This is a genomic window from Bartonella queenslandensis (genome assembly GCF_018155095.1).
Lineage (GTDB): Bacteria > Pseudomonadota > Alphaproteobacteria > Rhizobiales > Rhizobiaceae > Bartonella > Bartonella queenslandensis_B.
This window is the reverse complement of record NZ_NAAI01000001.1, coordinates 1-115,343: the sequence shown is the minus strand read 5'-3', so window position 1 is coordinate 115,343 and position 115,343 is coordinate 1. Positions and strand designations below refer to the sequence as shown.

At 37.6% G+C, this 115,343-nt stretch carries 73 protein-coding genes, 2 tRNA genes and 1 pseudogene (1 of these 76 running past the window's edge); 31 read left to right on the top strand and 45 right to left on the bottom strand.

The window, feature by feature from the left end; all coding sequences use genetic code 11:
• Positions 1-2,066, top strand: the 3' portion of a protein-coding gene (gene pnp, locus B5V81_RS00410) for a polyribonucleotide nucleotidyltransferase (RefSeq protein WP_212111133.1). The gene continues 130 nt to the left of window position 1, outside the view; only the last 2,066 of its 2,196 coding nucleotides appear in the window; its start codon lies off the left edge, out of view; the stop codon is at positions 2,064-2,066.
• Between the two features lie 73 nt (positions 2,067-2,139).
• Positions 2,140-3,135 carry a class I SAM-dependent methyltransferase gene (locus B5V81_RS00405; RefSeq protein ID WP_212111414.1) on the top strand — a complete coding sequence of 332 codons (996 nt, stop codon included), beginning with the start codon at positions 2,140-2,142 and terminating at the stop codon, positions 3,133-3,135.
• Between the two features lie 18 nt (positions 3,136-3,153).
• Here the strand turns inward: B5V81_RS00405 and hslU are convergent, their stop codons facing one another.
• Together hslU and hslV are read right to left on the bottom strand one after the other, a co-directional pair.
• On the bottom strand, positions 3,154-4,464 hold the full coding sequence (hslU, locus tag B5V81_RS00400; RefSeq protein ID WP_212111132.1) for an ATP-dependent protease ATPase subunit HslU: 1,311 nt from the start codon (positions 4,462-4,464) through the stop codon (positions 3,154-3,156).
• Positions 4,465-5,046, bottom strand: coding sequence for an ATP-dependent protease subunit HslV (hslV, locus tag B5V81_RS00395; protein WP_012230625.1), 582 nt, complete (start codon positions 5,044-5,046; stop codon positions 4,465-4,467).
• Positions 5,047-5,264: 218 nt separating this feature from the next.
• On the opposite strand from hslV, the gene B5V81_RS00390 reads away from it, so the two are divergent.
• The 4 genes from B5V81_RS00390 (at position 5,265) to B5V81_RS00375 (ending at position 9,779) form a co-directional block, all read left to right on the top strand.
• Positions 5,265-6,254 carry an asparaginase gene (locus B5V81_RS00390; RefSeq protein WP_212111131.1) on the top strand — a complete coding sequence of 330 codons (990 nt, stop codon included), beginning with the start codon at positions 5,265-5,267 and terminating at the stop codon, positions 6,252-6,254.
• Positions 6,255-6,423: 169 nt separating this feature from the next.
• Complete coding sequence (gene coaA, locus B5V81_RS00385) at positions 6,424-7,368, top strand: type I pantothenate kinase (RefSeq protein WP_212111412.1); 945 nt, start codon at positions 6,424-6,426, stop codon at positions 7,366-7,368.
• Positions 7,369-7,381: 13 nt separating this feature from the next.
• A complete protein-coding gene (locus B5V81_RS00380) occupies positions 7,382-8,758 on the top strand; it encodes a leucyl aminopeptidase family protein (RefSeq protein WP_212111125.1) in 1,377 nt (458 codons plus the stop codon).
• 154 nt (positions 8,759-8,912) lie between these two features.
• Positions 8,913-9,779, top strand: a complete 867-nt coding sequence (locus tag B5V81_RS00375) for a C40 family peptidase (protein ID WP_212111123.1) — start codon at positions 8,913-8,915, stop codon at positions 9,777-9,779.
• A gap of 1,604 nt (positions 9,780-11,383) precedes the next feature.
• Here B5V81_RS00375 and mutT read toward each other — a convergent pair.
• The 3 genes from mutT to B5V81_RS00360 all read right to left on the bottom strand — a co-directional run bounded on the left by mutT (position 11,384) and on the right by B5V81_RS00360 (position 14,232).
• The gene (mutT, locus tag B5V81_RS00370; RefSeq protein WP_212111121.1) at positions 11,384-11,797 is read right to left on the bottom strand and encodes an 8-oxo-dGTP diphosphatase MutT; all 414 of its coding nucleotides are present in this window, start codon (positions 11,795-11,797) and stop codon (positions 11,384-11,386) included.
• Positions 11,798-11,917: 120 nt separating this feature from the next.
• A complete protein-coding gene (gene argJ, locus B5V81_RS00365) occupies positions 11,918-13,150 on the bottom strand; it encodes a bifunctional glutamate N-acetyltransferase/amino-acid acetyltransferase ArgJ (RefSeq protein WP_212111119.1) in 1,233 nt (410 codons plus the stop codon).
• Between the two features lie 128 nt (positions 13,151-13,278).
• Positions 13,279-14,232 (bottom strand): peptidylprolyl isomerase, encoded by a 954-nt coding sequence (locus B5V81_RS00360; RefSeq protein WP_212111117.1) that lies wholly within the window; start codon positions 14,230-14,232, stop codon positions 13,279-13,281.
• A 423-nt stretch (positions 14,233-14,655) separates the two neighbouring features.
• Here B5V81_RS00360 and secA point away from each other — a divergent pair, with 423 nt between their 5' ends.
• The 4 genes from secA to prmC all read left to right on the top strand — a co-directional run bounded on the left by secA (position 14,656) and on the right by prmC (position 19,962).
• Complete coding sequence (gene secA, locus B5V81_RS00355) at positions 14,656-17,373, top strand: preprotein translocase subunit SecA (protein WP_212111115.1); 2,718 nt, start codon at positions 14,656-14,658, stop codon at positions 17,371-17,373.
• Positions 17,312-17,803 carry a Fur family transcriptional regulator gene (locus tag B5V81_RS00350; RefSeq protein WP_212111113.1) on the top strand — a complete coding sequence of 164 codons (492 nt, stop codon included), beginning with the start codon at positions 17,312-17,314 and terminating at the stop codon, positions 17,801-17,803. The genes secA and B5V81_RS00350 overlap by 62 nt, the downstream gene beginning before the upstream one ends.
• A 219-nt stretch (positions 17,804-18,022) precedes the next feature.
• Entirely contained in the window at positions 18,023-19,099 is a 1,077-nt protein-coding gene (gene prfA / locus B5V81_RS00345) for a peptide chain release factor 1 (RefSeq protein ID WP_212111111.1), read from the top strand.
• A complete protein-coding gene (gene prmC, locus B5V81_RS00340; protein WP_212111109.1) occupies positions 19,096-19,962 on the top strand; it encodes a peptide chain release factor N(5)-glutamine methyltransferase in 867 nt (288 codons plus the stop codon). The genes prfA and prmC overlap by 4 nt, the downstream gene beginning before the upstream one ends.
• On the opposite strand, the gene nrdF is transcribed toward prmC, so the two are convergent.
• From nrdF to nrdH, 4 genes are read right to left on the bottom strand one after another with little or no spacing between them, the layout of a single operon-like run.
• Positions 19,959-20,933 carry a class 1b ribonucleoside-diphosphate reductase subunit beta gene (gene nrdF / locus B5V81_RS00335; protein ID WP_212111103.1) on the bottom strand — a complete coding sequence of 325 codons (975 nt, stop codon included), beginning with the start codon at positions 20,931-20,933 and terminating at the stop codon, positions 19,959-19,961. The two genes, prmC and nrdF, sit on opposite strands and share 4 nt — an antisense overlap.
• An 11-nt stretch (positions 20,934-20,944) precedes the next feature.
• The gene (gene nrdE / locus B5V81_RS00330; protein ID WP_212111096.1) at positions 20,945-23,095 is read right to left on the bottom strand and encodes a class 1b ribonucleoside-diphosphate reductase subunit alpha; all 2,151 of its coding nucleotides are present in this window, start codon (positions 23,093-23,095) and stop codon (positions 20,945-20,947) included.
• A complete protein-coding gene (gene nrdI, locus B5V81_RS00325; RefSeq protein ID WP_212111094.1) occupies positions 23,077-23,475 on the bottom strand; it encodes a class Ib ribonucleoside-diphosphate reductase assembly flavoprotein NrdI in 399 nt (132 codons plus the stop codon). Before nrdI ends, nrdE begins: the two co-directional genes overlap by 19 nt.
• Complete coding sequence (gene nrdH / locus B5V81_RS00320) at positions 23,475-23,699, bottom strand: glutaredoxin-like protein NrdH (protein ID WP_005774163.1); 225 nt, start codon at positions 23,697-23,699, stop codon at positions 23,475-23,477. The genes nrdI and nrdH overlap by 1 nt, the downstream gene beginning before the upstream one ends.
• A 687-nt stretch (positions 23,700-24,386) precedes the next feature.
• On the opposite strand from nrdH, the gene B5V81_RS00315 reads away from it, so the two are divergent.
• The 4 genes and pseudogenes from B5V81_RS00315 to B5V81_RS08655 all read left to right on the top strand — a co-directional run.
• On the top strand, positions 24,387-25,139 hold the full coding sequence (locus B5V81_RS00315; protein ID WP_212111410.1) for an ABC transporter ATP-binding protein: 753 nt from the start codon (positions 24,387-24,389) through the stop codon (positions 25,137-25,139).
• Between the two features lie 3 nt (positions 25,140-25,142).
• Entirely contained in the window at positions 25,143-26,012 is an 870-nt protein-coding gene (locus B5V81_RS00310; protein WP_212111092.1) for a metal ABC transporter permease, read from the top strand.
• Positions 26,013-26,022: 10 nt separating this feature from the next.
• On the top strand, positions 26,023-26,943 hold the full coding sequence (locus B5V81_RS00305; protein ID WP_212111090.1) for a metal ABC transporter solute-binding protein, Zn/Mn family: 921 nt from the start codon (positions 26,023-26,025) through the stop codon (positions 26,941-26,943).
• A 388-nt stretch (positions 26,944-27,331) separates the two neighbouring features.
• Positions 27,332-27,644, top strand: a pseudogene (locus B5V81_RS08655) (Arm DNA-binding domain-containing protein); the annotation flags it as partial.
• 688 nt (positions 27,645-28,332) lie between these two features.
• On the opposite strand, the gene B5V81_RS00295 reads toward B5V81_RS08655, so the two are convergent.
• The 7 genes from B5V81_RS00295 to B5V81_RS00265 form a co-directional block, all read right to left on the bottom strand.
• Entirely contained in the window at positions 28,333-29,379 is a 1,047-nt protein-coding gene (locus tag B5V81_RS00295) for a sn-glycerol-3-phosphate import ATP-binding protein UgpC (RefSeq protein WP_212111088.1), read from the bottom strand.
• Between the two features lie 11 nt (positions 29,380-29,390).
• Positions 29,391-30,242: a sn-glycerol-3-phosphate ABC transporter permease UgpE gene (gene ugpE, locus B5V81_RS00290; protein WP_212111085.1), complete on the bottom strand. Its 852-nt coding sequence runs from the start codon at positions 30,240-30,242 to the stop codon at positions 29,391-29,393.
• A gap of 10 nt (positions 30,243-30,252) precedes the next feature.
• Positions 30,253-31,137, bottom strand: a complete 885-nt coding sequence (gene ugpA, locus B5V81_RS00285) for a sn-glycerol-3-phosphate ABC transporter permease UgpA (protein WP_212111083.1) — start codon at positions 31,135-31,137, stop codon at positions 30,253-30,255.
• 95 nt (positions 31,138-31,232) lie between these two features.
• Positions 31,233-32,567 carry a sn-glycerol-3-phosphate ABC transporter substrate-binding protein UgpB gene (ugpB, locus tag B5V81_RS00280; RefSeq protein WP_212111081.1) on the bottom strand — a complete coding sequence of 445 codons (1,335 nt, stop codon included), beginning with the start codon at positions 32,565-32,567 and terminating at the stop codon, positions 31,233-31,235.
• A gap of 967 nt (positions 32,568-33,534) precedes the next feature.
• Positions 33,535-34,257 carry a glycerophosphodiester phosphodiesterase gene (locus tag B5V81_RS00275; RefSeq protein WP_212111080.1) on the bottom strand — a complete coding sequence of 241 codons (723 nt, stop codon included), beginning with the start codon at positions 34,255-34,257 and terminating at the stop codon, positions 33,535-33,537.
• Between the two features lie 202 nt (positions 34,258-34,459).
• Entirely contained in the window at positions 34,460-36,016 is a 1,557-nt protein-coding gene (gene guaA, locus B5V81_RS00270; protein WP_212111408.1) for a glutamine-hydrolyzing GMP synthase, read from the bottom strand.
• Between the two features lie 132 nt (positions 36,017-36,148).
• Positions 36,149-37,435 (bottom strand): RsmB/NOP family class I SAM-dependent RNA methyltransferase, encoded by a 1,287-nt coding sequence (locus B5V81_RS00265; RefSeq protein WP_212111078.1) that lies wholly within the window; start codon positions 37,433-37,435, stop codon positions 36,149-36,151.
• 504 nt (positions 37,436-37,939) lie between these two features.
• On the opposite strand from B5V81_RS00265, the gene B5V81_RS00260 reads away from it, so the two are divergent.
• Positions 37,940-38,086, top strand: coding sequence for a hypothetical protein (locus tag B5V81_RS00260; protein ID WP_212111077.1), 147 nt, complete (start codon positions 37,940-37,942; stop codon positions 38,084-38,086).
• A gap of 179 nt (positions 38,087-38,265) precedes the next feature.
• Here B5V81_RS00260 and guaB read toward each other — a convergent pair whose 3' ends face one another.
• The 3 genes from guaB to B5V81_RS00245 form a co-directional block, all read right to left on the bottom strand.
• On the bottom strand, positions 38,266-39,765 hold the full coding sequence (gene guaB, locus B5V81_RS00255) for an IMP dehydrogenase (protein WP_212111074.1): 1,500 nt from the start codon (positions 39,763-39,765) through the stop codon (positions 38,266-38,268).
• Between the two features lie 157 nt (positions 39,766-39,922).
• Complete coding sequence (locus B5V81_RS00250) at positions 39,923-41,494, bottom strand: phospholipase D family protein (RefSeq protein ID WP_212111071.1); 1,572 nt, start codon at positions 41,492-41,494, stop codon at positions 39,923-39,925.
• Between the two features lie 417 nt (positions 41,495-41,911).
• Positions 41,912-43,297, bottom strand: coding sequence for a sigma-54-dependent transcriptional regulator (locus B5V81_RS00245; protein ID WP_212111069.1), 1,386 nt, complete (start codon positions 43,295-43,297; stop codon positions 41,912-41,914).
• A gap of 267 nt (positions 43,298-43,564) precedes the next feature.
• Here B5V81_RS00245 and omp10 point away from each other — a divergent pair, with 267 nt between their 5' ends.
• The gene (gene omp10, locus B5V81_RS00240) at positions 43,565-43,921 is read left to right on the top strand and encodes an outer membrane lipoprotein Omp10 (RefSeq protein ID WP_212111067.1); all 357 of its coding nucleotides are present in this window, start codon (positions 43,565-43,567) and stop codon (positions 43,919-43,921) included.
• Positions 43,922-44,202: 281 nt separating this feature from the next.
• On the opposite strand, the gene B5V81_RS00235 is transcribed toward omp10, so the two are convergent.
• Together B5V81_RS00235 and B5V81_RS00230 are read right to left on the bottom strand one after the other, a co-directional pair.
• On the bottom strand, positions 44,203-45,195 hold the full coding sequence (locus tag B5V81_RS00235; protein ID WP_212111065.1) for a KpsF/GutQ family sugar-phosphate isomerase: 993 nt from the start codon (positions 45,193-45,195) through the stop codon (positions 44,203-44,205).
• A 39-nt stretch (positions 45,196-45,234) separates the two neighbouring features.
• Positions 45,235-46,125 carry a UTP--glucose-1-phosphate uridylyltransferase gene (locus B5V81_RS00230; RefSeq protein WP_212111063.1) on the bottom strand — a complete coding sequence of 297 codons (891 nt, stop codon included), beginning with the start codon at positions 46,123-46,125 and terminating at the stop codon, positions 45,235-45,237.
• 262 nt (positions 46,126-46,387) lie between these two features.
• On the opposite strand from B5V81_RS00230, the gene B5V81_RS00225 reads away from it, so the two are divergent.
• On the top strand, positions 46,388-47,644 hold the full coding sequence (locus B5V81_RS00225; RefSeq protein WP_212111061.1) for a lytic murein transglycosylase: 1,257 nt from the start codon (positions 46,388-46,390) through the stop codon (positions 47,642-47,644).
• A 14-nt stretch (positions 47,645-47,658) separates the two neighbouring features.
• Positions 47,659-48,735, top strand: coding sequence for an SGNH/GDSL hydrolase family protein (locus B5V81_RS00220; RefSeq protein ID WP_212111059.1), 1,077 nt, complete (start codon positions 47,659-47,661; stop codon positions 48,733-48,735).
• A gap of 160 nt (positions 48,736-48,895) precedes the next feature.
• On the opposite strand, the gene B5V81_RS00215 is transcribed toward B5V81_RS00220, so the two are convergent.
• Positions 48,896-50,920 (bottom strand): M3 family metallopeptidase, encoded by a 2,025-nt coding sequence (locus B5V81_RS00215; protein WP_212111058.1) that lies wholly within the window; start codon positions 50,918-50,920, stop codon positions 48,896-48,898.
• A 648-nt stretch (positions 50,921-51,568) separates the two neighbouring features.
• Between B5V81_RS00215 and mgtE the strand changes: the two genes are divergently transcribed.
• The 3 genes from mgtE (at position 51,569) to ppa (ending at position 56,623) form a co-directional block, all read left to right on the top strand.
• Positions 51,569-52,945, top strand: a complete 1,377-nt coding sequence (mgtE, locus tag B5V81_RS00210; protein WP_212111056.1) for a magnesium transporter — start codon at positions 51,569-51,571, stop codon at positions 52,943-52,945.
• A gap of 1,255 nt (positions 52,946-54,200) precedes the next feature.
• The gene (gene typA, locus B5V81_RS00205) at positions 54,201-56,027 is read left to right on the top strand and encodes a translational GTPase TypA (protein ID WP_212111054.1); all 1,827 of its coding nucleotides are present in this window, start codon (positions 54,201-54,203) and stop codon (positions 56,025-56,027) included.
• 65 nt (positions 56,028-56,092) lie between these two features.
• Positions 56,093-56,623, top strand: coding sequence for an inorganic diphosphatase (ppa, locus tag B5V81_RS00200; protein WP_212111049.1), 531 nt, complete (start codon positions 56,093-56,095; stop codon positions 56,621-56,623).
• Between the two features lie 52 nt (positions 56,624-56,675).
• Here the strand turns inward: ppa and B5V81_RS00195 are convergent, their stop codons facing one another.
• The 20 genes from B5V81_RS00195 to B5V81_RS00070 all read right to left on the bottom strand — a co-directional run bounded on the left by B5V81_RS00195 (position 56,676) and on the right by B5V81_RS00070 (position 100,993).
• Complete coding sequence (locus B5V81_RS00195; protein ID WP_212111047.1) at positions 56,676-56,990, bottom strand: DUF167 domain-containing protein; 315 nt, start codon at positions 56,988-56,990, stop codon at positions 56,676-56,678.
• Positions 56,991-57,012: 22 nt separating this feature from the next.
• On the bottom strand, positions 57,013-57,306 hold the full coding sequence (locus B5V81_RS00190) for a YggT family protein (protein WP_212111046.1): 294 nt from the start codon (positions 57,304-57,306) through the stop codon (positions 57,013-57,015).
• Between the two features lie 343 nt (positions 57,307-57,649).
• On the bottom strand, positions 57,650-58,210 hold the full coding sequence (locus B5V81_RS00185) for an invasion associated locus B family protein (RefSeq protein ID WP_212111045.1): 561 nt from the start codon (positions 58,208-58,210) through the stop codon (positions 57,650-57,652).
• A gap of 109 nt (positions 58,211-58,319) precedes the next feature.
• Positions 58,320-58,841 (bottom strand): RNA pyrophosphohydrolase, encoded by a 522-nt coding sequence (locus B5V81_RS00180; RefSeq protein WP_212111043.1) that lies wholly within the window; start codon positions 58,839-58,841, stop codon positions 58,320-58,322.
• Between the two features lie 38 nt (positions 58,842-58,879).
• Positions 58,880-60,190 carry a S41 family peptidase gene (locus B5V81_RS00175; RefSeq protein ID WP_212111037.1) on the bottom strand — a complete coding sequence of 437 codons (1,311 nt, stop codon included), beginning with the start codon at positions 60,188-60,190 and terminating at the stop codon, positions 58,880-58,882.
• Entirely contained in the window at positions 60,180-61,424 is a 1,245-nt protein-coding gene (locus B5V81_RS00170) for a murein hydrolase activator EnvC family protein (RefSeq protein ID WP_212111401.1), read from the bottom strand. The genes B5V81_RS00175 and B5V81_RS00170 overlap by 11 nt, the downstream gene beginning before the upstream one ends.
• 135 nt (positions 61,425-61,559) lie before the next feature.
• Positions 61,560-62,042 carry a 23S rRNA (pseudouridine(1915)-N(3))-methyltransferase RlmH gene (gene rlmH / locus B5V81_RS00165; protein ID WP_212111034.1) on the bottom strand — a complete coding sequence of 161 codons (483 nt, stop codon included), beginning with the start codon at positions 62,040-62,042 and terminating at the stop codon, positions 61,560-61,562.
• Position 62,043: 1 nt separating this feature from the next.
• Positions 62,044-62,433 carry a ribosome silencing factor gene (gene rsfS, locus B5V81_RS00160; RefSeq protein WP_212111032.1) on the bottom strand — a complete coding sequence of 130 codons (390 nt, stop codon included), beginning with the start codon at positions 62,431-62,433 and terminating at the stop codon, positions 62,044-62,046.
• A gap of 117 nt (positions 62,434-62,550) precedes the next feature.
• Positions 62,551-63,135 (bottom strand): nicotinate-nucleotide adenylyltransferase, encoded by a 585-nt coding sequence (locus B5V81_RS00155; protein WP_212111030.1) that lies wholly within the window; start codon positions 63,133-63,135, stop codon positions 62,551-62,553.
• A 29-nt stretch (positions 63,136-63,164) separates the two neighbouring features.
• Entirely contained in the window at positions 63,165-64,421 is a 1,257-nt protein-coding gene (locus B5V81_RS00150; protein WP_212111027.1) for a glutamate-5-semialdehyde dehydrogenase, read from the bottom strand.
• Between the two features lie 45 nt (positions 64,422-64,466).
• A complete protein-coding gene (gene proB / locus B5V81_RS00145) occupies positions 64,467-65,606 on the bottom strand; it encodes a glutamate 5-kinase (RefSeq protein WP_212111399.1) in 1,140 nt (379 codons plus the stop codon).
• A gap of 1 nt (position 65,607) precedes the next feature.
• Positions 65,608-66,633, bottom strand: a complete 1,026-nt coding sequence (obgE, locus tag B5V81_RS00140; protein ID WP_212111026.1) for a GTPase ObgE — start codon at positions 66,631-66,633, stop codon at positions 65,608-65,610.
• Positions 66,634-66,806: 173 nt separating this feature from the next.
• A complete protein-coding gene (locus B5V81_RS00135; protein WP_212111024.1) occupies positions 66,807-67,535 on the bottom strand; it encodes an RlmE family RNA methyltransferase in 729 nt (242 codons plus the stop codon).
• Positions 67,536-67,565: 30 nt separating this feature from the next.
• The gene (locus tag B5V81_RS00130) at positions 67,566-68,876 is read right to left on the bottom strand and encodes a Ppx/GppA phosphatase family protein (RefSeq protein WP_212111020.1); all 1,311 of its coding nucleotides are present in this window, start codon (positions 68,874-68,876) and stop codon (positions 67,566-67,568) included.
• Between the two features lie 962 nt (positions 68,877-69,838).
• Positions 69,839-70,441 (bottom strand): invasion associated locus B family protein, encoded by a 603-nt coding sequence (locus B5V81_RS00125; protein ID WP_212111018.1) that lies wholly within the window; start codon positions 70,439-70,441, stop codon positions 69,839-69,841.
• The gene (locus B5V81_RS09010; RefSeq protein ID WP_280527991.1) at positions 70,438-80,883 is read right to left on the bottom strand and encodes a Vomp family autotransporter; all 10,446 of its coding nucleotides are present in this window, start codon (positions 80,881-80,883) and stop codon (positions 70,438-70,440) included. Before B5V81_RS09010 ends, B5V81_RS00125 begins: the two co-directional genes overlap by 4 nt.
• 836 nt (positions 80,884-81,719) lie before the next feature.
• On the bottom strand, positions 81,720-88,310 hold the full coding sequence (locus B5V81_RS00085; RefSeq protein ID WP_212111016.1) for a Vomp family autotransporter: 6,591 nt from the start codon (positions 88,308-88,310) through the stop codon (positions 81,720-81,722).
• A gap of 548 nt (positions 88,311-88,858) precedes the next feature.
• On the bottom strand, positions 88,859-92,917 hold the full coding sequence (locus B5V81_RS00080) for a Vomp family autotransporter (protein WP_212111014.1): 4,059 nt from the start codon (positions 92,915-92,917) through the stop codon (positions 88,859-88,861).
• Between the two features lie 784 nt (positions 92,918-93,701).
• Positions 93,702-99,449 (bottom strand): Vomp family autotransporter, encoded by a 5,748-nt coding sequence (locus B5V81_RS00075; RefSeq protein ID WP_212111012.1) that lies wholly within the window; start codon positions 99,447-99,449, stop codon positions 93,702-93,704.
• Positions 99,450-100,477: 1,028 nt separating this feature from the next.
• Positions 100,478-100,993: a helix-turn-helix domain-containing protein gene (locus tag B5V81_RS00070; RefSeq protein ID WP_212111395.1), complete on the bottom strand. Its 516-nt coding sequence runs from the start codon at positions 100,991-100,993 to the stop codon at positions 100,478-100,480.
• 143 nt (positions 100,994-101,136) lie between these two features.
• Here B5V81_RS00070 and B5V81_RS00065 point away from each other — a divergent pair, with 143 nt between their 5' ends.
• Entirely contained in the window at positions 101,137-101,355 is a 219-nt protein-coding gene (locus B5V81_RS00065) for a hypothetical protein (RefSeq protein ID WP_212111011.1), read from the top strand.
• A gap of 192 nt (positions 101,356-101,547) precedes the next feature.
• Here B5V81_RS00065 and B5V81_RS00060 read toward each other — a convergent pair whose 3' ends face one another.
• Positions 101,548-102,051 carry a helix-turn-helix domain-containing protein gene (locus B5V81_RS00060; protein WP_212111010.1) on the bottom strand — a complete coding sequence of 168 codons (504 nt, stop codon included), beginning with the start codon at positions 102,049-102,051 and terminating at the stop codon, positions 101,548-101,550.
• Between the two features lie 492 nt (positions 102,052-102,543).
• Between B5V81_RS00060 and B5V81_RS00055 the strand changes: the two genes are divergently transcribed.
• The gene (locus B5V81_RS00055; RefSeq protein ID WP_244979303.1) at positions 102,544-103,002 is read left to right on the top strand and encodes a hypothetical protein; all 459 of its coding nucleotides are present in this window, start codon (positions 102,544-102,546) and stop codon (positions 103,000-103,002) included.
• Positions 102,999-103,268, top strand: coding sequence for a hypothetical protein (locus B5V81_RS00050; protein ID WP_212111009.1), 270 nt, complete (start codon positions 102,999-103,001; stop codon positions 103,266-103,268). The genes B5V81_RS00055 and B5V81_RS00050 overlap by 4 nt, the downstream gene beginning before the upstream one ends.
• Before the next feature lie 339 nt (positions 103,269-103,607).
• Here B5V81_RS00050 and B5V81_RS00045 read toward each other — a convergent pair whose 3' ends face one another.
• Positions 103,608-104,819: an MFS transporter gene (locus B5V81_RS00045; RefSeq protein WP_212111008.1), complete on the bottom strand. Its 1,212-nt coding sequence runs from the start codon at positions 104,817-104,819 to the stop codon at positions 103,608-103,610.
• 621 nt (positions 104,820-105,440) lie between these two features.
• On the opposite strand from B5V81_RS00045, the gene B5V81_RS00040 reads away from it, so the two are divergent.
• The 3 genes from B5V81_RS00040 to B5V81_RS00030 all read left to right on the top strand — a co-directional run bounded on the left by B5V81_RS00040 (position 105,441) and on the right by B5V81_RS00030 (position 109,165).
• Complete coding sequence (locus B5V81_RS00040) at positions 105,441-106,217, top strand: class I SAM-dependent methyltransferase (protein ID WP_212111007.1); 777 nt, start codon at positions 105,441-105,443, stop codon at positions 106,215-106,217.
• 546 nt (positions 106,218-106,763) lie between these two features.
• Positions 106,764-107,963, top strand: coding sequence for an MFS transporter (locus B5V81_RS00035; protein WP_212111005.1), 1,200 nt, complete (start codon positions 106,764-106,766; stop codon positions 107,961-107,963).
• A complete protein-coding gene (locus B5V81_RS00030) occupies positions 107,960-109,165 on the top strand; it encodes an ATP-grasp domain-containing protein (protein WP_212111003.1) in 1,206 nt (401 codons plus the stop codon). The genes B5V81_RS00035 and B5V81_RS00030 overlap by 4 nt, the downstream gene beginning before the upstream one ends.
• A gap of 183 nt (positions 109,166-109,348) precedes the next feature.
• Here B5V81_RS00030 and B5V81_RS00025 read toward each other — a convergent pair.
• A tRNA-Ser gene (locus B5V81_RS00025) sits at positions 109,349-109,438 on the bottom strand.
• 282 nt (positions 109,439-109,720) lie between these two features.
• Here B5V81_RS00025 and rplU point away from each other — a divergent pair.
• From rplU to B5V81_RS00005, 4 genes are all read left to right on the top strand, one after another.
• Complete coding sequence (gene rplU, locus B5V81_RS00020) at positions 109,721-110,200, top strand: 50S ribosomal protein L21 (protein WP_212111001.1); 480 nt, start codon at positions 109,721-109,723, stop codon at positions 110,198-110,200.
• Between the two features lie 12 nt (positions 110,201-110,212).
• Positions 110,213-110,482 carry a 50S ribosomal protein L27 gene (gene rpmA / locus B5V81_RS00015; protein ID WP_039761123.1) on the top strand — a complete coding sequence of 90 codons (270 nt, stop codon included), beginning with the start codon at positions 110,213-110,215 and terminating at the stop codon, positions 110,480-110,482.
• Positions 110,483-111,850: 1,368 nt separating this feature from the next.
• Positions 111,851-114,358 (top strand): phosphoenolpyruvate--protein phosphotransferase, encoded by a 2,508-nt coding sequence (gene ptsP / locus B5V81_RS00010; protein WP_212110999.1) that lies wholly within the window; start codon positions 111,851-111,853, stop codon positions 114,356-114,358.
• A 562-nt stretch (positions 114,359-114,920) separates the two neighbouring features.
• Positions 114,921-115,010 (top strand) — tRNA-Ser (locus B5V81_RS00005).
• Positions 115,011-115,343 lie beyond the last annotated feature (333 nt).

Genomic DNA, 115,343 nt, shown 5'->3' with positions numbered 1-115,343 from the left:
TTGTATCGGCCAAAAGCCCAAAACCAGACCAGGACTTTTTTCCACTCACCGTTAATTATCAAGAAAAATCCTATGCCGTTGGTCGAATACCTGGGGGCTATTTAAAACGTGAAAGTCGGCCAAGCGAACATGAAACTTTGGTTTCACGTTTGATTGATCGTCCAATTCGTCCTCTCTTCGTTGAGGGGTATAAAAATGATACACAAGTCATTGTTTCCGTTATACAGCATGATCTCGAAAATAATCCCGATATTCTTGCGATGATTGCTGCCTCTGCCGCATTGACCCTATCAGGTGTTCCTTTCATGGGGCCTATAGCGGGTGCCCGCGTTGGCTATTGTAATGGACAATACGTTCTCAATCCTCATATTGATGAAATGCCTGAATCAAAACTTGATCTTGTGGTTGCTGGAACAGAAAGTGCTGTATTGATGGTTGAATCAGAAGCACAAGAATTGCCGGAAGATATCATGTTGGGTGCCGTGATGTTTGGTCATAAAGGTCTTCAACCTGTTCTTGAAGCTATCATCAAACTGGCTGAGGTTGCTGCAAAAGATCCTCGTGATTTTGTTCCTGAAGATCTTTCTGACCTTGAAAAAGCAATGCAGGAAATGGCAGAACAGGATATAAGAAAGGCTTACACAATTACCGATAAGCAAGAACGTTATGCCGCACTTGATGCACTCAAAACAGAGATTATCAGTAAATTTACACCAGAAATAGAAGAAGACTGTAAATTCAGTACAGACCAAATTGCAACTGTATTTAAACAATTGCAAGCAAAAATTGTTCGTGGAAACATTCTTGATACCCACAAGCGTATTGATGGGCGCAATCTTTCTACTGTACGCCCTATCCAATCAGAAGTAAGTATTTTACCCCGCACACATGGATCAGCACTCTTTACCCGCGGAGAAACACAAGCGATTGTCGTTGCAACATTGGGAACTGGTGAAGATGAACAATATATTGATGCTTTAACGGGAATGTATAAGGAAACATTCCTCCTTCATTACAATTTTCCACCGTTTTCAGTAGGTGAAACAGGACGTCTTGGTTCTCCTGGTCGTCGTGAAATTGGACATGGAAAATTAGCATGGCGAGCAATTCACCCCATGTTGCCAACGAAAGAATCTTTTCCTTATACCATTCGCGCTGTCTCAGAAATTACTGAATCCAATGGATCTTCTTCTATGGCAACCGTTTGTGGAACTTCGCTTGCTCTCATGGATGCTGGTGTTCCTTTGGCACGCCCTGTTGCGGGTATTGCCATGGGCTTGATTAAAGAAGGAGAGCGCTTTGCTGTTTTGTCTGATATCTTAGGAGATGAAGATCATCTTGGCGATATGGATTTTAAAGTTGCTGGAACAGAAAATGGTATTACTGCTTTGCAAATGGATATTAAAATTGACGGTATTACCGAAGAAATTATGAAAATCGCACTTGAACAAGCCAAAGGTGGCCGAATCCATATCCTTAACGAAATGGCAAAAGCTTTAACCAGTGCACGAGCTGAATTGAGTGAATTTTCTCCACGAATCGAAGTGATGAATATTGCTGTTGATAAAATCCGTGATGTTATCGGCTCTGGTGGTAAAGTTATTCGAGAAATTGTGGAACAAACCGGAGCAAAAATTAATATTGAAGATGATGGTACCATTAAAATTGCTTCTTCTGATGCTAAAACCATTGAAGCAGCAAAACGCTGGATCCATTCTATCGTCGATGAACCTGAAGTTGGTGCTATCTATCAAGGAACGGTTGTAAAAACTGCAGACTTTGGTGCATTTATAAACTTCTTTGGTTCTCGTGATGGGCTCGTGCATATCTCTCAACTGGCATCAGAACGCGTCACCAAAACAACTGATATTGTTAAAGAAGGTGATAAAGTTTGGGTTAAACTCATGGGCTTTGATGAGCGCGGAAAAGTTCGGTTATCAATGAAGGTTGTTGATCAAGAAACCGGAAAGGAAGTTACCGATGATAAATCGGTGAAAGAAGAAAAGTGTATGGATGAAAAAAAGCAACCTGAAAATAAGCGCCGCCGGAAGAAAAAAGAAGAGTAATCTTTTCTTCTTATCGTAATCATGAAATGCCATCCCAATATTGGAGTGGCATTTTTCTTTGAAAGAACCACATGTGTTATCATTTTTACCTTTTGAAAATCATGCACTTCCTTATCCAGATCCAAACCAATGCTGGCTAAGTTTTGGTTTGACGGAAGTCCCTGCTCCAGAATGGGCACAAAATTTAAAAGTTGTCACGCCTTGGCGACCAGATTTTTTAAAATTTGTCGATACTCAATTTCACTGCTCTCCTCAAATAGATAAAACTTTCATTTATGATGGAGCATTTTTACGTTTAAGCAAATATCGTGGTTTTAACCAAAATTGTTTTCTTGATTTATTAGAATGCGTTAAACCCAGTGGATGGATTGTGATCAGTGGGAATAAAACGGCTGGTGCTGCTTCAATGATGAAATGGGTCAAAACAATTGTTCCCATAACCAATAAACTCTCTAAAAATCATGGTCTTGTATTTTGGCTTCAAGTTCCTCAAGAAATAGAGAGACAAAATATTGCACACTTGCGCTCACAACCGCTTTCTTTTGATAAATTTCAAACCACTTCCGGTATGTTCTCACACGGTCGTATTGATCCAGGATCCTCAGTTCTTGCTTCTTATATGCTCAAAATTATTTCTGGAAAAACGGCTGATTTTGGAGCTGGCTGGGGCTATCTTTCTCACGTTGCCCTTGAAAGCAATGTAAAACTTACAACTCTTGATCTTTATGAAGCAGACTACAACGCTTTGAAAGCAGCAAAACAGCACCTTAACCCCATAACAGCTCCTTTTCCAATTCATTTTTATTGGCATGACCTTGTGCATGAGCCTATCACAAATCTGTATGACACAATCATTTCTAATCCACCATTTCACACACAACAAACGACAGATATCTCCTTAGGAAAACATTTTATTATAAATGCTGCAAAATGCCTAAAGCCCAGTGGCAGTCTGCTTCTTGTTGCCAACCGCCATCTACCTTATGAAACATTGTTAAAAGATATTTTCCGCACAGTGTTGATACATACCCAAGATCATGGCTTCAAAATTATCGAAGCACGAAAATAAACAAAACAGGCAATAGCTCTAAAGAATAAAACGGGAAAGATCGATATCAGCAGCAAGCTCGCCAATAGATTTTCTCACGTAAGCAGCATCAATTTTAAACGATGTTCCAGCTTTATCGGGTGCCGTAAAAGAAATCTCATCCAAAACGCGCTCCATAACGGTTTGCAAACGACGTGCCCCTATGTTTTCAATCCTTGCATTTAAATCTACAGCAATATCTGCTAAAGCATCAATCGCATCATCGGTAATTTCCAAATGAACCTCTTCCGTTGCCATAAGAGCAACATATTGTTTAATCAAACTTGCTTCTGGTTCTGTTAGAATGCGCCGTAAATCTTCCCTTGTTAAAGGGTTAAGCTCCACACGGATAGGCAAACGTCCTTGAAGTTCGGGTAATAAATCAGATGGCTTGGAAACATGAAATGCACCAGAGGCTATAAAAAGAATATGATCTGTTTTGATTTGCCCGTATTTTGTAGAAATTGTTGTTCCTTCCACCAAAGGTAAAAGATCACGTTGGACTCCCTCACGCGAAACCGCAGCACTGGCTCCACCATCCCTCGTTGCAATTTTATCAATCTCGTCGATAAAAACAATACCGTCATTTTCAGCAACACGAAGCGCTTCTTGAATAATTTGTTCCTGATCAAGGAGTTTTTCAGACTCATCATCAATGAGTGGTTTAAAAGCATCCCTTACTGTCGTTTTACGGACTTTTGTACGACTGCCCATTTTGCCCAAAATATCGGATAAATTCATAATCCCCATTTGCGCCCCAGGCATACCAGGAATATCAAAGGTTGAAGCACTATTGCTATTATTATCGGCTACTTCAATTTCAATCTCTTTCTCATCCAGTTCACCTTTACGCAATTTTTTACGGAAACTATCACGGGTAGCGGGACTTGCTGTTTTACCAACAAGAGCGTCTAAAACGCGCTCTTCAGCATGCATGTGCGCCTTTTCTTTTATTTCATCCCGTCTCTTTTCACGTACAAGAGAAATGGCAATTTCAACAAGGTCTCGAATAATTTGCTCAACGTCACGCCCTACATAACCAACTTCAGTAAATTTAGTCGCTTCTACTTTCACGAAGGGTGCTCCAGAAAGTTTTGCTAATCGACGGGCAATCCCTGTTTTACCAACACCTGTTGGCCCTATCATTAAAATATTTTTTGGCATCACTTCTTCACGCATCGGCTCATCAAGCTGTTGTCTACGCCACCGATTACGCAGTGCAATAGCTACAGAACGTTTGGCATCATTTTGGCCAATAATAAAGCGATCAAGTTCAGAAACAGTCTCACGAGGGGAAAATACAACACACATTTAAATAGCTTTCTCTAAAGAAGATAATTCTGCATCCAATGTTTCAATCGTAAAATGATCATTGGTGTAAACACAAATTTTAGCGGCAATAGCCATAGCTTTACGGGCAATGGTTTCTGCATCCAAATCCAAGTCCATGAGTGCCCGTGCTGCTGAAAGAGCAAAATTTCCTCCAGAGCCAATGGCCATAACCCCATCTTCTGGTTCTAAGACATCACCAAGCCCTGTTAGAGCCAAAGTTACTTTCTTATCAGCCACAAGCATCATTGCTTCAAGACGACGCAAATAGCGATCTGTTCTCCAATCTTTTGCAAGTTCTACACATGCACGCATAAGCTGATCAGGATATTGCTCAAGCTTTGTTTCCAATCTTTCCAGTAATGTGAACGCATCTGCTGTAGCACCTGCAAAACCAGCAATAACCACTCCGCTTTTTCCAAGACGGCGGACTTTACGTGCATTGCCTTTCATAATCGTCTGTCCAAGAGAGACTTGACCGTCGCCAGCCATCACAACTTTGCCACCTTTTCGTACCGTAATAATCGTTGTACCATACATTATGTCTGGCTTATGTTCTGTCATAAGGAAACTCCTTAATATTAACTTTTCTTTTTAATATTATGTTTTCGTACAATGTAAAACTCAACTACTATTGTTCTATTTAAGAACATATACAGCAAAACACAATGATTCAGCACAATTCAATTTGTTGAAATTGAAAAAATGATATCATTGTTGTCAATGTAAATTACTGCTAAATAGCCTTATGTAAACAGTTTGTGCCTTTATAGAGGAAAATTATGAAAAAAATAGCTATAGGAACCTTAGGTGGAACAATTGCAATGACTGCCGATCATTTTGGCCACATGCAACCAACTTTAACCTCAGACAACCTCATAAAAAGTGTTCCTGATTTAAATAAGGTTGCTGATATTCATACACAAACATTAATGCAAATACCAAGTGGATCTTTATCTTTTAAAATTCTTTTTGAAATAATTGAGTGGGCAAAACAACAAATAAACGCTGGCGCAGAAGGGATTGTTTTAACGCAAGGGACTGATACTCTGGAAGAAACTGCTTTTTTTCTTTCTCTTTATTGGAAGGAAGCTGAACCACTCATCATAACTGGTGCTATGCGTACACCTCACGAAGCAGGCGCTGACGGACCCGCTAATATTTTAGCAGCAACGCGTGTTGCAGCAGCCCCACAAAGCCGTAATCGAGGTGTTCTCGTTGTCATTAATGATACCATTCATTCACCGTATTGGCTCTATAAAAGCCATACCGTCAAAGTGGAAACATTTCATTCAGGACTCGTAGGTATTTTAGGAACCATTCTAGAAGGAAAACTCATTTATTTCAATGATCGAAAATTTTTCCCGACAACGTTTGATCTTCCCCAAAATTACGATCATCAAATTGCACTCCTCTATTCCTCTTTATCGTCTGATGCACAATTAATGAGACTCTGCCTTGAAAGTGGATATTATGCTGGACTTGTTATCGCTGGTTTTGGTGCAGGACACTGTAGTTTTCAAGAAGCAGACCTTGTACAACAATATGCACAAAAAATACCAATCATTATTGCTAGTCGTTGTTGTAATGGCTCAACAACACGTATAACGTACGGCTATAAAGGCTCAGAAACCGATATGATTGCTTCGGGTGCTCTCATGTCTGGTTATTTATCAGCCGTAAAGGCGCGTTTACTTTTGTGGGCTTTTTTGGCACAAGGGTACTCATTGGCACAAGTCCGTGCGCACTGGAATGACTGGACGATAAGTTAGTAAAAATGGTCTATTATCTTAAAAAAGAGAGCATGAAAAACAAAATTTATTTGAACATAAAGCAGTTTACCTGTCTGTTCTTAACCAAATAGCAAAAAAATCTCGACAATTACAAATGATTGATACGACTATACAAAAAATTAATCAGGAATATAATTTAGTCAAATCCATTTCTGACCGATATTCACCCTATCGCGTCTTTACTGCACAAGAATGGTCAGAATTCCGTGCAGACACACCTCTCACTTTGACTTTTGATGAAATTAAACGCTTACGCTCTATTGATGACCCTATCGACCTTGAGGAAGTTCAACGCATTTATCTCTCCTTATCGCGCTTGTTATCATGTCATGTTGAAGCAGTACAAGAACTTTTCCACAAACGCCAACAGTTTCTCCATCAAGAAGAAACTAAGAAAACGCCCTTTATTATTGGGATTGCTGGTTCTGTAGCAGTAGGAAAATCAACCACCGCTCGCATCCTTCAAGAACTGTTGAAACGTTGGACATCTAGTCTTAAAGTTGATCTGATCACAACGGATGGTTTTCTCTATCCTAACGCAATCTTACAGCAAAAAAATCGTCTGAATCGTAAAGGATTTCCTGATTCCTATGACATTAAAAAATTGCTGTGCTTTCTTTCGGCGATAAAAGCAGGTGTTGGGAATGTCCCTGCTCCGCTTTATTCGCATATGACCTATGATGTCCTAGAAAATCAGACAATTACCATTGACCGTCCTGATATTTTGATTGTTGAAGGTATTAATGTATTACAAGTCAGTGATCTTCCTAAAGATGGAAAAGTCATTCCTTTCGTGTCAGATTTTTTTGATTTTTCAATCTATGTCGATGCTGAAACAGAAATCATTCGTCACTGGTATTTAGAGCGCTTTAAACGTTTACGTAAAACAGCTTTTCAAAATCCTGAATCCTATTTTCACCGTTATGCCCTTCTCAATGAAAAAGAAGCCTCAAGAATTGCTGAGGATATTTGGCAAACAATTAATTTAAAAAATTTACAGGAAAATATATTGCCAACACGACCACGGTCCAATCTCGTTCTACGAAAGGGAGAAAATCATTTGGTCGAGTATGTCGCACTTAGACGACTATAAGGATCTCATAACTATGCACCAGCGACCCATTATTCATTTTACCTCAAAAGGTATCGATAATAGTTGTCCTATCATCTTGGTAAACCAAAAAAATCTTGCTAATTTATCATTTGATGCCTCAACGGCAGCATGGATAAAAGTTAATGATTTTACTGGACAAGCAGGACAAATACTCCTTGTTCCTCACGAAACCGGACATTTAAAAAAAGTTTTATTTGGAATTGGTAATGGTAACGAACCCTTTATCACAGGACTGCTTGCTCAAAAACTTCCTGCTGGTCAATGGCATTTAGAAGGTGAGACCTCTGATGAAATAAATACTTATATTGGATTGGCACTGGGAAGCTATCAATTTGATCGCTATCGTCAAAATTCTTCTCTCAAATCATTATCTTTCCATGTCAATGAGACCGTTGATCTTAATGAGCTCCAACGAATTTATGAAGCTGTCTTCTTTGTCCGTGATCTCATCAATATTCCAGCCAATGATATGACCCCTGATACTCTTGAAAAAGAAGCTCGACAATTAGGAAAAATATACGGTGCTCATGTCCAAAGCATTTGTGGAGATGAGCTCTTAACCCATAACTTTCCGATGATTCATGCTGTAGGACGAGCAGGCAGCACTGCTCCACGACTGATTGAGTTACGCTGGGGCCAAGAACATCATCCCAAAATAACGTTGGTAGGCAAGGGTGTAACTTTTGATACGGGGGGCCTGGATATTAAATCAGACAATAATATGTTGCTTATGAAAAAAGACATGGGGGGTGGAGCAAACGTTTTGGGATTGGCGAAACTTATCATGGATGCAAAATTGCCTTTCCGTCTACGGGTTTTGATTCCAGCTGTAGAAAATGCAATTTCTGCGAATGCTTACCGACCAGGTGATGTTCTTAAAAGTCGTAAAGGCTTAAGTGTTGAAGTAGGCAATACAGATGCTGAAGGGCGCCTTGTCCTTGCCGATGCACTCGCCTATGGTGATGAAGAAAGCCCTCAATTCATGCTTTGTATGGCTACTTTAACGGGAGCAGCACGTATAGCATTAGGACCAGATCTTCCCGCATTTTATTGTAATGATTCAATATGGGCACAACAAATTTCTGAATCGGCTCACGCTGTTTGTGACCCTCTTTGGCAAATGCCCCTTTGGAAACCTTACCAAGAGATGTTATCATCGCCAATTGCTGACCTTAACAATGTAACTGGAAATAGCTTTGCTGGCTCTATAACGGCTGCTTTATTTCTTAATTCTTTTGTTGAAAAAGCTAAACATTTTGCGCATTTCGACCTTTATGGATGGGTGCCAAAAGAAAAACCAGGATACCCTATTGGGGGATCAGCACAAACTATTCGTGCCCTTTATAATATTTTTAAAAATAAAGTTTGACACAAAATACCCATAAAAATGGACAATTTTGCAACTCCAGAAGAATTATTTTCTTATCGCCTTAAATTATGCTCTGTGCTTTATTTAAAGATGAGGAATTTTACTTGTGCAGTCGTCATAAAAGCTATTTAAAGATAAAATGAAAGGTAAATAAATGATCTCTAAAGATCCGAGATTACACGCATTCAGAGAAGATTTAGCAGACAAACGTCTTGAAACAGAAATTACAGCGCAGCGCTTTGTGCAAGGTGAAAAAAGACGTGTTAATGTACCTGTTGCTGGACTGTTTAAAGAAAACAATAAAAAAAGCGAAATGCAGACAGAGTGCTTATTCGGGGAAGAGCTTCTTATCTTTGAACACGGAGAAACGATGTCATGGGGACAATCCCTCAAAGATAATTATGTTGGCTATATTGATACAACAGCGCTTTGTGCATCAACTATCGAACAAACACATGTTGTTTCAGTCCCACGAACTTTTCAATATTTCCAAGCTGATTTGCGTGGACCAATGGAGTATCCTTTATCTATGGGAAGTAAGGTAAGTGTTGTTGATGAAGTTGAAGTCCGTGAAACTATGTATTCTATACTTGAAAACGGGAAAGCAATCATTAGCAATCATCTTAGTCCCATTACACATGTGTATAAAGATTATGTTAGCGTTGCTGAAATGTTTATCCGCACGCCTTACCTTTGGGGTGGCGCTAGTGGCTTTGGACTTGATTGCTCAGGAATCATCCAGCTTTCTATGATAATGACCGGTCAAATGGTTTTACGTGATACTGACATGCAGCAGAAAACTATAGGAAGACCACTCTCAGACAGTGATAAACTTCAAAGAGGCGATTTGATTTTTTGGCAAGGTCATGCTGCCATTATGGTTGATCATGAAAATATTATTCACGCAAATGGCTTCTCTATGGACGTTATGATCGAACCTCTAGAGGAAGTAATTACACGTATTGCTCAAACATATCAACGATATCCCATCGCAAAACGTCGTCCAATTCAAGAAGCTTAATAGAGCTCTCCTATAAAAAAATTCATTGAATGTTTTTTATTTAGTAAATTGGTTTATAAGGATAATTATTTTATCATTTACTTGAAGTAACAATTTCTCATTTCAAATTTTTTTATATTGATTTAATTAAAATCATCCATTTGCGCGTCACAAGCAAGCGTGGTGTGTGAGTAAAACAATTAAGAAAAAACACCTCTTATGAATACTCTCGAATGCCAAAGGCTGTCGTAAAATTGGAGATGATAAAGTATAGAATGGTGCCAGCTTGCTCTTTTATTAAGCGTAAAGAGGATATGCTTAATAGATTTTATATTATTTCCATGAGGAATTTAATGTTATACCCTATAAGCACCAACGCGAAAAAGGCTTGGGTGTGTTCGAGAAATGTATCTCTTAAACATATCTGTACTGGCAACACAATGGTTTTCTATATTACGTAAAGAACAAGCCCCCTTAATCAAAAGGAATATCTTCTGATATTTTCTCAAAGCTCATGTTGAATATTCATCTAAAGACTCACTGAATGATATTCAGTAACATATCAGATAGTAATCATAAAGCCGAATTCATAATTTGAATCAGAGTTCTCAATATATCATATTTCACTGTTTCAAACAGCTTTATTACAAACCGATAAAAAATAAGTGTATTATCTTGAATACGATACTGAAGGAAAAAATTATTTACGCAGCTTTATTACTTCTTTTCCATTCAGCCTCACAGTTTTCAAAAATATACAGAAAAAACATCTTTAAAAACATGAAAATTGCATAATTTTTTATTACCTCTTCCATTCTAGATGAAAGCTAAGAGCATTATAAAGACACTCTCATGTTATTTGTATTTTTCATTTATATATTTACTTAGAGAGCTTTTTCCCTATCTCTCATATGAGAAAATGTATATTAAACAATCCTTTAATCAGTATTCTTTTTATTTTTTTTATATTTAGTTGTTCATTAGTCGTATGTTTTATTCGTTTTAAAATTGTTTCTCAAATTACACACTGTTTTTTATACATCATTGAAATTTTTTTGAGTGAAAAATCGTAGTGTATCAAGAGAAAAAGATAATTTATGATTATAAAATGATACGTTATTATAATAAATGTATCACGATGATGCTTAAATTATTGGTCATGTGAAATAATCTCTCATAACGCGCTCAAAGCATTTTCTTCTAAAAAATCTTTTGAAATTTTTCCTATTATCGATAGCTCGTGAAATAAATGCCCCTGATACCTCTCAACGCTCCCAAGCCCAACGCACAACAACATGCGTAAAAATTATAAATCTATTAATCTATCTACCACCACTTTATGCCTATGGGGTAGGAAAAACCACCATTCAATTTTACCAATTCTCAATGTTTCAATAACACCTTGGCTGTTGGAGAGCATTCTTTCAGCACGGATTTTATGTCTTTCTTAAATATTTTTATCCACGTGGTTCTCTCCGCTTGGAAGGTGCAAGAGACATGATTTTTATCGATTGAGGATAAATAGATTTTAAATGAGAAAGCTTTACGAGACTGGGCTTTCCCATTTCACGTAAAAAATTATAAATCAATATTATATTTAAACAATATTTTCTTCTTATAACATATTAAAGAAGATGATTTTTTAACACCTGAACCAATGGTTTATCAGCATCAGGCATAGGATATTTATCGAGATCATTAATAAAAACCCATGCTAAATTTTGCCCCTCTCGTCCTTGCGCAACGCCCTCATAATAGTCACAAAGATATAACGGCATTAAGAGGTGAAATGTTGCATAGCTATGGCTCACAAACGTTAAAGGGTGTAAATTATTTGCCTGAACATACACACCAAGCTCTTCTTCTAGTTCACGAATCAATGAGATTTCTGGAGTTTCACCTGGCTCAACCTTTCCACCAGGAAATTCCCATAAACCAGCCAACGATTTTCCTTCAGGACGCTCGGTAAGCAAAACACAATTATTTTGATCTAACAATGCGCAGGCAACAACAAGAAGAAGGGGACTTTTTATACACACATCGCTCTCCAATGAGGATATAACTGTTTCTGTATCATATTCCCTTACCTCAAAAAAAAATTCACATATCTCGTTCTCTTAAAAAAAATAATAGGACGTTAAATATAGAGAGTGCATCTGTTAACTTCTGTAATCGCTATTGATCATAACGTACTCTTTTGTTAAATCGCAAGACCAAACTGTCGCTGTACCATACCCCAAACCGATATCAACACGAATTGTGATGTGTTTACCTTGCATATAGGATCCTACTATCTCTTCACAATACGCAGGATCTCGCTCGCCATTCACTGCCACACGATGTTCACCAAACCAAATCGTCAGCAGGTCACGATCAACTTCAACACCGGCCTTCCCAACCGCCATGACGACTCGCCCCCAATTTGCATCTTCACCGGCAATAGCTGTTTTTACAAGCGGTGAATTTGCAATTGATAAAGCAATCGTTTTCGCTGCATTGTTTGTTGTAGCACCACTCACATTAACCTCAATTAAATGACGCGCCCCTTCACCATCACAAACAACTTGGAGTGCAAGTTCATGCAGAAGTGCACTCAATTGTTTCACAAAAACGCCATAACGTGGATCAGATTGACTTGTAAGGCATGGGAAATGTTCTTTTCCTGTCGCAAACAACATAAGCGTATCTGAAGTTGAAGTATCACTATCGACAGTAATCGAATTGAAAGAACCCTCAACGGCCTCTGATAACATGGATTGAAGCATATCCGAAGAAATAGTCGCATCACTAACCACAAATGAGAGCATTGTCGCCATATCGGGTGCAATCATACCAGCACCTTTTGCAATTCCATGAATGGTAACATTCTCTCCCTCACAATCAAAAGTACGGGTAGCAAGTTTTGGAAATGTATCCGTTGTCATTATGGCTTTTGCAGCTTCCAACCAATTTCCCTCTTCTGCTGTCTCTGCCATACTTGGTAAAAGATTTACAATACCCGTTGCATCCATTGGCTCACCAATAACACCCGTAGAAGCTATAAAAATTTCATTTTCTCTAACTTTTAAAGTGTTCGCTGCTGCAAAGACGATTTCATCGGTTGTGTTCTTCCCTTTGCTTCCTGTAAAAGCATTTGCATTTCCAGAATTCACAACAACACCCCTCGCAACCCCATGGGAAAGTGATGCACGACAATGCTCGACAGAGGCAGATGGACATTTTGAGCGTGTAAAAACACCTGCCACACTCACTGGTTTATCGAATACAATAAAAAGGAGATCTGTACGATCTTTATATTTAACCCCAGCTTTAGCTGTTGCTATCCGTACACCAGATAATGGGGAAAGCTCTTGGATGTTTTGAGGCGTCAAAGAAGATATTTTAAAAACCACAATATACTTTCTATAAAAACAAATAAAATGCTTGCCGATGAATAACCTCTCTTAGAAAACTGCTAGGCTTTTTTAAAAAAAACCTAGCAAACGACCTCTTAAAGAGTCTATCTCCTTATTTTTCTTTGCTATTCCGTATCTTCTTCATCGGATGTCTCATCGGGAAGCAGCGTCCCATTTTGATTAAGCGATTCCATGACTTTTGTAACATTAGGATCAGGATATTTCACATCTATCTTGCTACGTAAATCAACTATTAGTTCTTGATAGCGCTTTTTTATCAACTGTGTACGCAGCATCTCTTTAACATCATCAAATGTAGGAGGTTGTTTTACACGACGATCTTCTAATTTAATAATATGCCAACCAAAAGGACTTTCAACAGGTTGTTTCGTGTATTCACCAACTTTCAAACCAAATGCTGCATCTTCAAAAGGCTTGACCATTTGACCATGGCTAAAATAACCAAGATCCCCCCCAACAGCAGCAGAACCATCTGTTGAACTTTTCTTTGCAATCTCTTCAAAATTTTCGCCTTTATTTAAATGCTTAATGATAGCTTCTGCTTCTTTTCTCGTTTTGACCAAAATATGACGGGCTTTAACTTCATCCTCTTTAGGTAAAGCAGCAATTTCCTTTTTGTAAAGATTTTCCAAATCAGTATCCGAAATTTTATCAACAATCGCCTGTTTAAAATAAAGCTGTTGAAGCACATTGTCACGCATAACTGCCATACGTTTATCGTAAGCTTCTGTCTTATCAAGACCTTTGCTTCTTGCTTCTTTTGCAAGTGCCTGCATATCCAAATAAGCTTTTAAGACCATAATGCGGCGTTGTTCATCAGGAAAACGTGCTAAATTAGGATTTATTTCAAGCGCTAAATCATCCAATTGGCCTGCTGTAATATTCTTCCCATCAATAACGGCCATAACATGTGAAGGAGAAACTGCTTTTTCAGAAGCTTTCTCTAAAGTCTTTAAATCATTCGACGATGAATTCAAACCTTCTTGGGCCCTCACTCCTAAACTTGTACTCGCCAATAAAGTTGATGCTAAAAACAGCGTGATAAAGTTAAATTTCATAAATATACTCCTTAAAAATAAAGGCAGGTTCAAGATTCCAATTCTTTTTACCATAACACTTTAAGCTTTAAACATAGAGAAATAAATGAGTAATTTTATTTTAAAAAGTATAAAATTTTCCTTTTATCTCAGTTTCTCCAACCCTATCTAATGAAAATGAAAAACATTATAATAGAAAAAAATGACATATTGTATCTTAAATTATTTTGTATTCTATCAGCTAAACAGCATACCTAAAGTTGACATCGTGCATTTAGCCTCTTATCTCTACTTTACGATTAAAGTGAAAAATTGCGCACCAACAAGTATAATGGTACCATCTGCATTCCATGATATCAGAAAACTTAAAGAAAATATTAGAGTATGGGGTGAGCATATGAACTACCCAACAAGAGTAATAACAATTAAAAGAAAGGGCCGGAGATGGTCAGTTTAGGTGTTTTTGCACGTAAGTTTTTTGGTTCAGCTTATGAGCGACGTCTCAAGGTCCTCCGCCAAAAAGTTGCACAAATTAATGCTTTGGAAGAACAATTCGTAAAATTAAGTGATGAACAGCTTTGCCAAAAAACAGATGCTTTTCGTAAACGTCTTAGCGAAGGTGAAAGTGTCGATTTACTCTTACCGGAAGCATTTGCAACGGTTCGTGAAGCTGCAAAACGTGTTTATGACATGCGTCCTTTTGACGTACAACTTATTGGTGGAATGGTTCTTCATGACTGTGGCATCGCTGAAATGCGCACCGGTGAAGGTAAAACATTAATGGCAACCCTACCAATTTATCTCAACGCATTGGAAGGTAAAGGCGTTCATGTTGTGACAGTAAATGATTATCTCGCCAGTCGTGACGCTGAAACAATGGGAAAAATTTTTAGTTTTCTAGGGCTTACAACGGGTGTGATTCTTCATAATCTTGATAGCGATGCCCGCCGAAAAGCCTATGCATGTGACATCACCTATGCGACAAATAATGAACTGGGTTTTGATTACTTGCGCGATAATATGGCTTTTGATCGTAGTCAAATGGTTCAACGAGGACATCATTATGCAATTGTCGATGAAGTGGATTCTATTCTCATTGATGAAGCACGTACGCCCCTTATTATTTCTGGTCCTCTAGAAGATCGTACTGATTTTTATAACCTTATTGACACATTTATTCCTGCCTTAATTCCAGAAGACTATGAAATAGATGAAAAACAAAAAACAACGACCTTTACCGAAGTTGGTACTGAAAAAATTGAAAAAATGCTCGAACAAGCTGGGTATCTTAAGGGTGAAAGTCTTTATGACATAGAAAATGTCGCTATCGTTCATCATGTTAATAATGCTCTAAAAGCCCATAAACTGTTTGTTCGCGATAAAGATTATATTGTTCGCAATGATGAAATTGTGATCATTGACGAATTTACAGGACGAATGATGCCTGGACGGCGTTATTCTGAGGGGCTTCATCAAGCATTAGAAGCTAAAGAGCATGTTGCTATTCAACCAGAAAATCAGACACTTGCTTCCATCACTTTCCAAAATTATTTCCGTATGTATAGAAAATTATCTGGAATGACTGGAACTGCCGCAACAGAAGCCGAAGAATTCAGAAATATTTATGGTCTTGACGTTGTCGAAGTCCCTACCAATTTACCAGTACAGCGTCTTGACGAAGATGATGAAATTTATCGAACAGCAGAAGAGAAATATCGGGCTATTGTGCGTGATATCCGTCAAGCGCACGAAAAAAAACAGCCTATTCTTGTTGGAACAACCTCAATTGAAAAGTCAGAACAATTGGCAGAGCGTTTGCGAAAAGAGGGTATTACCGATTTTAAAGTCTTAAATGCTCGCTATCACGAGCAAGAAGCATATATCATTGCGCAAGCAGGCGTTCCTGGAGCTCTCACCATCGCAACCAACATGGCGGGACGTGGTACTGATATCCAGCTTGGTGGGAATGTTGAAATGCGCATTCGACAAGAATTACAGGATATCCCCGAAGGTCCAGAGCGAACAGCTAAAATTGAAGAAATCAAAAAAGATGTCAAACAACTTAAAGAAAAAGCTTTAGCGGCTGGGGGGCTTTACGTTATCGCTACTGAACGTCATGAAAGCCGTCGTATTGATAACCAGCTTCGTGGACGTTCTGGTCGCCAAGGTGATCCAGGTCGCTCAAAATTCTTTCTCTCTCTTCAAGATGATCTTATGCGTATCTTCGGCTCCAACCGTATGGATGGTATGCTGCAAAAACTTGGATTGAAAGAAAATGAAGCTATTATCCATCCGTGGATTAATAAAGCCATTGAAAAAGCACAAAAAAAGGTCGAAGCACGGAACTTTGAAATTCGTAAAAATCTGCTAAAATATGATGATGTCATGAATGATCAACGCAAGGTTATTTTTGAACAGCGTATGGAGGTCATGAATGCAGATGATTTATCAGAAATGATCCAAGAAATGCGCAATGACGTCGTGGAAAATCTTGTAGAGACTTATATTCCCGCGGGGACTTATTCTGAAAAATGGGATGTAAAAGCTCTCGAGGAAGAACTTCAACAGCTCTTTAATCTTGAACTTCCTGTGGAAGAATGGGCAAAAGAAGATGGAATTGCCGAGGAACAAATTTTAGAGCGTATCTTGGATGCTGTTACAAAACTTGAAAATGAGCGTACTGAACGCTATACTCCAGAGATTATGGCTTATTTTCATAAAGCTGTCTTGCTTGAGACTATTGACACGCTTTGGCGTGAAAATTTGGTAAGTTTAGACCATTTGCGTTCTGTTGTTGGTTTTCGTGGTTATGCGCAGCGAGATCCACTCAATGAGTATAAGACAGAATCTTTTGAACTCTTTCAAAGTATGCTGAGAAATTTGCGCCGAATTGTCACTTCTAAACTGATGCGCTTTGAAATTGTTCAACAACTTACCGAACCATCCATACCTGAGCAAAATGGTGCTGATTCTTCTGTCTCTAATGATAAAAATCAAGAAAATGCTCCACCCTTATGGGCACGATCACAAGAAAATAGGTTTGTTAATCCACAAGACCGTGACCCCAATGATGTAACCACATGGGGAAAAGTTGGACGCAATGAACGTTGTCCTTGCGGTTCAGAAAAAAAATACAAACACTGTCATGGATCCTTTGTTTGAAAAGCAAACAATGAAGATGAATAAAAAGCGAAACTATGAGCAAGAATTGCGCGCAGCTGGTTTAAGAGTAACGCGCCAACGGCGTGTTATTCTTGATATTTTGGCTGATACAAATGATCATCCCAATGCATTTGAAATTTTTCAACGTGCAAACAAAATAGATTCGAGTATTTCACTCTCAACGGTTTATCGAACCATGAAAACATTGGAAGGAAATGGAACAATTCACCGTCATACCTTTAGTGGTGGTCCATCTCGTTTTGAGCAAGCAGATGGGCAACATCATGATCATCTCATTGATATAGAAACAGGACAAGTTATCGAGTTTCATTCGGATGTTATTGAAAAATTGCAAGAGGAAATTGCAAAATCCCTTGGCTATGATATTATTCATCACCGTCTTGAACTTTATGGAAAAAAAAACTCTTAAAGAGATGACTATATACCATAAGATCAAGATATCTCAGACAAATCGAATTTTATAAAAATTTACCTTTAAAATATAAATAGTTTTCATTGGCAAAAAAGTTTTTCTGCTTTATTACCCCTTTTTGTGTGATGCTATACGGTAATTCATTGCCAGTGTTATAAAGTATTGCAACTAAATGTTATGAAAAATTGTATTATGAAAAATTAGGCCAATATTATCATGGTTTCTTTGCCAAAAGATCGCATAAAACAGCTTGAAAAGCGCTTCGAAATAATTGAAAGCCAAATGACGACCAATCCAAATGCTGAAACATATGTCAAATTAGCTTCTGAATACGCGGAGCTACAACCCGTTATTACCTCTATACGCGCATTAAATGCTCTTTACGGAGAGATTACAGAATTAGAAACGATTATCAATGATAAACAAACAGATATAGAGATGCGTAATCTTGCCCAAGAAGAGCTACCACCGCTCTATAAAAAAGTAGAGCAACTTGAAAAAGAACTTCAGATCCTGCTTTTGCCTAAAGATGTTGCTGATGAAAAAAGTGCTATTGTCGAAATTCGAGCAGGAACGGGTGGATCAGAAGCAGCACTTTTTTCCGGTGATCTTTTCCACATGTATGAACGTTATGCCCATGCTCACCATTGGAAAGTAGAGGTGATTTCGCTCAGTGAGGGAGAAGTTGGAGGATATAAAGAGATTATTGCTTCCATTTCAGGAAAAGGTGTCTTTTCTAAATTAAAATATGAATCAGGTGTTCATCGTGTGCAACGTATCCCTGAAACAGAAACTGGGGGACGTATCCATACATCTGCGGCAACCGTTGCAGTGCTTCCAGAGGCTGAAGAAATCGATATCGATATTCGTCCCGAAGATATTCGTATCGATACAATGCGTGCATCTGGAGCAGGAGGACAGCATGTCAATACTACAGATTCAGCTGTTCGTATCACCCATATTCCAACAGGAATTATGGTTGTACAAGCAGAAAAATCACAACATCAAAACCGAGCACGGGCTCTTCAAATTTTAAGGGCACGCTTATTTGATATCGAACGGCAAAAAGTGGAAAGTGAACGTTCAGCTTCCCGTAAAAGCCAAGTTGGTTCTGGTGATCGTTCAGAACGTATTCGTACCTATAATTTTCCACAGGGGCGTGTCACCGATCACCGTATTAACCTGACCCTGTACAAGCTTGATCGCATTTTGGAAGGAGATCTTGATGAGCTTATTCATGCGCTCATCTCAGATCATCAAACAGCACTCCTGATGGAAATGGATAATAATTGAGCAAATATTCTTTCAAAAATATCATCCAACAAACGCGAGAAAAATTGCGCACGAAAGGAATTTTCGAAGCCGATCTCGATGCGAAAATACTCGTCGAATGGATAACAGGGATAAATGCTGCGACAAGAATTTCTAACCCAGATATACATTTATCTTCTGAAAATATTATACAAATAGAACAAGCTGTACAACGGCGTATCGCGGGAGAACCCGTCTACCGTATTATAGGAGCACGAGAATTTTATGGTATATCTTTCGCATTGTCGCGAGAGACATTAGAACCCCGTCCTGATACAGAAACACTCATCGATCTTGTTCTCCCTTTCCTCAAAAAACAGGTCGAAAATTCAAGAAAAACAACACTCCTTGATATGGGAACAGGAAGTGGCGCCATTGCCATTGCCATTCTTAAACAAATTCCCCAATCTTATGCAGTGGCGGTCGATATTTCTGAAGATGCCCTTAAAACGGCTACAAAAAATGCAAAAAATGCTGAAGTAATGCATCGCTTTACACCTCTTCTTAGCGATTGGTTTGATTCTGTCACAAACCGCTTTGATTTTATCGTTTCCAACCCCCCCTATATTCCCGAAAAAGATATCAAAAAACTTGCAAAAGAAGTGCGCTTACATGATCCATTGCGCGCTCTAGTCGGTGGAAAAGATGGGCTTGATTTTTATCGAAAGCTCGCCCATGAAGCTGCCAACTACTTAAAAGAAAACGGCACTATCGCTGTTGAAATCGGTTATTCTCAAGAAAAAGAAGTCTGCGATTTATTTGAAAAGAATGATTTTCAATGTTTAGAAATGCGCAAAGATCTCAATGGGATACCCCGCGCACTTCTGTTTACATGCAAACATTAAAATTCCCAATCATCATCCGTGGTAGCAACTGCTTTACCAATGACATAAGAAGAACCAGATCCTGAAAAAAAGTCATGATTTTCGTCAGAGTTTGGTGATAAAGAAGCCAAAATAGCAGGGTTAACATGACAAACCTCAGGGGGGAAAAGGGCCTCAAAACCCAAATTCATTAAAGCCTTGTTTGCATTATAATGAAGAAAAATTTTCACATCTTCCGTCAATCCAAGGGCATCATAAAGATCTTCAGTATATTTGCACTCGATGTTATAAAGGTCAAAGAGTAAGTTAAAAGCAAAATCTTTAATTTCTTGTCTTTTGGCTTCATCAAGCTTTGCATAGCCTAATTGGAACTTATACCCTATATAATAACCATGGACAGCTTCATCACGGATGATTAGTCGAATGAGATCTGCTGTATTGGTCAACTTAGCGCGACTAGCCCAATACATGGGCAAATAAAAACCAGAATAAAATAAAAAGCTTTCTAGCAAAGTCGAAGCAACTTTCTTCTTGAGTGGATCGTTTGCTTCATAACGCTCAAGGACTAATCGAGCCTTTTTCTGCAAATGAATATTTTCTTCAGACCATCTAAATGCATCATCAACTTCTACCGTCGAGCAAAGGGTTGAAAAAATAGAGGAATAAGAACGTGCATGAACTGCTTCCATGAACGCAATGTTTGTCAAAACCGCCTCCTCATGCTCTGTTATGGCATCAGCCAGCAGAGAAATGGCTCCCACAGTATTTTGAATTGTATCTAGAAGCGTTAATCCCGTAAAAACACGAATTGTTAGTTTTCGTTCTTCCTCCGTCAAACTTGACCATGAAGGAATGTCATTAGAAAGTGGAACTTTTTCAGGTAACCAAAAATTTCCAGTTAAACGGTTCCATACTTCAAGATCTTTCTCATCGTGTAATCTATTCCAATTAACAGCAGACACAATAGGATTTTTGGTTGTAATCTTTGTCATATGATGACCTCCTATAAACTGCACGAAACACAGCCATCGACTTCTGTTCCACTCAATGCTACTTGTCGCAGTCGCACATAATAAATACTCTTTATACCCTTTTTCCAAGCATAAATTTGTGCGCGGTTAATATCTCGTGTGGTAGCGGTATCCGGAAAAAATAATGTTAATGAAAGACCTTGATCAACATGCTGTGTTGCAGCAGCATAAGTATCTATAATTTTTTCAGGACCAATTTCATAAGCATCTTGGTAAAAATTTAAATTCGTATTGTCCATATAAGGAGCGGGATAATAAACACGCCCAATTTTCCCCTCTTTGCGAATTTCAATTTTTGAGGCAATTGGATGAATAGAAGAAGTCGCATGATTAATATAGGAAATAGATCCTGTAGGGGGAACAGCCTGTAGATTGCGATTATACAGCCCGTACTCAACAACTAAATCCTTGAGTTTTTGCCAATCCTTTTGATCTGGAATAACAATATTATTTCGTGCAAAAAGCTCTTGTACAAGCGCAAATTGCGGTTTCCATTCTTTTTCAATATATTTTTTGAAAAAACGCCCATCTGCATAAGCTGATTTTTCAAACCCTGCAAACACTTCTTGGCGTTCGCGCGCAATTAAATTGGAAACCCGTATGGCGTGATATGTTACGATGTAAAAATAGATATTGGTAAAATCAATTGCTTCTGGAGACCCATAATAGATCTGCTCACGCGCTAGAAACCCATGCAAATTCATTTGTCCCAAACCAATCGCATGACTTTCAGCATTGCCTTTCGCAATAGAAGGCACGCAGGCAATATTACTCATATCCGAAACCGCAGTAAGAGCGCGAACAGCAGATTCCACGGTCTGTCCGAAATCAGGACTTTCCATGGCTTTGGCAATATTCATTGAACCAAGATTACAGGATATATCACTTCCAATCGTGCGATAGGTTAAATCTGTCTCTAGTTCACTCTCCTCACTCACCTGCAAAATTTCTGAACATAAATTGCTCATACTTATGCGCCCAGCGATCGGATTCGATCGATTAGCCGTGTCCTCAAATAAAATATAAGGATAACCAGACTCAAATTGAATTTCCGCTAATGTCTGAAAAAAAACGCGTGCACTTATTTTCTTCTTACGAATCTTTGCATTATCAACAAAAGAACGATAATGCTCCGTTAAAGAAATATCGCTAAAGGGTTTACCCATCACACGCTCAATATCATAAGATGAGAAAAGATACATATCCTCATTATTCCGTGCAAGCTCAAATGTAATATCAGGAATAACCACACCAAGAGAAAGCGTTTTGATTCTGACCTTTTCATCAGCATTTTCACGCTTTGTATCCAAAAACTTCATAATATCTAAATGATGCGCATGCAAATAAACAGCTCCAGCTCCCTGTCGTGCCCCAAGCTGATTGGCATAAGAAAAAGAATCTTCCAAAAGTTTCATCACTGGTAAAACACCGGATGATTGATTTTCTATTTGCTTAATTGGCGCTCCAGCCTCCCGCAAATTTGTTAAACAAAGTGCCACACCTCCACCGCGTTTTGAAAGCTGCAAAGCTGAATTAACCGCACGACCTATCGATTCCATATTATCTTCAACACGGAGCAAAAAACATGAAACCAATTCACCTCGTTGTTTTTTCCCCGCATTTAAAAATGTCGGCGTTGCTGGTTGGAAACGCCCTGTAATAATCTCATCCACAAAACTTTCAGCAAGAGCTTTATTCCCTTGTGCCAAATATAAGGCCACAAGACAGATACGATCTTCATAACGCTCAAGATAACGTTTCCCATCAAAAGTCTTGAGCGTATAGCTGGTATAGTATTTAAATGCGCCTAGAAAGGTAGGAAAACGAAATTTAAATGCATAAGCACGCTTAAAAAGCTTTTTGATAAAAGAAAAATCATAAAGCTCAAATAAAGCTTTCTCATAATAACCTTCTTCTATTAAATAATCTATTTTTTCCTTCAGGTTATGAAAAAAAACCGTATTTTGATTAACATGCTGAAGAAAATATTGCCGTGCAGCAAGCCGATCCATATCAAATTGGATATGACCATTTTCATCATAAAGATTAAGCATTGCATTCAGCGCATGATAATCTGAAATCTGATCGGATTTCTGCGACTTTTCTATCCCAATTGTTTCCAAAATCTTTCCAATCCCTTTTTTACACAAATAACGTCTTCATCAGTTCCACGCAGCTCAAAACGATAAAGGCAAGGTACACCACATTTTTCAGCAATGATCTTACTGGCTAAACTATAATAGCGACCAAAATTACGATTGCCACTGCCAATGACACCACGAATGAATTTGCGGTTCTCAGCTTCATTAAGAAAATGAATAACGGCTTTCGGCACTGCCCCTCTTCCTTCTCCATCTGCATATGTAGGAACAACCAATACATAAGGTTCACCAACTAATACAGAGGGCTTTCTTTTATCAATTTTGAAGAGTCGTTGACCAAGCTGCGAGACAAAATGTTCTGTATTACCCGTTGCACTCGAATAATAAACAATGAGTCCCATTAAGCACAAAGGCCACTAATCATATCTGGTCTAAAACCAGACCAATGATTTTCACCACAAACAACGACAGGAACCTGACGATACCCCAGAGACTGAACAAAACTGTATGCTTGTTCATCACAGGAAATATCAACAACACGATAATGAATGCCTTTTGCATCAAAAGCACGACGTGTAGCATCACATTGAACACAAGATGGTTTGCTATAAATAGTGATCGACATTTTCTTCAACTTTCACAATTCAAAACGATCAACCCTACCTAAGAGAGTCAATCTAATAATTTTATAGGTACTCAAGAATAACAAACAACAGAAATTGTACGCAAAACGTGTAATTATTTTCAAATAGTACACAGCTTTTTGAAAATAACAGAATCTCTCATCAAATAACTTCAAAGACGATGATGAGAATAAACGATTATTCTATAACTTAAATGGTAAAGCTCCCCAGTTATAAAACAATCTTTTGCTTGCATTACAATTCCCTCCTGCTGTCTAAAAAACTAACGTTCTAAACCACCGTTTTCAAGAGTTCTATTTTACTCTTTTACGGCAAAAATCAACTACAAAAACGAAAGGAAATTCTTCCAAAAGAGACCTCTCAGCAAGAATACCGCTATACCCTTGCTCAACAAACTTTTACGACAACATTGGAAATAATTTAGATATCAAACAAAACACACTCATCACCCTCTCTTGTGCTTATTTAGAATCACCAATCATTTTGATACTATATATAGTATATACTCTCTCTCTTTCGTCAAGAAAAATTCGACCATTATTTTGAATTGTCCACGATCTTCCCACTAAAATATTTAGCACTCAAAATTATGTAATAATATAACATTTTATTGACAAGTGTTATATTATTACATAGTTTCCAAAATAATGAGCAACGATGGTATGAGTATGGATCTGCACTTTAAAAAAACAACATTAGGCTATGGGAATAGAATAGCGATTAAGGGTTTTTCAGCAAAGTTAAAAGCGGGTTCCTTGGTTGCAATAACGGGTGATAACGGCACTGGAAAATCAACATTGTTAAAGGCCATCGCTGGATTGATTAAGCCTCTTAAGGGGAAAATTACAAAACCCAAGAAAAGCCGCATTGCTTATCTTGCTCAGCAATGTGATATCGACCAAACATTTCCCATTGATGTGACAACGCTTATCAAAACAGGATTATGGTCCTTTTGTGGATTATGGAAAAACCAGCGCCCTTATGATTCTAAGATTCAGAATGCGCTTGAAATGGTTGGACTCACAACACTCGCCACCCGTTCACTTGAAACATTATCAGGTGGGCAATTACAGCGCGCCCTTTTTGCACGTATCATTGTACAAGATGCCGATATCATCTTGCTCGATGAACCTTTCAATGGTATCGACCGCAATACTCAAAAAGACCTTCTTGCACTGATCACGTACTGGAAACAACAAGGACGTACAGTTCTCACAGCACTTCATGACCCTCTCATCGTGCAAGAATTTTTTCCTCAAATGATTCAAATTAATCAACAAAATGCCTTTTATGGAGAAACAACACAGTTTCTCGACAATACCATTCACCACGTTATGCCCCCCCTCTCCTCCGACTCTTTGTGTTTTAATACACAAAAGCACCTCTCTCCTATTCATGATTCTCTCTTTCTTAGGTTATAAGACGTGTATGCATTTTTTTTTGCCCCCTTTGTTGATTTCCACTTTATGCAAAGCGCCCTTATCGGCTCAATTCTTCTGTCTATTAGCGCTTGTCCTGTTGGTGTATTTTTGATGCTCCGTGGAATGAGTTTGACGGGAGATGCTATCTCTCATGCCATTCTTCCTGGTGTTGCAACGGCTTTTTTCATTTGCGGTTTCTCCCTTATATCTATGACACTTGGTGGTATTTTTGCTGGCATTATTGTTGCTTTAGCAACCGTTTTAATTTCACGAAATAGCTTTCAGAAAGAAGATGCATCTATGACCGTCTTTTATCTTATTGCACTTGCAGCAGGTGTCATTATTATCTCATTGAAAAATTCAACCATTGAACTGCTTCATCTCTTATTTGGATCGGTTCTTGCAATTGATACACAGGCTCTTTGGTTGATCACTCTCATAATGTTGATCACACTTTGCTGCCTTTTTATTTTTTGGCGTGCACTTGTCTTAGAAAGCTTTGACCCCCTCTTTTTTAAATCACTCTCTCCATTGAGTAAATATATTCATATTTCGTTGCTTGGACTTGTGGTGTTGAATCTGGTTGGAGGCTTTCAATCCCTAGGAACATTACTTTCCGTTGGCATTATGATGATTCCAGCAATTACAGCCCGTTTTTGGTTTTCACGCTTAGTTCCTATTTGTGTGCTTTCTATTCTTTTTGGCATCATTTCTAGCGTATGTGGTCTCTTGCTTTCTTTTCATCTCTCACTGCCCTCTGGCCCTGCTATCATCATTGCCGCAGGATTTATTTACCTTATTTCCTGCCTCATAAGCCCACGCGGTTTTATTGTAACATGGTTTCCCCATCTCTTTTATACTTCCTCATTTTAAGAAAAAAATTATGTCTCAATTTACTCACAAATTTGTTCTGCTTACTGCTTTATTGTTTGTCCTTTTTCCCTTTTCTGCTTCTGCACACAATAAAATACAAGTTGTTGCAAGCTTTTCTATTCTTGCCGATCTCGTAAAAAATGTAGGAGGCAACAATATCTCTATGACCACTTTTGTAGGACCCAATGCGAATACCCACACTTATGAACCTACGCCTCATGATGCTCAAGCTCTTAAAAACGCTCGGATTATTTTTATCAACGGACTTCATTTAGAAGGGTTCATTGACCGTCTCATCACAGCCAGCGGTACAAAAGCACTTCTTGTCAAGGTTAGTGCTAATATTCCTCCCCTCGAAATGAAAAATCAAGAATATGACGCCCATCACCACCATCACAGCATTATTGATCCGCATGCTTGGCAAACAATTCCCAATGTCGAAATCTATGTGAAGAATATCGCTGCTGCTTTTTGCAAAATTGATCCACAATCTTGTACGCGCTATAATAAAAATGCTGAAACCTACATCAAAAAGCTTCAAACAGCACAAGATACCCTAAAAACAAAAATTGCTACCCTCCCTCAAGATAAACGTATCATTATCACATCTCATGATGCTTTTGGCTATTTTGCCAAGGAATATGGCTTCACTATCCTTGCCCCCCAAAGCGCTTCAACAGAAGCTGAAGCAACTGCAGCTGATGTTGCTAAACTGATAAAACAAATTAAAGCGAATAAGGCAGCAGCATTGTTCGTTGAAAATATTTCTAATCCTCGTCTCATCAAACAAATTTCAAAAGAAACAGGTTTAAAAATTGGTGGAACACTTTATTCTGATGCATTATCAGACGAAAATGGCCCTGCCGCAACGTATCTCGATATGATGGAGCATAATGTAAATACCATCATTGATGCCATTACAAAACATTAAAAAATTTTTTATAGAAGAAAAAAGTTCATAAAATTATAAGGGGATTTATTACCTCATGGCACCCAAAGTGCGAGCATTATTATGCTATTTTCCAACGTTTCTTTTGCAATAATTCTTAATGCTTAAAATACTTCAATCAATGCATTGATTTATAATGATAATTTAGCGTCATTCATATTAAATTAGAACCCTGACTACCGTAAAATTCTCTTATTTCAAATCTGTTCTATGCTGAATCAATCAAAACCATTCGCTTGCAGATCACAAGCGGGGCTTGTGTGTGGGTAAAAACTGTATAAGAAAGGATTAAAAAATGGCTCTTATGAACCGTCTTAATGCAAGATCTGTCGCAACATTGGGGGCTGGCAAATAGAATGATGGTGCCAGCTTGTTACTTCACAAGCGTAAAGATGGGGGGCTCAATGGCTTTATCGTTATACCATTCATGGTCAGCGTCGTGAAATGGGCTTGAGTGTATTAAGAGATGTCTCTTGAAAACAAGCCCGTAAACTAAACCAATGGCGTTCTGTTTTACGCGAAGGTCGTGACCCCATTAAAGAACGTAATAAACAAAAGCGTGAGGCAATAAGCAATCTTCATTATTGAAGGGATATTGCTCTAGATGCTTTTGAAAGTCGTAAAACTGAACTAAAGAATGATAGTAAAGATAAGGAAGCTGGTTTGCACCTTTACGCCTTCATAAGAAGCATTTTCAGTCCTTTTTTAATGTTTTTTATCCATACCGCTCTCTTCGCTTGTAACGGAAAGCGAATGGTTTTGATTGATTCAGCATAGAACAGATGTGAAATGAGGAAATTTTATGGAACTTGGAATTCTCACATGACACAAAAAACAGTGAATTATCATTATAAATCAATCTATTCTTGTTAAGTAAAACATACTACTCTTACACAATAAGCTATTCAGAATATCGTCCTGTTTTTTATGGTTAAAATAGATTTTTATATCACCGCTCAAAACTAAAAGATATGGGATACTTGACACCACCATTTGTGAAGAATTTTCTCTTTCTATTTTTTTTCATTCATTCTTTATAAGATATATAAACTATCTCATCAAAAGATTGATGATAAAATACTTTTCTAAATCAGAAAAAATGTGGTTAATAAATTGTTATCCATATTAATTTCAATGAGAGAACTTATTATATTTAAAAATAATATTCTTCTTACAGACCGTAAAAAGATAGAATTTCTTTATATGAGTGTTTCAACATTCTCGTGTTATGTGACAATGGGTCATACAAAAACTTTTAATTTTTTTAAGCTCATCGGTTAGATTCTGATTTTGTGAATGGAATCAAGAGAGCCAAAACACAACATTATCATGATACAGCATAAAAGAAAGGTTTGTCACATCAATTAATATTCACTTATTATTTGTTCGCTTTCCAGTGTTTTTGTTAAAGGTATGAAAATCTTGATGAGCAACAGTAAAACTTAGTTTTTGACCATAGTCGTGTGTCAAGCGTTCTTTTACTTCAATCGTAAAAATGATACCATTCCAGCGCGTTAAAACATGGCAACCTGTTCCGATCGGCTTGATAAGCTCAATTTGTGTGTGAAAGACAGGTCCTTTATTTGGATGTTCGCCCAATAAGATGATTTCAGGTCTGAAGGCTAAAAGATCAGTTTTTTCACCATAAGAAAATGAATGTCCTAAATGTTGTTCTAGGACATGACGATCAAGAAAATTCATAGGAGGAGAACCAATAAAGTCAGCAACAAATATTGTTGCTGGAGTGTCGTAAATTTCCATTGGTGTTCCAATTTGCTCGATAGCTCCTTTATTCAAAACGACTATTCTATCCGCTAATGTCATGGCTTCTAGTTGATCATGGGTAACATAAAGGCTGGTTGTTCCTAATGAACGCTGTAGTGTTTTTATTTCAATACACATTTGCGCCCGTAATTTTGCATCAAGATTTGAAAGAGGTTCATCAAAGAGAAAAACGCGAGGTTGACGTACAATCACACGCCCCATTGCAACACGCTGGCGTTGTCCTCCTGATAATTGTCGTGGTTTACGATCAAGAAATGGTTCTATCTCTAAAAGTTTTGCAGCATGTGCGATGCGTTTTTTTATTTCTTCTTTAGGGGTTTTACGATTTTTAAGACCATATTCTAAGTTTCCACGAACCGTCATATGGGGATAAAGGGCATAATTTTGAAAAACCATAGCAATATCACGATCAGCTGGTTCACGATCATTGATACGTTCGTTATCAATATGTAATTCACCCGAGGTGACTTGTTCAAGTCCTGCAATAATACGTAATAAGGTGGATTTTCCACACCCTGAAGGACCGACAAGAACAAGAAGTTCTTTATCGGCAACCGTTAAGTTTAAATCATCAATGACCAGAATGCCGTTGTCATACTGTTTTTTTATATTTGATAACTGGATTATGGCCACGATTACTTCTCCTACTTCTCCGTTTCAATAAGGCCTTTGATAAAAAGCCGCTGCATGAAAATAACAACAAGAACAGGTGGTACCATGGCAACGATCGATACTGCCATGAGTATATTCCATTGAGGATCATGTTGAAGTGATTCAACAATAAGTTGTTTTAAAATAATCAGGATCGTTTGATGATTTTGATCCGTTGTGATGATAAGAGGCCAAAGATATTGTATCCAACCATAAATAAACATAATGATAAATAAAGCAGCAATATTACTTTTGCTGAGAGGAAGGAGAATATCCTTAAAAAATTTAAATGGTCCTGCACCATCAACACGTGCCGCCTCTAAGAGTTCATCTGGAACAGTCAAAAAAAACTGACGAAATAAAAATGTAGCGGTTGCAGATGCAATAAGTGGAATAATCATTCCACTATAGCTGTCGATCATTCCCAATTTAGCAACAACCACATAGGTTGGAAGAATACGAACTTCGACAGGAAGCATTAATGTAACAAAAATAAGAACAAAAGCAGTTTTTCGGAAAGGAAAACGCATGTAGACAATAGCATAAGCAGACAAAAGTGAAATAATAATTTTCCCAATACTAATCCCAAGAGCCATAATAAGTGAATTCATTAAAAGTGGCCAAAGATTGGGCAAACCGCGCTGTGAAAGACCATTACCAAAGATTGTTTTATAATTTTCCAAAGCGTATTTCCCAGGTAAAAGAGGAAGTACTCCTGAGGTAAATGCTGCTGAACTATGCGTTGATGCAATGATAGCAACATAAACTGGAAAGCAAATAATGATGATACCAACAATAAGAGTTATATGGGTTAGAAATTTCAAAACAGGGCGATTTTCAACCATAATTTGTTTCCTAATATTGTACACGACGCTCAACCCAGCGAAACTGGATAAACGTTAAGACAATAACCATCAACATCAATAGTGTTGATTGTGCTGCTGATGCACCAATTATCTGATTTCTAAAGCCATCGTCATATACTTTATAAACGAGAATATTCGTTGCATGCGCAGGACCTCCAGAAGTCGTGTTATCAATAATACCAAAAGTATCAAACATAACATAATTGATATTGACGATAAGAAGGAAAAATGTTGTTGGCGAAATTTGTGGAAAAACAACAGTCCAAAATCGTTTAAAGGGACCAGCACCATCAATGGCTGCTGCTTCTATTTGAGAACGCGGAACGGACTGAAGACCTGTAAGAAAAAAGAGAAAATTGTAAGAAATCTGTTTCCAGCTAGCCGCAATAACAATAAGAAACATCGCTTGATTGCCATTAATACGATAATTCCATAAAACTCCTACTTTTTCGAGAAGAACAGGGATAATCCCAATAGTGGGATGAAAAATAAATAACCATAATATACCTGCCAATACTGGAGCAACAGCATAAGGCCAAAGCAAAAGCATTGTATAAGTCTTTTTTGCACGAATAACACGATCAACACAAACAGCTAAAATAAGCGATATTGTCATTGAAACGACAGTAACTGAAATGGAAAATACTGCGGTTGTAAGAAGTGATTTTAGATAAATAGAATCAGAAAGAACCGTTAGATAATTTTCAAAACCAATAAAGGTTGTTGTAAAGCCAAAAGGGTCTTCACGCTCAAAGGATGATTTTATTGCTTGAGCAGCAGGCCAGAAGAAAAACAAAAAAGTCACAAGAAGCTGAGGAAAAAGCAACCCATAAGAAAGGAGACTATTTCTAAAATATGCATGTTTTTCTTGCATTCGTAGAGCTCTTTAAATGTAGAGACTTAAAAAAAATAAACAAAAAGGACTCAACGATTTTTGTTGAGTCTTTAATGTTTAACAATAAAACGAAATTAATGATTGGATTTTTCAAATTCACGCAAGAGTTTATTTCCACGTTCAACGGTTTCATCTAAGCCATCTTTCGGTGTTTTTGAACCACGAAGAACAGCTTCCAACTCTTGATCAAGAATGGTACGGATTTGTGGTAAATTACCAAATCTTATACCTTTCGAGTTAACTGTTGGAGGATTAAGATTAATCTGTTTGATAGCGATATCAGCACCTGGCGTTTTTTCATAGAAATGTTGTTTTTTGCTCAATTCATAAGTCGCTTTTGTGGTTGGAAGATAACCTGTTTCCTGATGCCATTTTGCTTGATTTTCTGTTGTTGAAAGAAACTTAAGAAAAGCCGCTGCTCCAGCATATTCCTTTGGGGTATGGCCTTTAAATGCCCAAATGGAAGCTCCCCCAATAACTGAATTTTGTGGTGCTCCTTCTACATCCTTATAGTAAGGTAGCATACCAACCCCCACATCAAACTGAGCGTCAGAAACAATTCCAGCATATGATCCTGAAGATTGCATTAAAATCGCACAATTTTGTGCCATAAACATTGGCGTTGAATCTAGCGCGCCAGCAGGACCACCATAGCGGAAAATACCTTGATCAAACCACTTTTTCAGGTCAGCCCACATACGCACTTGTAAAGGTCCATTAAATGTAAGTTCTGAATCAAACCCTTTAAAGCCATTTTCTTTCGTTCCAAAAGGAATATTATGCAACGCTGAAAAGTTTTCTATACCAATCCATTGAGCGGCATAAGTCATTGTAAAACCACACCTTGCTGCTTTAGTCTCAAGAATTTTTTTGGAAAAATCTTCTATATCCTGCCACGTTTTAGGAGGCTGTTCTGGATCAAGCCCTGCTTTTTTGAAGATATCTTTGTTATAATAAAGGATCGCTGTTGAAATATTGAAAGGCATAGAAACCATACGCCCCTGTGCATCGGAATAATAACCACTAATAGCAGGAAAATAATCTGTAGGATCGAACTCTTGTTTTGTGTCAGCCATAAGTTGATAAAATGGATAGATCGCACCTTTTGCGGCCATCATAGTTCCAGTACCAACGTCATAAATTTGGGCCAGCACTGGCTGTTTCTTTCCACGAAATGCTGCAATGAGTGAAATCAAACCTTCTTCATACTCACCGCGATATGAAGAAATAACTTTATATTCAGATTGACTTGCATTAAAATCATTAACGAGGCTTTCAGTTTGCTTTCCTAGTTCACCACTCATAGAATGCCAAAAGCTGATTTTTGTCTGCGCGAAACCTTCTGTTATCCCTGCTGTTGTTATTACGATAGCAGCTGTGGCTACTATGGAAAGATAAAAACGACTCATGGTTCACCCTTTCTGAAGTGATGGAATACAAACTACCCCTAAATCTATAGCATCACACATGAACATGCCATGCCGATTTTATTATAAAAATATGTTGGTTCATTTAAACAGTAACCACCAAAAGGTCAAATGAATTTGTTTAGATTTATTCGTTTTCTTTTATAAGCTTTCTTATGTATTCATGAATCATTCGTTTGTAACTATTTGAAAAAATGAGAAGATTTAAATAAACAAGGTAATAGGTAAAACGATATAGATCGTAAATGTCATTTAATGACTATTGTAATATCTGAATTTACTTTTTTAAAAAAGAGTTGTTTATTCTTTTGTTATTTGTCTTATAACTTTTGACTTATAACTTTAAAATGGTATTGATAATGCCTTTAAGAAAGAAATAGACTTTTTCTTAAAATGAAGAAAATTATTTTGGAGTATTTAATGGTCTCCTTTCCTGTCATGAGGTCATACTCTTCATGCAGAACAAAACGGCGTTGTATTACCAAATTTTCATTCTGTAAAAAATATTCAATACATCCCCATCCATTTCATAAACGCTCCTATGAAATGGGACATTAAAGTCCCTCCACTCAAAGTGTATAAAACTTTTTGCACACCATCATTTTTATACTTCAAAAAGTGTAAAACAGCACCACTATATGCCCCCTAATGCTTCAACAAGTCTTGCATTTGAGAGCGTTTAAATGAAAATTTTATTCTTTTCTCAGGCGTTGTTTATCCACACACCAAATCTACTTGTAATGTGCAAGCGAATGACTTTGACTGATTCATTGTAAAAAGATTTGAAATGAGAGAACCTAACATATTAAGGCTTTTCATTTAATATGAAAATATTAATTATCATTATAAATTATTGTGTTATTGTTACGTGTAAGAAAATATTTCTTGTTTTCTTCCATTAAGCTAGCTTTATCAAGGTACAAGGATTTCTTTTATAAAGTGATATTTTTTACCTTTGTGCTCGCAATTGCAATGCAAGATCAGGTTGATCTGTCGTAATATAATGTACAGGCATATCAAGCCAATGTGATAACCGAGCTTTCCCATTAATTGTCCATACCCCTACAGTAAAACCAGACTCAAGAGCTGATTCAATAAAGTCCTGTGAAACAATAGAGCCATTTAAACTTAGATCAGAATACCCCAATTGTTTCCATTCAGAAAAATGACGATACATATCACCTTCAAAATTATCAACACATGGACCAGATGGTATTCCTGCTTCAATAAAAGGACGAAGAACCAAAGGATCAAAACTGATAGCAGAAACCCGTTCTGATAAATTTCGACTTTTTATGAGTGCAAGTGCTTTTTGGGATAATATTGTTTCACGCTCCACTTCACCACATGTTTTGATTTCAAGATGCAATGCAACATTAGTTGGTGCTAAAAGATCAAGAACTTCTTCTAATAAAGGTGGGGCTTCTCGGCTTCCTTTCACACAGAGTTGTTTGCGTGTTTCATTATCAATGTCATGAATATACCCCTTTTTGCCAACCAATTGATCTAAACTGAAATCGTGAAAAACAACTACTTCACCGCTTTTCAGTAAATGAACGTCGCATTCAACTTCATCAACGCTTAACGCTATAGCGTTATTAAATGCTGAAAGAGTATTTTCAGGATAAAGATGTGCACCACCACGGTGTGCAACAATTTTTTTCTCAGACATGCAATTTCACACTTCTTAGTCTTAAATAATATTGATCAATTTTAAATGGCATTGGCTCTAAATAATATGAGCGGACAGGCTTTCAGATAAAGCTTTATATCATATGAGATGTGTACAATCATTTTTTATGATTTTTTATACTTTTCAAAATATCAAGTTCTCAGTCATACGTTATTTTTACAAGGCTTATTCTTCATTTCAATTATTCCCATTCAATGGTACCAGGAGGCTTTGAGGTTACATCATAAACAACACGATTAATTCCTCTAACTTCGTTAATAATGCGTGATGCTGTCTTACTCAAAAATGCCATATCATAGGGATAAAAATCAGCGGTCATTCCATCGACAGATGTGACCGCGCGAAGCGCACAAACAAATTCATACGTGCGACTATCCCCCATCACTCCAACAGTCTGGACAGGAAGAAGGACAGCAAAAGCTTGCCAAATTTCATCATAAAGACCAGCCTTACGGATTTCCTCAAGATAAATGGAATCTGCTTCACGTAAAATTTCTAATTTTTCGCGTGTGACGACACCTGGACACCGAATTGCAAGGCCGGGGCCTGGGAAAGGATGGCGACCAATAAACTGCTCTGGAAGCCCTAACTCTCGCCCTAGCGAGCGAACCTCATCCTTAAAAAGCTCACGCAACGGTTCTACGAGTTTCATATTCATCTGTTCTGGTAACCCCCCCACATTATGATGGCTTTTAATGGTTACCGATTCACCAATAGCTGATACACTCTCAATAACATCTGGATAAAGTGTTCCTTGAGCTAAAAACTCTGCACCTCCTATTTTTTTTGTTTCTTCTTCAAAAACTTCAATAAAAAGACGCCCTATTGTTTTGCGCTTTTTTTCTGGATCTGTCTCACCTTCTAAAGCATTAAGAAATATATCGGCAGCATTAACATGAATAAGCTCTATGTTATAGTGATCGCGGAATAATGTAAGTACTTCCTGAGCCTCATTCTTACGCATCAATCCATGATCGACCAAAATGCATGTCAATTGATCTCCTACGGCTTCATGAAGAAGTACCGCTACAACAGATGAATCAACCCCACCTGAAAGACCACAAATCACACGACTTTTCCCAACTTTTTGTCGTATTGTCGCAATTGCCTGCTCACGATAAGAAGCCATTGACCAATTGCTTTTAATAGCTGAGATCTTATGAACAAAATTTTGCAAAAGTTTTGTACCATCCGGTGTATGAATAACTTCAGGATGAAATTGTACCGCATAAAAATGTCTTTTTTCATCCGCAATAGCCGCATAGGGAGCTCCTTTTGAAGTTCCTATGACACGAAAACCTTCTGGTAAAGCTGCCACACGGTCGCCGTGACTCATCCATACTTGATAATGAGATCCTTTTTCCCACACGCCATCAAAAAGTGCACTCTTCTCTTGTACTTCCAAAAAAGCGCGTCCAAATTCACGCTCATGTCCTGCTTCAACCTTTCCTCCAAGCTGAACACACATAACTTGCTCACCATAGCAAATACCAAGAATCGGAATACCAGTCTCAAAAATTTCCTTCGGAGCACGTGGTGAACCTTCATCCATAACGGAATAAGGACTTCCTGATAAAATAACAGCTTTAGGATTTACGCGGCGCACAGCTTTTAAAGCCAATTGAAAAGGAACAATTTCACAATATACCCCCATTGCTCGCACTCGCCGTGCAATAAGTTGTGTTACTTGTGAACCAAAATCAATAATAAGAACAGTGTCTAGATGTGATATGCTCATAGAAAACCAATCAACAATTGTAAAAGAGAACTTATGAGAGTTATGATTCAATCTTTCTCTTTTCACAAGCCTGTTTTCTTGGGAAAAAGATTATTCTCGTAAAATTTATGATAAAAAATGCAAAAATATGGGTCAATGTTTTTTTTGCAACACAGATAAAAAGAAACCATCTGTTTGTGTTGTTGCAGGTGATAAAGTCAGTCCATAATTTGAAAAGACTGGTTGCACAGGAGAAAAACTAAAATGTTTCTGCCAAAGTGCCTGCACATCTATGGGATAAAAATGAGAATGTTGTTGAAGAAAATGGGAAATTTGTTCCTCATTTTCATCTGCGAAAAGAGAACAGGTAATATAAATTAAGCGCCCATTTGGCTTAAGATAATCTATCGCTTCATTCAAAATAGCCCTCTGTTCTTTTTGGCGTTGTTTTACTTGCCCTAATGTTAAACGCCATTTCGCATCTGGACGACGACGCCATGTCCCAGACCCACTACAGGGTGCGTCTAATAGAACTCTATCCATCTGGCCTATTAATGGTTTCAATTCTTCTTTTTGTGCTCGTGTTTGTACATTACGAACACCAGCGCGTCGAAGACGATCAAAAATAGGCGCTAAACGCGCTTTATCGGAATCATAAGCATAAATTTGCCCACGATTGTTCATATCGGAAGCTAAAGCCAATGTCTTTCCACCAGCTCCTGCACAATAATCCAATACTTGCATACCTTCTTGTGCTTCAACAAGATGAGCAACAATCTGAGATCCTAAATCCTGTATTTCAAAATATCCTTTTTGAAACGCAGGTTCAACTTGAATATTGGGATGACGGTTAAACTTTTCAATCGGTGCAATTCTTAAAGCTTGCTGAAACCACGGCAAAGACTGAAGTTTGATCCTTGCTAACTCTTTCAGCACCTTTTCTGGTGTTGCCTTTAGGCTATTTACCCGTAGATCTAAAGAAGGACGCATTGCTAACGCTGCAGCTTCAGTGATCCAATTATCACCAAATAAAGGAAAAAGATGTGCTTGACACCATTGAGGTATATCACCACGAATATAGTCTGGTGCATCCACTAATTGCCGTTCTTGCCATGATTTGCGCTGTTTATCCTCTAATAACTGCGGTGCAAACCGATCTTCTTCTAACGCACTGTCAATTTGCCCCAGCGTCATTTTTCCTGTATCTAATAAGGCAGCAAAAACAATATCCCGAATATCATCACTCTCCATACGCCATTGTAAAGAATATCGTCGTCTTAAAACATCATAAACGATTGTACCAATGGCTGCACGATCACTGGCTCCTGCAAAGCGATGAGAAAGCCCCCAATCCTTTAAAGCTTCTGCTACGGGGCGATGCCTCATGTCTATCTCTTTGAGAACGTCTATTGCTGCTTGCAAACGCCCACCTAATCGCATTTATTTCTCCCATTAAAACAATAATATTATCTTCTTATTGCCAATGAAACCTGTTCAAAGCTATCAAAAATTTACATTCACTTTTAAAATGAGCTGAGCATACCTCTTTATAAAATCCAATTTAGTGAATCTAGATTTTTCCTTTCATTTTCTGTCTATTGGCTTTTTATCCTTCTAAAATACATAAAATCCTCTTACACTAAAAGATACGTTACCATCCATAAAGAATTTCTTGTCGCCATGCATTATGCAAAAAAACAAATTCTTTTATTATTGTGTAAAATGAAATTTTTTCGACTTATATAAATAATAGGAAAACTCAAATATCTTTCATCTTGAACATATTATCCTCCTGAAAAAATAAAAAAAGCTTCTAACAAGATGAGACAACCTCATCTTACTCTCAACAAAAAATTAACTTTTTAGAAAATACTTGGAACCACTATTTGGCATGACCGTTTTTACTGTGCTGGCAACTGCCAGACAATTTAAAAGGAGAAAATAATGACTTATAATAATGGAAAAACAACTTCATCTAAAAGCCGTCATAATACAATGCCCTCAAACAATGGAAAGAAATCCATCCAAGGTGATCAGACAAACACTCGCCAACGTGCGTCAAAGACGGAACGCAAGACAACAAAAAGTTAGTTTTAACTTTATATAATTTACTTCACATAGTCTCAACAGAAAGAATTAGGGTGTTAGCCTCTAATTCTTTCCTTTTCTGGAGTATTGTATCAAACCACAAACGGAAAAAAGAACCATCTCTTTTTCTTGTTCTTGGAATATTTTACATCTATGCGACCTGACGCTAAGCTCTTATTCCTTCAAACGGGGCCTCGATAGTTTGGACTCTCCCGTGTGATAGAAACATCATGCGTATGACTTTCATGGAGTCCCGCATTGGTAATACGAACAAACGTTGCTTTTTCACGAAACTCTACGAGATCTTTTGCCCCAACATACCCCATCGAAGCACGCAATCCACCAGCAAGCTGATGTAAAACTGATGCTATAGGGCCTTTATAGGCTACTTGACCCTCTACGCCTTCAGGAACCAACTTCAATTCATCACGAACGTCATCTTGAAAATAGCGATCTGCTGATCCTCGTGCCATAGCACCAACAGATCCCATACCGCGATAGGCTTTAAAAGATCGACCTTGATAGAGATAAACTTCACCAGGACTTTCTTCTGTACCCGCTAAAAGAGAACCGATCATCGCTGCACAAGCCCCACCCGCTAAAGCTTTAGCAAAATCACCCGATGCTTTGATCCCACCATCTGCTATGATGGGAATACCTGCTTTTTCAGCAACTTCTGCTGCATTCATAATAGCTGCAAGTTGAGGGACACCGACACCAGCAACAATACGCGTTGTACAAATAGAACCAGGACCAATACCAACTTTGACCGCATCTGCACCACTGTCAATCAATGCTTGCGTTGCTTGAGCGGTCGCGACATTCCCAGCGATAACAGCTGGAGAGGAAGCCATCTTTTTAATCCGTTCAACAGTTTCTAGCACACGCTGAGAATGTCCATGCGCTGTATCAATGACCAATACATCAACACCTGCGTCAATAAGGCGTTCAGCACGTTCAATCCCATCGTTCCCAACACTACTCGCTGCCGCAGCACGCAAACGCCCTTGAGAATCTTTCGCCGCATTCGGATTTAATTTTGCTTTTTCAATATCCTTAACTGTTATCAAGCCGACACAACAATTTTGTTCATCTACAACCAATAATTTTTCAATACGGTGATGATGTAAAAGATATTTTGCTTCACTCAGTTGAACATTTTCACGCACTGTGATCAAATTTTCATGCGTCATTAATTCATAAATTTTTTGTTTTGGATCCGATGCAAAACGAACATCTCTATTGGTCAAAATGCCAACAAGCCGTCCCGCTTTCTCACCTTTAACATTATTTTCAACAACCGGAATACCTGAAATGCCATGAAAGCGCATTAAAGCTTTCGCTTCTTCAAGTGTTGCATCAGGTCCAATTGTGACTGGATTAACAACCATACCAGATTCAAACTTTTTTACCTGGCGAACTTCTTCTGCCTGTTCAGTAGGAGACATATTACGATGAATAACCCCAAGACCACCAGCTTGCGCCATAGCAATTGCCAAACGCGATTCTGTTACTGTATCCATTGCAGCGGAAAGTAATGGCAAATTGAGATTAATATCAGCTGCAATACGCGTCCTAAGATCCACTTGACTAGGCATAACAAGAGAATGACCGGGCTGCAAAAGTACATCATCAAAAGTCAGCGCCAATGCCCCTGTTCCCGTTTCAACAATCTTTGCCATAGCAAAATTCCTTTTATAATAAAACATTATAATAAAACACCGCACGGAGCTTTAAAGTACAACTGCGGTTCTCGTAGGGTAGATTGGCAAAAAATTATGCCATGCTACAAACAAAATGAAAAGAAAAATATTTTTTTAAAGCGTGGTTTATAAAAATTTACAATTGTGATTCAATTGGTAACCAACTTATTATTTTTGTAAATGTGCGCCGCCAAAAATTGCTTTCTGGCTCAAAATCAATGCTATATTTTTTTTCATTTTCAATAAAGTCCCAATAAATACGATTATTGTCATCAAGACGAAGATGATAGCTCATTTCCCCCGTCGTTTCTTCACAAAATAACAAATCTAGCCTTGCTGTAATGGGAGCACATTCAAAAAGAATGCCCATTTCTGTATTTAACGCTGCTGATCTGGGATCAAAGTTTAAAGATCCAATAAAAGCTGTTTTACGATCAACTAAAAAAGCTTTGGCATGTAAACTTGCCTTACTCGATCGAAATAATCGTAACCCATGGGGGTTGCCCTCTGCTTTTAATTCATAAAGCTTAACACCACTTTTCAACAGTTCCTTACGATACGGTACATAACCACCATGCACTAAGGCTACATCGGTCGCGGCTAAAGAATTCGTCAGAATTTTGACATCAACACCTTTTGACACTAGATTACTAAGATTCTGCGTACCAACCTTCCCAGGAACAAAATAAGGCGATGTAATCTGAACCGTTTTTTGGGCATTTCCAATAACCCTTGAGAGTGCCTTCATAAGCCAATTACTTGCTTTTTTACGCAATGCTTTTTCTGGAGGATCAGAAAGAACAACAACTTTATCGGCTACAAATAACCGCTTTCCTGTCTGGATAAAACAATCAAAGTTAATGTGCTCTTTGACATAATCTAAATAAACTTTTGCAACCTTTGAATCCCGAAATTTTCGTAATTTATCCTTCCAATAACTAAGATCGCTTGCGCTTTTAGGAAGAACCAAAGTATGAATTGGCAAAACAACAGCACTATTCCAAAAATCATCAAAGATATTTTCCACCTTTTTAACGGAGGGACCAATTAACATCAAATCTAAATCTCGAAAATGAGATTCTTCACCAGCATCAAAATAAGAGTCTGCAAGATTACGTCCTCCTACAAATGCAACCCTGCCATCAACAATAAAAGCTTTATTATGCATTCTCCGCGTTACAGTAATTGCCCGTAATATAATCTCTAAGCCACGGCGTAAACCACCTTTACGCGATCGCCCTGGATTAAACATTCTCACCTCAATATGAGGATGTTTATCGAGCGCAATATACGCTGGATCACGTGCCTGAGCGTTAATATCATCCAAAAGAAGCCGTACTCGAACACCCCGATCAGCTGCCTCAACGATTTCACTTAATAATAGGCGCCCTGTTAAATCATCGTTCCAAATATAATACATCAGATCAAGGCTACGCCCAGCCTCTGCAGCTCCTATTGCACGAATACAAAACGCATCCAAATTGCTGATGAGGAGGGAAAGCGCATCTTTATCAACCCCCAAGCCATTTTCTTTCTCAGCCAATTGACTAACGATACGATCAAGCTTGGTTTCATCTTTCTGAATAGGCAACGCATAAGAAGATTGCCCCCTAGCACTTTTCACAAAACGCCCATAAGTGTAAATTGCCAACATAGACGCAATAAAAAAAAAGAGAATAAAACCAATAACAATCTGTAAAAAAGTCAAAGACGATAAACTTTCTATTTTTAAGCTATCGCATCATCCGTGATACGAACCACAATGCTAATAATTTATCTTAACCGTGCAGCAGATAAAATGCCACGTTTTGTTTAAAAGAGTATAAACTTAATATCTATGACGAAAAATTTCAGCTATAATATTTAAAAGATTCAAAAAAATATTTTTCAGATCGAATATTTTCAGCTTTAATAAATGTAGATTTAACTAAAATTGTATAAAACGAAACTAACGACAAAATAGTCAAAATCCATACTTGATTTATAATCTACAAAATCATCTTCAATAGATAAAGTTTATAATAAATGGTTGTTTTCTTTTAAGTACACCCTACTGCCTTTATCAAAATTCCTTCTACTTTTTTAAAAATCATGCTGGTTATAAAATAGAGATTTGTTATGAATTTTACTTTCGTTTTTGATTTCTTATAGCTCTTAATTCTTCCATTTTTCTATAAAGTGTAGAGCGTCCGATATGAAGGCGGCGCGCAATCTCACTCATATGTCCCTTATAATGTTTAACCGCTTTCTCAATAATATCATGTTCCATTTCTGCAAAAGTACGCACATGCCCATCAGTATTCAAAAATTGTATCCATTCTTGTTCATTCTCTTCTTGCATATTACCCTCAATGATATTTGGAACACCCATTAATGAATTTCCCATTAATTGTGGAAAATCCCGAACAGTTAATAACGGTCCCTCACTGAGTAAAATCGCACGAAATAAAAAATTTTCAAGTTCATTTCTATTGCCAGGCCAATCATACTGCATAAGCAAGGAAAGAGCCGATCCTGCTAAACCATGGACATGTGATCGCCCTGTTTCTGTTATGATGCGATTAATCAAACGTTGTGTGATTTCTGGAAAGTCATCCCTTAATTCTCGTAAAGCAGGAACGCTAATAGATAGATGAGAAAATTGTTCAAACAAACTATGCAAAAAAAAGTTCTCTTTAACCAAGTCCTTTAAACGCGATGTTGAAATAGCAATGATTCGAAAAGGAAAAAGTTCTCCTTTTGTATCCCTTTCCCTTTCTTTAAGATAATCAGCAAACCGTTTTTGCTGTATGGGTTCAAGTCGATCAATATCACAAAGACAAAGTGTTCCTTTTTTAAGTGAAGAAACCAATGGGAGAAATTCTTTAAACCAATGCTGATTTTCTTTTTCTGGATCAGCAATTGCTGAACATTGAAAGCGAATAAAATCCCCTTCCGAGAATAAACCTTCATGATGAATCATCCGAGCTAAGGTCTCACGACCTGTTCCCACTTCACCCTCTATCAAAAGATTCTGCGAAGTCGTTGCTGCTGTTCTTGATTGCTCTAAAACAATCTGCATAGCTCTACTTTTTATGCAAAGGTCAGAAAACTGTAGATGATTCTCTTTCTTTCGCCGAATATCTCGAACCTCATGCTCTAAGGCAGAAATAAGAGCAAGAATATCCAAAGTAACTCTTACGCGTAATAATGTTACTGGATGAATCCAATAATCAATAGCTCCAGCTGTTAAAGCTTTCTGGAGTAAATCATGATTCTCTTGTTGTGCTATCACAACAATAGGAACAGAAACACCAGCAACTCTAATCATTTTAATCAAATCGCTCACACTCAAATCACTCATAACGACATCAAGGAGTGCAAGCACAATGTTTTTACGTCTGTGTAAAAGATCAATTGTACGGAGACCATTTTCTGCTTCAATGACACGGTAACCAAAACCTCGGAGCATAGCAGAAAGCTCTATACGTCTTCCATAATCTTCACTCGCAACAAGAATGGGACCAACCATAATGTCAATAATCTCCTTTGAGATTACTCATGAGACTATTCAGCCGCTTAATGTAAAAATTGTTGTAAACCATAAGAAATATTTCACCTCTTGTGTTTCACTTGCACATTTCATCAAGCTGCTAATTAAATACAACATTAAGGCATTTTTTTCTATTTTTTTTGCTTTTTCATTGATTTTTATCAAATTTTTCGTATTGACTCATGGCATAATTTAATAACTATTATAAGAAATAGAGAGCAAAATAATCTAAATAGAGTGAAATAAATGAAACATGCCTATCATATTTTATGTCTTACAATTACTGCTTTGCTATTAAATGCCTGTAGCTTTTCGCAATATTATAGCCCCAATATGTCAACTGGAATTGATGGAAAGTGGATTGATGAGAATGGTATTATTTCTTCTTTTCACAATGGTGTTTTTGAAACGCGTGCGGCAGATACAGAAGAAAAGCTATCAGAAGGAGCCTACAATTATCTCAACGCCCAAAATATAGAAATTGAAATACGCTCTATTCTCCGTGGAACAATTTCGAGAGTCAATTGTACAATGTCATATGACGCCACACAACTTCTCTGCACTTCACATGCAGGAGCACAGTTTATCCTTACGCGAAAATAATTAACAAAGTAAAAGTAGATCTTCTCTTAAGAACAGAGGGAACACACATATCAAACAGGAGGTGATCCTCTCTCCTCCTGAGTGAAAATCCTCTCTAAAATACGCAAAAAACTGATAAAATCTCTATCTGTAAAATTTTCTAAATATTGTAAAATGCGTAAAATAATCGTTTTTTTCCACAAAATATCAGCAAAAAGTTCCTTCACAATAAAATTGTGATTTTGTATCGTTCAATCTATTTTAGCCTAAAAGTAACATTTTATCTGATAGGAAACTTTAATCTAAGCAGCACCGATACGCAAAAGATCATGAAAATGAACAATTCCTACTGGTTTTTTATCCTCAACCACGAAAAATGCACCGATATGATGATCATTAATAAAAGCCATTGCCGCACCAACAAGTGTATTTGGCTTCACAACTTTAGGAGTTTTGGTCATCACCTCATCAACATTAAATTTTGATAAATTAAAATGAATGTTCCGTGCAAGATCACCATCGGTTACAATTCCAATGAGTTCGCCTTTTTGATTGATAACACCAACACAACCAAAATGTTTTTCTACCAAAACATTCATCGCCTCAGTCATCGCTGTTCCCTGCATAACCAAAGGAATACGATCACCCTCATGCATAATATCACACACATATTTAAGGCTTGCACCAAGAGACCCACCAGGATGATATATTTTAAAATCGGTTGCGGTAAAACCACGCATTTCTAAAAGAGAAACTGCTAATGCATCTCCCATTGCCAATTGCATAATTGTTGAAGTTGTAGGAGCTAAACCATGGGGGCAAGCCTCTTCTATTTTTGGTAATAAGAGAACAATATCAGCTTGTCGTCCTAACACAGAGTGCTCACTTGATGTCATTGCAATAAGGGGGATACGAAACCGCGCCGCATAACTTATAATACCACTTAACTCTTGCGTTTCACCAGACCATGATAAAGCAAGAATAACATCATCAGATCCAATCATACCAAGGTCACCGTGATTGGCTTCTGCAGCATGCACAAAAAAAGCAGGTGTTCCAGTTGAAGCCAAGGTTGCTGCAATTTTTGTTCCTATATGACCACTTTTTCCAAGACCCGTAATGACTACGTGTCCGCAGGAATTTCTAATGGTTTGAACAGCCGCTTCAAAAGAAGATGAAAGGCCTCCAAGAAGAGCTGCTTCAAGGGCTTCAAGCCCTTTCTTTTCACTGGCAAGTGTTTTAAACGCCGATGCAACAGCACCCTGTAAAGCCATATAAGGAAATGGTATCGTCATAATCAAATTCAATCAATAAAATTAAATGAGAGATCTATATCATTTTTCAACTTTAATGGTTTCTAGTAAATTTTTCAATGAGGCAGAAACATGGCTATGCATATCAGCACGTGCTAAAGAAAATGCAACGTTAGCTTCAATAAAACCAGCTTTAGAACCGCAATCAAAAGTGCGCCCTTCTAATTGTAAACCCAAAAAATCCTGTTCGTTTGAAAGCTTTATCATCGCATCTGTTAGTTGTATTTCATTTCCTGCTCCTCGTTCCTGAGTGGAAAGAATATTAAAAATTTCTGGCTGCAAAATATAACGTCCATTGATGTACAAATTTGATGGTGCTGTTCCTTGAATCGGCTTTTCTACCATTTTTGTGATTTCAAAACCATTGGCAATCTGTTTGCCTTTCCCCACAATACCATATTTATGGGTTTCTCTAGGATCGCACTCCTGAACTGCTATAATATTTCCTCCACCCACCTTTTCATAAAGGCTTATCATCTCAGAAAGACATCCCTTTTTCGCTTGTATCAACATATCAGGTAATAACAGAGCAAAAGGTTCGCCTGCAACTAATTCACGTGCACACCAAAGCGCATGCCCTAACCCCAAAGGTTGCTGTTGCCGTGTGAAAGAAGTTGTCCCTGGCAATGGTTGTAAACGGTATAAATGCGCAAGATCTTCTTTTTTTCCACATTCAGCAAGTGTTGCATATAATTCAAATTGCGCATCAAAATAATCCTCAATAACTGCTTTGTTGCGCCCAGTCACAAAAATAAAATGCTCAATACCAGCCTCACGCGCCTCATCCACAACATATTGAATAATAGGCTTATCAACAACTGTTAACATTTCTTTAGGAATGGTTTTTGTCGCAGGAAGAAAACGCGTACCAAGACCTGCTACGGGAAATACTGCTTTGCGGATTTTACGCAAATTCATCCTCCTCAATGAATTCATATAACTTTCTTATTTATTACATGTTTTTACAAAATAATAAAAAATATATCTTATAGTTTTAATTATCGGTATAATGGACAAGCAAAAATGTAAAAGAGAATATGGAAATTTATTGAAAGGATTAAATGAATTATTTGTTGCAGTTTTTTCCTCTTCTTGATCATATTATCAATTAAACTAAATAAAAAATAAAGTGATTGTATATCTAATGATATTGAATATTAATGGGGATTTCAAAATGCAAAAAACAGAATTGAAGATTTTCTCTTTTTTAGAGAAGTCAATAAATCAGAGGACGCTCATCTCTGGATTTGTCGTTCTTTTGTCTGCTTTTTTAATGCTTTTTGTTTCCTTTTCATATGCTGATAGTGGATTTAAACATTGGATTCAAGAGTTTAAAAAAATAGCTATTGCTCACAATATTACCCCCTCTACATTTGATATGGCTTTTAAAGGTGTTAATGCCATTGATCCAGAAGTTTTAAAAAACGCTGCATACCAACCAGAATTTGTTGCTCCCTCATGGAATTATTTCGATAATCGTGTCCACGATATTGCAATTGTGGAAGGACAGCGCCAAGCAAAAAAATGGAATAAATGGCTTCTTCAAATTGAAGAATGTTTTGGTGTTGACCGCAATATTCTGCTTGCTATTTGGTCAATGGAAAGTAATTACGGGAAAATTTTAGCCAATAAAAGTGTCATGCGTGATGCCATTCGCTCGCTTGCAACTCTAGCTTATGCTGATAAAAAACGTTCAAAATATGCACATACACAACTGATTGCTGCTATGAAAATTCTACAAAGTGGTGAAATTAAACGCTCTCAACTCACTGGATCTTGGGCAGGAGCATTGGGACATACACAATTTATTCCAAGCAGTTATATCGCCTATGCTGTTGATATGGATCAAGATGGACGGCGTGATATCTGGAACTCTGTTCCAGATGCTCTCGCTACTGCTGCTAATCTTCTTCACAAAAATGGCTGGCAACCTCATCTCATTTGGGGAGTAGAGGTGAAAGTGCCGCTGGGAAAAAAACTTCCAGAAAACTGGTCTTCCTTTGAACAATGGAAAAAATTAGGTGTAAAATGCGCAAATGGACATCCTCTTCCTCCATTAGCTGAACAAGCAATATTAAAATATCCAGATGGTGCCAAAGGACCTATATTTTTAGTAACAAAAAATTTCTTTGTTCTAAAACGTTATAATAATGCAGATCGTTATGCTTTTGCTGTTGCCCTTCTTGCTGATCGTATTGCTGGACATCTTGGATTAATACATGATTGGCAAAGACCTTTTCAGCCTATTACCTTCCAAGAATGCAAAGAACTGCAATCTCGCTTAAGTGCACTGGGATATTATAAAGGAAATGTTGATGGAAAAATCGGAACAGCCTCTCGCGAAGCAATTAAAGCTTTTCAGCGACATCATGGTCTAAAAGCAAATGGATATCCTTCATCTCAAGTGCTTTTTCTCCTTCGAAAACAATAATGAAGAATAAGGTCTTGTCTCTTTTGCGCCTGATATACTTGATATCCTTATTGTTTTTACTTTCTATTGTAGGGATCATACAGCCATCCCCAAGTAAAGCAACGAATTTTTTCAAATGGTTGTCACAACAAAACAAACAGACACAACAACCACCGCAAATTGTAGAACAAAAAATAGACAAGCCGAAAAAAAAGATTGTAACGCACAAAAACATACAAAAGTTAAAAAACGAGAATGCAAAGCGCATTCTTGTTATAGGGGATTTTACTGCTTCTGCTGTTGCGGATGCTCTTAAGAAGCTTTTTATGAATAATAGTGATATCGTTATCATGAACAATACAATACCGGCTTCCGGCTTAGTTCGAACTGATTATTATTCTTGGCAAAGCAATATTTCTAAACTCATTGATCAAAATAATCCCGATGTTATTATCATGATGATCGGTGCAAATGATAATCAACCTATCATAGACTCTCATAGTACGATTAACACAGATCAATCAGAATGGATACACATCTACAAACAAAGAATTATCGAAATTGCTGAAAATCTTCATGCATCTGGAAAATCATGGATATGGATAGGTCAACCTTCTTTTGGAAATGATCTTTTGACACAAAAAATGAAAATTTTTAATGCGCTCTACAAACAAGAAACAGAAAAAACAGGAGGATATTTTCTCGATATCTGGAGTAGCTTTAGTGATGAAGAAGGTATTTTTTCTTTTTCAGGCCATGATGTTAACGGAAAAATAGTCAAATTACGCACCAATAATGGCATGCATTTCACCTCTGAAGGAAAGAAAAAACTTGCCTTTTATTTAGAAAAACCATTGAAAAATATCTTAAATTTTCATGCTTTTTCTCATGAAGAGCCATACTCAACCAACCCAAATATTCAAAAACTTATACAAAAACCAGAGAAACAAGAGCCAAGTAATATTATACGCCAACCTCCGATGAGCCTCGATGATATGGCACAACAAAATACCCACCTTTTAGGTAAAAGAAAATCAAGTTTTATAAAAAAATCATGGTTTCCGCCAAATGGGCATCAAAAAGATCGAGCTGATAATTTTTCTTCCCCATAATGTCTATTTGAAATATAAAATCTAATTTTCCCCATAAAGGAAAAGCAAATAAGATGAAAACATTGTTTACATAGCTATAATAAAGAGCAGATTTTATAAATCGAAATTACATCCTTCCAACAATATGAAAACGGCATGGTGCTAACCATACCGTTATATCTTATAGTCCACGTTTGTTAATCATTGCATCTGGTAAAGGCATCCGTCCTCGAAAAGCTTTATACAGTTCCTCTGGATCGCGGCTTCCCCCAGCAGAATAAATAAAACGCTTTAAACGATCGGCAAGCTCTGAATTAAAGGCATCACCTGTTTCTTCAAATGCTTGAAAAGCATCAGCATCAAGTACTTCCGACCACATATAAGAATAGTAACCAGCAGCATAACCATCCCCTGCAAAGACATGCATAAAATGCGCAGGACGATGACGCATAATAATTGTATCAGGCATTTGCAACTTTTCTAATTCCTTATGTTCAAAAATTGTCGGATCAATGACTATTTCTCCTTTGTGAAAAGCCATATCCACTAAAGCTGATGAGATAAATTCAACCGCAGAAAATCCAGCATTAAATATCTGTGCTGCCAAAACTTTATTGATCAATTCTTGTGGCATCGGATGCCCTGTTTTTGCATGTATAGCATAAGATTTCAATATCTCTGGTACGGTTAACCAATGTTCATAAAGTTGAGAGGGAAGTTCAACAAAATCACGTGAAACAGAAGTTCCCGCTATAGAAGGCCATGTGACATCAGAAAGCAAACCATGCAATGCATGCCCAAATTCATGGAAAAGTGTACGAGCATCATCAAGTGATAAAAGTGCAACTTCCCCTTTAGAAGGTTTAGCAAAATTACAAATATTGTAGATAACCGGTTTTTGGCTGCCATCCAATTTATGCTGTGATTGCAATCGACTCATCCATGCACCGGACCGTTTTGAAGAACGTGCAAAATAATCACCAATAAAATGCCCAAGTAAACTTCCATCAGGTTTCTTTACTTCCCACAAACGTGCATCAGGATGCCAAAGTGCAACAGCGTTTTTTTCTTCAAAACTAATGCCAAAGAGTCTTTCTGCTACTCCAAAAGCTGCTTGAATCATACGATCAAGCTGAAAATAATATTTAATTTCAGCACTATCGAAAGAAAGTTTTTCAGTGCGGAGCTTTTCAGAATAATAACGCCAATCCCAAGCAGCTAAGGATTCATTGCTTCCTTGATTGTTGGCAAAGTTTTGTAATTCAATTTGCTCAGTAGAAGCCTTCGCTTTTGCGCGCTCCCATACAGGCATAAGCAAATCCATAACAGAATCAACACTTTTAGCCATGGTATTATCAAGTTTCAAATCTGCGAAAGATTTATATCCCAATAATTTAGCCTGCTCATCTCGAAGCGCAACAATCTCTAAAATAATGGTTCGATTATCATTCTTGTTATTATTTTCACCACGTTTAGCCCACGCTTGGAATGCGACCTCACGCAAATCACGACGATCAGAGAATTTTAAAAAAGGTTCGATAATTGAGCGTGCTAGTGTTAATGCATAGGCCTCTTCATTGCCTCTTTCGCACGCAATTTCTTTCATTGAAGCAATGAGATCTTCCGGTAAACCAGATAAGTCTGTTTGTTTTAAAAACAGAATCCATTCAGCTTCATCGTTTAAGACATTTTGCCCAAAAGTAGCATTTAAAAAAGCAAGTCTTTCATTAATTTCCACAAGCCGTTTCTGAGCTTTATCATCTAGTTTTGCACCATGACAAACAAACTTTTTCCACCATAATTCAAGAACGCGTGTTGTTTCACTCTCAAATATGCCCTGCTGAGATTGTTTATAAAGTACATCTATTTTTGAAAATATTCGCGCGTCCATCATCATTTTTGAAGAATAACGGGAAAGTTTTACAACGAACTCTTGTTCGAGCTGTTGAATCAATGCATTCGTATGAGCACTGGTGCGCAAGAAAAATATTGAACAGACACGATCAAGTGCTTTGCCACAAAGCTCAAAAGGTTGCAAAAAATTCTCAAGCGTTGGTGGTTCTTGCACCATCGCAATCACCTCTAATTCTTCTTCAGCTTCTTGAAGTGCCTGTTCAAATGCGGGTTTAAAATCTTCATCTCTTATAGAAGAAAAATCAGGAAGACCTGAAAATCCCTTCCAATCCAGCACTGCTGCTTTTGTCATAATACTTTATGTCTCCATTATAAATTTAAGCTGTAACAATTATCTTTACGACACAAATTGATAATATGCTAAAACTATTTCGTGAGTTTCAAAACTCTATTGAATAAAAATATCTTTAGCTTCAGAAAATAAATAAAAATAAGAATTTCTATGTTTATAAAATAAGATATTGATTTATAATAATAGTTTATCGTTTTATATATTTAATGAGAAATCTTAAGGTCGTAAAATTCTCTCATCGCAAACTACATTATATCTCAGCAATAAAGATTACTCGCGCACATATCACACATGGAATTACATATTAATAAAAACTATTGAAGAAAGGTATAATCTCTGCCTTTTACAAAATATTATTGTAGTTTCTTTCGAAAATTGCAAAATTGTACTAAAGAAAGAATGATAAAAATGAAAACTGATGTTTACATTTATGCCTTCATATGATCCCTAAATTAGGCTGTATTCTTGCTTTCAATGATTTCAGAAACTTGTTTATAACTTATAATTTATCCTTGACTTTATTTAAAATATTAACAATTGAAAATACGGCTGGGGAGGTTTTTTTGAATCTTCCATAAACGTTTATTTTTTTATCTCATCATCTTATCTAGATTTATAACGCTCCAACTTTTCAGGAGGTACTTTATCATGACTGAAATTAAAACGGCCTTCGACTTCAAAAATTTTTCTCCTGAAGCTCTTGCTGAAAAATTAAAAAGTCAGCATTTTGCGGACTCTATTGATATCATCAATGACCTCGATATCATGGAACGTATAACTATTCTTAGTCTTCTACCTCTTGAGTATGTTATCGAACTTTTTGATAAACCAGAGCTTGAACAACCTGTTGCTATTTTAGAACTTCTGCCCATAAAACGTGCTGTTGAAATTCTTGATGGTATGTCTGCAGATGCTGCTGCAGACGTCTTTCAAGAAATGGATAAAGAAACCCGAACGCGGCTTTATGCCTTACTTAAACCCTTAACGCGCGCTGAACTTAAAAAACTCACCAGTTATCCTGATCATACAGCAGGGGCACTGATGACAACGGAGTTTATAGCGGTTCCTTCAAACTGGACCATACAAAAAACTTTGGATCACATTCGTGAGGTCGAGCGAACACGTGAAACAGTTTATACGAGCTATGTGATTGATCCAAAAACAGGAACTCTTCTCAAAGCTGTTTCACTGCGTAACCTTATTCTTGCCTCACCTGATGAAAAAATTCTTAATGTCCCTACCCATGACTCGCCCATTACAATATCACCCTTCACACATCATGAAGATATTGCGCGTCTTTTCCAGCGCCATGATCTTCTCTCGGTGCCTGTCGTTGATGAAAATAACCATGTCATTGGCATTGTAACTGTTGACGATGTGCTTGATACCATGGTCGATGAAATGAATGAAGACGCCTATAAATTTGGGGGTATGGAAGCGCTTAATAAACCCTATATGCAAATCAAGTTTACTGAAATGATGAAAAAACGCGGTGGCTGGCTGGCTTTACTCTTTATCGGTGAAATGCTCACAGCAAGCGCTATGCAATATTTCGAAACAGAACTTGAAAAAGCAATTATTCTTACACTGTTTATTCCTCTCATTATGAGTTCAGGAGGAAATTCCGGTTCACAAGCGACATCCCTTATTATCCGCGCATTGGCTTTACGTGAACTCACGCTAAAAGACTGGTGGAAAGTTATCATTCGTGAAATTCCAACAGGGCTATCCCTTGGTCTCTTACTCGGAATTATTGGCGTTACGCGCATCACCCTTTGGCAACAACTCGGTATCTATGACTATGGACAACATTGGATTGCTATTTCGACAACTGTAGGTACAGCTCTAATTGGCATCGTTACCTTCGGTTCTCTCTCTGGCTCTATGTTGCCTTTTATCCTTAAAGGTTTAAAATTTGATCCAGCAAGTGCTTCTGCTCCTTTTGTAGCAACTTTAGTAGATGTCATGGGTATTATAATCTATTTTTCTGTAGCTTCCCTTATTTTGTCAGGAACTCTTCTTTAAAAATGTGAAATAAAAACATACCCTTATAGAAAGATCTTGTCATATCGTTTCAGATCTTTCCATAAGAACACAAGCTTTATTCTTTAGTTTTCTAGCACACCACTTTATAGGTAAAACATTGCTTTATAATGATAATTCATTATTATATCGAATAATAGCTTCAGATACCGTAAAATGACCTCATCATAGTCTTCTCATAACATCATCTTCTTACCTGTCACAAGCAGAATGGATGTGTGGATGGAAATTATTCAAGAAAAGAGTAACATACTTCTTATGTTCTCTCTCAAATACCAAAGTTGTCGCAATATTAACAGCTGAGACGAGAATAGTAATAGAGCTGATAGAGGGTTTATACAGTTCACAAAGGTATTGATAGTATTTCATTCACGTATGTTATAGCATTCATTGGTTCTATCATGAAATGGATGCGTGATGTTTTAAAAGAAGACATAAACGTGCAACAATAAGTGTATTCTTTTTAGAGCATTCTATTTGCAAGAAAGGTATAATTCTATAAAGAATGATAAACAAAAGTGTCAGCAATACACCAATCTCGATGGTTTAAAATGTATTTCTTGAAATGCTTTTTAAGTCATAAAATCAAATTTAAAATAACGGTAAAGAGGAAAACTTTCTTTTAAAGCCTTCATAATCTTTCTAAATCAGGCTGTGTTCCCGTTGCATAAATAAATCAAACAGATAATAACTCTTTCTCTAATCTTGTATATAAAAGTTAGAATCTCTTATAAAATTCTTAATCTTCTCAAGGTTTATCTCAAATATACGGTTGCATTAAATCGGCATGTTGATTGACAAACTCCAAAAGAAGCGAAAGCTTTATTAGGAATAACAATATCATAAAACTGTCAATAGATTGGCTATAAATTGAGAGATATTCCGGATTTTTACCAATCTTTTGCAAAACAACAAATGGCAAAGCTAGCTTTACTTATTCTTAAAGGCGTTCACATAAATTTCTTGCGTTATATTGATAAAGATCCAATTGACAGTGACTTATAGACAATCCTTGGCTTCAGAATAAAACACACACGAACTATAAACCTTTTACGAAACTCCAGCAATTGAGATTTCATAGAGTATTAAAGACTTAAGTGAAGCGTTTTACCATAAAAATATGGACTCCATCTTCCAAAATTATAAAAAAACATGTAAAAGGCTTTTTAATAGTCAGGCGAAGAATGTAAAGACTTTGCCTCAAATGAAATTTCATTAAACGAAAAGAAGAAAATTTATGCAATTGCGTAACATTGCCATCATTGCCCACGTTGACCATGGGAAAACAACGCTTGTAGACGGACTTCTCAAGCAATCAGGAAACTTCCGTGATAATCAGCGTACAAGCGAACGTATGATGGATTCAAACGATATTGAAAAAGAACGTGGAATTACAATTTTAGCGAAAGTGACATCTGTTGTTTGGAAAGATACCCGAATTAATATTGTTGATACGCCAGGACATGCCGATTTTGGTGGAGAAGTTGAACGTATTCTAAACATGGTTGATGGAGCTATCGTCCTTGTTGATGCTGCTGAAGGACCAATGCCACAAACAAAATTTGTTGTTGGTAAAGCATTAAAAGTAGGATTACACCCTATTGTTGCTATTAACAAAATTGACCGACCTGATGCACGCGTTGATGAAGTCATTAATGAGGTTTTTGACCTTTTTGCCGCTCTTGATGCAACCGATGAACAGCTTGATTTTCCTATTCTTTACGGCTCGGGGCGCGATGGATGGATGGCTGAAGCCCCAGAGGGCCCCAAAGATCAGGGATTGGGTCCTTTATTTGATCTTGTGACGCGGCATGTTCCTTCTCCTAGTGTAGCAGAAGGACCATTCCGCATGATTGGAACTATTCTTGAAGCAGATCCATTTTTGGGACGAATTATTACAGGTCGTATTCATTCCGGCTCTCTAAAACCTAATCAAAATGTTAAGGTTCTTGGGCAAGATGGGAAACTTTTAGAAACTGGACGTATCTCGAAAATTTTGGCATTTCGTGGTCTAGAACGTCAACCTATCGAAGAAGGAAATGCTGGTGATATTGTTGCAATTGCTGGTCTACAAAAAGGTACCGTTGCGGATACTTTCTGTGATCCAGCTGTCAATGAACCCCTTACTGCCCAACCCATTGATCCTCCTACTGTTACGATGAGTTTTCTTGTCAATGATAGTCCCCTTGCCGGAACTGAAGGAGATAAAGTAACAAGCCGTGTCATCCGTGACCGTTTGTTAAAAGAAGCAGAGGGGAATGTCGCTCTTAAAATTGAAGAATCAGCCGACAAAGATTCTTTCTATGTTTCAGGACGAGGAGAATTGCAGCTTGCGGTTCTCATTGAAAATATGCGCCGTGAAGGATTTGAGCTTAGTGTTTCACGTCCACGTGTTGTGATGCAAAAAGATGAAAACGGAATAACTCTCGAGCCAATTGAAGAAGTTGTTATCGATGTTGATGAAGAATATTCCGGTACTGTTGTGCAAAAAATGTCTGAACGTAAAGGTGAAATGGTGGAATTACGTCCTTCTGGAGGTAATCGTGTCCGCCTTGTTTTTTATGCACCCACCCGAGGACTCATTGGTTATCAATCTGAACTTTTAACGGATACCCGTGGTACAGCAATTATGAACCGCCTTTTCCATGCTTATGAACCTTATAAAGGAGACATTGCTGGTCGTGTTAATGGTGTTATGATTTCAAATGACAATGGTGAATCTGTCGCTTATGCTCTTTTTAATCTTGAGGATCGCGGACCTATGATCATTGATGCTGGTGTGAAAGTCTATCAAGGTATGATTATTGGTATTCACTCACGGGATAACGACTTAGAAGTCAACGTTTTAAAGGGAAAAAAACTCACCAATATGCGCGCTTCTGGAAAAGATGAAGCCGTAAAGTTAACACCTCCCATTAAAATGACACTAGAACGTGCCCTATCATGGATACAAGATGATGAACTTGTGGAGGTCACCCCTAAGAATATTCGTCTCCGTAAACTTTATCTTGATCCCAATGAACGTAAACGTTTTGAAAAAATACGTGCATCAATTTCAAGCTAATTTCATAATCTCTTTGGTAAAATATTTGATTGTAAGCCTTACTCTATCCCAGAAAGGATGTCTCTATGAATATTAAAGAAATACCTGTAGGTAAAAACCCACCAGAAGATATTAATGTTATTGTGGAAGTCTCTCTTGGTGGTCAACCAATAAAATATGAGATGGATAAAAAGTCGGGCGCATTATTCGTTGACCGTTTTCTTCATACCTCAATGGTTTATCCTGGAAATTATGGTTTTGTCCCTCATACCCTTTCAGATGACGGTGATCCTATTGATGTTCTTATCTGTAATACACGTCCACTTATGCCTGGTTGTGTGATCAATGTTCGCCCCATCGGGGCTTTGATGATGGAAGATGATGGTGGTAAAGATGAAAAAATCATTGCCATTCCCACACCGAAATTAACAAAACGCTATATCAATATTCATGACTACACGGACTTGCCTGAAATTACACTTAAACAAATTGAACATTTCTTCAAGCACTATAAAGATTTAGAACCTGGGAAATGGGCCAAAATTGAAGGGTGGCGAGACAAAAGCTTTGCTCATGAATTAATTAAGCAAGCTATTGAGCGTAATAGAGAGAGATAACAATTTTAATAAAATAAAGCCTATTTAAAAATAGGCTTTATTATTTATTTCGCTACGAAATACAATCTCCAAAGGATTGCCATATCTGCTTTAACTCTTCTAAATGTGTTGAAAAATGAAGTTGTTTGTAGCGGGATGTTGCACCGCTTTTCAGACAAATAGAAGAAGAGGGAATTTTCCACTGCTTCGCAAAAAATTTAATGAGGGCTTTATTTGCTTTTCCATCCTCAGGAACAGCACGAAGGCGTATGACTAGATATTGTTTCTCACCATCCCTACATTCAACCCCTATTATTTTGTCAACGGATGATTTGGGAATGAGGTATACAAATAAAACCAAGCTATTTTTATCAACTTGATAAAACATATATTCGCCTCAAGTAATATTTCTATAGATACATGCTTGCGTAAGCGCGCCACATGAAAGTACGAATAAAATAAATAATAATGAACACCACAATAGGTGAAATATCAATTGTTCCCAAATTTGGTAAAATCCGCCGGATAGGATTTAGAACGGGATTTGTAAGGCGATATAGAAAGTTCCCTATCAAAACAACAAAGCGATTGCGGGAATTTATGATATTAAAAATATAAAGCCAAGAAAAAATGACACTAGCAATTAGAATATCAATATAAATATTAAGAATCAAATCGATTGCTCGAAGCAATGCATAAACCATGCGTTATCCCTTTCAATCAAGGAAACAGAAAAGCGTATAGAAAACCTTCCTCAAGATGAGTCTATATATTAAATAATAGTTTTATACCCCAATAGACTATGAATAAAAAACTAAATATTCCAAATTCTTCACCTCCTTATTTAAGGGCGATAAAGCTAGAAAACAAATATTAAAATTAAAAACAGCGTGCGAAAATAGAAGAAACGACGCAAAATCCGAGAACTCTAAAGCTCTCAATATTCCTTATGGAATTAATCTTAAATCTATCGTTTTAATTATCAATATATAAAAAACGCACAAACTAAAAACGGCCGTTAAAAGCCGCTTTTAGTTTATTTTTAAATTATTTCTGCAAAGCAATCAAACGGTTAAGGGCATTACTAAAACCATCGAGCTGAACAAATAAATCATTCAAAGGTGGTTCACCTGCAGCAGCAATTGTCATCGCTAACTTTAATTGTTTTCCAGAACGTAAAGCTGCTACGTGACTTTTATCAAAGGCGACTGGAACCATACAACCTGCTGGTACACAAGTCCGAATACCGGTTTCAATAACAGCTTTTCCCTCATCAACTTGTAAACGAACAGGCTTAGAAACCAAAATGCCAAAAGGAACTGTTAAATTACCCGATACCGCACCTTCAGCATTGAGAATAAGAGCCATAGCCACAACAACACGCCCCTGCTCATTTACTTCTTGACGGTGCATAAAGCAAACTTTTTTCCCTTCTTGTAACCCACAGTTAATGGTCCACAAACCGTAGGTTTCAGTCAAAGAAGAAGCTCCATTTGGCAATGTCGCTGGTGCCTCTTTCGGTGCAGGAGGCTTTGAATTTGTTGCAAATGCAACAGATGAAATACTCAAAAGAGTACAAACTATAAGCAAATTAAATAACTTTTTCATTTTTATATTCCTGTTCTTTACATAAAAGAGAAACATGTTTATCATCTATAAGTAATTATATTACATAAAGCATCTTAATAAAAAAAGCTTTCTCATAGTCATATAGCTTTTATAATGATCTAAGGCTACCTTGAAATTCGCTAACAACTCTCATATAAACATGCTTTTTAAAAGAAACAGCAATCGAAGGAAGAGCTTCTAGATCAATCCATTTCCATTGGTCAAATTCCGCTTTATTCCCATCTGGTGGCGGATTAATCACAATTTCAGAAAGCTCTCCCGTAAACTGGAAAGCAAACCATTTTTGCGTTTGCCCACGATATTTATTGCTTAATGTGCACGCAGCAAGTTCTTGTGGAAAATCATAATCAAACCAATTTTCTGCTTCTTTAATCAACTTTACAGATCGAATACCCGTTTCTTCATAAAGTTCGCGATACGCTGCATCTAATGGTTTTTCATCCTCATCAATTCCTCCTTGAGGAAGCTGCCAACGATGAGATCTATCAATATCCGCATGAGTTGGCATCATTAAACGACGCCCAACCCAAACTTTACCCTCATGATTAAAGACAACAATTCCAACACATCTGCGATAAGGAAGATTTGTCAAGTTAACATCTGCATCCATTTATATTCCTCAAAAGCACAAGCTATAGATATCATTTCTCACTTTAATATATCCTTATTGGGATCTGGTGGAAATGCTGCATTTGCCATCTCACCCCGTAACAGTTTATAAGCCTCATTCAATTGAATATCATCCTTAGGATCTTTCGGGACAAAAGCAGCTGAACCAGATCCTTTATTGCTTTCTCGTTTCCCTTTGATATGCCCTTTTAATGCAGACTCACCAACTTTTACATCATAACCCTTATATTTTTCAGGAAGTGGTTGCTCGACAATAATATCAGGCGTAATTCCCGTTCCTTGAATAGAAGTACCAGATGGTGTGTAATAAAGTGCTGTCGTTAAACGTAAAGCTCCATTTTCACCCAAAGGAATTATCGTTTGAACAGATCCTTTACCAAAGGACTGCGTACCCAAAATTGTCGCACGACGATGATCTTGTAGAGCACCTGCAACAATTTCAGAAGCACTCGCCGACCCCCCATTAATAAGAACAATAAGTGGTTTTCCATTGGTGACATCACCTGGCTTCGCATCAAATCTCGTCACATCACTCTTTTTACGGCCACGCGTTGACACAATCTCACCTTTATTGAGAAAAGCACTCGAAACATTAACAGCTTGATCTAAAAGTCCACCAGGATTAAGCCGCAAATCAAGAACATAACCTTTTAGTTTATCTTCAGGAATTTTAGATTGGATATCTTTAATTGCTGCCAGCAGATTACCCAACGTCTGCTCAGAAAACTGAATAACTCTTAAATATCCAATGTCATTCTCAACGCGATATTTCACCGCTTTTACTTTGATGATATCACGAATAATCTTAACTTCAAATGGCTGATCAACACCAGAACGAATAATTGTTAAGGTAATTGGTGTGCCAGGAGTCCCTCGCATCTTATTAACGGCTTCATTTAATGTTTGACCATTCGTTTGTACATCATCAATTTTTGAAATAAGATCTCCTGCTAAAATACCTGCTTTTGAAGCGGGGGTATCATCCATCGGTGAAACAACTTTAATTAAGTTTTTTTCCATAGTGACTTCAATACCAAGACCTCCGAATTCCCCTTTCGTAGAATCCCGCATATCTTTAGCTTCTTCAGCATTCAAATAAGATGAATGGGGGTCCAGTGATGTAAGCATACCATTGATAGCATTTTCAATAAGCTTTTTATCGTCTGGAATTGTAACGTATTGCCTACGCACACGCTCAAAAACATCGCCAAATATGGCCAACTTTTTATATGCGTTATCTTCATTATTCGCAGCAACAGACTGCACCATAATCATTGAATAGGCGCCGAGCAATACCCCAGCGACCAAAAGAATAACTTTACGAATCATTTTGGCTCCTTCTCATTTTTTCAGTCTGCCACCAAGGAGTTGGATTTACAGGCTTTCCCTGCTTTCTAAACTCAATGTAAAGCATTGGAGCAGCTTTTCCTATATCCAATGCAACACTATTTGCAATAAATTGCATCCCCATCATACCCAGAGGCTCACCTGAAAGAACAAACTGCCCCTGTTTTACATTAATTTTCGACATTCCGGTAAGAATGATATGATAACCATTTCCAACATTGAGAATAATTAACTGTCCGTAAGAACGAAATGGTCCAGCAAAAGCAACAAAAGCATCTGCGGGCGATATAACAACAGCCCCTAACTCTGTTTCTATCGTCTCACCAAAACGCGTAATCGGCGAATTCTTATGAGAATATCGAACTCTTTTTCCTGAAACAGGAAAAAGTAAAGAACCTTTTCGGCTTTCAAAATTGGACTGCTCTAACAATTGTAAACTTTTCCGTATCTGTATTGATAAATCAGAGTTAAGTTTTGACTGACGGTCAAGCTCTAAAATCAATTCTTCCAAAGACTGTGCTTTTTTAGCAAGAGCAATATTTTTTTGTTGCTGTTCTGTAAGTTCTTTTTCTGATTTTTTTTGTAGCGTATTTTTTTTATCTAATAAAAGCTCTAGACGTTTTCGCTGCTCTGCTTGACTTTGCAGTTTGGCCTTTAACGCTGTATATTCCTTAGTAATGGAATTGCTTAAATTGGTCAACTCCTTGAGCTTTTCTGTTAAATCTCGTGTTTTCTCTTGCATATGAGGAATGATAGTCCCTAATAAAATAGAACTGCGCATAGAAGCCAATACGTCCTCTGATTGTATCACAAGAGCCGGAGGGGGATTCAATCCCATACGTTCTAAAATTGCAAGAACTTCTGCAAATTCAGCACGACGGCTTTTTAAACTTTGATAGACTTGTACCCGATTTTCTATCATTTTTTTAAGCTTTTCTTCCCTTTCAGCAATATCATCTGCAACTTTACGTTCTTCTTGAGCAGCTTTTATGAGTGCATCACTCAAAACACGTTGATCTTTTTTTAAATGCTCAACTTGACGCGTAAGAAAAACAACACGCTCACGCGAAAGTGAAATATTTTGACGAATTTCTCCCAATTCTTTATGTACTTCTGTACTCCTCATTGTATCTTCCGCTTGCGATACAGAAAAGCAAAAAAACATACTCAAGAGCAGGATGACAAATATCACGCATTCCCCATATAAGTATCGCATCTTTCTATGAAGAAGCTTTTTCATTTGCAAAAACCATAACACCTCATCGTATACACGAGAGATACTTTAAACGGTGTCGGCTAAAACTATATTAATGAATATATAAATTAAGTGCTAAAAATTGAACAAAAATATTTAAAAACGATGATATGGATGATGATTTGCAATGGTTACAGCACGATAAAGTTGTTCTGTAAGAAGGATACGTGCAATTTGATGTGGCCACGTCATAAAACCAAAAGATAAAAGAAAATCTGCACGATTCCTTATTTGTTCGTTATGCCCATCAGGGCCCCCCAAAGCAATGATAACATCTCGAATACCTTCATCACGATAACACTCTAATTTTTCAGCAAAAGAAGCTGAAGATATTGACGCTCCACGCTCATCCAACACAATTAATCGACATTTTTCAGGTAAAAATTCAATGAGTCTTCTGCCCTCTTCCTCCATACGCTGATACGCTGTTTGTGCCCGACTTTCTGGTATCTCCTGTAACTTTTTTAAGTGAAATCCTACAGCTCCAGAACTTTTAGAAAAACGATCCAAATAATGCTGAACCAACTTTTTCTCTGCTCCACTTTTCATACGACCAACCGCAAAAATAGAAATTTGCATTTTAATGATCTCCGAAGAGAACCGATGTTGTATTGCTTAAATCTGGAGCCATCCATATTTTTTCTAAATTATAAAAAAGACGAATTTCTGGACGAAAAAGGTGAATAATAATATCACCTGTATCAATCAATACCCAATCACCTCCAGAAAACCCTTCTACACGCGCAAGTCCCTGCCCACTATCTTTCCAAGTGCGTAACAAATGATCAGCAATTGAAGAGACATGACGCTGCGAATTTGCTGAAGCTATGACCATATAATCAGCTAAAGGTGACTTCCCTTGAATATCAACAGAAACAATATCTTCTGCTTTTGTATCTTCTAAACTCTTGAGAATAATTTCAAGACTCTCCTTAACAGAAAAAACTGCTTTTTCTGTTAAGGGCGTCATATCGTAAGAGTGGTTTTGTACAACGTTTTTCAGATTAATATTCCTTTCTTCCTGTTGTAGAATGTAAAAAAGTTTTCTCTAAAGAGAAGCAGAATCTTATAAATTGTTCAAGAAAAATTATTCTTTCTTCAAACGAAGCTTTGTTGAAGATTGAAAAGATAAAGGTCCATGCAAATAAGTCCAAACGGGTGGTTTTATAAAAGGTAATCGCTCACTTTCTCTCTCATCCAAACGAAACTGGCGATAAATCTGTGCCATAGGAGAAGAGAGGGCTGACTTATTACCTAAAGGACGATCAATAATTGCAACAGGAAGCATAGAGACAATATCACGCCATCGATACCAATGATGAATCATTGTAAAACTATCTGCCCCTATAATCCATATAAAATTTACGCCATTGTAATGGGTAAGAATATGAGAAATCGTATCACGTGATACTTTGCTCCCTATAGCCTGCTCAAAACCTGTTAAGCGAATTTTCGGATGATCAATAAGCTCAAAACTTAATCGCATTCTCTCCTCTAAAGAGAGTAACTGTGTACAATCCTTTAAAGGATTCCCTGGACTAACCATCCACCACAACTGATCAAGCTGCAAACGTCGAATAGCAATTTTTGCAACAAGAAGATGCCCCTCATGCGGTGGATTAAAAGAACCACCAAAAAGACCCACAACATTTGATCTTTCAACATGTGGCATACGATTTTTCCATGGAAAAAATGGACTTTTCAAGCTCTAACCTGACCATTTCCTTTAACATGATATTGAAACGATGTTAACTGTTCAACACCTATGGGACCACGTGCATGCATTTTTCCTGTTGCGATACCAATTTCCATTCCAAAACCAAATTCACCTCCATCAGCAAATTGTGTGGACGCATTGTGCAATAAAATAGCTGAATCCAAATGATTAAAAAAATTCTTCACCACTTCCATATCCTCAGCAATAATCGATTCCGTATGTCCTGATGAATAACGCTTAATATGAGCAATCGCTCCCTCAACCCCTCCAACCGTTTTAACAGAAAGAATAGCATCAAGATATTCATGTGACCAGTCTCCTTCAGAGGCTAATTTTACATCTGGCAGAAGAAACGCAATATCTTCTGTGGCACGGATTTCACACCCCTTCTCCTGTAAAGCAGTCAAAACGGGAAGAAACTTTTTTAATGCTTCGTTGTCGATGAGAACTGTCTCAACAGCACCACATATCCCTGTTCGACGCAACTTCGCATTTAAAACAATATTGCGCGCCATATCCAAATCTGCTGATTTATCAATATAAATATGACAAAGCCCCTCTAAATGGGCAAAAATTGGGACACGTGCATCAGACTGAACGCGCGCAACAAGACTCTTTCCACCACGTGGCACGATTACATCAATCGCCCCGTTCAATCCTTTGAGCATTTCCCCAACGGCAGTGCGATCTGTCGTTCCAACCATTTGAACCGCATCTTTAGGTAAACCAGAGCGCTCTAAACCTTGTACCAACGCACAGTGAAGAGCATGTGAAGAATGAAAACTATCCGAACCACCACGTAAAATAGCAGCATTACCCGCTTTTAAACACAAAGCACTCGCATCAATTGTAACATTTGGGCGACTCTCATAAATAATGCCAATCACACCAAGAGGTGTCCTTACACGACTTATATGAAGCCCATTAGGACGTGTCCACGCACTCATGACCTGCCCTACAGGATCAGATAAACGAGCAACTTGGCGAACACTGTCTATCATTGCATTCAAACGCAATTCATCTAACTTGAGCCGATCAACCATTGCGGCTTTCAAGTTATTCTGGGCAGCCTTCTCTAAATCCAGACAATTCGCCCGTAAAATTTCATCTGAGTGAGCCTCTAAGCTTAAAGCAATCATTTCCAATGCATTGTTCTTTTGCTCAGAAGAAGCAACAGCCAACGCTGCAGCAGCATAGCGTGCTTTTTGCCCCATATCTTTCATTTGTTCTTCTAAAGTCATCGTATCATTTACTCTACTAAAAAAAATAAAACAAAAGTAATTTTTTTAAACAGAATTGGTCAAGCAACGTAAAATCATATCATTGCGATGCACCATAGCAGAGCGTGCCTCATACCCAAGAATAGATTCTATTTCTTCACTTTTACGTCCTATAATGCGTACAGCTTCATCTTTGCCATAACTCACAAGTCCGCGCGCAATCTCAACACCATTTGTATCAACAATGGCAACCGTATCCCCACGTTGGAAACTTCCCTCAACAGCAATAACCCCTGCTGCTAATAACGATTTTCCTGATTCAAGAGCCTTGATGGCTCCTTGATCAATCGTCAAAATACCAGACGGATCTAAATGACCAGAAATCCATGTTTTCCAAGCACTAACAGATTTCTCACCGGCCGCAAAAAAACTCTTGCGTTCACCTTTATCAATCGCCGCAAGGGGATTCATACGTTTGCCTGAAGTAATAATCATCGCCGTTCCAGCAGCATTAGCTATCTTTCCAGCATCAAGCTTGGTCTTCATTCCTCCCCGTGAAAACTCTGAAGCAGCAACATCTGCCATTTTTTCGATATCATGTGTAATGGACGCAATAAAAGGAATAAATTCAGCCGTCGGATCACGATGGGGAGGCTTTGTATAAAGACCATCAATATCAGATAAAAGTATTAAAAGATCTGCTCCCATCATTGTGGCCACACGTGCTGCTAAACGATCATTATCACCATAACGAATTTCATTTGTCGCAACAGTATCATTCTCATTAATAACAGGCACTGCTCCAAAACGTAAAAGCATATTAATCGTCGCACGTGCATTGAGATAACGCCTTCGCTCTTCCGTATCAAATAAAGTGAGCAAAATCTGACCTGTTTTGAGTCCATGCTGTGCAAGAGCATCACCATAGGTTTTTGCTAATTCAATTTGTCCTAAAGCAGCACATGCCTGACTTTCTTCCAATTTCAAAGCTCCCTTAGGAAGCTGCAGCAATGTTCTACCCAGAGCAATAGCGCCTGAAGACACCAATAATATCTCTACGCCTTCCTTGTGCAATTCAACAACATCATTAATCAAGCTTTTAAGCCATTCAACGCGTAAACCTGTCTGAGGATCAACCAAAAGTGCGGATCCAATCTTGACCACGATACGTTTATAGTGTGTAAGTTTTTGCAATCCAACAGCCATCTCAATCAATCCTGCTATCCCCACCGTTCTCCTCTTTGCGTGACATTTCAATAATATGTGCACCAGCACGCAATACATTTTCTAAACCTTCGCGGCTAACCGCAGAAAACATCATAACAGGTTGATTCGTTACTTTTCGCAAAGCTTCCTGTTTTGTTTTACGCTCTTCAATCGTGAGTGTATCTATCTGACTTAAAGCGACAATTTCAGTCTTATCACTGAGATTATTTCCATAAGACTCAAGTTCATGACGCACAATTTGATATGCCTTTGCAACATCTTCTTCTTGAGCAGAAATCAAATGAAGGAGGACACGACAACGTTCCACATGTCCTAAAAAACGATCTCCAATTCCTACCCCTTCATGGGCTCCTTCAATTAACCCCGGAATATCAGCCAAAACAAATTCACGACCATCAATTCGTACAACACCAAGATGAGGATGCAGAGTGGTAAAAGGATAATCTGCAACTTTTGGCTTTGCCGCCGTTACAGAAGCTAAAAAAGTTGATTTTCCGGCATTGGGTAAGCCAACAAGCCCCGCATCAGCAATTAACTTCAAACGAAGCCATATTGCACGCTCTTCTCCAGCCAAACCTGGATTTGCACGACGCGGTGCCCGATTTGTCGATGTTGTAAAGTGAAGATTGCCAAAACCCCCATTCCCTCCTTTTGCAAGGCGATAGCGCTGTCCCACTTCCGTTAAATCACAGATTAACGTTGTATTATCTTCTTCAAAAATTTGCGTCCCAACCGGAACTTTAAGAATGACATCATCACCCTTCTCACCCGTCATATTACGCCCCTTGCCATGTCCCCCTGTTTTTGCTTTAAAATGCTGTTGGTAACGATAATCAATCAGCGTGTTAAGCCCATCAACAACAAGAGCCCAGACATCACCACCCCGTCCTCCATTCCCTCCATCAGGACCACCAAACTCTATAAATTTTTCACGGCGAAATGATACTGCTCCAGAACCTCCATTACCGGAACGAATATAAACTTTAGCTTGATCAAGAAATTTCATTGGAAACACTCACTGAGGAATCAATCTCTCTACCTCTATAGACAATACATTAATTTTACCAGTTTTTCATCATTGATAACAGAAAAACTGTCACTATTGCTGATAACTCTTTGAGAAAAAAATCATCTCATTTAAATAGGTTAAGTAAAACCACGTCTTCTTAAAAGAAGGCGTTATTCTTGTATTTTTGTTTTTCCCTTAAATTCAAGCGCTAGAAGATAAAGCTCTACTGATTCTGATCGGCTTGCAGGTGGTTTAACATGGTAGACTTTTTTAAAATGCTGTTTTAATCTTGCAAGAAGAGTATTTTCTGCTCCTCCTTGAAAAGCCTTTGCTAAAAAATGTCCCCCAGGCTTGAGAACCGAAAGAGCAAAATCAGCTGCAACTTCACATAAATAAATCGTTCTTAAATGATCCGTCTGACGATGACCTGTTGTTGGCGCAGCCATATCAGAAAGAACCACATCCGGTTTTGTCCCTAAAGCTTCAACTAATTTCTGCGGTGCATCTGCATGTAAAAAATCCATTTCTAACATCGCAACTCTAGGCAATGGATCCACATGCAAATAATCAATGCCAACGACGCTAGGTTTTTCATCACTTGACCCTACTATGCGCTCAGCGACCTGACACCATCCCCCCGGTGCTGCCCCTAGATCAATAACCTTTTGGCCTTTCTTCAGAAACTTATAACGTTCATTAATTTCAATGAGTTTATAAGCCGCGCGCGAACGATAACCATCTACTTTTGATTGATGAACATAAGGATCATTCAAATGCCTCTCTAACCATCGCCGTGATGAAGCTTTAATGGTTCCAGCTTTCTTTTTTACGCGCTGATATAATTCATGTGACCCTGAACCTCCGTAGCCACCCGTTGGGGGTTTTGTTGTTTTTTTCATCGTTATTCTATTGTCTCCATATTTAATTCTCTAACGCTTGAAATCTCTGCTCTTTCTACGTCGACACCATACACCATCACGTAACATCAGCTCTATCAAAATTCCTTCCCTTAAGCCACGATCAGCAACTCTTAAACGCTGACTTGGCCAAACTTCTCGAATAACATCTAAAATTGCACAACCAGCTAAAACTAAATCTGCTCTCTCTCGCCCAATAAAAGGATTTATGACACGTTTTTCTATATCCCATGACAATAAGCGTTTTGTCATAAGAGTAATGTCTGCATCATCCATCCAAATGCCATCCACTTTCTTCCTATCATAACGCTCTAAATTAAGATGCATCCCTGCTAAAGTCGTAACTGTGCCAGAGGTTCCCAAAAGATGAAACTTCGATCCTTGCGCTAATTCTCCCAATTTATAACGATCCGAAAAATTATTTAACAATCCTCGCACATAACTTTTCATTTTTTCAAAATCATCTAAATTAATATTATTCCCTCCAAAACGTTCCGCAAGCGTAACAACCCCAACAGGAAGAGAAGTCCAAGCGGTAATTTGTCCTGCTAAACAAAAAGAACGCTTTTGAGAAACATCAAGAAGCACAATTTCTGATGATCCTCCTCCAATATCAAAAAGTACAATTGCCTCAGTATTCGGTTCAACAAGCGTACTACATCCTGTAACAGCGAAACGTGCTTCTGTTTGCCGATCAACAATTTCCAATTCAAGACCAGTCTCATCCAGAACACGCTGAATAAAATACCTACCATTTTCTGCTGAACGGCAAGCTTCCGTTGCAATCAAGCGATAACGCTTAATATGCCTTTGTTTTAGCTTTAAACGACAAATCTTTAATGCTTCAATCGCACGATCCATAGCTTGTGTCTTAAGTAAACCATTATTTATTAAACCTTCTCCCAATCGTACAATACGAGAAAAAGCATCAACAACACGAAAATATCCAGGTTTACTAGGAGATGCGATAAGAAGACGACAATTATTCGTTCCTAAATCAAGCGCCGCATAAAGAGGTGGAGATTTTACTTGAGAGAATCGTCGAAGAAAAGGTGCTTGGCATTTTTTTGCTTTTTGAGCACCTATCATTGTTTGGCTATGCAACTCAAAAGCTGTCTTCGATTGAATTAAAACCTGTTTCTGCTTACAATGTCTTTTTCTCTGTTGTCTCTTTATATCAACAAGGACAGAGCATGCCTCTGTTTGTGACAGTGCAGAACGATTATTTCTATTATTCCCACACTGATCATACAACTGATTTGCTTTGGTATCGTGTGATTCTCCTTGCTTTGACTCTTTTGAACCATAATTTAACGGGGTCATTTCTCTTATCCCTTGAGCGTTTCCCCCAATAAATAAACGCAAAAACTCTTCTGCTCATTCCTCAATAAAGCAACAATGCGGCATCAAATGATAAAATACAAGAAACCATTCTTCTTTTTCTTATCATCAAAAATTTCTACGCTCGTATCATTCAGATTTTATATAATCTTTTGGTTGCTTCCATGAAGTCATACTTCTCTTTATGAACTTAAAACGATAAACTAACCGTTTACGCTCACATCAATTTTGTAAATTGTGCTATTTTTATATCATTGATACGAAGTATACTTCTATTGTAACAAACCAGCATTATCATAATCTTTGCTGAGGATTCAGGTTGAAACAATCTATACATCGATATATTTTATAAGAGAAAAATTTCTTTTTTCAATCGCGTTATTCATACACAAGGCTTACTTGTTATATGCAACTTATATGCAACAAAATGGTTTTGATTATGCTAGAATAACAGCTTCATGGTCCTACAAAATGTAATTACGGTAGCCATTATCTCGTGAATACAAAGAAAAACTATCGTTCAAAAATTCTCTAGGATTATAAAATTACCTGTTATTATAATATTTCAATTGAACAATATTAATGCCTAATCAGACTGTTCTAAAACGCCATATGAAACCTTAAAAAAGAGCTTAGTCTGCGCCCTATTGTAAGGAAACCATATTGTTATTTATTTAAAATTGAGTATTTCTAATAACTTTTTATTGCTAACAACTAACGCAATTACTCTCTCAGATTTGTGGAAAATCTCTAACCTAATTTTCTATTATATAAAGCTCTTATGATGACTTTAACTTCATAAAACGCGATTTTTTTTTGAATAAATCACCTTTCTATCACATTACATAAAACTTCTCACTGACATCGCCTTATAATTTACATTTTAAAACATAACATAATGATTTACGGAAAAATGACTCTTGTTAAAAATTCTCAATAAATTTCTAAGGGCGCAAAGAATTAAGTGCTGCGTTTAACCCTTTAAATGGCACAGTAAAAGAAAATACCTTTCCCTCTTTAAGTTTATAGGAAATACGTACTGTATTGTCCTGTTCTATTTGTTGAGTAAGAAGCGGCCCTACAGGTGATTGGGCCAAACAAACCGTTTCATTACACTGTGTATAACGAATAAGAACAGGTTTTTTTACACCTTTCACAAACATTTGAATCGGAACATTTATATCAGAATTTGGCAATGTGCGAAAAAGCATCACTGCTTGACCATTTGTCGTAGAAACAAGAGACCAACTAAAAATAGTATTTCCTTCCTGATCATGAACAGTCTGTGTCACATTACATATACCTTGCTTAAGCTTAAGCTTTTGTTTTTCATCACAAATTAAAGTCCAGTCATAAAACTGCATAATAATTCGACGTGTTTCACCTGGTTCTCCTTTAGGTATCGATAAGTGCGGTGGATGAATTGTATAAATACTATTATTCTCATTAGCCAAGCTTTCGCCTTTGCCTATTAAGGCAAAAGCGAACAGAATCTTCACTAACATACTTCTCTTGTTTATAATAATAGTCATTTTTTCTATTATCATCTCAACCTCAGAGTAATCCCAGCGCCTATGCCCCAATGTCCTCCAGCACTCGTCACAGATACATTCGAGCGAATATTTCCATCTTCTGAAGTATAACCAGCACCAATAGCAAAGGCAGATTGGCTGCGCCATAAACCACTACCAAATGAAACACTTAAAGATCCTGGTATATCATAGTAACGTAAGTTAGACACAGCCAAACCAATAGCGGCAGCTTGTCTTGCCTCCTTGCGGACATCCTCAATAGCATAATTTAACGTCTCAAACTTCATATCCGTGTAAGATTTCGCCTCATTAACACCATTATTGACAAGACTACTTACTTGATCATCCGTATATTTCTTCGCATCATCTAGTACTAACTTCATCTGCTGTTCCGTATAATCATGCAATTGACCACCATTAACTGCTTGATGAGAGCCCTTTTCAATCTTACCATCTCCCACATTCTCTATTAATACAGGCGCACTCTCATCTCCGCCTACTAACGTAATCTTATTCGTCTTATTGCCTTCAGCATCCTTATCGTAGTTAACAGCACCATTCGTAACAGCACTTTCAACATCCTTTACATGTTGATCTAAGCTTTCTACACGATTTTCAACCGCAGAAACTTTTTGGTTCGTCTCCCAAAGCTGCCCTCCATTCACAACTTCTTTCGAACCTTCAGAGATTTCACCATCCGCAACATGCGTAATCTTACTGTCCGATCCATTATGGCGACCATCATAGCCTCCTAACTCATCATTCCAACTCAAACTGTTCGTATCTAGATTGTTGGCAACATCGTTAATACGATCATTGATACTCTTCATACCATCACTCACTCCCCCAAAGGCACCAGCAACATCATGATAGACCTTATCATCACCTGAACTGCCATCAGAATTTAATTGCGCAACCTTGAAGTCGGGTGCCCGCCATTGTCCGCCCTGATAGCTCGCTCCACCACCAAAATATTGCGCTAACGTTTGATTCAACTGATACAACTGGTTACCCGTGATCGCTTCTGTCGAACCAGACGAAATATCTCCATCAACAAGATGGCTCAGCTTGCTATTCTGCTTCTCTGAACCTTTGCCATGAAGAGCTACAAAGGATCCTTCCGCTTCACTCCACAACAACGCATTCTGCTCAATATTGTCTGTAAGATCGTGATGAAGCTTCGTGAAAGAAGTATTTATACCTGCAAAAGCAGCTGCAACATTATCATAGCTTGTCTCTTCAGAACTTCCATCCTCTTTAAAGCTCACTATCTTGAAGCTTGGAGTGGTCCATTCACCTTCTTTATAACCAGCTCCGCCACCAAAATAACTCGCTAACGTATTATTCATCGAATAAAGCTGACCACCATTCACTGCTTCTGTCGACGCTTCTGTAAGCGCTCCTGATTTTACGCCTGTGAGAAGACGTTCTGCACCGTCACTGTTCGCAATGCTGATTTCTGTACCCTCTTTCTCTGCACCTATCTTGATTACCTTAGTCGTTTCATCTTGCTTAACAAGACTATCACTAACAACTTGGCTAATCTCATTCTTAAGCTCTTTATGAAGACTGCTGAAAGAATTTCCTACACTTGCAAAGGCTTTTGCTACATCATCATAGCTCTGCTCTTCAACCTTGCTACCATCCTCACTGACAGTGTGAACCTTAAAGATTGGAGCGCTCCACTGACCATTCTCGTACTTAGCTCCGCCACCAAAGGATTTAGCTATACCCGTAGCCGCTGTGTCAAGTGTTTTAGATACAGTGCTTACATGTTGATTGGTCTCAAATAGCTGAGAGCCATTCACCGCATCCGTTGAATCTTTCGTGACACTACCATTCGCAAGGGACGTAATCTTGCTGTTGTTCTTATCACCATCAGCGCCATGTGTCGCAACAAATGCCTCTTTATCTTGACTCCACAACAATGCATCATCCTTAACTTCCTCAGTAATATCTGTGATTTGTTGAGTAAAGTCTTGAACAACATTCGTAAGATGATTGTTCACATTATTGATATTCTTATCAAGACCCGCAAAGGCCGAACCAACATCTTTAAACTCTGCCTCTTTAGCTACACCCTTCTCATCAACCTGAGTTAATTTATAGCTTGGTTCTGTAAGAGTTCCACCTTTAAAGGAAGACCCTCCACCTAAAAACTTTGCAACATCACTGCCAATTGTATTAATCTGTCCACCCGTAACTGCATCATGGGAATTCTCAGAAATCTTACCATCAGCAACATTATGCAAAGCAACAGGAGCTGCATTTTGACCTTTGCCAAAAGTCACATTCGTATAGTCAGTCTCACCATTTTCCTTCTTATCATAAAGAACAACAGCTGAATCATCTGACTGAAGACTGTTAGAAAGTTGTTCTAAACTTTTATCAAGCTGGCCTTTGTTAACCGCTTCATTATCATTTACTGCCGCCTTAACACCTGAAAGTGTACGATCCTCTTGATCCTTGTTGGCAATATTGACTTCAGTGCCAACAACTTCTTTACCAATAGTGATGAGGTCCGTTGTAGCATCTTTCTTTACAAGGCTATCACTAACAATCTTGTTAATCTGATTGTTAATATTCGTGACAGCACTCGTCATTTCATTATGGATACCCTTGAAAGAGCTATTCACACCATCAAACGCATCGGCAACATTGTTATATGTTTCCTCAGAAGACTTACCATCACCAGAAAATTGTGAAACTTTAAAAGTTGGAGCTGTCCACTGATCATTCTCGTACTTAGCTCCATCACCAAAATAGCTCGCCAACGTATTATTCATCGAATAAAGCTGAGATCCATTGATCGCATCCGTTGAATCTTTCGTGACACTACCATTCGCAAGAGACGTGATCTTGCTGTTTTTCTTCTCATCATCAGTTCCATGGGTTGCAACAAATGCATGATCTTTATCACTCCATAACAACGCATTCTGCTTAATATTTTCAGAAACCTCATTCGTGTTTTGCGTAATCTCTTTATGAAGCTCTGTGAATGAACGATCAACACCACCAAACGCATCTGCTACACTTTCATAACTCTTACCCTCCACTGTATAATTTGGCGCTACACCTTTAACCACATCAGCTCCACCACCTAAGTACTTCGAAGTATTATCAGAAACTGTTTTTAGATCATTCGTTACTATTGTAACATTCTGGTTGGTCGCGAAAAGTTGCGAACCATTCACGGCTTCTGTTGATGCCTCTGTAAGCTCTCCTGCTGTTATACCTGTGAGAATCCGTGTTGCACCATCAGTATTCGCAAACGTAACTTTCGTACCGCTCTTTTCACCTCCAACCGCAATGTCATGTGTCTTATCATCTTGCTTAACAAGACTATCACCCACAACTTGGTTAATCTCATTCTTAAGCTCTTTATGAATATTCGTGAAAGAACTTCCTACTCCTGCAAACGCTTCAGCTACTGTTTTATAGCTCTGCTCTTCAACCTTGCTACCATCCTCACTGACAGTCTGAATCTTAAAGCTTGGAGCTGTCCACTGACCATTCTCGTACTTAGCACCTCCACCAAAATAACTCGCTAACGTATTATTCATCGAATAAAGCTGAGAACCATTCACCGCATCTGTCGATGTTTCTGAAAGCGCTCCTGCTTTTACGCCTGTAAGGGTCCGCGCGGCATCTCCACTATTAGCAATGCTAATGCTTGTACCACCTTTTTCTGCACCTATCTTAATAACCTTGCTATCAGCATCCTGCTTCACAAGACTATCACTCACCACATCGTTAATGTGATTGTTAATATTCGTAACAGCATTTGTCACTTCATTATGAAGATTGGTGAAAGAAGTTCCTACTCCTTCAAACGCCGCGGCAACGCTATCATAACTCTTCTCTTCAACCTTATCGCCAGCAGTATTTACTGTATTAACTTTGAAGTTTGGAGCAGTCCATTTGCCTTCTTTATAACCAGCGCCACCACCCAAATAGCTCGATAACGTATTATTCATCGAATAAAGCTGGCCACCGGTAACCGCATCTGTTGAACCAGAAGCAATATTTCCATCCAAAATATGGGTAATCTTGCTGTCTTTTCTGTTCTTATCTTCCCCATGTTGGGCACTAAAGGCATTGTCATCCTTGCTCCACGATAAAGAATCCTGTGCAACTCCTTGAGAAACTTCCTTAATCCGATCATTCACATTCTTAATATTCTCATCAAGACCAGTAAAAGCAGAGCCAACATCAGTAAACGACCTACCCGTAACCTCACCTTCTTTAGAAACTGAAGATAATCTATAGGTTGGACCTGTAAACGCTCCATTTTTAAAGGATGTATCACCACCTAAGAACTTAGCAATATCATCACCAATACTATTGATCTGACCTCCCGTAATTGCATCATGTGACTTATCCGCAATCTTACCATCAGCAACATTATGAAGACCAACAGGGGAAGAATCTTTACCCTTACCCAAAGTCACATTCGTATAATCAATTTCATCTTTTTCTTTTTTATCATAATGAACAACCGCTGAATCATCTGACTGAAGATGATTAATTTGGTTAGTAATTTCATTTTTGATATTCGTGAAAGAACTACCAACTCCTTCAAAAGCTTCCGCTACATTGTTATAGCTTTCTTCTCCAGAGGCACCATCATCCTTAACTGTATTAACTTTAAAAGTTGGATTATTCCATTTGCCTGCCTTGTCATAACCAGCTCCACCGCCTAAATATCCTGCAAACTGATCCTGTAAGGAATAAAGCTGCGAACCTATTACTGCTTCCGTGGAATCTTTCGTAATCTCCCCAGCAGCAAGATACTTAATCTTGCTATTCGTTTTTGCTCCTTCTTTCTCCCCATGCTGAGCAACAAACGCTTTATCAGAATCACTCCACAACAAGGCATTCTGCTGAATATTTTCAGTAACCGCTGTGTTGCTTTCAGTAAACTCTTTGTGAAGTTTCTCAAAAGAGCTACCTACACCAGCAAATGCTTCCTCTACAGTACTATAATCCTTATCTTCAACTTTACTACCATCTTCATTAACTGTTTTAACCTTGAAACTTGGAGCATTCCATACGCCATTCTCATAACCAGCTCCACCACCTAAAGATTTTGCAACATTGCTCCCTAAGGTATGAAGCTGATTACCCGCTACAGCATCACTTGAAGTTGCACTAATCTCTCCATTGGCAAGTGACGTAATCTTACTATTCGTTTTTTTATCACCATGTTGCGCTACAAAGGCATTTGAATCCTTACTCCAGTTCAGAGAATCTTGTGCAACGCCTTCTGAAACTTCTTTAATACGATTATTAACATTCTTGATATTCTCATCGAGACCTGTAAAAGCTGAACCAATATTGTCAAAGCTAGCGCTTCCTACTGAACCATTTGCCTCAACTTTTGACAAGCTATAAGTTGGTGTTGAAAAAACACCGTTTGTAAAAGTTGTATTACCACCTAAGTATTTCGCAACTGACTCACCGATTTTGTTAATCTGTCCACCATTGATTGCATCACGTGAATTCTCAGCAATACTACCATCCGCAATATTATGAAGACCTACAGCTGTCTTATCTTTACCACCAAAAGTCACATTCGTATAATCAGTTTCACCCTGTGCTGTTTTATTATAATGAACAACCGCTGAATCATCTGACTGAAGATGATTAATTTGATTGGTTATTTCATTTTTAATATTCGTGAAAGAATTACCAACTCCAGCAAACGCATCAGAAACATTCTCGTATTTCTCTTCAGATTCACTCCCATCATCCTTAACTGTCTTAAACTTAAAGCTTGGACCTGTCCATACGCCATTCTCATAACCAGCTCCGCCACCTAAGGATTTTGCAACACTGCTTCCCAAACCATAAAGCTGACCACCTGTTATTGCATCCGTAGACCCCTTGGAAATAGCTCCATCTAAAAGAGATGTAATCTTGCTATTCGTTTTTTCTCCTTCTTTCTCTCCATGCTGAGCAATAAACGCATTTGCCTGCTTGTCCCACAACAAAGCATCGCCTTGTACTTCTTGCGTAATATTGGTGATGCTTTGATTAAACTCTTTTTGCAGTTTTTCAAAAGAGCTTCCTACACCTGTAAATGCTTCTGCAATTGTACCATACTCTTTATCTTCAATGGTAACACCATCTTCTTTGACAGTCTTAAACTTAAAGCTTGGAGCTGTCCATTTGCCATCCTTATATTCAGTGCCACCACCAAAATACTGTGCAATATTGTTGCCTAAATAATAAAGCTGTGAACCATTCACTGCTTCTGTTGAAGCAGCAGAAATATCTCCTGCTTTAAGATGCGTAATCTTACTATCTGCCTTTTTATCATCTACCCCATGCTGCGCTACAAAGGCCTTTTCTTGTTCATTCCAATTTAAAGAATCCTGTGCAACGCCTTCTGAAACTTCCTTAATCCGATCATTAACATTCTTAATATTCTCATCGAGACCAGAAAAAGCTGAGCCAACGTCTTTAAACTCAGTCGGATTTACCTTACCATTAGCATCAACCTGAGATAACTTATAGGTGGGCTGTGTAAAAGCACCACCACTAAATGCTGCACCACCACCTAAAAACCTTGCAACATCTTGAGAAATGCTATTAATCTGTCCACCTGTAATTGCATCATGTGATTTATCCGCAATCTGACCATCAGCAATATTGTGAAGTGCTGTGAGGGTTTTATCTTTCCCACCAAACGTTACACTCGCATAATCAATGGCTCCATTCTTTTGTTTATCATAATGAACAACCGCTGAATCATCTGACTGAAGATGATTAATCTGATTGGTTATTTCATTGGTAATTTTATTCTGAACGTTGGTGATAGAAGTACCAACACCTTCAAAAGCAGCTGATACATTGCTATAGTTCTTCTCCTCAGAGTTACCATCAGCCTTAACTGTTTTTACCTTAAAGCTTGGCGCTTTCCAGTTTCCTTTTTCATCATAGCCAGCACCGCCACCTAAATAGGTCGCAAGCTGCTCGTTCATCGAATAAAGTTGTCCACCTGTAACTGCATCTGTAGAGCCAGAAGCAATATTACCGTCCGAAAGATGGGTAATCTTACTCTTTGTTTTTACTCCATCCTTCTTATGATCTGCTACAAAGGCGTTATCAGTATTGCTCCACAATAAAGCATCGCCCTGAACTTGTTGTGTCACATTACCAACTGCCTCTGCTAATTTCTCCTCAACTTTCTTGATATTTGTATCAAGCTGAGCTTTGTTAACAGCTTCATTATTCTTTGTCGCTTCCTTCACACCGGAAAGTATACGATCTTCATTATTCTTGTTGGCAATATTGATTTCACTGCCTTCTTCTTTTGCTCCAATGGTTATACGCTTTGTTGTATCATCTTGTTGTACAAAGCTATTGGCGGCAACTTGAGAAACCACATTATTAATCTGTTCAGTAACTTTATTCTGAACATTCGTTATAGACGTACCAACTCCCGTTAAAGCTTCAGATACATTCTTATAAGTCTCTTCTTTTTCCTCACCCTCTCCGTTAACAGTTTTAATTTTAAATGTTGGAGATGTCCATTCACCATTCTCATAACGAGCATCGCCACCGAAAGACTGAGCAACCTTATCACCCAAAGTGTAAAGCTGTTTACCTGTAATGGCATCTGTTGAGTCAGAAGCAATATTACCATCTAAAAGATGTGTAATTTTACTATTGGTCTTTGCATCATCCTTACCATGAGCCGCAATAAAGGCATTCTCACTCTCACTCCATAACAAAGCATCACCTTGGACTTGTTGCGTAATATTCGTTATGTTTTGCGTAAAGTCATTGAACTTATTCGTGATGTCTTTACTGACATTTTCGATACCTTTATCAAACTGCCCCTTGTTGATAGCTTCATTATTTTTCACCGCATCCTTCACACCGGAAAGGGTTCGTGCTTCGTTTGCGTTGTTAGCAATATTGATTTCACCACCAGCTACTTCTTTACCAATCGTGATGTAATTTGTCTTTGGGTCTTTCTTAATAAGGCTATCACCTTGTACATTGGTAATCGCATTATTAATCTGGTTGGTCATTTCATTTTTTATATTCGTGAAAGCAGTACCAACACCTTCAAAAGCTGCGGCTACACTTGTATAATTTTGTTCATCTTCTGTACCATCAGCTTTAACGCGTTTAATTTTAAAGGTTGGATCGGTCCATACGCCATTCTCATAACGAGCATTACCACCAAAATAGGTCGCAACCTTATCACCTAAAGAATAAAGTTGATTACCCGTAATGGCATCTGTTGAACCAGACGCAATATTACCATCCAAAAGATGTGTAATCTTGCTATTGGCTTTTGCGCCCTCATTCTTGTGCTGCGCACTAAAGGCTTGATCATCTGCACTCCACAATAAGGAATCGCCTTTAACAGTGTTAATCGTATTATTAACCTCTTTGGTAATCTCATTTTTAACATTCGTAATAGACGTTCCAACCCCTGTTAAAGCTTCAGCTACGTTATGATAAGTTGCATTCTCTTCATTGCCTTCATCGGTAACAGTTTTCACTGTAAAAGTTGGATCGGTCCATTTGCCATCTTTATATCCAGCACCACCACCAAAGGACTTGGCTATATCTGTGGCAGCAGTTTGGAGATTACTGGAAACAGTATTTACACTTTGATTTGTCTCAAAAAGCTGTGAACCAGTGACAGCTTCTTTTGAATCTTTTGAGATGTCACCATTCTTTATACCCGTAAGCGTACGTGTTTCTTTGTTATTATTGGTAATATCAATTTTATCACCACCTGTATCTTTACCAATGGTGATGTGTTGTGTCACAGCATCCTGTTTTACAAAGCTATTGGATGCAATTTGCTTTTCGACTTCTTGAACTTGTTTTTCTACTTGTTCTTGAACTTCTTTTTTTGCTTTGTCTAATTGTCCAAAATTCACCGCATCGGTCGTATCCGTACCATTGGCTACATTTGTAATCCTTTTACTACCTGCATTAATACCAGCAGTAGTGATTTGCGGACCATCTGTAATTTTCAAGCCCGTAGCATCAAAAATGTTCTTCCCCGCTGTTACACTATCTAGTGTAATGTTCTTTGCTAAATCAAATTTTATGTTATTGTCTTTTTCGCCTTTGGTGATGCTAAGGTTGTTACTTCCTGTCGCAAAATCTACCGTATTGTCTATCCCCACAGCTTTAGCATTTTTACCGTCAACAGATAGTTTCCACCCTTTGTCTACGTACATTTTTAATGACTTTAGCTGCGCAACATTCACTGCATCAGTATTCGCACTACCTGCTGCGACTCCTCCAATTTGTCGTGTTTTGCCATTAGTAATATCACCAACACTCACGGCACCATAAGTACTTTTCCATGTAAAGGTCGTATCTGTCGCTACACCCTGTAAAAAAGGGCTATAACCTGCAACACCAGCTTCAACGGTCGCTATAGAATCAGCACCTAAAGCAACAGCGTGATCTGCTTTTGCTCTTGAATAAAATCCTATAGAAACAGCGTCTTTTTGCGTTGCATAGGCACGATGACCAACGGCCGTTGAACCATACCCCAAAGCTTTAGAAACAGCACCCAAAGCTGTTGAATAATCACCCTGAGCAGTGGTATAATCATTGTCCCCGTGTTCACTTTTTACATTATATTCGGAACCTAGTGCGGTGCTGCTTTTCCCCAAAGCATGCGCCATGCGACCTATAGCCAAGCTATCTTCTTTTGTCGCCTGCGCCTGATCACCCATAGTAATAGCAAATTTTCCTGTTGATTGTGCCTTATGACCAATAGCAACACTTATCTCCCCTGCTGCATTTGCCAGCCCACCTAAAGCAACAGAAGAATCTCCTTTTGCTTCCGATCCTACACCCACAGCAATGCTCACCTTTCCAGCAGCAAGCGACGCAACACCAAAGGCTAATGACCCTCCCGTAAGGGCCGTTGCATTTGCACCAAATGCTGTTGAATAACTCCCCTGTGCCGCAGATCCACAACCAGTGGCAAAAGAATAAACACCAAAAGCCTCAGGCATTATATTCGCATCACCACCAGTCAAACCTCCCATATAACCAATATTCCCACTGGTTTGCCCATTACCAGTCCAAACTAGTTGCTTATCGCTGTGACTATAAGGAGAAAAATTTCCAAACTTTACTTCTTCGAGAAATCTCCGATATTCTTCTTCTGCAGTTATTTTCTTCCCACCACGCTTAGTGGTTCCTCCCCGACCAATAACATTATCCGCACCGCAATAATCATCATCACCAGAAAGAACAATACTGCCATGACTGCCTTTAGGATAATTTACATTTGGATCATTTTGACTCAAAACCTTTGCTCCTGTTATCGCAAGATTCGAAGCAAATACAGGAGAAATATTTGATAAAAATGTAGTCGCTGTGGCTAATGAAAGCGCTTTCACAAAAGAAAAACGAAAAACTTTCAAAGTACGCGCTCTTTGTGTGGCATATAATTTTTTCATAACAAACTCTCCAATGAAAAAATCTGAAAACCCATCCAAAACATAAAAAAGACATATTTTTCTGTTAGCCATTCGCTCAGGTAAATTTGGAAATTGAGAGTGGCTCTTTGAATAAAGACGTTTTGAGTCTTTTGTCGTGTTTTGTGTGTGCTTTCTGTAACGAGATCTAAATGAGAAATTTTGGAAATATGTTTATAAGAACATAAAAAAGACACATTTAGACTCTAATAAAATATTGGGTTACGGTTTACTCTTTAGGCTTGGAAAAAGATCTTTGAGGGTTTTAAACATTAGAGCATTTTACTTATTAGGTGTTTGGTTACTTAATAAAGTTTTTAGCAATGTTTTTTTGTTGGTGCTATGTATCTTTATTAAGGAATGTTATTTCTTTCGTATTCAAGTAAATGAAAAGCTAAATATTTAAAAAAACCTTAAATTTCTTTAGAAATATGAAATTTTTCTAGCTAGGTTGTTGTTTTGTTAAATGGAGTGCGGCTATGTAAATTCTGTTTTTACAGTATTTACAGTTTATACACTACCTCTTCCCCCCTTTTGAATTATTATTTCGATCAAAATGAGTCTTACTAATATACTTTATGTTGCACTAACCCCTCTATAATAAAATAGCAACAAAAAAATAACAATTTTTATCGCTTTGAATATTTTTTACAGAAATATGTGATCTTTTTTCAACAATTTAAGTAAAAAATTTTAGAAAAATAATGAGAATTCATAAGTATGTTGCTCTATAAAGCTCATTCTAAAGCTAAAATACTCCTTATTCTTCATAAAAAAGTATAAATGCAGAACGCAGCAATAATCTTAACGACTTTCTATCAATTCAATTTTACTCTTAAACCCGCTCCTATGCCCCAATGCCTACCAGAACTCGTAGCGGATATATTAGAACGAATTCTGCCATTTTCAGACATATAACCTGCTCCAACAGCAAAAGCTGATTGATTGCGCCATGTCCCCGTTCCTATCGATAAACTTAAAGAACCTGGCGTATCTTCATAACTCAAGTTCGATACCGCTAAACCTATCGCTGCTGCCTGTTTGGATTCTTTGTGAACTTCCTTAATTTCATACCTTAACGCTTCAAACTTTACATCTGTATAAGATTTTGTCTCATGAATAACATCGTCGACCGTGTTATTGACAATGTCCTTGAAACGCTCATTCGTATATTTCTTTGCATCAGAAAGAACGAGTTTCATCTGCTTATTCGTATAATCATGCAATTGACCTCCTGTAACAGCTTCTTTCGAACCGCTTTCAATGCGACCTTCCGCTACATTATCTATCAATACTGGATCACTCTCACTCATACCAACTAATGTTACTTTATTCGTTTTCTTGCCATCAGTCCCTTTATCATACTTAACAGCAATATCTGCCACACTAGCAATATCTTTTACTTGCTTATCAATCATATTGACATGGCTTTCAACCTCTTTAACTTTCTTATTCGTCTGCCAAAGTTGTCTGCCATTAACAGCTTCTTTCGAGCTTTCTGATATTTCACCGTCCGCTACATGCTTAATCTTACTGTCTTGACCTTTATGACGCGCGTCAAAAGCTTTTTCTGTCTCACTCCAATTTAAACCACCCGAGAAAACACTCTGTTCAAAATCATGAATACGATTGTTGATTTTTGTCATACTTTCGTTAACACCTTCAAATGCAGAGGCAACATTGGTATAGTTCTCCTTTTTGCTTAACACACCAGCAGCAGTAAATTGTGCAACCTTAAAGCCTGGTGCTAACCATTTTCCATCCTTGTATCCCGCATCCCCACTAAAATATCTAGAAAGTACATTGATTACCGAATAAAGCTGGGAACCATTGATCGCTTCCGTGGATTCTTCTATCAGAAGCCCTGCTTTTACACCAGAAAGACTACGCACACCGCTCGCACTGTTTGCAATACTGAGTTCACTCCCATCTTTTTCACCACCAATCGTGATACGTTTTGTCTTTTCATCCTGCTTAACAAGATTCTCACTTTCTATTTTGCTAATCTCATGGGTAATTTTGTTCTGAATATTTGTGAAAGAATTTCCAATCCCACTCAATGCATCAGAAATATTGCTATAGCTCTTTTCTTCAGAGGCTCCATCTTCACCAAACTGCTTGATTTTAAAATTTGGAGCTTGCCAATTTCCTTGCTTATCATAACCAGCGCCACCACCAAAATAGGTTGCTAATTGCTCGTTTAAAGAATAAAGTTGAGAACCATTTACTGCATCACTTGAGTTTGCTGTAATATCACCATCCTTCAGATTGGTAATCTTACTGTTTTCCCTTGTTTCTCCCTCCCCATGAAGAGCAACATAAGCTTCCTTATTCTTATCCCATAATAAAGAATCATCGCTAATGCCTTCTGAGACTTCCTTAATACGCTTGTTTACATTCTTTATATTTGTATCAAGACCTTCAAATGCCGAAACAATATTATCATGGTCTGTTTCTCCTACCGCCCCATTTTCAGAAATACTGAGTAATTTATAAATTGGTCCCGTAAAAATACCTTCTTTAAAGGCTGCATTCCCACCAAAATATTTAACGACCTGCTGAAATATTTTTGTAATTTGCCCCCCATTAATTGCATCATGTGATTCTTGCAAAAGCGCACCATTAGCAACATTATGTAAAGCAACAGGTTCTTTATTTTTGCCACCAAAAGTCACACTCTTATAATTAACAGTATCATCCGACTGTTTATCATAAAAAACTGCAAAAGAATTCGTAGACTCAATTTTCTTATCGAGCTTATCAAGCTGTGCTTTGTTAACTGCTTCATTCGCATTCTCAGCCGCCTTTATACCAGAAATCCTTCTATCCTCTTTATCCTTGTTGGCGATATTGATTACAGTACCATCCTTCTCTCCACCAATCATGATAAGCTTTGTTTTGTCATCTTGCTTAACAAGACGTTCATCCTTTACATGAGCAATTTCATTGGTCATTTTATTCTGAGTATTTGTGAGAGAAGTGCTTAAACCTGACAAAGCATCAGCAACATTTTTATAATCTTCTTGTGTTGCATTGCCTTTAATATCAAATTTGTTCACTGTAAAAGTTGGAGCAATCCAACTTCCCTCTTCATAGCTCGCTCCACCGCCTAAAGAAGCAGAAACTGCATTCCCCAGTGAATAAAGCTGACTACCCGTAATTGCATCCTTTGAACTAGAAGAAATTCCCCCCTCTAAAAGGTGGGTGATTTTGCTGTTTGTTTTTGCACTCCCCTCTCCATGATCAGCAATAAATGCCTTATCAGTCTCGCTCCACAATAAAGCATCGCCTTTAACTTGTTGTGTAATATGCGTTACGTTTTCGGTAAAGTCGTTAAACTTATTCGTTATTTCATTATTTGCTTCTTTGATACTTGTATCAAGTTGACCTTTGTTAACCGCTTCATTACCTTTTGTTGCTTCCTTCACACCAGAAAGCGTCCGATCTTCACTATTTTTGTTGGTGATATTGATGATACTGCCTTCTATTTTTGCACCAATGGTAATATTATTTGTTACTTCCTCTTGTTGTACAAGATTCTCACTTTCCACTTTGTTAATCACATAATTAATCTGTTCAGTTATTTGTTTTTGAACATTTGTGAAAGAAGTACCAACTCCAGATAAAGCTTCCGTGACATTATTATAAATCTTCTCTTCAGAGCCCCCATCATCCTTAACGGTTTTAAGCGTAAAAGTTGGAGCACTCCATATGCCATTTTCATATTTAGCACTCCCTCCAAAGGATTTTGCTATACTCGTGGCAGCAGTTTGAAGATTAGTGGAGACAGTTGTCACATTTTGATTTGTCGTAAATAGCTGTGAACCAGTAACGGCTTCGTTTGAATCTTTTGAAAGAGCGCCATCTTTTATACTGGTAAGAGTACGCTTTTCATTTTTGTTATTGGCAATATCAATTTTATCACCATCAGTATCCTTACCAATGGTGATATGTTTTGTTCCATCCTCCTGTTTCACGAAGCTACTGGCTGTTACCTGTTCTTGAACCTCTTTTACTTTGTCTTTGATCTCTTGCTTGATACCCTTCAGCTGTGAAAAATTCACTGCATCAGCATCTGCCGCACCATCCTTTATACCAGTAAGAATTCGTTTTTCATTTTTGCTGTTGGTAATATTGATGATACCGCCTTCTACTTCTTGACCAATATTGATATTATTTGTTTCTTTATCTTTCTTAACAAGGCTTTCACCTTGTACAGTAGTAATTGCACTATTAATTTGGTTGGCAATATCCTTGCCAATTTTATTTTGAACATTTGTAAAAGAAGTACCAATTCCTGTTAAAGCTTCCGCTACATTCTTATAAGTCTTATCTTCTTCCTTGCCTTCACCGTTAACAGTTTTAAGCGTAAAAGTTGGATCAGCCCATTTGCCATCCTGATATTTGGCATTTCCTCCAAAGGTCTCAGCTATATTCGTGGCAGCGGTTTGGAGATTAGTGGAGACATTATCTACTTTCTGATTTGTCGTAAATAGTTGTGAACCGGTAATCGCTTCCTTCGACTCCGCTGAGAGCGTGCCATCCTTTATACCCGTAAAAGTACGCTTATCACCATTTTTGTTCGTAATATCAATTTTATCACCTTCTGTATTCTTACCAATGGTGATGTGCTTCGTATGCTCATCCTGTTTAACAAGACTATCACTCACCACATTTTTAATTTGATTTTCAACATTTGTAATCGAATTATTCACATTCGTAATCTGTTGTTTTACCTCTGTAAAAGAGTGGCTCACACCAGAAAAAGCACTAGCAACATCATTATAAGACTTACCTTCAACAGTATAGGTAGGCGCCTTACCATTCAATACATCAGCATCACTACCCAAATATTGCGATGTATTTTTAGCTATTGTTGATAGATTTGTTTGAACCCCCGTTACACTCGTCTTTACTTCAGAAAAATTATTTTTGAGCGTTGTAACATCATTATTTGTCGCAAAAAGCTGTGAACCAATAACGGCTTCATTTGAATTTTCTAAGAGCGCACCAGCTTTTATTCCTGTAAGAGTACGTTTCTCATCTTCATTGTTAGCAATATCGATTTTATCTCCGCTTGTATCCTTACCAATGGTGATGTGTTGCGTCTGCGTATCTTGTTTTACAAAGCTATTGGCTGCTACTTGTTCTTTTAGTTCCTTCAGTTGTGAAAAATTTACAGCTTCATTATCCTTTGTAGCTGACTTCACACCCAAAATAGTCCGATCACCACCATCCTTATTTGTAATATCGATTTCAGCGCCTTCTTTTTCTTCCCCTATCTTGATTAATTTTATCTCATCATTCCACTTAACAAGGCTATCGCCTTTCACATTGGTAACGGCATCGTTAATTTGCTGAGTAAATTTATTCTGAACATTCGCGATAGAACTGCTAACTCCAGTCAAAGCTTCCGCTACATCATGATATTCTTTATTTTCCGTTTCGCCACCTTCCTTAACAGTTTTAATGTTAAAAGTCGGAGCGTTCCATGCGCCACCTTTATAGCTAGCACCACCGCCAAAATAGGTCGCAACCTTATCATTTGTCTCAAAAAGCTGAGAACCATTTACCGCCTCAATTGAATCTTTAGAAATTTCTCCACCCATCACACCGGAAATGGTTCGATTTCCATTATCCTTGTTTTGAAAATTAATTACAGTGCCATCTGTATCCTTACCAATGGTGATATCTTTCGTTTTAGGATCCTGTTTCACGAAGCTACTGGCTGCTACTTGTTGTTCAACTTCTTTTTCAATTTTCTGCAATTGTGAAAAATTCACAGCGTCATTCGCCTCAGTACCCTCTACTACTCCTGTTATTTTTTTACCTCCAGCATCAATACCATTCGTTACTATTTTGGGACCATTGGTAATGATCAAACCCGTTGCGTCTAGGGTATTTGCTCCTGCTGTTATTTTATTTAGTGTAATTTCCTTCGCTAAATCAAATTTTACATTATTGTCCTTTTCGCCTTTGGTAATGTTAAGGTTGGTACTTCCCGCTGATAAATCTATCGAGTCGTCTATAGAAACAACTTGAGCATTTTTACCATCAACAGACAGCTTCCAACCTTTGTCTACATAGGTTTGCAACGACTTTAGCTGCGCAACATTTACCGCATCAGTATCTGCGGTACCAGCAGCTACACCTACAATTTGTCGTGTTATTTTTTTAGAGATATCACCAATACTAACTGCACCTTGTGTACTTTTCCATACAAAATCAGCTTCTTCCCCCTTCTTCTCAAGAGAACTATAACCCTCAACACCAGCTGCAACATCAGCTATAGAATCCGCTCCTATAGCAACACCGCCCGTAACGCTTGCTTTTGCATGAGAACCTAAAACAATGGCGTTCTCTTGTTCTGCCTTTGCAGAATAACCCAATGCAATAGATTTTTTTTCCTTTGCATCTGAATTTGCCCCCAAAGTAATAGCATAATCTGCCAGTGCCTTCGAATAAAATCCTATAGAAATAGCGTTTTCACCCTCTGCTTTTGCACGATGACCAACAGCAGTTGCACCCTGTTTCATAGCTCTAGAAACAGAACCCAAAGCTGTTGAATAATCACCTTTGGCGGTTGTATAATCATTCTCTTGTTCGTGTTGGCTCTTTTCATTATATTCAGAACCCAGTGCGGTACTGCTTACCCCCATAGCGTGAGCCATGTAACCTATAGCAATGCTATTTTTTTTTGTCGCCTGTGCCTGATTACCTAAAGCAATAGCAAATTGTTGCGTTGCTTGAGACTTAAAACCAATAGCAACACTTTCCTGCCCTGCTGCATTCGCCCCTTGACCCAAAACAGTAGAATTTGACCCAGCTCTTGCGCTTGCAAACGGATTTCCACTCACTTGTATTGGATAGTTTTCTTCCGACGAACGAAGCGTATTTAAGAGAGCTGTATCATTTCCATAATCATCATCAACAGAAGACACTAAATTTTTCTGTATAAATGCATTTGATTCTTTTTGCGTAGCTTGCTGTATAGAATCGCTATCTTTGTCCAAAACATTGACAGCAATCTTACCTTTTTTGGAAAGCATAGTGATTAAAAAACTTATATAATCACTAGAAGTATTCACTTTTGATGCACTTGCTGTATTCAGCACTGTTAAATAACTTACTTTTGATACACTACTACCATCAAAGAAGCCTATATAAGGGTTATAATGATCGTAAGCAGAAAAAACATTTCTATCGTTTTCTTGAGAATAAACCGCTGTTGCCTTCTCTAAAACTTGAAGAAGCAGTTCTATTATATCAAAATTTTTTGCATAAGTGGGAGAAGTATTTGATAAAAATGCAACGACTGTGGTTCCAAACAAAAGATTTTTAAATAAATTCCGAGAGAAATATCCGTAATCCCAATCATTCCTCTTTGATATGATAGATAATTCTTTCATCACAAGTGCCCCAATGAAAAAAAATCAAATCAACCCATATTTATGACACAAAAAAGACATATTTCAATTTATAATATTTAATCTTTATAAATTAGCTGTTAAAATTGGTGGGAGAGGTTATTTCCGTGTGAAGCTGTAACAAAAAAACCATTAGAAAATTCGAAGGTGTTTGGTTGTTTTATGTTTGCGGTGGTAGGTTATTGGGGAAATAGAATCATTGAGATAAATTTGTAAAAACATATTCTCATGCTATGATGGCGAGTTTTTATTTGTAAAATTGAGCAACATATTAATTTTATGCTCTTTTGAATTGTTTTTTCGTGAAAAGCAAAAACGATTAGTATGTGAAACTTCATCCTTATGAAATTATAAATTAAAATAGAGCTTTAGCATTAATGGTGCATTTTTCTTTATTATTCATCTACCTGTAATGTTCTTCTTTGATTTAATTATTTAATTTTATTGATTTCTTATTAAAACAAACTTTCGCCCTTATCTTAAATAAAGACAAGGGCGAAATAATTTTGCTCAATACATTTTGTTGATTATCAGTTCAATGTCATATTGAATCCAGCACCTATGCCCCAGTGTCCACCAGAATTGGTGACAGATACATTAGACAGAACAGATCCGCTCTCAGATGCATAACCAGCACCAAAGGCAAATGCAGATTGATTACGCCATAAACCACTCCCAAACCCAACGCTTAATTTCCCAGGTGTTTCATTATAGCGTAAGTTAGACACTGCTAAGCCAATAGCGGCTGCTTGTCTTGCTTCTTTTCGCACACCTTCTATGCTGTAATTTAAAGCATCAAACTTCCTATCCGTATAAGATTTTGCTTCATTAATCACATCACCCATTTGGTTATTTAAAATGCTATTGAAGCGCTCATCCGTATATTTTCTTGCATCATCAAGGACTATTTTCATCTGCTGGTTTGTCTCCCAAAGTTGACTACCATTAACAGCTTCTTTCGAATCTTTCGATAATTCACCATCCTTCACATTGTTTAACACGACTGGATCACTTTCACTCACACCAACTAATGTGACTTTATTTATCTTTTCACCCTTTTCATTCTTATCATACTTAACCGCATCGTTTGTAACCGTATTTGCAATATCTTTTACCTGTTGATCAATATTGTCTACACGGTTTTCAACATTGCTAACCCTATTATTTGTCTCCCAAAGTTGGCTACCATTAACGGCTTCTTTCGAATCTTTCGATAATTTACCATCCGCTACATGCGTAATCTTACTGTCCTGATCATTATGACGAGCATCGAAAGCTTGTTCTTTCTCATTCCAATTTAAACCATTCGATAAGGCACTCTGGGTAACATTATTAATACGCTCGTTGATGCTTTTCATGCTTTCATTAACACCTTCAAACGCACCTGCAACATTATCATAGCCAGTTTTCTTATCCCCATTACCATCATCCTTGAATTGTGAAACATAGAATGTGGGAACTTTCCACTCCCCATTCTGATAGCCTGCATCACCACCAAAATACCTAGAAAGTGAATCGATCACTGAATAAAGCTGAGAACCATTGATTGCATCCGTTGATTTTTCAGAGATATCACCGTTTGCAAGAAAGGTAATTTTGCTATTCGCCCTTTCTTGACCATGCTGGGCCACAAATGCTTCTTTCTCATTATCCCACGATAAGGCATCACCTTTTGTTTTATTGATCTCATTCGTAATGTCATTGGTGATTTTATTCTGAATATTTGTGAAAGATGTACCAACAGCAGACAATGCTTGTTCTACAGTATTATATTTTTCTTCACTTACTGTACCATCATTATTAACCGTGTTAAGCGTAAAAGTAGGTGCTTTCCATTCGCCATCCTTATATTCAGCTCCCCCTCCAAAATATCCTGCAAGATTATTACCCATCGAATAAAGCTGAGAACCATTGATCGCATCCGTTGAGTCAGCAGTAATGTCTCCATTTAAAAGGTATTTAAGCTTGCTCTTTGCTTTTTCTTCACCATGCTGAGCAACAAATGCCCCATCACTCTCATTCCACAATAAAGCATCACCTTGAACTTGTTGCGTAATATGCGTTATGTTTTGCGTAAAATCGTTGAACTTATTCGTGATGTCTTTACTGACATTTTCGATGCCTTTATCAAGCTGACCTTTATTAACAGCGTCATTGTTGTTCTTTGCATCCTCCACACCAGAAATGATCCGACTTGCACCATTTGCGTTGGCAATATTGATTTCTGTACCTTCTGTTTTGGCACCAATAGTGAGACGCTTTGTTTCCTTATCCTGCTGAATAAAACTTTCACCCTCCACTTTGGTAATCGCATTATTAATCTGGTTACTAATCTCATTGGTGATTTTATTCTGAATATTTGTGAAAGATTGGCCCACACCACTCAAAGCCTCAGCTACATTATGATAAGTTTCATCTTTTTCCTCACCATCATTGTCAACAGTTTTAAGCATAAAAGTAGGTACTTTCCATGTGCCATCCTTATATTCAGCTCCACCTCCAAAAGTTTCAGCTATACTCGTAGCAGCGGTTTGGAGATTATTTGATACCATTGTTACATTTTGATTTGTCCTAAACAGCTGCGAACCTGTGACAGCTTCATTTGAATCTTTTGAAATGTCACCATCCTTTATACCCGCAAAAATACGCTTTTCACTTTTACTGTTAGTAATATCAATTTTATCACCATCTGTATGCTTCCCAATGGTGATATATCTCGTTGTATCATCCTGTTTTACAAAGCTACTGGCTGCGACTTGTTTTTCAACTTTTTGCAGTTGTGCAAAATTCACTGCATCGGTCTCATCAGTACCCTCTACTACTCCTGTTATCCTTTTACCGCCAGCGTTAATACCCTCAGTCGTTATTTGAGGACCATTAGCAATTACTAAACCCATTGCATTTAAAGTATTTGCACCTGCTTTGATGCTATCCAGCGCAATATCCTTCGCGAGATCAAATTTTATTTTATTGTCATCTTCACCTTTGGTAACATTTAAATTGCTACTTCCAGCTGCAAAATCCACCGTACCATCTATACCAACAACTTTACCATTATTACCATTAACAGATAGCTTCCAGCCTTTGTTCACATAGTTTTGTAAATCTTTTAACTGTGCAATATTGACTGCATCAGTATCTTCTTTACCAGCGGCTACGCCTGTAATTTGCCGCGAAAATCTATTAGTATTATCACCAACACTCACAGCACCTAACGTACTTCTCCATACATAACTAGCATCTTCTGATGGAGCTTGTAGTAAAGGGCTATAACCAGTAGCGCTACCAGCAACCTCAGCTACAGAATGCGCGCCTATAGCAACTCCTGAATCCACTTTGGCTTGTGATTTCAGTCCCAAAGCCATAGAATTAACACCAAGTGCAGATGCCTCAGAACCAATAGAAACCGCATGCTCCCCCTCACTCTTAGCCAAAGAGCCTATAGCCAAAGACCTCTTAGCAAGAGCAGATGCCTCAGGACCAATAGAAATTGCATGCTCCATTTCACTCTTAGCCAAAGAACCTATAGCCAAAGACTTCTCACCATTTGCAAATGCTTCAGAACCTATGGCTATCGACTTTTCACCGAGCGCCTTGGTGCGATTAAGGTCTTTGTTCGCATCGTCATTTGGATTAATGTCATTCCCTAAAGATCCTAACTGTGACGGAGAGCCTATTGCGATAGAACCATTCATCTTAGCTTGTGATGCATAACCTATCGCAATGCTAGCCTCTCCTACCCCGTTTGCCCCATAACCCAATCCTATAGCACCTTTTTGCTCTGCCCGTGCATAACGACCAAGAACTATTGCGTTCACTGCATCTTTGGTTATCAATGTACTGTTACCAACGGCAACAGTTCCGCCTCTATAGACTTCCGCATTAGAACCAATAACAACAGTCCATCCCAAATTTTGATCTGTCCCTAATAAAGACGCTTGCGCTTTTGAACCAATAACAACAGAATCACTAACTTTTGCCTGCGTGTTATTACCAAAAATAACATTGTTTTCTGATACATCACGTTGCATTGCTGGAGATAAAGAATCTTGTGAGATATCAGACGCATTCATAATCGCTGTATCCCCACCATCTTGATTGAACGGTTGAGCAGATAAGTTGTTACGAACAGATAATTGTGGGCTAATGATAGATTGTTTCTTTTTTTCCTCTGTACTTACTGCTTTTTTCAATTGGTTGCTGCCCCCTGCTGTAAAAGTATTTGCAATAAAATTGTCATCGCTCCCATCAGAAAGAGCTCTGATTAAAAAATTAGTATAACCGCTTAAAACACTAACTTTTGATTCTGGCGCCGTATTCAATATCGTTACATCATTGCTGTTGGATACATTAATAGGTCCCAAATAACCAGTAGCATCATCATAAACAGAAATCACACTTTGTGGATACGCCACAACAGCACTCTCTATGTTTGTAGCAATCCTTCCTTCTGAAACAAGATTTTCTGAAAAAACAGGAGAAACACTCGACAAAAGTGCAACTATTGAAGTTAATGACACAACTTTAATAAAAGGAAAACGAGAAAATTTTAATTCACTCCCCGCTAATTTGGCATATGATTTTTTCATAATAAATTCCCCAATGAAAAAAATAACTTTAAACATAAAAAAAAGACACATTTAAATACTAGGCGAATCATGAGATCTATTTTTTCTATATATGTGAGCTTTAAAGTATGATTGAAAAAGTAGAGAAATGATGTGTTTAGATGTTAAAGTGTGTGTTTTTTATAAGAGACTAGAGGTATTTTTTTGTATATTGGTTAAAATTTGCTTAATATTTTAACTAATTTTTTTTATTTTGTCGTTTTTTTCTTTATATTTACAGAATAAATAGTAAAAATATTTAGTAATATTATAAAGTTTATGATTTTTTTTGAAAAATATGTAAGAGGGATGTGTTGTTTTATTGTCATCCCTAAAGAAAAACCGGTCACAAACGCTAAGAAATGACAAAATAAAAATGATTTAAGTTATTGTAAGCTGATTTAGCATATAATTTTTATCATTTCCTCAGTCAAAATGAATTATATTTTGGCTTTACCAGAGGGTAGATTGTAGATTTACAGTTTCATTGAGAGTAAAGGCAATTTATTTTTTTCTCTGTAAGTTTCTGAAAAAATTTTAGAGCAAAAATAAGAAACACATTATTTATAAAAATAATGCATTTTTTTCTCTTGAAAAAGTGGTTACTTTCCCGAAATCGTACAAGTTTTTTCTGTTTTTAAAATCTGTAGTTATCATTATATCCTTTATCAATCTCTATATACATATCTTTTATAGATGTAAAAACAATTCACCCCTGCCTTATGAGACAAGGGTGAAAAGAATTTTTTATGTGTTTTGTTGATTATTAGTTCAGGGTCATATTGAATCCCGCACCGACACCCCAATGACCACCAGAAGTTGTTGCGGATATGTTAGAGCGGTATTTTCCATTTTCTGAGGTGTAACCCGCACCGAAAGCAAATGCAGATTGACTACGCCATAAACCAGCACCAAATCCAACACTTAATTTTCCAGGTGTGTCATTGTAGCGCAAGTTAGACACCGCTAAACCAATAGCCGCTGCTTGTCTTGCCTCCTTTTTCACACTTTCAATGCTGTAGTTTAAAACATTAAACCTCGTATCTGTATATTGTCTAGCCCGCTCAACAGCATCGTCAATCGCATCAATCGTAATATTACGAATCCGTTGATCCGTATACTGCTTGGATTCATCAAGAATAAGCTTCGTCTGTTCTTTAGTGTAATCATGAAGTTGACCACCATTTACAGCTTCTTTTGATCCTTTCTCAATTTTACCATTGGCTACATTATCAATCAGAACAGGTTCACTAGCATCACCACCCGCTAATGTGATTTTATTGGTCTTTTTGCCATTTTCATCTCTGTCATAACGAACCGCATCCTCTTCAATGACATCAACTCTATTATTGATGTTGTTAACTTTGCCATCAATATTATTAACGATACCACCAATATCAGCAATCGTATTTGAAATGTTATCAACTCTATTTGAGATATGCTTAACATCTTTTTCAACACCCGTGATACGTTCATTGGTTTCCCAAAGTTGCCCACCATTAACCGCATCTTTCGAACCTTCTGCAATTTTTCCATCGGCTACACCGGTAATTTTACTCGGTTTACCATCGCGCGAAGCATCATAAGCTTTTTTGTTTTCATTCCACTTTAAAGCATCTGTATCGACCTTGTTGATGACTTCATTAATACGGTTATTAATATTTGACATCCCATCATTAATATCACCAAAAGCATCAGCGACATTATGGTGCTCTGTCTTAACAGTCTTACCGTCTTTACCGACTTTAGAAATCTTGAAAGTAGGATCCGTCCATTTGCCATCCTTATAGCCAGCACCACCACCGAAATAATTGGCAAGCTGGTTGCTCATAAGATAAAGCTGGTTACCTGTAATGGCATCCGTTGAACCTTTAGCAATATCACCATCCAAAAGATACTTCAATTTGCTCTTTGTTTTCTTGCCATCTTTTTCATGACGTGCAACGAATGCTTCTTCTTCATCATCCCACAATAAAGCATCTTTAGAGATACCTTCAATTGTCTGATTAAACTCATTGGATACTTTCGTTAAGCGCTGATTCACATCTTGAACATTCTTATCAAGACCTGTTAAAGCTGAACCAACATCATAGAAATTAGCCTTCCCTACTTCACCATTTACAATAGCGGATAAAGTATATTTCAGTCCTTTAAAGGCACCATCAACAAATTTTGCACCACCACCAAAAAACTTGGCAATATCTTCTGATATTTTATTAATCTGACTACCATTGATTGCATCTTTGGAACCATCACTGATTTTTCCATCTGCAACACCAACAATTAACCTAGGCTGATTATCTTTGTTGGTAATATTAATCGTAGTACCACCTTTTTCCTTACCGATGGTAATGAGCTTTTTCTCTTCTTCCCATTTAACAAGACTATCATTTTCTATTTGATTTTTTATTCCTTGCAGCTGTGAAAAATTAACTGCATCGGTATCATTTTTTCCCTCAGCTACGTTTTTGATCACTTTTTTTCCAGCATCAATACCTTCCATAGTCATACTTGGACCATCATTATCATTCACAAAAATGCCATCCTTAGTCATATGAGGACCGTTCTTAATTATAAAGCCATCATCACTCATTGTGCTATTGTCTGTAGTGACACTCGTTAACTTAAGGTTATCATTCAAAGAAAAGATAACTTGATTCTTGTCGTCTTTTTCAATCTTTAAGTTATCTTTTCCTACCCCTTCTTTAGAAGTATCTTTTACTGAAAAATCTACTGTACTTCCTGCTTTAACATCTGTAACATTGTTTTCATCATCATTAACAGAAAGTTTCCAGCCATTTTTTGCAAGCTCTTTGACCTCTTTCAACTGTGCAACGTTTACAGCCTCATCGTCATACAAACCCTCTCTTACACCAGAAATTACTCTAGGCTTCTCATCTTTGTTTGAAATATTGATTTCTACGCCATCTTTTTCAGCACCAATGGTAATGAGCTTCTCATCCTCGTCCCATTTGACAAGGCTATTTTTTGTTATATCAGAAATTTGATTGTGAATGTTCGCGAAAGTATTGTTCACACCTTCAAAAGCATCAGCAACATTATCATAGGGCTGCTGCGAAACCGACCCATCAGCATTGATTTTATAAACCTTGAAAGTAGGAGCTTGCCATTTGCCTTTTTCATACTTAGCACCACCACCAAAATAATCAGCAATATCAAGAAACCCAACGGTTATTCTATGATCAACCGCGAAGACATTTGTATTAACTGCATCCAACGCTGAACCAACATTATCATACCTCTTTATAGCTATTGAACCATCTTCCTCAATAATCTTTAACTCATATTTTGGTCCTGTAAATTTACCATTTTCGAATGAGATATTACCACCAAAAAACTTTGCAATGTCGCTACCCATAGAATGAATTTGAGAGCCATTTATAGCATCTGTTGAATCTTCTGTAATGTCACCATTCAAAAGAGACGTGATCTTACTTTCTGTTGTTTCACCTCCTTTTTTATGGAGCGCAACAAAGGCTTGCTTCGCATCACTCCACAATAAAGCATCTTGAGAAAATTTATCAAACTTCTGATTAAAGTCATTAGTTACATACGTTAGGCGGCTATTCACATTTTTGACATTTGCATCAAGTCCTGTTAAAGCAGATCCAACATTGTTATATGCTTCCCGCTCTACTGTACCATTGGTAGAAACGTGAGATAAAACGTATTCTGGCTCAGAAAACTTGCCGTTATTAAATTCTGTACCACCACCAAAAAACTTTGCAATGTCGCTACCCATAGAATGAATTTGAGAACCATTTATAGCATCTGTTGAATAGCCATTAATGAGTCCATCGGCAATGTTTGTAATTGATACAGGTGCACTTGTATCACCACCTTTCAAAGTTATTTTATTAGTTTTTTGACCGCTTACATCTCTGTCGTAGCGAACAGCATCCTCAGCAACCTTGTCAACTTTAGTTTCAATATTGTAAACATCTTCACTAATGTCAGTAACCGTACCTGATATATTGGTAACTATCTTATCAAGAGAGCCAACTTTCTCATTCGTATCCCAAAGCTGTGAACCATTCACAGCCTCAGTTGAATCCTGATATAATCGTCCATTTTTCACACCGGAAATTGTCCGATTACCATTTGATTTATTTGCAATATTAATTTCCGTTCCGTCTTTTTCCTTACCAATAGTGATACGCTTTCTATTTTCTTCCCATTTAACAAGACTATTGCTTGTTATTTGATCTTTTACTTTATTCAACTGTGAAAGATTAACTGCATCCTTCTCTAAAACGCCATCTGCTACTCCTTTAACCGTTGTATTACCAGCATGAATGCCTTTAACAGTTATGCTCGGCCCCTCACCACCATCAAATCTAAAACCAGCAGCATCCATAACGCTTTCTCCTGCTGTGACAGTCATTACATTAATATTATCAGCTAAATCAAACGTAACATTGCGGATATTATCTCCTACAATCTTGATATTCTGACTACCCCCTTTACTAGCTGATTGTAAATTTACTGTATCGTTTTGTCCAATAGATGTAGCATCTTTACCATTAACGGTAAGCTGCCAGTGCGTTGTAGCAGCTTCTTTTATCTCTTTCAGCTGTTTATAATTTACAGCATCGTAATCATTAGTCGCTTCTGTCACGTTTATGATCTTTTTCTTGCCTGCATCAATACCATTCTTAGTCATATTGGGACCATCAGCTTTATTAACATAAAAGCCATCCACAGTCATACGTGGACCATTTGCACCATCAGCAAAAAAACCATCACCACTCATAGTGCTTTGACCTGTAGTAACTTTCGTCAACTCAAGCTGATCATTTAAAGTAAATTTGACATTAGTACTATTTTTTTCGATCTTTAAATTGTCTTTTCCCGCGTCTGTACCTTGCACTGAAAAGTCTACTTTGTTGCCCGCAGCAACATCTGTAGCATCATTTTCACCATTAACAGAAAGCTTCCAACCTCCTGCTTCTGATATCTTTCCTTCTATTTCTTTCAGCTGTTTATAATTCACTGCATCGGTAAGGTCAGTCCCATCTTTCACTTTTGTGATTTTTTGACTACCAGCATCAATCCCTTCCACAGTCATACTGGGACCATTAGCATTATTAATATAAAAGCCGTCCACAGTCATACGTGGACCCTCTTCACCATTAGCAAAAAAGCCATCACCACTCATAGTGCTTTGACCTGTAATGACCTTCGTCAATTTAAGGGTATCATTTAAAGTAAATTTGACATTAGTACTATTTTTTTTAATCGTTAAATTGTCTTTTCCTACGTTGTTAGAAGGATTCTTCATTGCTACTGAAAAATCTACGGTATTGCCGGCAGAAACATCTGTAGGATCTTTCCCACCATTAACAGAAACTTTCCAAGCGCCTGAAATCAAATTTTCCATAGCTTTTAGCTGTGCGACATTTACTGCATCAGTATCTTCCTTACCAGCAGCGACCCCCGTAATCTGTCTTGTGATTTTATAACCCTCTGCATCATCACCAACATCACCAACGCTAAAAGCACTCGCTGTACTTACCCATACCTCACCGTTTTTTTCTGTCTCTTGACCTGTTGCAGGATCATAACCTTTATCACCCTTTGCTCTCCGAGAAACAGAACCACCACCGATAGCAACACCATCATCATGAAGAGCCTGTGCATTTGCCCCAATAGCAACGGAATCTTCTCCTTTAGCGTAAGTATATGTCCCTATAGCAATAGCATTTATAGCTTCCGCCAACACTTCTCTGACAGGATTAGAAGGATTAGTTCTATCAGAGCGCCTACTCCCTATTGCAATAGAACCTGAAGCTTTAGCATGGGAATCTACACCTATAGCAATACTTCTGCTACCAGAAGCGGTTGCAAGTCCACCGACAGCGACCGCAGCATCCCCTGATGCCTCCGAACTCACGCCCATGGCAACACTTGCTTTACCGCTTGCAAGTGCAGCAACACCAAATGCTTGTGCTCCACCGGCCTTTGTGGTTGCACCAGCACCAAATGCTGTTGAATAATTCCCTATCGCAGAAGCCCCACAACCCGTCACAAAAGAATAAACACCATAAGCTTCAGGCAGAATATTCTCAGATCCCCCAGTATTTGTTCCCATATAACTCGCTTTGGGATCACTCAAGATCCCATTAGGACCTACCCAGCTAACTTGTTTAGTGGTTGTTCCATAAGGATTACGACTATTGTTGTCTGCTTGATCAACGATAAAATTTTCAAACTCTTCCTTTGCGGTTATCTTATTACTAAGATTCTCCTGTCGCACGCCCCCACGACCCTTAACATTATCCACACCACAGTAATCATCATCACCAGCAAAAACAATACTGCCATGACTACCAAATGGATAAGGAGCATTAGTACCACTCGAATTGCGAACAAGCCCCCCTACCGTAGAAACTCCCGCAGCGAAAACGGGAGAAACACTTGATAAGAGTGTGGCCATTGCCGCGCTGAGCGAGACAGCTTTAATTAAATTTGGTGTGGAATATTTTTTTTTCATAAGAACCTCCTCCAACAGAGCTCAATATCATCACAACGCGCAAAGAACACATGGCAAAACCCTTAGAGTTCGCGCACCTCAAAAACCAATAGATCAAGACAAAACCCTCCCCTCACGATACCGCTATTTATTACGGCATCGCTCTAAAATCTTTGTAACAACATCGAATCTAGAAAAGTCCCCAACCCTTTTAGCTAGAGGGATTCAAGCTAAAAAATAAATAAAAACACAAGTCTTTGAAAATATACCGTCATCTCCATTCAAAAATACTGCGATTTATCTCTTAACAAAAATAGCTTCACTAAAGAGCAATTCTACCTTTCAAATAAAGCGCAGAAGCAGAATGGCAAGAGTATAAAAAATAATTTTTTATCAATTTGCAAAAATACTTCTTAATGAAAGAGCTGTTCTTATAAACACACATTTTTATGATTTTTTTAACTTTTAGCATTTTTAACTTACAGCATAATCTCATGGATAATGATGATCATCATAACCTCTTTTTTTGCTATGCGATCTTTATTATGCAATAACATGCTCTCATCAGGACGTGTATCTTTGGAAAATATATTTCCTAATATAATGAGGCGCGTTTTATAAAAAGTTTCAACGTGCTCATTGCATCGTCTTTATAAAAAGATAAAAGTGCGCTATAAATGGTTTTTCGTTCTTCTCTCTTATATGTCTGTTATCCTCTATAGGAACCCAATATAGCCTTAGCACCATAATGGGATTAAAGTCGTATTGTCTTTTCACTGTTATGCGTATCTTTTCCTTCAACCAACAAATATTTCAAGAATGGTTTTAGCTTCTTTTTGAAGAGATTTTATTTGTATCATCAACCATTATGCTTTTTATGAACCGTTTTACCTGTATCAGAGCAATATATTGATTTATAATGAATAATTTATCGTTTTTCAGATTGAAAAAAAGACTCGAAGATCGTGAGATTTTTCTATTGCAAACCTGTTCATACAGTAGAAAAATAAAAAAAGTTCCATTTTTTAAAAAGGCTGTTCGTTTGTATCTTATAATGTTTCTCGATGCGTTTTCTCAACTTCGATTTTACGCTTTAAATGTAATTTTAAAAGTGGCATCGTAGCTTCAACTGCTTCCATATCGTTTAGGTTTTGAATAAGTTCTTGTAGCTTTCCGTAAAGCTCTGCCGCAAGTTCTGCTATATCTTCAGGAGGCATATCTATTTTTGCATCATGATAAGTTTTATACGCTAAATGTCCAAGCTTTTTCATCAGTCCAACAGGGATCGTTTGCGGTTTTAAACCAGCTGCTTTCGCTTTTGCCATATCTGAAAACATCTCGCCATTACCCGTTACAAGCCAGTTTAAATTGACGCCAAATTTTTCTCCATATGACGATAAAATAGTCGCATCGGGAATTCTGTCACCGCGTTCGTAATTGCCAAGCCCTTGAATGCTAATGCCAATTTTGACTGAAAATATATTACGAGACAAACCTACAAACTTTCTAACCTCTGTTAGACGTTTTGCTAAGGACGTTTTAGGTGCATTTATTTGTCGCGTCATATCAATAATGTCTACAAATGGGGTTGACAAACGTTTCATTTGTAGATATACCCATTGTTACTGCCCCTTATATTGGGCAAAAATTTACATACATAACCCCACAAAAATGGATGTTCCAGCATCCATTTGCAGGAGCGAAATTTATGACAATTACACCAAAAATGCAACCGCCGTGGTTTTTTACTGAGCTGCGCCGTTATAATATGTTCGTAGCGAAACTCACAAAAGATTACCATACCGCCTTAAAAGTCGCAGTTGCATTTTTCTCAACAGCAAAAATGCTCACTGCGGTTTCATCACCCTACTGTGCGGTAACGCCGTTTGAACCTCTTTGCCAAAATATGCAAATGCACTTTCCATAGCTTTTTAATTACATAAGATAAAAAGTTTATCAATCTCTAAAAATTATTATAACTTAAGATCTTGTACTAAACAAAAAGAGAAAGGAATTCATAAAATATATGAGAATTTATTGGTTCTTAAACTGGATTTTGAAAGCAGAAAATATTTTCATTTTTTACCTTAGAAAAGGTTAGTGATTTTCTTTGTTACTGTTAAAGATGTTTTTCAGATTCGATTTTACGCTTTAAATGAAGTTTTAAAAGTGGCATCGTGGCTTCAACTTCTTCCATATCATTGAGGTTTTGAATAAGCTCTTGCAGTTTTCCGTAAAGCTCTGCCGCAAGTTCTACTATATCTTCAGGAGGCATGTCTATTTGTGCATCATGATAAGTTGTATACGCTAAATGTCCAAGCTTTTTCATCAACCCAACAGGAATCGCTTGCGGTTTTAAACCAGCAGCTTGCGCTTTTGCCATATCTGAAAACATTTCGCCATCACCGGTTACAAGCCAGTTTAAATTGACTTTTAATTTCTGTGATAGAACAACCAAAAATTCTACATTAGGAAAGGTCGTGCCTCGTTCAGCGTGATCATAAATAGCTTTATTAATACCTAAACGCGTTGCTATTTGATGTCTACTAAGCAGCAAACTTTCTCGTATTAAACGTAGTCGTTTTGCCTGTTCTGTTTTGGGTTCAATTTCTTTTTTTGCCAAATTACACAATAATGCAAAAAATGCATTGACTTAATACAATATTTGCATTATACCTCTTATTACTGCCCATTCATATTGGGCAAATATTTACATATATAACCCCACACCCATGGATGTTACAGCATCCATTTAAGCAGGAACGAAAATTATGACAATCACACCACAAGGGCAACCGCCATAGTATTTTGCAAAGATACCTCACTCTCATACACCCTAGGCAAAACATGTAAAAGTCTACCAAATAATGACCACCAGTGTCAAAAGTATTTGGGCATTCTCTCACGAAAAAACAACACCTGCCATTGCCAATTGTAAGTCCGTCGAGCAAAATTCCATCAACTGCTCCCTCAAAAAGCACAATCATATGTTTGAGTAGTAAAAGCCCAATACGGTTCTTTTCATTGTATGCTGTGCACTATGCCACTGAAATCTTATCACAAAATATGCAAATACACTTTCCGTCGTTTTTTTTATAAGATAAAAGGTTTATCAATGTCTAAAAATCAATATAAAATAGGCAAAATAATCGATATTCTACAAAAAATGAGATTATCACACATTCTTAAGAAGCTGAGCGTTTACAAACCGTGCTTGCTTATTGCAGATGTTAATGGCACTGATTTAGCTGTGATTGGCAATAGAGATTTCAGAGTGTTTAGTTTACTGTCAAATTACTCCTCCTCTGTACCAATTAGAAGCCTTTTGGCAATGTATGCTAAATGCTATAAGTTCTATCGTAAATACATTGCCATTCATATTTACAACGGAGTGTTCCAAAACCTTGGAGTGATAAAGTCTTTAATAGACATTGATTTTAAAACACGTATTTTGCAGAAAATTGACAAAACCATGAAGTTCGTATACATGGCAATCCTAGGTGATGATCGTGGAGTGATACTTAAACATACCAAAGCTGCACAAAAAACCGCAACGTGGAGGAATTCAGCATGACCTCTTTATGCGATAAAGAATTATCTGATACACTGGTTGGTCTTTATGACGACTATCAACGCGGTTTCGATATTGGAGAGGAGCTTAAATTATGTGTGGATTTAGCTTTGTCTCTTGAATTGGAGCTTAGCATTCACCGTTTAAGTGAAACAGAGGCTGTTTTAAAAAAAGAGATTGTGCAAACCTTGCATCGCCGCAGGAACGCTTGTTCCAGTGAGGATGAAATTGATACAATTCCTCCTATGGATTTTGAAAAACAAGAATAATGCGACATTCTCCCCGTGATATTACACTCTCTTCCTATATGATAAAAAATTGCCTGATTGCTTCACTTTCTGCCATACAGAAATCAAAAAAACTTCTGAGAAATTTTAACATGTTGTGTTTTTTTCTCCTAAAAAAATGAGATGAATTAAAGAAACACCTCAGCTCTTTTGGATCATCATCAAAAAATCAAGAATTTTATAGCATATATATAAACTTATGTTTTATTTAAAAGCACCAAATCTCATATTTTCTCACTGACTCGTTAAAAGAAAGATATAAAATATTCCGCAGCGTGAATGTTTATAAAATAGCGTATATTTACCATACTTAAATGAAATTTATTGTTTTTCATGTTTATAAAATAGCACGATGAATATTCCAACAAGCGCAACGATACTTTGAAGAAAATATATCGTTTGGGGTGATGTGCGACTGCTATCGCTTGCCATAATGAGATAGACTCCGAGGATCAAGCAGCCAGAGATACCATTAAAACTTGCCTGCAATCTTCCTTGGTATTCAGGATCACAAGACAGTTGTGATAAAGAAATCGAAAGAGCCCAACTCGAAAGTCCAAATCCAATCATAAAGTAAACAGGAAAAACAACAAAAATGTGTGTGTTAAAAGACAAAATAGCGAGACCAATCGCCATAAAAGCTAACAAAATGGCTAATGTTTTTCTTATGGATAAAACTGTACAAAGAAGTGGTGAAAAAAACGCACCAGTTAATACACCCATAGAATAAAGCACCTCAAATATTGCAAAGATCCTGCTATCCGCATGCAAGACCTCATGTATATAAGGAACAAGAATAACCGGGATGGTCATCAAAAGAGTCATAATAATCATCTGGCTGATATAAGGCATAAAAAGAGTTGGATTTTGTTTAAAATAATGAAGTGATGATATATAACTTTCCCACCAATTTTGCTGATCTTGGCTTTTATATCTTTTAGTTTTAGGAACCTTCATTACAAGGTTTAAAAAACCAGCAATAATCAAAAATATGCCCCCTATGAGGAGTGCTCCTTTTGTTCCTGCGTAGGACAATATAAATCCACTTAAGCCCATACCTATGATCATGCCAAGTTCATAAACCATATCAATGGTCGCATTTGCATTGACGAGCTGTTTTTTAGGAACAATACTTTGAATTAAAGGAATAGCTGATGGCATATAAAAAGAAATAAAAATACCCAAAAGAGCAGATAAGATCATCAAATCAATTTCTATGCCCCAATGCCAAAGAATGACCCAACCCACGATTACCAAACCTCTCACAAGATTTGAAATAATAATCTGCATTTTACGATTATATTTATCTGCCAATATGCCAAAAATAGGCGCAAAAATAATACTAGGTGCCCAAAGGAAAAGCATCATCAACGCTACACCACGAATTGAATTTGTCTGATTATAAGCAAACCATGATAATGCAATGTAATTTAGTCCGTTTCCAAACGTAGCAAACAAACCGCTCAGGGTAAAATAGAGAAAAGCTCTATTCTCGAATAGAGCAGCACGTTCTTTCAAATTTGCAACGAACATAAATCATTCCCTCATACATATATCATTCAGTATGCAGTATAACCACATTTAAAAGATATATTTAGCTCTTACTTTAGTCGATTAAATTTAAAGAAACAAAATTCCTCATTTTGTTAGAGCGTGATTCATTTTTTTATGAAAAGAATATGCTCTCAAAATCATATGAAATAATCTTAACATATTGAAGATTCATAAATACTTTTATTCTCATTGCGCGTTACATTGGCACCAGTAGCACTCATAGTGCGTAAAACAAATGAGCTGTTTTGGCTGTACAGTTACAAAGCAAATAGGTCCTCTCATTTTTACGATAGAGTATTTGAAATTGGTTATTTCCACAAGCAGGTTATAAATTTTATGCTCATAAAAGGCATTTAAGTGATAATCACACCAGAAGTGAGATAAATTTTTAGAAGAATATGTAGAATCGCGGAGTGACCTGCGCAAAAAACAATTGATTTTTAAAATACATCATTTGAGGCAGAAATATAAATATTAACCCTATAGAATAGATCAAAGAGCAACTCTCATTTAACTTTCTTTTAAAATTTATACTTAACATAATGGACAAAAGAAAGCTTCTTTTTGTACAGCGCAATTTCGCGAGGAGGACAACACCACATGCTACAAACCATTCAACAAAAAAGTGAAAAATTTGATGGATTGGCTGATGATTATGATCGCTATCGTCCACGCTATCCCCTCACTTTATTTAAAACCATGCTGCTTCCTTTTAAAGATAAAAAGCATTTGTCCATCGTGGATGTTGGAGCGGGAACAGGCATTGCATTAGAGGGAATTGTCACACTTCTAGGAAATGAACACCACTATCATGCTATCGATGTATCAACAGATATGATTAAGAAGGGACAAAACAATTTTCCTTTTGTACAATGGTACCACGGCAAAGCTGAAAGCCTCTTGCCCCAAATCGGCAAGGTTGATCTTGTTATTGCAGCACAAGCGTTTCAGTGGATGGATCGCCCTCAGTTACTTTACGCTGTCTCAAGCCAACTTCGCACTGGAGGTGTCATGGCGGTTATTCAAAACAATCGTGATTTCCAAAATAGTCAATTTCTAGCCGCTTATGAGTCATTATTAGAGGAAATGAGCCCTAACTATTCCCGTTATTATCGTAATTTTGATTTTTTACAAGAGATGCGTGATGGTCTTGAAGTAAATCCTGAAAAGGTTGCTTTACATACACACAATTGGACGATGACAATCCCATCCGAATCTTTTATCGGCATGAGCCGCTCTTCAACGCAAGCGCAACGCGCTATTGCTAACCATGGAGAAAAATATTTGCAGAAATTGACTGCACTCATAAAACAATATGAAGTGAGAGGAAATTTAGAACTTTTGTATCGAAGTGAACTCTACATCTATATGAAATAATCTTACATCTATGGATATCTCCATTACCTTTCAACGCATTATAATACCCCTAATAAATGAAGTTATCCCTCCCAAATTGGTTGTATAAAAAATCCTTAAAGCTGTACTAGCACACCTCAATCTGAGACCATCAAAATAATTTCTGTCCGATAATTAAGGGTTATTGCCCTCCTAAAACCCAAGCTTATCCCGGCAATGATCAATAAAACCCCGCAACCTTGAATTAAACAGAGACACTCGTAAAAATACCCAATATAGCTCTCAGACGTCGCTGTGCTCATCATCTAGTAAAGTAATTCTTATCAGCAAGATGTTGCATAAAAAACGCAGCAAAAATACCAGCTCCTCCCGCTACTCAATTTCATGAAAATGGGCTATCATCACAGTAAATGTCAGTATTCAAATTTATATCATGCTCCTATCGAAAGAACTTGACATGCCCAGTAATACGTGCACCAGTTATTTGTAAACATATACACTGATTACGATACTGCACATTTTAAAAAGTGTTGATTTAGAGTCAAACATGGGGGGTGTAAGCAATTGATGTTTCGGTTTTATGGACTTGTTGTCCTGCTCTATCTTTCTGATATGGTGCTCTTCTTAAGTAACCTTTGGAATGCTTATCGCATAACATCCTCATCGGTTTTTCTAGGCATAACCATGGCTTTGGGAACCCTTACGCCCTATCTTTTGAAAAAAAGTGGGCTTGTGCACATTAAAGCCTCGTTGCGATTGGTCGATTTATACAAAAGACGGATCATCATCTATAGCCTCCTTTTATTGATTACTCTTTTTCATTATGTCAACTCTCCTTTTGGTTTTATTGCGGTCTCTATCTCTATTGGTTATCTCTCTTTGATCACCTTAAGTACGCTGGAGACTTATAATACTAAACTCGCGCTTAGTGGCCATATTAGTGCTCAAAAGGCTTCCCGCATTATGCAAACAGTGGTGCAAATTGGTGCCTTTTTGGGAGCAGCATTGAGTGGTTATCTTTTAGAAGCAACCAGCCCACAAGGGGCAGCAGCTGAAATCGGCTATAATGGTTTGATTGCAGCTATTTGTGTGTTTGATATTATCGTAAGCCTTGTGGCCGGATATGTCATTTTTCGCGATGAATATCGTGCCGATAGCACTACAAACGCCTTGCCGCCTGTTACCGATAAAGAGCCAATGCTTATACCGCAGGCAGATGAGCTTTCCTTAGAGCTTAAACTTTTATGCGTTTGCATAGGCCTTATTGGCTTTCACATTTGTGCTTATAATACACTGGCAACTATCCTTTTTCAGAGTGTGAAAAATTTTGGCTCTGAATATTATGGGCTGTGCAGCGCAGTTGCAGGTGTAGGGGCTTTTTTAGCTGCTTTTATCAAGATCCCACGCTTTGAATTCATCCTTCCAGCTCTTATATTGGGTTTAGCTGATCTTATTTTTAGCACCACACAATCGCCTTATTTGGCTGTGATTTTTTGCTTTTTTATTGGCTTTTCAATGAATACCATGCGGATTAACGCCCGCAAACATATGATTGAAGCAACCCGAACAGAAACTCAAGCAGAGCTGGTGGGAAGCTATAGTGGCATGCTTTATACTCTCTCTCAATCAGCTGGTTATGTTATCCTTGGTCTTTTTACAAGCTCTGCCCTTATGGGGCCTCAAGCAGCCATTTACCTTCTCCCCCTTATAGGGCTGATAATTTTTATTTATGTTTTTTTTCTTTCATCACAGCGGGCCAAAGTATGAGTAAATCCATTCTTATTATCGACCCTTTCTCCACGGGTGCTCTTTACAGTCCTGCTTTACAAAAATTAGGCTATGCTTGCTATGGCGTTGTCTCACAACCAGCTCCTTTTTCACACTTTATGCTCTCTTATCAGGGGAAAGGCATGGTAGAAGCAAAACTTCATCGTGTCGATGAAATAAAGCAGCGCTTTCCCATCGGCACGATAAAAGCCGTGGTGGCAGGTGCTGAGGGAAGTATTTATTGTGCAGAACAATTGGCTGCTTATTATGGTTGTGCTGGAAATAACCCCTTGACTACCGATTGGCGGCGAAAAAAGGCTGCAATGCAAAGGCGCCTTTGTGAAAACGGTTTATCCCATATTCGATCAAAAATTCTTACAAAAGGTGATTGTGCTCTCGATGATTTTGAAAGCCTTAGTGGCTATGTGGTAAAGCCAAACGATTCTGCAGGAAGCGATGGTGTTTTGTTTTTCTCTAGCCGTAAAGAAGTGGCAGCGTGGATTTCTGAAATCGACTGGACGCAGAAAAATATTTTTGGCACCCCTAACGAAGCTTATTTGCTCCAAGAAAGATTGGAGGGAGAGGAATACATCGTAGATGCCATTGTAAATGGAGAGGCGATAAAGATATGCGCTTTATCGCGATATAAAAAGGGTATCCATAATGGAAGTGCCTTTGTTTATGAATCGCTTGATGTGCTTGATGCTCAAGATCCCCTTTATGCCGCTCTTATCTCTTATGCAAAACAGTGCATTCGCGCGGTGGGGATTGAATATGGGCCTGCTCATATGGAAATAATGCAAACCGCTCGTGGTCCAGTGATGATCGAAGTAGGAGCCCGCCTCCACGGGGGAATTGCGCCCACTTTGTTTGCACATTGCTATGAAAATGATTTACTTGAAAGCGCCGTTAACCTTATTACCGGAGTGTTTTCGCAAACACCAAGTCGCTTTAAGAAAAAAGGGCGTATTATCTTTCTTATCAATAAAATTAACGGTCATATCATAAAAGACATTAATCTATGGCAGCAAAAGCTTCATTCTTGGGAAAATGTCGTTCATTTTATGCTCTTTTTTAAAGAAAATGAGCCCCTCCCCCTAACAATCGATTTAAACACCTGTCCAGCCATTATAGCAATTTGGGGCGAGAGTGATGAAGAATTATCGACTTTGGAAAGAATAATTCGTAGCAATTTTCTATAGAGAGAACATCAATTGAAAATAACAAAAAAGCTAAAGAATGCTGAATTTATAAAACCATGCCATCAAGATAGTACAGAAAAACTCACTTAGCAACATAAGATAGATAAAAATAAATTACCAAAACCGAAGAAAGCAGAATCCTTGAACCTTTATCTTTATATAACCCATCGATTTTATAATGAATGGCGGAGAGAGAGGGATTTGAACCCCCGATAGAGTTGCCCCTATGCCGCATTTCGAGTGCGGTGCTTTCAACCACTCAGCCATCTCTCCAATAAAGTGAAACAAAAATCAGCACTATTGAGTGTATAAAGGGTAGATAACCTTCAATTGTTTTGGGTACAACCTTTTTTTCTTTTTTATAAGACTTTATTGACAGAGAATAGAAATTCCTTCATATAGGCAGAATATAAGCGTGGGGAAATCTGCGCATATTTGTGTTGAGGAAGGTTTTATCTTTCTTTAAGATTTATTACGACTGATAAAAAGCAGCCTATTTTTCCTGATTTCAAGGTAGAAATTAAATAAGAGCTGGAGTGAACGGAAGGATAAAAAATGTTCGCAGTCATTAAAACCGGTGGGAAGCAATACCGCATTGTTGCTAACCAAGTGGTAAAAGTTGAAAAAGTGAGTGGAAATGCGGGTGATGTTGTTGAATTCAATGACGTATTGATGGTTGGACAAGAAGGTAATGCAGTTATTGGTACACCTGTTGTTGCTGGTGCACTGGTGACGGCTGAGATTTTAGAACAGACACGTGGGCGCAAGGTTATTGCATTTAAAAAGCGTCGGCGTCAAAACTCTAAACGCACGCGTGGTCATCGTCAAGAATTTACAACACTGCGTGTTTTAGAAGTTTTAATGGGGGGTTCAAAGCCTAAAAAAGCGGCTGCGAAACCCATGAAAAAGGAAGAAACTGTATCAAAGGAAACAAAAGAAGCAGATTCTGTTGAGAAGACGGATAAAAAAACGACTGAAAAAAAGGCTACATCGCAGAAGAAAACGGTTGTAACGTCGAAGAATAAGAAAGATTAAAGGAGAGCGTCTATGGCACATAAAAAAGCTGGGGGTTCCTCGCGTAATGGTCGCGATTCAGAATCAAAACGTCTAGGGGTTAAAAAATTTGGTGGTGAAACCGTTATTGCTGGAAATATTATTATCCGTCAGCGTGGTACACGTTGGCATCCTGGCAACAATGTTGGCATTGGAAAAGATCATACGCTTTTTGCGCTATCAAATGGGAAGGTTTCTTTTCAACGGAAAGCAGGTAACCGTTCCTATGTTTCAGTTATTCCTATATTGGAAGCAGCAGAGTAATCTGTTGCATTCTCTAGCGATCAATAGGAATTTCGCTGAATTGTAATTATAGTTTTATAAGCATTAAAAGGGAAAGATAGGATGTCATCTTTCTCTTTTTGTATTGGTATTACAATAAATGTAGAAGGTATATGGAAAACACAAAAGTGTGTAGAATTGAGGAAATGATTTTTCTCCATGAGAAAAAGGAGGGGGTGCAGTGTTTTGTTTTTATTCAAGATATTGTTTTATGATGGAATTTATTGATAAATTTGGGTATGATAAGAGTGAGGAAAGCTTATGGTCTTTTTATGTACGAAAAAGCACCGTGTAATTTCTTTATAAGAGAGGAAATTTGCTTTTCAGAAATTATGAAATAACTTAAATTCATACGATAATTTTGATAAAGATAAATCTTTTTATCGGCATATATAGTGTCGATGAATTACCATGTTTTTTAATGGGGATGTAGATAGGTAGGGATATTCATTTGAAAGAACATAGATTAAGAAATTCACAAGATAGCCGTAAAAAAACGACTTTGAAAGTAACGTACGTTAAGGAATTTTGATAAATCGAGGATTAAATTATATTTTTAAGGAGGACGGTGTTTAAAGATATAAGAATAACCAAGGTGCAATGAGCTACTTTCAAAAGTATTTTTTTATTTTTGTGTTTTATTTATCTCATTTGTAAAACTTTCTAAAAAGTAAGGTTGTTTTTAGATTTTTTCTTGGTTTTAGTGGTTGAGTATGGCATGTAAGGGATGTATGTATTTTGCACATGTGTAGAGGAAGGCATTGTGTGCTTGCGATATTGATTGAAGTAAAAGAATAGCTTAAAATATATCAATGTTGCACATTGAGGGGTTTCATATCATAGAATGAACTGCGCAGAGTTTTTAAAATAGTCAGTTGCATGGAGCAATTTGTAATTATAGAATGAGCTTAGAAGAAAGACCGTTGGGTAAAGTGTTAATTAAAGTAACAGATGAATCAGAGAGAGTGCTTTCTTGCAGAAAAAATAATGACAAGTTATGGCTGAATAACGTGAGATAGTGGGAGCATTTTAGACAGAGTTTTTCAGGTAATTGAGGCTTTATAAATCACGGTTTTGTCTTGGTAAATTAAAGAGTAAGAGTTTCTAGAGTAAGAGTTTCTTATGATGATTTTAAGTAACCCGCTGAAATGATATCCAATTTGTTTTATCGGTTATATTGAGGTATTTAAGTACCTAACTTGGCTGTATTGCGTAAAATAAAAGAGAATAGTTGTGTTGTTTCGCTTGTACTTTGGGAAATGCAGCTTTTGAAAAGGAATTTACCAGAGATATTCTTATTCAAATGTGGGGCAATTTGAATTCATAATGAGATGTGAGAAAGTAGAAGCAATGAATGTAGATTTTATCGAGAGTGAAATCTTGTCTATAAGATCTGTACAACTTGCAGCTGCTTTTGATCATAAAAATGATGCGATCTATGCTGCTGCTGAATTACTTGTGCAAGTCGGTGCAGTTGACAAATGTTATCTGGAAAGCATGCTCGCACGTGAAGAAATAACCAATACTTGGTTGGGGAATGGTATCGCCATTCCTCATGGGATGGTTGAAAATCGTGATTTAATTATCAAGGATGCTGTTGCTGTTATACAGGTCCCTGCTGGTGTTGAATGGTTGGATGGAAAGAAAGCACATTTGATTATTGCCATTGCAGCATCTCCAGATCGCTATAGAGAAATTTGTAAAAAATTGACATCTCTTTTATTTGATAAAAAACAGCTTGAAATACTTGCAACAACTACAGACAAACAACAAATTGTTACAACTCTGTTTGATCAAGCAATGAAGATAGAAAAAACTTTTATGGGTGATCTTTCGGTGTGTCAGGAATGGACTTTAGATTATCCAAGTGGCCTTCATGCACGACCAGCTTCTCTTTGGGTTGATTTTGCCAAAAAGGTCCAGAACTCTATCAGAGTTCGCCATGGTCAATATGCTGTTGAAATGAAAAATCTGGTTGGTTTATTGCAATTAGGGGTAAAAAACGGTGATGTCCTGATTTTTTCTACAGATGCTGTAGAAGGAGTACAACTTCTTAAGGAGGCGATTTCTATTGTAAAAAAGGTGAGCATCAGTGAAAAAGGCATGATGAGAGAAGCGGAATCTCAAACAAAGACTTTTCATGGTTGGTATCCACGTTCTATGCAAAAAGGTATTTCTGGTGTTGGAGCAAATTCAGGATTAGCGTTTGGTAAGATTTTTGTTTTAAGGCAAAATGATATTTCCATAATAGATCAGCCAACTGATTTTGCGACTGGTGCAACATGTCTTGAAAATGCTCTCTCAAAAACAAAACAAAAAATGGAATCAGTGATTTCTGATATTACAGTACGTATGGGAGCGGATTCTGCTGCGATTTTTTCGGCGCAAATGGTTTTGCTTGAAGATGAAAATTTAATAACTCAAGCTTATCGTTTTATAGCAGAAGGTCATGGTGTGGCTTGGTCTTGGGATAGAGCAGTTCGGCAATTTTCAGATATGTTTTCTAAGGCAGATAATCCTTTGTTAGCAGCACGTGCTGTTAATTTACTTGATGTTGGTCGTCGTGTTTTAGGTGAAATAAATCCATCCTATAGATCATTCTTTTTAAATGATATTCCACATGGTGTAATTCTGGTTACAAATGATCTTTCTCCTTCTGATGTCGCACAGCTTGATTGCACAAAAGTAAAAGGATTAGCAACGGCATGGGGAGGTCCACTCTCTCATACAGCTATTTTGGCGCATAGTCTTGATATTCCGATGATTGTTGCAGCAGGCGCTGATATTTTAGCAGTGCAGTCTGGTATTCAGGCTATTATTGATGGCGATAATGGGTTCATTTACCTTGATCCTACATTTGAAGATATTGAAGATGTTCAAAGGCAAATTGATATTGTTGCACAAAAACGTGCCAGTGAGATAAGTACATGTAGAGTACCAGCGCAAACGATAGATGGTCAAAGAATTCGTATCATGGCTAATGTTAACTATGCAAATCAGGTTCCTGTTGCGTTTGGTTTGGGAGCTGAAGGCATTGGACTCATGCGTACGGAATTTTTGTTTTTAGAGAATCCACATATTCCAGATGAAGAGGTACAATTTGATATATATCGGGCGATGATTACAGCTGTAGGAGATAAGCCATTAATTATTCGTGCGCTTGATATTGGTGGGGATAAACAGGTTACACATTTACATTTATCCAAAGAAGACAATCCTTTTTTAGGTGTTCGAGGAACACGGCTTTTGTTACGTCGCCGTGATCTTTTGGTACCCCAATTACGTGCTTTGTATCGAGCAGCAAAAGAGGCTGGAGATCTATGGATTGTGTTTCCAATGGTGATGTCTGTTTCAGAAATTGTTTCCATAAAAAAGATTGCAGAAGAAATCCGCAACGATATTGGTGCACCAAAATTAAAACTTGGTATTATGATTGAAGTTCCAGCAGCAGCCATTATGGCAGATGTGTTGAGTGCTCATGTTGACTTTTTCTCAATTGGAACCAACGATTTAACCCAATATACAATGGCCGTTGATCGGCAAAATCCGTACCTTGTATCTGAAGCCGATAGCCTTGATCCAGCAGTTTTGCGTATGATTTATCAGACTATTCAGGGAGCAGCACAACATGAGCGTTGGGTTAGTGTATGTGGTGGTATGGCTGGAGATCCCTTCAGTGCGATGATTTTAGCTGGATTGGGAATTAACGAGCTTTCCATGATATCCAGTGATATTTCTTCCGTAAAAACATGCTTACAGGCACATAGTTTTGAGGATATGAAAATTTTAGCAAAACAAGCATTGCAATGTGAAACTGCAGGCGCTGTACGCGCTCTAAGCAAGGATATCCAGTGGTAAAGAATTTAAGATAAAAGGATGTGCTCATTGTGCACAATTTTAGATCTTTAGTATTGTGGACCATTGTCTTTTAGAGCGATTATAGACAACATATTAATTTATCACTATAAATTAATATGTTGCCTATGAAATAAAATATAAAAGTAACAAACAGATAGCCCTCATCTCAAGGGAGCAATTTTAATATTAGAAATATAAGAAATTCATATCGTTATTATTCTATTTATTATTGGGGCAATCAATGTTGATAAGAGAGAGATGCTTAATTATTTCATTGTGAAAAAAACGTAGATCGTATGCCAATTTTAAGAGCAATGTTTCTTCATAAAGCAGAAGGTGCGTAAGTAAGCATAAAAGTTTATGGTTGTGGATAAGCTTTTTATTTCCATGCTTGCATGATACATAACTATCCACGGAAAAAGTTTTTTCTTAAAAAGAAAGGATGTGCTTGTTATTCAACAGGTCTCAGCTTTTATTTTAATCAATGAATTTGTTTTTGAATTTTGAATGTATAATTTAAGCTTGCACGTTATTTCTTTCTGGGTATAGTGTGCAAACCTCTGGAGAGGTGGCCGAGTGGTTGAAGGCGCACGCCTGGAACGCGTGTATATGGGAAACCATATCGAGGGTTCGAATCCCTCTCTCTCCGCCATTGACACCAAACAAACCCTTCTATGTGAAAAATTGCCCTAGCCGCCAGAGCCCAATATTTGCGGGCTTTTTCGCTGTTCGCAATTGTAGCTTGCCACCAGGTTTTGCATAATTTGACAGCAGGTTTTGCATCAATTTATTTTTTTTCGAAGGGTTTTTAAGGGGTTCTCAAAGGGGCTTCAAAGGTTGTTTAAAGCCTCTTTAATGAGTCTTTATTTTTCTCTCTTATAAGGTCGCAATTTTTGATGATGAGTTCTTGAGCTGGAATCATATTATTTGAGAAGCAGCGTATATAAGATGTGTTCACCTCTTTGAGCATAAATTGACTAATAGT

Excerpts from the sequence above, each read along its gene's own strand:
- B5V81_RS00130 (WP_212111020.1), bottom strand. The coding sequence starts at position 68,876 with ATGACCCCGTTAAATTATGGTTCAAAAGAGTCAAAGCAAGGAGAATCA.
- B5V81_RS00185 (WP_212111045.1), bottom strand. The coding sequence starts at position 58,210 with ATGAAAAAGTTATTTAATTTGCTTATAGTTTGTACTCTTTTGAGTATT.
- B5V81_RS00055 (WP_244979303.1), top strand. The coding sequence starts at position 102,544 with ATGTCTAAAAATCAATATAAAATAGGCAAAATAATCGATATTCTACAA.
- B5V81_RS00035 (WP_212111005.1), top strand. The coding sequence starts at position 106,764 with ATGTTTCGGTTTTATGGACTTGTTGTCCTGCTCTATCTTTCTGATATG.
- B5V81_RS00260 (WP_212111077.1), top strand. The coding sequence starts at position 37,940 with ATGACTTATAATAATGGAAAAACAACTTCATCTAAAAGCCGTCATAAT.
- hslV (WP_012230625.1), bottom strand. The coding sequence starts at position 5,046 with ATGACAGAACATAAGCCAGACATAATGTATGGTACAACGATTATTACG.
- B5V81_RS00150 (WP_212111027.1), bottom strand. The coding sequence starts at position 64,421 with ATGACTTTAGAAGAACAAATGAAAGATATGGGGCAAAAAGCACGCTAT.
- hslU (WP_212111132.1), bottom strand. The coding sequence starts at position 4,464 with ATGTGTGTTGTATTTTCCCCTCGTGAGACTGTTTCTGAACTTGATCGC.
- B5V81_RS00180 (WP_212111043.1), bottom strand. The coding sequence starts at position 58,841 with ATGGATGCAGATGTTAACTTGACAAATCTTCCTTATCGCAGATGTGTT.
- nrdH (WP_005774163.1), bottom strand. The coding sequence starts at position 23,699 with ATGTCGATCACTATTTATAGCAAACCATCTTGTGTTCAATGTGATGCT.
- B5V81_RS00190 (WP_212111046.1), bottom strand. The coding sequence starts at position 57,306 with ATGGTTTATGCATTGCTTCGAGCAATCGATTTGATTCTTAATATTTAT.
- B5V81_RS00390 (WP_212111131.1), top strand. The coding sequence starts at position 5,265 with ATGAAAAAAATAGCTATAGGAACCTTAGGTGGAACAATTGCAATGACT.
- B5V81_RS00350 (WP_212111113.1), top strand. The coding sequence starts at position 17,312 with ATGAACGTTGTCCTTGCGGTTCAGAAAAAAAATACAAACACTGTCATG.
- rplU (WP_212111001.1), top strand. The coding sequence starts at position 109,721 with ATGTTCGCAGTCATTAAAACCGGTGGGAAGCAATACCGCATTGTTGCT.
- B5V81_RS00315 (WP_212111410.1), top strand. The coding sequence starts at position 24,387 with ATGGATCTGCACTTTAAAAAAACAACATTAGGCTATGGGAATAGAATA.
- guaA (WP_212111408.1), bottom strand. The coding sequence starts at position 36,016 with ATGAGCATATCACATCTAGACACTGTTCTTATTATTGATTTTGGTTCA.
- ugpA (WP_212111083.1), bottom strand. The coding sequence starts at position 31,137 with ATGCAAGAAAAACATGCATATTTTAGAAATAGTCTCCTTTCTTATGGG.
- rsfS (WP_212111032.1), bottom strand. The coding sequence starts at position 62,433 with ATGACGCCCTTAACAGAAAAAGCAGTTTTTTCTGTTAAGGAGAGTCTT.
- ugpB (WP_212111081.1), bottom strand. The coding sequence starts at position 32,567 with ATGAGTCGTTTTTATCTTTCCATAGTAGCCACAGCTGCTATCGTAATA.
- B5V81_RS00170 (WP_212111401.1), bottom strand. The coding sequence starts at position 61,424 with ATGCGATACTTATATGGGGAATGCGTGATATTTGTCATCCTGCTCTTG.
- B5V81_RS00375 (WP_212111123.1), top strand. The coding sequence starts at position 8,913 with ATGATCTCTAAAGATCCGAGATTACACGCATTCAGAGAAGATTTAGCA.
- B5V81_RS00380 (WP_212111125.1), top strand. The coding sequence starts at position 7,382 with ATGCACCAGCGACCCATTATTCATTTTACCTCAAAAGGTATCGATAAT.
- B5V81_RS00245 (WP_212111069.1), bottom strand. The coding sequence starts at position 43,297 with ATGGTTGGTCCCATTCTTGTTGCGAGTGAAGATTATGGAAGACGTATA.
- B5V81_RS00070 (WP_212111395.1), bottom strand. The coding sequence starts at position 100,993 with ATGACGCGACAAATAAATGCACCTAAAACGTCCTTAGCAAAACGTCTA.
- typA (WP_212111054.1), top strand. The coding sequence starts at position 54,201 with ATGCAATTGCGTAACATTGCCATCATTGCCCACGTTGACCATGGGAAA.
- nrdI (WP_212111094.1), bottom strand. The coding sequence starts at position 23,475 with ATGGGACTCATTGTTTATTATTCGAGTGCAACGGGTAATACAGAACAT.
- B5V81_RS00195 (WP_212111047.1), bottom strand. The coding sequence starts at position 56,990 with ATGTTTTATCAAGTTGATAAAAATAGCTTGGTTTTATTTGTATACCTC.
- B5V81_RS00275 (WP_212111080.1), bottom strand. The coding sequence starts at position 34,257 with ATGTCTGAGAAAAAAATTGTTGCACACCGTGGTGGTGCACATCTTTAT.
- B5V81_RS00135 (WP_212111024.1), bottom strand. The coding sequence starts at position 67,535 with ATGAAAAAAACAACAAAACCCCCAACGGGTGGCTACGGAGGTTCAGGG.
- rpmA (WP_039761123.1), top strand. The coding sequence starts at position 110,213 with ATGGCACATAAAAAAGCTGGGGGTTCCTCGCGTAATGGTCGCGATTCA.
- ppa (WP_212111049.1), top strand. The coding sequence starts at position 56,093 with ATGAATATTAAAGAAATACCTGTAGGTAAAAACCCACCAGAAGATATT.
- secA (WP_212111115.1), top strand. The coding sequence starts at position 14,656 with ATGGTCAGTTTAGGTGTTTTTGCACGTAAGTTTTTTGGTTCAGCTTAT.
- proB (WP_212111399.1), bottom strand. The coding sequence starts at position 65,606 with ATGGCTGTTGGATTGCAAAAACTTACACACTATAAACGTATCGTGGTC.
- B5V81_RS00235 (WP_212111065.1), bottom strand. The coding sequence starts at position 45,195 with ATGACGATACCATTTCCTTATATGGCTTTACAGGGTGCTGTTGCATCG.
- rlmH (WP_212111034.1), bottom strand. The coding sequence starts at position 62,042 with ATGCAAATTTCTATTTTTGCGGTTGGTCGTATGAAAAGTGGAGCAGAG.
- omp10 (WP_212111067.1), top strand. The coding sequence starts at position 43,565 with ATGAAACATGCCTATCATATTTTATGTCTTACAATTACTGCTTTGCTA.
- nrdF (WP_212111103.1), bottom strand. The coding sequence starts at position 20,933 with ATGACAAAGATTACAACCAAAAATCCTATTGTGTCTGCTGTTAATTGG.
- ugpE (WP_212111085.1), bottom strand. The coding sequence starts at position 30,242 with ATGGTTGAAAATCGCCCTGTTTTGAAATTTCTAACCCATATAACTCTT.
- B5V81_RS00040 (WP_212111007.1), top strand. The coding sequence starts at position 105,441 with ATGCTACAAACCATTCAACAAAAAAGTGAAAAATTTGATGGATTGGCT.
- B5V81_RS00045 (WP_212111008.1), bottom strand. The coding sequence starts at position 104,819 with ATGTTCGTTGCAAATTTGAAAGAACGTGCTGCTCTATTCGAGAATAGA.
- B5V81_RS00305 (WP_212111090.1), top strand. The coding sequence starts at position 26,023 with ATGTCTCAATTTACTCACAAATTTGTTCTGCTTACTGCTTTATTGTTT.
- B5V81_RS00265 (WP_212111078.1), bottom strand. The coding sequence starts at position 37,435 with ATGCGATTAGGTGGGCGTTTGCAAGCAGCAATAGACGTTCTCAAAGAG.
- B5V81_RS00050 (WP_212111009.1), top strand. The coding sequence starts at position 102,999 with ATGACCTCTTTATGCGATAAAGAATTATCTGATACACTGGTTGGTCTT.
- B5V81_RS00125 (WP_212111018.1), bottom strand. The coding sequence starts at position 70,441 with ATGATAATAGAAAAAATGACTATTATTATAAACAAGAGAAGTATGTTA.
- mgtE (WP_212111056.1), top strand. The coding sequence starts at position 51,569 with ATGACTGAAATTAAAACGGCCTTCGACTTCAAAAATTTTTCTCCTGAA.
- B5V81_RS00360 (WP_212111117.1), bottom strand. The coding sequence starts at position 14,232 with ATGAAATTTAACTTTATCACGCTGTTTTTAGCATCAACTTTATTGGCG.
- B5V81_RS00085 (WP_212111016.1), bottom strand. The coding sequence starts at position 88,310 with ATGAAAGAATTATCTATCATATCAAAGAGGAATGATTGGGATTACGGA.
- prfA (WP_212111111.1), top strand. The coding sequence starts at position 18,023 with ATGGTTTCTTTGCCAAAAGATCGCATAAAACAGCTTGAAAAGCGCTTC.
- B5V81_RS00065 (WP_212111011.1), top strand. The coding sequence starts at position 101,137 with ATGACAATTACACCAAAAATGCAACCGCCGTGGTTTTTTACTGAGCTG.
- B5V81_RS09010 (WP_280527991.1), bottom strand. The coding sequence starts at position 80,883 with ATGAAAAAATTATATGCCACACAAAGAGCGCGTACTTTGAAAGTTTTT.
- B5V81_RS00175 (WP_212111037.1), bottom strand. The coding sequence starts at position 60,190 with ATGATTCGTAAAGTTATTCTTTTGGTCGCTGGGGTATTGCTCGGCGCC.
- obgE (WP_212111026.1), bottom strand. The coding sequence starts at position 66,633 with ATGAAATTTCTTGATCAAGCTAAAGTTTATATTCGTTCCGGTAATGGA.
- B5V81_RS00080 (WP_212111014.1), bottom strand. The coding sequence starts at position 92,917 with ATGAAAAAATCATATGCCAAATTAGCGGGGAGTGAATTAAAATTTTCT.
- B5V81_RS00075 (WP_212111012.1), bottom strand. The coding sequence starts at position 99,449 with ATGAAAAAAAAATATTCCACACCAAATTTAATTAAAGCTGTCTCGCTC.
- B5V81_RS00215 (WP_212111058.1), bottom strand. The coding sequence starts at position 50,920 with ATGACAAAAGCAGCAGTGCTGGATTGGAAGGGATTTTCAGGTCTTCCT.
- ptsP (WP_212110999.1), top strand. The coding sequence starts at position 111,851 with ATGAATGTAGATTTTATCGAGAGTGAAATCTTGTCTATAAGATCTGTA.
- B5V81_RS00155 (WP_212111030.1), bottom strand. The coding sequence starts at position 63,135 with ATGCCACATGTTGAAAGATCAAATGTTGTGGGTCTTTTTGGTGGTTCT.
- B5V81_RS00030 (WP_212111003.1), top strand. The coding sequence starts at position 107,960 with ATGAGTAAATCCATTCTTATTATCGACCCTTTCTCCACGGGTGCTCTT.
- B5V81_RS00225 (WP_212111061.1), top strand. The coding sequence starts at position 46,388 with ATGCAAAAAACAGAATTGAAGATTTTCTCTTTTTTAGAGAAGTCAATA.
- guaB (WP_212111074.1), bottom strand. The coding sequence starts at position 39,765 with ATGGCAAAGATTGTTGAAACGGGAACAGGGGCATTGGCGCTGACTTTT.